96 protein-coding genes, 1 tRNA gene, 2 rRNA genes and 3 pseudogenes (2 of these 102 only partly in view) are annotated in these 107,500 nt (G+C 39.5%); 49 read left to right on the top strand and 53 right to left on the bottom strand.

The window, feature by feature from the left end; translation table 11 throughout:
- Both COCH_RS02910 and rrf read left to right on the top strand, forming a co-directional pair.
- Window positions 1-1,722: ribosomal RNA gene (locus tag COCH_RS02910) — 23S ribosomal RNA — on the top strand; it begins 1,121 nt to the left of the window's first position.
- A 174-nt stretch (window positions 1,723-1,896) separates the two neighbouring features.
- Window positions 1,897-2,006 (top strand): 5S ribosomal RNA (gene rrf, locus COCH_RS02905).
- Between the two features lie 56 nt (window positions 2,007-2,062).
- Here the strand turns inward: rrf and COCH_RS02900 are convergent.
- The 3 genes from COCH_RS02900 to COCH_RS02895 all read right to left on the bottom strand — a co-directional run bounded on the left by COCH_RS02900 (window position 2,063) and on the right by COCH_RS02895 (window position 3,478).
- On the bottom strand, window positions 2,063-2,821 hold the full coding sequence (locus COCH_RS02900) for a hypothetical protein (RefSeq protein WP_015781856.1): 759 nt from the start codon (window positions 2,819-2,821) through the stop codon (window positions 2,063-2,065).
- A gap of 222 nt (window positions 2,822-3,043) precedes the next feature.
- A complete protein-coding gene (locus COCH_RS12575; protein WP_002673950.1) occupies window positions 3,044-3,175 on the bottom strand; it encodes a hypothetical protein in 132 nt (43 codons plus the stop codon).
- Between the two features lie 75 nt (window positions 3,176-3,250).
- Complete coding sequence (locus tag COCH_RS02895; RefSeq protein WP_015781855.1) at window positions 3,251-3,478, bottom strand: beta propeller repeat protein; 228 nt, start codon at window positions 3,476-3,478, stop codon at window positions 3,251-3,253.
- A 429-nt stretch (window positions 3,479-3,907) separates the two neighbouring features.
- Here COCH_RS02895 and COCH_RS02890 point away from each other — a divergent pair, with 429 nt between their 5' ends.
- The 3 genes from COCH_RS02890 (at window position 3,908) to cas9 (ending at window position 10,245) form a co-directional block, all read left to right on the top strand.
- Window positions 3,908-4,804: a helix-turn-helix transcriptional regulator gene (locus COCH_RS02890; protein ID WP_015781854.1), complete on the top strand. Its 897-nt coding sequence runs from the start codon at window positions 3,908-3,910 to the stop codon at window positions 4,802-4,804.
- 515 nt (window positions 4,805-5,319) lie between these two features.
- A complete protein-coding gene (gene dtd, locus COCH_RS02885; RefSeq protein WP_041546906.1) occupies window positions 5,320-5,772 on the top strand; it encodes a D-aminoacyl-tRNA deacylase in 453 nt (150 codons plus the stop codon).
- 192 nt (window positions 5,773-5,964) lie between these two features.
- Window positions 5,965-10,245: a type II CRISPR RNA-guided endonuclease Cas9 gene (gene cas9 / locus COCH_RS02880; protein WP_015781852.1), complete on the top strand. Its 4,281-nt coding sequence runs from the start codon at window positions 5,965-5,967 to the stop codon at window positions 10,243-10,245.
- 647 nt (window positions 10,246-10,892) lie between these two features.
- Here the strand turns inward: cas9 and COCH_RS02875 are convergent.
- Window positions 10,893-11,330, bottom strand: coding sequence for a hypothetical protein (locus COCH_RS02875; protein ID WP_015781851.1), 438 nt, complete (start codon window positions 11,328-11,330; stop codon window positions 10,893-10,895).
- A 242-nt stretch (window positions 11,331-11,572) separates the two neighbouring features.
- Here COCH_RS02875 and COCH_RS02870 point away from each other — a divergent pair, with 242 nt between their 5' ends.
- Entirely contained in the window at window positions 11,573-11,824 is a 252-nt protein-coding gene (locus COCH_RS02870) for a GlsB/YeaQ/YmgE family stress response membrane protein (protein WP_009411577.1), read from the top strand.
- Between the two features lie 84 nt (window positions 11,825-11,908).
- Here the strand turns inward: COCH_RS02870 and COCH_RS02865 are convergent, their stop codons facing one another.
- Both COCH_RS02865 and COCH_RS02860 read right to left on the bottom strand, forming a co-directional pair.
- On the bottom strand, window positions 11,909-12,295 hold the full coding sequence (locus COCH_RS02865; RefSeq protein ID WP_009419202.1) for a hypothetical protein: 387 nt from the start codon (window positions 12,293-12,295) through the stop codon (window positions 11,909-11,911).
- 194 nt (window positions 12,296-12,489) lie between these two features.
- Complete coding sequence (locus COCH_RS02860; RefSeq protein WP_015781850.1) at window positions 12,490-13,143, bottom strand: DUF3784 domain-containing protein; 654 nt, start codon at window positions 13,141-13,143, stop codon at window positions 12,490-12,492.
- Window positions 13,144-13,863: 720 nt separating this feature from the next.
- Between COCH_RS02860 and COCH_RS12340 the strand changes: the two are divergent.
- From COCH_RS12340 to COCH_RS02835, 6 genes and pseudogenes are all read left to right on the top strand, one after another.
- Window positions 13,864-14,009 (top strand): annotated as a pseudogene (locus tag COCH_RS12340) (phosphinothricin acetyltransferase).
- A 198-nt stretch (window positions 14,010-14,207) separates the two neighbouring features.
- Window positions 14,208-15,647 carry a hypothetical protein gene (locus COCH_RS02855; protein WP_223375698.1) on the top strand — a complete coding sequence of 480 codons (1,440 nt, stop codon included), beginning with the start codon at window positions 14,208-14,210 and terminating at the stop codon, window positions 15,645-15,647.
- A 127-nt stretch (window positions 15,648-15,774) separates the two neighbouring features.
- Window positions 15,775-16,296, top strand: coding sequence for a DUF3127 domain-containing protein (locus COCH_RS02850; protein WP_015781848.1), 522 nt, complete (start codon window positions 15,775-15,777; stop codon window positions 16,294-16,296).
- A 3-nt stretch (window positions 16,297-16,299) separates the two neighbouring features.
- A complete protein-coding gene (gene aat / locus COCH_RS02845) occupies window positions 16,300-16,968 on the top strand; it encodes a leucyl/phenylalanyl-tRNA--protein transferase (RefSeq protein ID WP_015781847.1) in 669 nt (222 codons plus the stop codon).
- 5 nt (window positions 16,969-16,973) lie between these two features.
- Complete coding sequence (locus COCH_RS02840; RefSeq protein WP_015781846.1) at window positions 16,974-17,765, top strand: glycoside hydrolase family 16 protein; 792 nt, start codon at window positions 16,974-16,976, stop codon at window positions 17,763-17,765.
- 13 nt (window positions 17,766-17,778) lie between these two features.
- Complete coding sequence (locus COCH_RS02835; protein WP_015781845.1) at window positions 17,779-18,291, top strand: P-loop NTPase family protein; 513 nt, start codon at window positions 17,779-17,781, stop codon at window positions 18,289-18,291.
- Between the two features lie 55 nt (window positions 18,292-18,346).
- On the opposite strand, the gene COCH_RS02830 is transcribed toward COCH_RS02835, so the two are convergent.
- Both COCH_RS02830 and COCH_RS02825 read right to left on the bottom strand, forming a co-directional pair.
- Entirely contained in the window at window positions 18,347-19,558 is a 1,212-nt protein-coding gene (locus COCH_RS02830) for a Bcr/CflA family multidrug efflux MFS transporter (protein ID WP_009420809.1), read from the bottom strand.
- Window positions 19,558-22,041, bottom strand: a complete 2,484-nt coding sequence (locus COCH_RS02825; protein WP_015781844.1) for a zinc-dependent metalloprotease — start codon at window positions 22,039-22,041, stop codon at window positions 19,558-19,560. Before COCH_RS02825 ends, COCH_RS02830 begins: the two co-directional genes overlap by 1 nt.
- 670 nt (window positions 22,042-22,711) lie before the next feature.
- On the opposite strand from COCH_RS02825, the gene pheS reads away from it, so the two are divergent.
- From pheS to COCH_RS02805, 4 genes are all read left to right on the top strand, one after another.
- Window positions 22,712-23,734, top strand: a complete 1,023-nt coding sequence (pheS, locus tag COCH_RS02820; RefSeq protein WP_002673912.1) for a phenylalanine--tRNA ligase subunit alpha — start codon at window positions 22,712-22,714, stop codon at window positions 23,732-23,734.
- 243 nt (window positions 23,735-23,977) lie between these two features.
- Window positions 23,978-24,889 carry an ABC transporter ATP-binding protein gene (locus COCH_RS02815; RefSeq protein WP_015781843.1) on the top strand — a complete coding sequence of 304 codons (912 nt, stop codon included), beginning with the start codon at window positions 23,978-23,980 and terminating at the stop codon, window positions 24,887-24,889.
- Between the two features lie 62 nt (window positions 24,890-24,951).
- Complete coding sequence (locus COCH_RS02810; protein WP_015781842.1) at window positions 24,952-25,563, top strand: PASTA domain-containing protein; 612 nt, start codon at window positions 24,952-24,954, stop codon at window positions 25,561-25,563.
- Window positions 25,564-25,663: 100 nt separating this feature from the next.
- Window positions 25,664-26,722: an RluA family pseudouridine synthase gene (locus tag COCH_RS02805; protein WP_009420772.1), complete on the top strand. Its 1,059-nt coding sequence runs from the start codon at window positions 25,664-25,666 to the stop codon at window positions 26,720-26,722.
- A gap of 114 nt (window positions 26,723-26,836) precedes the next feature.
- On the opposite strand, the gene COCH_RS02800 is transcribed toward COCH_RS02805, so the two are convergent.
- Together COCH_RS02800 and COCH_RS02795 are read right to left on the bottom strand one after the other, a co-directional pair.
- Entirely contained in the window at window positions 26,837-28,591 is a 1,755-nt protein-coding gene (locus COCH_RS02800) for a TonB-dependent receptor (protein ID WP_015781841.1), read from the bottom strand.
- A 113-nt stretch (window positions 28,592-28,704) separates the two neighbouring features.
- Entirely contained in the window at window positions 28,705-31,710 is a 3,006-nt protein-coding gene (locus COCH_RS02795; RefSeq protein ID WP_015781840.1) for a tetratricopeptide repeat protein, read from the bottom strand.
- 1,187 nt (window positions 31,711-32,897) lie between these two features.
- On the opposite strand from COCH_RS02795, the gene COCH_RS02790 reads away from it, so the two are divergent.
- The 7 genes from COCH_RS02790 to COCH_RS02760 all read left to right on the top strand — a co-directional run bounded on the left by COCH_RS02790 (window position 32,898) and on the right by COCH_RS02760 (window position 37,501).
- Window positions 32,898-33,146, top strand: a complete 249-nt coding sequence (locus COCH_RS02790) for a phosphopantetheine-binding protein (RefSeq protein ID WP_009419675.1) — start codon at window positions 32,898-32,900, stop codon at window positions 33,144-33,146.
- The gene (locus COCH_RS02785) at window positions 33,136-34,035 is read left to right on the top strand and encodes an LpxL/LpxP family acyltransferase (protein ID WP_015781839.1); all 900 of its coding nucleotides are present in this window, start codon (window positions 33,136-33,138) and stop codon (window positions 34,033-34,035) included. Before COCH_RS02790 ends, COCH_RS02785 begins: the two co-directional genes overlap by 11 nt.
- Window positions 34,032-34,922, top strand: coding sequence for an NADPH-dependent FMN reductase family protein (locus COCH_RS02780; RefSeq protein ID WP_015781838.1), 891 nt, complete (start codon window positions 34,032-34,034; stop codon window positions 34,920-34,922). The genes COCH_RS02785 and COCH_RS02780 overlap by 4 nt, the downstream gene beginning before the upstream one ends.
- Before the next feature lie 168 nt (window positions 34,923-35,090).
- The gene (locus tag COCH_RS02775) at window positions 35,091-36,218 is read left to right on the top strand and encodes a beta-ketoacyl-ACP synthase III (protein WP_015781837.1); all 1,128 of its coding nucleotides are present in this window, start codon (window positions 35,091-35,093) and stop codon (window positions 36,216-36,218) included.
- A 2-nt stretch (window positions 36,219-36,220) separates the two neighbouring features.
- Entirely contained in the window at window positions 36,221-36,655 is a 435-nt protein-coding gene (locus COCH_RS02770; protein WP_015781836.1) for a hypothetical protein, read from the top strand.
- Window positions 36,656-36,671: 16 nt separating this feature from the next.
- Window positions 36,672-37,109: a hypothetical protein gene (locus COCH_RS02765; protein ID WP_002673892.1), complete on the top strand. Its 438-nt coding sequence runs from the start codon at window positions 36,672-36,674 to the stop codon at window positions 37,107-37,109.
- Window positions 37,106-37,501, top strand: a complete 396-nt coding sequence (locus COCH_RS02760; protein ID WP_015781835.1) for a hypothetical protein — start codon at window positions 37,106-37,108, stop codon at window positions 37,499-37,501. Before COCH_RS02765 ends, COCH_RS02760 begins: the two co-directional genes overlap by 4 nt.
- Window positions 37,502-37,589: 88 nt before the next feature.
- Here the strand turns inward: COCH_RS02760 and COCH_RS02755 are convergent, their stop codons facing one another.
- The 4 genes from COCH_RS02755 to COCH_RS02740 are packed head-to-tail and all read right to left on the bottom strand — an operon-like array spanning window position 37,590 to window position 39,903.
- The gene (locus COCH_RS02755; RefSeq protein WP_015781834.1) at window positions 37,590-37,979 is read right to left on the bottom strand and encodes a hypothetical protein; all 390 of its coding nucleotides are present in this window, start codon (window positions 37,977-37,979) and stop codon (window positions 37,590-37,592) included.
- A gap of 55 nt (window positions 37,980-38,034) precedes the next feature.
- Window positions 38,035-38,493, bottom strand: coding sequence for a hypothetical protein (locus COCH_RS02750; RefSeq protein WP_015781833.1), 459 nt, complete (start codon window positions 38,491-38,493; stop codon window positions 38,035-38,037).
- 42 nt (window positions 38,494-38,535) lie between these two features.
- Window positions 38,536-39,015, bottom strand: coding sequence for a hypothetical protein (locus COCH_RS02745; RefSeq protein ID WP_015781832.1), 480 nt, complete (start codon window positions 39,013-39,015; stop codon window positions 38,536-38,538).
- 18 nt (window positions 39,016-39,033) lie between these two features.
- Window positions 39,034-39,903 (bottom strand): AraC family transcriptional regulator, encoded by an 870-nt coding sequence (locus tag COCH_RS02740; protein WP_015781831.1) that lies wholly within the window; start codon window positions 39,901-39,903, stop codon window positions 39,034-39,036.
- Window positions 39,904-40,769: 866 nt separating this feature from the next.
- Between COCH_RS02740 and COCH_RS12330 the strand changes: the two genes are divergently transcribed.
- The 5 genes from COCH_RS12330 (at window position 40,770) to COCH_RS02715 (ending at window position 50,636) form a co-directional block, all read left to right on the top strand.
- The gene (locus tag COCH_RS12330) at window positions 40,770-41,255 is read left to right on the top strand and encodes a carboxypeptidase-like regulatory domain-containing protein (RefSeq protein ID WP_223375697.1); all 486 of its coding nucleotides are present in this window, start codon (window positions 40,770-40,772) and stop codon (window positions 41,253-41,255) included.
- A gap of 9 nt (window positions 41,256-41,264) precedes the next feature.
- Window positions 41,265-43,910 (top strand): TonB-dependent receptor plug domain-containing protein, encoded by a 2,646-nt coding sequence (locus COCH_RS02730; protein ID WP_223375731.1) that lies wholly within the window; start codon window positions 41,265-41,267, stop codon window positions 43,908-43,910.
- 19 nt (window positions 43,911-43,929) lie between these two features.
- Window positions 43,930-45,495: a RagB/SusD family nutrient uptake outer membrane protein gene (locus tag COCH_RS02725; protein WP_015781830.1), complete on the top strand. Its 1,566-nt coding sequence runs from the start codon at window positions 43,930-43,932 to the stop codon at window positions 45,493-45,495.
- Window positions 45,496-46,185: 690 nt separating this feature from the next.
- Window positions 46,186-49,260 (top strand): SusC/RagA family TonB-linked outer membrane protein, encoded by a 3,075-nt coding sequence (locus COCH_RS02720; RefSeq protein WP_015781829.1) that lies wholly within the window; start codon window positions 46,186-46,188, stop codon window positions 49,258-49,260.
- A gap of 5 nt (window positions 49,261-49,265) precedes the next feature.
- Window positions 49,266-50,636, top strand: coding sequence for a RagB/SusD family nutrient uptake outer membrane protein (locus COCH_RS02715; protein WP_015781828.1), 1,371 nt, complete (start codon window positions 49,266-49,268; stop codon window positions 50,634-50,636).
- A 720-nt stretch (window positions 50,637-51,356) separates the two neighbouring features.
- Here the strand turns inward: COCH_RS02715 and COCH_RS12685 are convergent.
- The 13 genes from COCH_RS12685 to COCH_RS02660 form a co-directional block, all read right to left on the bottom strand.
- Window positions 51,357-51,527 carry a DUF2461 family protein gene (locus COCH_RS12685; protein ID WP_143713205.1) on the bottom strand — a complete coding sequence of 57 codons (171 nt, stop codon included), beginning with the start codon at window positions 51,525-51,527 and terminating at the stop codon, window positions 51,357-51,359.
- Between the two features lie 13 nt (window positions 51,528-51,540).
- The gene (locus COCH_RS02710) at window positions 51,541-51,897 is read right to left on the bottom strand and encodes a TfoX/Sxy family protein (RefSeq protein ID WP_015781827.1); all 357 of its coding nucleotides are present in this window, start codon (window positions 51,895-51,897) and stop codon (window positions 51,541-51,543) included.
- 6 nt (window positions 51,898-51,903) lie between these two features.
- A complete protein-coding gene (locus COCH_RS02705; RefSeq protein WP_015781826.1) occupies window positions 51,904-52,374 on the bottom strand; it encodes a DinB family protein in 471 nt (156 codons plus the stop codon).
- 76 nt (window positions 52,375-52,450) lie between these two features.
- Window positions 52,451-53,020, bottom strand: a complete 570-nt coding sequence (locus COCH_RS02700; RefSeq protein WP_015781825.1) for a Crp/Fnr family transcriptional regulator — start codon at window positions 53,018-53,020, stop codon at window positions 52,451-52,453.
- Between the two features lie 245 nt (window positions 53,021-53,265).
- The gene (locus COCH_RS02695) at window positions 53,266-53,598 is read right to left on the bottom strand and encodes a BRO-N domain-containing protein (protein WP_015781824.1); all 333 of its coding nucleotides are present in this window, start codon (window positions 53,596-53,598) and stop codon (window positions 53,266-53,268) included.
- Between the two features lie 137 nt (window positions 53,599-53,735).
- The gene (locus tag COCH_RS12155) at window positions 53,736-53,888 is read right to left on the bottom strand and encodes a hypothetical protein (protein ID WP_015781823.1); all 153 of its coding nucleotides are present in this window, start codon (window positions 53,886-53,888) and stop codon (window positions 53,736-53,738) included.
- A 59-nt stretch (window positions 53,889-53,947) separates the two neighbouring features.
- A complete protein-coding gene (locus tag COCH_RS02690; RefSeq protein ID WP_015781822.1) occupies window positions 53,948-55,168 on the bottom strand; it encodes an RNA polymerase sigma factor in 1,221 nt (406 codons plus the stop codon).
- Between the two features lies 1 nt (window position 55,169).
- Entirely contained in the window at window positions 55,170-55,514 is a 345-nt protein-coding gene (locus tag COCH_RS02685; protein ID WP_002666814.1) for a YciI family protein, read from the bottom strand.
- A 155-nt stretch (window positions 55,515-55,669) separates the two neighbouring features.
- Window positions 55,670-56,986 carry a DUF389 domain-containing protein gene (locus COCH_RS02680; protein WP_015781821.1) on the bottom strand — a complete coding sequence of 439 codons (1,317 nt, stop codon included), beginning with the start codon at window positions 56,984-56,986 and terminating at the stop codon, window positions 55,670-55,672.
- Between the two features lie 365 nt (window positions 56,987-57,351).
- Entirely contained in the window at window positions 57,352-58,065 is a 714-nt protein-coding gene (locus COCH_RS02675; protein ID WP_002673868.1) for a DUF4197 domain-containing protein, read from the bottom strand.
- A gap of 81 nt (window positions 58,066-58,146) precedes the next feature.
- Window positions 58,147-58,854, bottom strand: a complete 708-nt coding sequence (locus COCH_RS02670) for a DUF2189 domain-containing protein (protein WP_015781819.1) — start codon at window positions 58,852-58,854, stop codon at window positions 58,147-58,149.
- A 9-nt stretch (window positions 58,855-58,863) separates the two neighbouring features.
- Complete coding sequence (locus COCH_RS02665) at window positions 58,864-59,706, bottom strand: DUF3822 family protein (RefSeq protein ID WP_015781818.1); 843 nt, start codon at window positions 59,704-59,706, stop codon at window positions 58,864-58,866.
- Window positions 59,681-60,343, bottom strand: coding sequence for a hypothetical protein (locus tag COCH_RS02660; RefSeq protein WP_002673865.1), 663 nt, complete (start codon window positions 60,341-60,343; stop codon window positions 59,681-59,683). Before COCH_RS02660 ends, COCH_RS02665 begins: the two co-directional genes overlap by 26 nt.
- Window positions 60,344-60,469: 126 nt before the next feature.
- Between COCH_RS02660 and COCH_RS02655 the strand changes: the two genes are divergently transcribed.
- Window positions 60,470-61,891, top strand: coding sequence for an ATP-dependent DNA helicase (locus COCH_RS02655; protein WP_015781817.1), 1,422 nt, complete (start codon window positions 60,470-60,472; stop codon window positions 61,889-61,891).
- A 55-nt stretch (window positions 61,892-61,946) separates the two neighbouring features.
- Here the strand turns inward: COCH_RS02655 and COCH_RS02650 are convergent, their stop codons facing one another.
- From COCH_RS02650 to COCH_RS02630, 5 genes are all read right to left on the bottom strand, one after another.
- Window positions 61,947-62,294 (bottom strand): phage holin family protein, encoded by a 348-nt coding sequence (locus tag COCH_RS02650; protein ID WP_009420813.1) that lies wholly within the window; start codon window positions 62,292-62,294, stop codon window positions 61,947-61,949.
- Entirely contained in the window at window positions 62,279-63,049 is a 771-nt protein-coding gene (locus COCH_RS02645) for an alpha/beta fold hydrolase (protein WP_015781816.1), read from the bottom strand. Before COCH_RS02645 ends, COCH_RS02650 begins: the two co-directional genes overlap by 16 nt.
- Window positions 63,050-63,068: 19 nt before the next feature.
- A complete protein-coding gene (locus tag COCH_RS02640; RefSeq protein ID WP_015781815.1) occupies window positions 63,069-64,184 on the bottom strand; it encodes a glycoside hydrolase family 6 protein in 1,116 nt (371 codons plus the stop codon).
- 384 nt (window positions 64,185-64,568) lie between these two features.
- Window positions 64,569-65,255 (bottom strand): tRNA (guanosine(46)-N7)-methyltransferase TrmB, encoded by a 687-nt coding sequence (gene trmB, locus COCH_RS02635; RefSeq protein WP_015781814.1) that lies wholly within the window; start codon window positions 65,253-65,255, stop codon window positions 64,569-64,571.
- A gap of 90 nt (window positions 65,256-65,345) precedes the next feature.
- On the bottom strand, window positions 65,346-66,500 hold the full coding sequence (locus COCH_RS02630) for a 5-(carboxyamino)imidazole ribonucleotide synthase (RefSeq protein WP_015781813.1): 1,155 nt from the start codon (window positions 66,498-66,500) through the stop codon (window positions 65,346-65,348).
- 653 nt (window positions 66,501-67,153) lie between these two features.
- Here COCH_RS02630 and ribD point away from each other — a divergent pair.
- The 8 genes and pseudogenes from ribD (at window position 67,154) to COCH_RS02590 (ending at window position 76,296) form a co-directional block, all read left to right on the top strand.
- Window positions 67,154-68,149 (top strand): bifunctional diaminohydroxyphosphoribosylaminopyrimidine deaminase/5-amino-6-(5-phosphoribosylamino)uracil reductase RibD, encoded by a 996-nt coding sequence (ribD, locus tag COCH_RS02625; RefSeq protein ID WP_015781812.1) that lies wholly within the window; start codon window positions 67,154-67,156, stop codon window positions 68,147-68,149.
- A 468-nt stretch (window positions 68,150-68,617) separates the two neighbouring features.
- Window positions 68,618-69,532, top strand: coding sequence for a hypothetical protein (locus COCH_RS02620; protein WP_015781811.1), 915 nt, complete (start codon window positions 68,618-68,620; stop codon window positions 69,530-69,532).
- 397 nt (window positions 69,533-69,929) lie between these two features.
- A complete protein-coding gene (locus COCH_RS02615; RefSeq protein ID WP_015781810.1) occupies window positions 69,930-71,087 on the top strand; it encodes a hypothetical protein in 1,158 nt (385 codons plus the stop codon).
- Window positions 71,088-71,138: 51 nt separating this feature from the next.
- Window positions 71,139-72,293, top strand: coding sequence for a carboxypeptidase-like regulatory domain-containing protein (locus COCH_RS02610; protein ID WP_015781809.1), 1,155 nt, complete (start codon window positions 71,139-71,141; stop codon window positions 72,291-72,293).
- A 33-nt stretch (window positions 72,294-72,326) separates the two neighbouring features.
- Window positions 72,327-73,492, top strand: a pseudogene (locus tag COCH_RS02605) (carboxypeptidase-like regulatory domain-containing protein).
- Window positions 73,493-73,496: 4 nt separating this feature from the next.
- Window positions 73,497-73,925, top strand: coding sequence for a hypothetical protein (locus tag COCH_RS02600; RefSeq protein WP_015781808.1), 429 nt, complete (start codon window positions 73,497-73,499; stop codon window positions 73,923-73,925).
- Between the two features lie 403 nt (window positions 73,926-74,328).
- Window positions 74,329-75,972, top strand: coding sequence for an Ig-like domain-containing protein (locus tag COCH_RS02595; protein WP_015781807.1), 1,644 nt, complete (start codon window positions 74,329-74,331; stop codon window positions 75,970-75,972).
- A 253-nt stretch (window positions 75,973-76,225) separates the two neighbouring features.
- A tRNA-Gln gene (locus tag COCH_RS02590) sits at window positions 76,226-76,296 on the top strand.
- Window positions 76,297-76,329: 33 nt separating this feature from the next.
- On the opposite strand, the gene cls is transcribed toward COCH_RS02590, so the two are convergent.
- The 14 genes and pseudogenes from cls to accD form a co-directional block, all read right to left on the bottom strand.
- Window positions 76,330-77,781 carry a cardiolipin synthase gene (gene cls / locus COCH_RS02585; protein WP_015781806.1) on the bottom strand — a complete coding sequence of 484 codons (1,452 nt, stop codon included), beginning with the start codon at window positions 77,779-77,781 and terminating at the stop codon, window positions 76,330-76,332.
- Entirely contained in the window at window positions 77,778-78,551 is a 774-nt protein-coding gene (locus COCH_RS02580) for a (Fe-S)-binding protein (protein WP_015781805.1), read from the bottom strand. Before COCH_RS02580 ends, cls begins: the two co-directional genes overlap by 4 nt.
- A 150-nt stretch (window positions 78,552-78,701) precedes the next feature.
- A complete protein-coding gene (locus COCH_RS02575; protein WP_015781804.1) occupies window positions 78,702-79,121 on the bottom strand; it encodes an LNS2 domain-containing protein in 420 nt (139 codons plus the stop codon).
- 20 nt (window positions 79,122-79,141) lie between these two features.
- The gene (locus COCH_RS02570; RefSeq protein ID WP_015781803.1) at window positions 79,142-79,972 is read right to left on the bottom strand and encodes a 1,4-dihydroxy-2-naphthoyl-CoA synthase; all 831 of its coding nucleotides are present in this window, start codon (window positions 79,970-79,972) and stop codon (window positions 79,142-79,144) included.
- A gap of 236 nt (window positions 79,973-80,208) precedes the next feature.
- Entirely contained in the window at window positions 80,209-80,973 is a 765-nt protein-coding gene (locus tag COCH_RS02565) for a GNAT family N-acetyltransferase (protein ID WP_015781802.1), read from the bottom strand.
- A gap of 249 nt (window positions 80,974-81,222) precedes the next feature.
- Window positions 81,223-81,426: pseudogene (locus tag COCH_RS12315) on the bottom strand (DNA alkylation repair protein); the annotation flags it as partial.
- A 297-nt stretch (window positions 81,427-81,723) separates the two neighbouring features.
- Window positions 81,724-81,879, bottom strand: a complete 156-nt coding sequence (locus tag COCH_RS12150; RefSeq protein ID WP_015781801.1) for a hypothetical protein — start codon at window positions 81,877-81,879, stop codon at window positions 81,724-81,726.
- Window positions 81,857-82,450, bottom strand: a complete 594-nt coding sequence (locus COCH_RS02555; RefSeq protein ID WP_015781800.1) for a zeta toxin family protein — start codon at window positions 82,448-82,450, stop codon at window positions 81,857-81,859. The genes COCH_RS12150 and COCH_RS02555 overlap by 23 nt, the downstream gene beginning before the upstream one ends.
- 20 nt (window positions 82,451-82,470) lie before the next feature.
- The gene (fsa, locus tag COCH_RS02550; protein ID WP_015781799.1) at window positions 82,471-83,124 is read right to left on the bottom strand and encodes a fructose-6-phosphate aldolase; all 654 of its coding nucleotides are present in this window, start codon (window positions 83,122-83,124) and stop codon (window positions 82,471-82,473) included.
- Between the two features lie 76 nt (window positions 83,125-83,200).
- Window positions 83,201-84,022, bottom strand: coding sequence for an SDR family oxidoreductase (locus COCH_RS02545; RefSeq protein WP_015781798.1), 822 nt, complete (start codon window positions 84,020-84,022; stop codon window positions 83,201-83,203).
- A 97-nt stretch (window positions 84,023-84,119) separates the two neighbouring features.
- The gene (locus COCH_RS02540) at window positions 84,120-85,148 is read right to left on the bottom strand and encodes a diphosphomevalonate/mevalonate 3,5-bisphosphate decarboxylase family protein (RefSeq protein ID WP_009417175.1); all 1,029 of its coding nucleotides are present in this window, start codon (window positions 85,146-85,148) and stop codon (window positions 84,120-84,122) included.
- 105 nt (window positions 85,149-85,253) lie between these two features.
- The gene (locus tag COCH_RS02535) at window positions 85,254-85,541 is read right to left on the bottom strand and encodes a type II toxin-antitoxin system RelE/ParE family toxin (protein ID WP_009417180.1); all 288 of its coding nucleotides are present in this window, start codon (window positions 85,539-85,541) and stop codon (window positions 85,254-85,256) included.
- Complete coding sequence (locus COCH_RS02530; protein WP_009417173.1) at window positions 85,519-85,758, bottom strand: hypothetical protein; 240 nt, start codon at window positions 85,756-85,758, stop codon at window positions 85,519-85,521. Before COCH_RS02530 ends, COCH_RS02535 begins: the two co-directional genes overlap by 23 nt.
- A 52-nt stretch (window positions 85,759-85,810) precedes the next feature.
- A complete protein-coding gene (gene accD, locus COCH_RS02525; protein ID WP_009410329.1) occupies window positions 85,811-86,668 on the bottom strand; it encodes an acetyl-CoA carboxylase, carboxyltransferase subunit beta in 858 nt (285 codons plus the stop codon).
- A gap of 421 nt (window positions 86,669-87,089) precedes the next feature.
- Between accD and COCH_RS02520 the strand changes: the two genes are divergently transcribed.
- The 5 genes from COCH_RS02520 (at window position 87,090) to obgE (ending at window position 93,452) form a co-directional block, all read left to right on the top strand.
- Entirely contained in the window at window positions 87,090-88,886 is a 1,797-nt protein-coding gene (locus COCH_RS02520; protein WP_009410333.1) for a chloride channel protein, read from the top strand.
- Window positions 88,887-89,322: 436 nt separating this feature from the next.
- Complete coding sequence (menA, locus tag COCH_RS02515) at window positions 89,323-90,351, top strand: 1,4-dihydroxy-2-naphthoate octaprenyltransferase (protein WP_015781797.1); 1,029 nt, start codon at window positions 89,323-89,325, stop codon at window positions 90,349-90,351.
- Window positions 90,352-90,427: 76 nt separating this feature from the next.
- Window positions 90,428-91,111, top strand: a complete 684-nt coding sequence (locus COCH_RS02510) for a metal-dependent hydrolase (protein ID WP_015781796.1) — start codon at window positions 90,428-90,430, stop codon at window positions 91,109-91,111.
- Window positions 91,112-91,322: 211 nt separating this feature from the next.
- Window positions 91,323-92,447, top strand: coding sequence for an adenylate kinase (locus tag COCH_RS11290; protein WP_015781795.1), 1,125 nt, complete (start codon window positions 91,323-91,325; stop codon window positions 92,445-92,447).
- A gap of 6 nt (window positions 92,448-92,453) precedes the next feature.
- Window positions 92,454-93,452: a GTPase ObgE gene (obgE, locus tag COCH_RS02500; protein WP_015781794.1), complete on the top strand. Its 999-nt coding sequence runs from the start codon at window positions 92,454-92,456 to the stop codon at window positions 93,450-93,452.
- Window positions 93,453-93,519: 67 nt separating this feature from the next.
- On the opposite strand, the gene COCH_RS02495 is transcribed toward obgE, so the two are convergent.
- The 3 genes from COCH_RS02495 to COCH_RS02485 all read right to left on the bottom strand — a co-directional run bounded on the left by COCH_RS02495 (window position 93,520) and on the right by COCH_RS02485 (window position 95,170).
- Window positions 93,520-94,086 carry a 1-acyl-sn-glycerol-3-phosphate acyltransferase gene (locus COCH_RS02495; RefSeq protein WP_015781793.1) on the bottom strand — a complete coding sequence of 189 codons (567 nt, stop codon included), beginning with the start codon at window positions 94,084-94,086 and terminating at the stop codon, window positions 93,520-93,522.
- Between the two features lie 130 nt (window positions 94,087-94,216).
- The gene (locus COCH_RS02490; RefSeq protein ID WP_015781792.1) at window positions 94,217-94,711 is read right to left on the bottom strand and encodes a dihydrofolate reductase; all 495 of its coding nucleotides are present in this window, start codon (window positions 94,709-94,711) and stop codon (window positions 94,217-94,219) included.
- 27 nt (window positions 94,712-94,738) lie between these two features.
- A complete protein-coding gene (locus COCH_RS02485; protein ID WP_015781791.1) occupies window positions 94,739-95,170 on the bottom strand; it encodes a 2TM domain-containing protein in 432 nt (143 codons plus the stop codon).
- Window positions 95,171-96,153: 983 nt separating this feature from the next.
- On the opposite strand from COCH_RS02485, the gene COCH_RS02480 reads away from it, so the two are divergent.
- The 6 genes from COCH_RS02480 to COCH_RS02455 all read left to right on the top strand — a co-directional run bounded on the left by COCH_RS02480 (window position 96,154) and on the right by COCH_RS02455 (window position 102,700).
- A complete protein-coding gene (locus COCH_RS02480; protein WP_002673787.1) occupies window positions 96,154-97,611 on the top strand; it encodes an MFS transporter in 1,458 nt (485 codons plus the stop codon).
- A gap of 252 nt (window positions 97,612-97,863) precedes the next feature.
- Window positions 97,864-98,466 (top strand): nitroreductase family protein, encoded by a 603-nt coding sequence (locus tag COCH_RS02475; RefSeq protein ID WP_015781790.1) that lies wholly within the window; start codon window positions 97,864-97,866, stop codon window positions 98,464-98,466.
- A 115-nt stretch (window positions 98,467-98,581) separates the two neighbouring features.
- Window positions 98,582-99,634 carry a 23S rRNA (adenine(2503)-C(2))-methyltransferase RlmN gene (gene rlmN / locus COCH_RS02470; RefSeq protein WP_015781789.1) on the top strand — a complete coding sequence of 351 codons (1,053 nt, stop codon included), beginning with the start codon at window positions 98,582-98,584 and terminating at the stop codon, window positions 99,632-99,634.
- Between the two features lie 53 nt (window positions 99,635-99,687).
- On the top strand, window positions 99,688-101,016 hold the full coding sequence (rseP, locus tag COCH_RS02465; RefSeq protein ID WP_015781788.1) for an RIP metalloprotease RseP: 1,329 nt from the start codon (window positions 99,688-99,690) through the stop codon (window positions 101,014-101,016).
- 71 nt (window positions 101,017-101,087) lie between these two features.
- Window positions 101,088-101,570: a hypothetical protein gene (locus tag COCH_RS02460; protein ID WP_015781787.1), complete on the top strand. Its 483-nt coding sequence runs from the start codon at window positions 101,088-101,090 to the stop codon at window positions 101,568-101,570.
- On the top strand, window positions 101,567-102,700 hold the full coding sequence (locus COCH_RS02455; protein WP_015781786.1) for a DUF2062 domain-containing protein: 1,134 nt from the start codon (window positions 101,567-101,569) through the stop codon (window positions 102,698-102,700). Before COCH_RS02460 ends, COCH_RS02455 begins: the two co-directional genes overlap by 4 nt.
- 4 nt (window positions 102,701-102,704) lie before the next feature.
- Here COCH_RS02455 and dusB read toward each other — a convergent pair whose 3' ends face one another.
- From dusB to COCH_RS02435, 4 genes are all read right to left on the bottom strand, one after another.
- Window positions 102,705-103,688, bottom strand: a complete 984-nt coding sequence (dusB, locus tag COCH_RS02450; protein WP_015781785.1) for a tRNA dihydrouridine synthase DusB — start codon at window positions 103,686-103,688, stop codon at window positions 102,705-102,707.
- Between the two features lie 129 nt (window positions 103,689-103,817).
- Complete coding sequence (locus tag COCH_RS02445) at window positions 103,818-104,492, bottom strand: transporter (RefSeq protein WP_015781784.1); 675 nt, start codon at window positions 104,490-104,492, stop codon at window positions 103,818-103,820.
- A gap of 12 nt (window positions 104,493-104,504) precedes the next feature.
- Entirely contained in the window at window positions 104,505-105,710 is a 1,206-nt protein-coding gene (gene hflX, locus COCH_RS02440) for a GTPase HflX (protein WP_002673774.1), read from the bottom strand.
- 3 nt (window positions 105,711-105,713) lie between these two features.
- Window positions 105,714-106,118, bottom strand: coding sequence for a DoxX family protein (locus COCH_RS02435; RefSeq protein ID WP_002673772.1), 405 nt, complete (start codon window positions 106,116-106,118; stop codon window positions 105,714-105,716).
- Between the two features lie 683 nt (window positions 106,119-106,801).
- Here COCH_RS02435 and COCH_RS02430 point away from each other — a divergent pair.
- On the top strand, window positions 106,802-107,500 hold the 5' portion of the coding sequence (locus COCH_RS02430; RefSeq protein WP_015781783.1) for a metallophosphoesterase. Its footprint extends 24 nt past the window's final position; the window shows 699 of its 723 coding nt (coding positions 1-699); the start codon lies at window positions 106,802-106,804; its stop codon lies beyond the right edge, outside the window.

The following is a 107,500-nucleotide window of genomic DNA, read 5'->3' as shown; positions in this document are numbered from 1 at the left end:
AGTGCGTAACAGCTCACTAGTCGAGCGGTTGGGCATGGATAATAAACGGGCATAAGCATATTACCGAAGCTATGGGGTTATTGAAAGATATACCGGTAGGGGAGCATTCTATAGGCGTAGAAGCTAAAGGCGTGAGCCATAGTGGAGCTGATAGAAAAGAAAATGTAGGCATAAGTAACGATAAGGCAGGCGAGAAACCTGCCCGCCGAAAGATCAAGGTTTCCTCAGCTATGCTAATCAGCTGAGGGTTAGTCGGGGACTAACGCGCACCCGAGAAGGGGAAGTGGATGTACAACAGGTTAATATTCCTGTACCATTAATCTGATAAAAGTGACGGAACGAGATAACTACCGCGTACTGACGGAATAGTACGTTAAAGGAGCAGTTATAGCTTTGATAGTACACTGAAGCTTCGGCCGAGGTGATAGAGTGGTGACAACGTTTCCAAGAAAAGCGAAGATTAATGCCCGTACCGTAAACCGACACAGGTGATTGGGATGAGAATTCTAAGGCGCTCGAGAGATTCATGGCTAAGGAACTAGGCAAAATAGACCTGTAACTTCGGGAGAAAGGTCGCCTATCGTAAGATAGGCCGCAGTGAAGAGGTCCAAGCGACTGTTTATCAAAAACACAGGACTCTGCAAAATCGAAAGATGAGGTATAGGGTCTGACACCTGCCCGGTGCTGGAAGGTTAAGAGGAGAGCTTAGTGGTAACACGAAGGTTTGAATTGAAGCCCCAGTAAACGGCGGCCGTAACTATAACGGTCCTAAGGTAGCGAAATTCCTTGTCGGGTAAGTTCCGACCTGCACGAATGGTGTAACGATTTGGACACTGTCTCGGCCATGAGCTCGGTGAAATTGTAGTATCGGTGAAGATGCCGATTACCCGCAGTGGGACGAAAAGACCCTGTGCACCTTTACTATATCTTCGTATTGGTCTTGGATAAGTGATGCGTAGGATAGGTGGGAGACTTAGAAGCGGCTATTCTGGTAGTTGTGGAGTCGTTGTTGAAATACCACCCTTTGCTTATCTGAGGTCTAACCCTGCAGAGTGCAGGGGACAATTCGTGGAGGGTAGTTTGACTGGGGTGGTCGCCTCCAAAAGAGTAACGGAGGCTTCTAAAGGTTCCCTCAGCACGCTTGGTAACCGTGCGAAGAGTGCAATGGCATAAGGGGGCTTGACTGAGAGACCTACAAGTCGATCAGGTACGAAAGTAGAGCATAGTGATCCGGTGGTTCCGTATGGAAGGGCCATCGCTCAAAGGATAAAAGGTACGCCGGGGATAACAGGCTGATCTCCCCCAAGAGCTCACATCGACGGGGGGGTTTGGCACCTCGATGTCGGCTCGTCACATCCTGGGGCTGGAGAAGGTCCCAAGGGTTGGGCTGTTCGCCCATTAAAGTGGCACGCGAGCTGGGTTCAGAACGTCGTGAGACAGTTCGGTCTCTATCTACTGTGGGCGTTAGAAATTTGCGTGGATCTGACTCTAGTACGAGAGGACCGAGTTGGACGCACCGCTGGTGTATCTGTTGTCTTGCCAAGGGCATAGCAGAGTAGCTAAGTGCGGATGGGATAAGTGCTGAAGGCATATAAGTACGAAACCCGCCACAAGATGAGATTTCTTTTAAGGGTCGTGGGAGATGACCACGTTGATAGGTTACAGGTGTAACGGTGGTAACATCATAGCCGAGTAATACTAATCACCCGTAGACTTTTCGCGCAGTATTCTTTTTTTACTGGAACGTTAGTCAGAAAAATTGTCAATTATCCATTGTCAATTGTCAATTGAAAAATATGTTTTTTATCCCTATATGTTAAAAAAATAAGGTTACAGGTAGTAGGTTATAGGCATTAGGGATTACCCTGAAACCTAACCCCTGACACCTAAAAAGTTTAAGGTGGTTATAGTCAAAGGTCTCACCTCTTACCATTCCGAACAGAGCAGTTAAACCTTTTAGCGCAGATGGTACTACGGTCACGTGGGAGAGTATGTCGCCGCCTTCTTATAAAAAGAGCAATTCTGATAAAGAATTGCTCTTTTTTTATTGTTAATAAAATTTCTACTTTAAAAACTTCTTAGCTTCTTTAACAATAGCAGGTATTAGTTCTCGAGAAAAACTATTGCTTAATTGTCGGGTGTGGATAAGAATACGTTTGTTATCCTTACTAAAGTGTAAGAAATAGTGGTCTCTTCCTACTTTTATTTCCTTTTGAAAAACGACATCAAAAGTTTGTTCTAAATTAATGTGGTAACGTCTTGGATAATCATTGGCTGCTACAATTACAATAGGGAACTCCTTGAAAAAAGGCATTGCAAAGAGAGGTTTACGTTCTTCTATAGACTGTTTTCTAAGGGCTTCTATATCCTCATTTTTGTAGCTTTCTTTAGTAGGGTAGTCGCTGAACTCGGTGATGAAGAACTCCTTTTGAAAGTTGATTTTCTCAAGTTTTTCTCCCTGTAAAAATAGCTGTTCGTAGAGTTTTTCGTAGTTTAAATAGGTACGACTGGTTCCTCCTTTTTTGCTTTTATCCCAACTATTATATTGATTGCCGTAAGCATATAAGGGATTGTGAGAGAAGGGGCGCTGACCATCGTAGTTAGGTACTTCATTGGTAGAGAGTATGTGTTCCCATTGAGATACATTACTTTGGAAGAGCTCTTCTTTCTTCTTTTCTAAATTTTCGGTAGTCTCTTCTTGGGGAATGTGTGCGGCTTCTTTGCCGATTACTAAAACTTTACCGTTAGGGTTGCCATACCCTACAAATAGATTGTTGGCTTTGCAGTAGGCTACTGCCTCTTTGAATGCTTGTGTGTACATATATTAGGTGTTTAATTATTGTTTAACTTTTTAATGCCTGCAAATATACTAATTTTCTACTATAGTACATTCTTTTCTTACGATATGACTGGGCTTTCCATTATGATAGAAAATAGTTTCCCATTCTCCATTAGGAGCGTAATTGCGTATGAGTTTATTTTTCCATTTCCTTCTGAATCATATTCAATGCAAGAAAAAATGTTTTCGTTGTATGGGACTTCATTACTTTCTTCTTTCTGCCTCGTATTCTTTGTAAGTAGTTTGTACTTTTTTGTTAGCAAAGAAAGTATTAGGCTCCATTATAGGGAGGTAAAGCGATTCGAGGCTTCTTAAGTTGTTATTTTGTATTTTCATTGTTGTTTGAATGGTTTAATTTTGCAAACGTTTGGTAAGAGGAGGTTACCTTAAAAGCAACCTCCTCAGTTGTTTTTAACCTCGTTTGTACCAAGAGGTACCATTGTTATTAGAATAGTAAAAACCTTTGTCGGTTTGAGCTAAAAGTTCATTTCCAGAAACTAATAAGTCCTGAAAAGTAAAGGAGGTTGCTGTGTAACGAGGGTACCAAGTGCCTCCATTGTTGTTTGAACGTTCAATTTTTTTTGCATTAGTGGGACAGATACGAATAAGGTCTTTTCCCATAGTGACCATTAAACTCATAATTAAATATAGTTTTTAGTGAGTGCCTACTCTAAATGGTTTTCGGCTTCCCCAATGTTTTACAAAAATAGTTTGCGGGCATCCCGTTTTACTTAGCTCGTTGCCCGACCAAAGGCATAGTGTAAAGCAAAAGGAACGCCCGCATACGCGAACGCTTCCGTCTTTACTTTCTGTACACTATTGAAAAATTGGTCGTATTTCGAGCTTAGAAAATAAAAGCGAAACGCTACTAATATGTTTATTTTGTGTTTATCTGGTTTTTACTATAAAATATGTTTTATGAGTTTCTGCCAGCAAATATACAAAATAAAATGATATGTGCGTCCTTTTGCCTTGTTTTTTTTATTTCGGAAGCAAAAATATAATAATAGGGCGCAACAACTTGTCGTTTTGAAAAAACTTTATACTTTTGTTGAAAAAATATTGAAAATGAGTTTATCGAAAATATTTTCAAGGCATCGTTTTATTGTTGAACGATTGCGTATCAAACCCTGTACTAGTGAAGAATTAGAGAATGCTTGGGAGAGAAGTATAGAGAATACAGAGGGGCAACCTCTTGCTAAACGTACTTTACAACGTGATATTCAAATTATTAAAGAAGTTTACCATATAATTATTAAGTTTAACAAATCTCTTAAAGCATACGAAATCACAGAAGATAATGACCCCTATACCCAAAATCTCTTCGAGGCATTTGATGTGTTCAGAGCTTTGCAAAATTACGGTAATCTTTCTAAAGTTATTCAGTTTGATAGGCGATTGCCTGCGGGGACGGAGTATCTCTCACCCTTGCTTAGGGCTATTAAAGAACATCGTCAGCTAAAGTTGCACTATTATAAGTTTTGGGATAAAAAACAACAACCCCAAGTGCGTACGATAGAGCCTTATTTGCTAAAAGAGGCGCAAAGACGTTGGTATGTGTTGGCGTGGGATGTGGAGAAGAAAGCGCTACGGGTGTTTGGCTTGGATAGGATTACCCATTTAGATGACAGCAAAGATATTAAATATCAGCACGCTGTACCTGAGGGTGTGGAGTGTTTTTTCGACGATAGTTTTGGGGCGTGGGTAGATAGTGAGCACACACAAGCAGAAGAGGTGGTGCTTGCCTTTAAAAAATTGCCCAACGATTCAGTTTTTATGCCTAATCCGGCGGAATACCTCAAAGCGATGCCTCTGCATTCTTCGCAAGAGGTAGTGAGAGAAACTGACAATGAGATTGTACTCAAACTGCGCTTAAAAATTACACCAGACTTTGTTAGGGAGATACAATCGTATGGTGATAGAGTGAAAGTACTATCGGATAATGTGTTAATTTGCAAAAAATAGCGTGAGTTCGATGTAAAAGATGTTAGTGAATGCTTGGAGGTAGGTATGTGAGAGATTATGTCTCAGAATGTCGTAGCACGATAGGCAATGCGAGGCACACGGGTAGGTGATAATTAGCAAAAGGTGAGGAGAATTGGCAGGAGAATCTTGTACGATTATTATGGAAAAGGTGTATAAGTAGTTAAGAGTTAAAAGTTTTTTGAATGGACAATGAATAGTAAAAAAATTGTAGGGTAGGAGAGGCATTTGGAATTTGGGATTTATTCGAAGAAAAGACGAAGGAAAGACGAACAATGAACGAAGGAAAGACGAACAATGAACGAAGAAAAGACGAACCTAAGACGAATTTAAAGTGAAGCTAAGGAGAAGGAAAGAAGATATAATGATGATTTTTTTGGCAAAGTAAGAAGGAAGATGTAAGTGGAATGCTTCTGCTGATGAGGAGAAAACAGCATATTAACAAATCTGAGAGACAAACTCAGAAGGACTTGGAGAGTAATAAAAAAAGATATTTTATGAGAGTAGTTATTCAGCGTGTAACTCACGCATCGGTGGATATAGATAAGCAAACAGTAGCTTCTATCAATAAAGGTTTATTAGTATTGGTAGGTATAGAAGATAGCGACACCAATGAGGATATAGCGTGGTTATCGGCTAAAATAGTGAATTTACGCGTTTTTGACGATGAAAATGGGGTGATGAATCTTTCGGTAAAAGATGCAGGAGGAGAAGTGCTTATCGTGTCGCAATTCACCTTGCACGCCTCTACTAAAAAAAACAACCGCCCCAGCTATATAAAAGCAGCACGTCCTGAAGTTGCAATTCCTATCTATGAGGCGTTTATAAAGCAAGTGGAAAGTTTGTTAGGAAAGCGAGTGCCCACAGGACAGTTTGGGGCGATGATGCAAGTAGCCTTGTGTAATGACGGTCCTGTAACTATTCTTATAGATACAAAAAATAAGGAATAAAAAAGAACCCTATCACTAATATAATGATAGGGCTCCTTTAAATGTTTTCACAACGGAATAATCCTTATTGTGAATTGCTTTCAAATTGTGCGACAAAAGTAGGTATAATATTTTTAATGTGCAAATCTTTTTTTAATTTATTTTTACTTTTCATTTCTTTTTGTTATTTTTGCCTCACCAAATTACAAAACAATGAAAAATATACTTGGATTAGATTTGGGCACCACTTCAATAGGTTTTGCCCATATTGTAGAAGATGAAAACAAAGAAAAATCAGAGATTAAGGAATTAGGAGTGCGTATTGTGTCTTTAACCACAGATGAACAATCCGACTTTGAAAAAGGAAAATCAATAACTACTAATGCCAATAGAACCCTTAAGCACGGAGCAAGACTAAATCTTGATCGCTATCAACAAAGGCGAAAATATCTCATAGATTTATTGCAGAAAGCAAACCTAATTACTCCCTCCTCTATCTTAGCTGAAAATGGCAAAAATACCACACATTCTACTTGGCAATTGAGAGCTAAAGCTGTTACCGAACGTATCGAGAAAGAAGAGTTTGCTAGGATACTACTGGCTATTAATAAAAAACGAGGTTATAAAAGCAGTAGAAAAGCAAAAACTGAAGACGAAGGACAAGCAATAGATGGAATGGCTATAGCAAAGCGCCTCTATGATGAAAACTTAACTCCAGGACAGTTATCGCTACAATTACTTCAACAAAACAAAAAACTCCTCCCAGACTTTTATCGTTCAGATTTACAAAAAGAATTTGACCTCGTTTGGAATTTTCAAAAACAGTTTTACCCTGATATCCTAACAGATATTTTTTATAAAGAATTGCAAGGGAAAGGTAAGGATGCTACTTCAAAAGCTTTTTCTAAAAGATATCATTTTGACACAACTGAAAACAAAGGTTCTAAAGAATCTGTTCGTTTGCAAGCCTATCAGTGGCGTGCGGAGGCTATATCTAAACAACTTTCAAAAGAAGAAGTAGCTTATGTCTTAACCGAAATCAACAACAATTTGAACAATGCAAGTGGCTATTTAGGCGCTATTTCCGATAGAAGTAAAGAACTCTATTTCAATCGTCAAACAGTAGGGCAATACTTGTATGCAAAGCTTCAGGAAAATAGGCATAATAGCCTTAAAAATAAAGTGTTTTACCGTCAGGATTACTTAGATGAGTTTGAACGCATTTGGGAAACTCAAGCTTCATTTCACAAAGAATTGACTGATGAACTTAAAAAGCAAATCCGTGATGTGGTAATTTTCTATCAACGTAAACCTAAATCTCAAAAAGGATTGATATCATTTTGTGAGTTTGAGAGCAAAGAAATTGAGATAGAAAAAGACGGAAAAACTATAACTAAAAACATTGGAGCTCGTGTTGTCCCTAAATCCTCTCCTTTGTTTCAAGAATTTAAGATTTGGCAAATACTCAATAATGTTATCTGCAAAAGAAAAGGTATTAGGAAAAAGAAAATCTCTGCTAAGACTACTCAGTTAGATTTGCTCAATGAATCTTCTCAAACGATTTTTAGTTTGGATATGGAATGCAAACAACTCCTTTTTGACGAACTGAATCTAAAAGGAGACCTAAAATCGGATAAAGTACTGAAATTATTAGGCTATTCTCCTCAAGAATGGGAAATCAACTACAATCAATTAGAAGGAAATCGCACTCAAAAAGCACTCTATGAAGCCTATTTGAAGATTGTCGAAATGGAAGCTCACGATGTGAAAGATATTTTACAGATAAAATCTGCAAAAGACGATTGGTCTTTAGACGAATCTCCTCTTTCAGCTTCCGAAATCAGAGAAAAGGTAAAAGCTATCTTTCAAACATTAGGAATATGTACTAAAATCCTTTATTTTGACCCTCTTTTGCCTGTAAAAGAGTTTGAAGAGCAGGATTCCTATCAGCTATGGCATTTGCTTTATTCCTATGAAAGTGATGATTCTACCTCTGGTAACGAAACTCTTTACCGAATCTTAGAAAAGAAATACGCTTTTAAGAGAGAACACGCTAGAATACTCGCCAATGTAGCCTTGCAAGATGATTACGGTAGCCTATCTACTAAAGCTATCCGCAAGATATACCCTAATATAAAAGAAAATCAGTATAGCACAGCTTGTGAAAAGGCAGGTTATAAGCACTCTAAACTATCTCTAACCACAGAAGAATTAGAGGCTCGTGAACTGAAAAATATCATTCCACTACTTAAAAAGAACGCTTTGAGAAATCCTGTAGTTGAGAAAATTCTTAATCAGATGATCAATGTAGTGAACGCTTTGATTGAGAAAAACAGTGAACGAGATGCTGAAGGGAAAATTACAAAATATTTTCATTTCGATGAAATTCGCATTGAATTAGCTCGTGAGTTAAAGAAAAATGCGCAAAAGAGGTATGAAATGACCCAAAATATCAACAAAGCTAAATTAGAACATCAAAAGATTAGCGAAATACTTCAGAAAGAATTTGGCATCAAGAATCCTACGAAATCTGATATTATTCGTTATCGCTTGTATCAAGAATTGGAACACAATGGCTATAAAGAACTATATACTAATGCCCCTATAGCTCGAGATATGTTGTTTAGTAAAAATATTGAGATAGAACACATTGTTCCTAAGGCACGAGTGTTCGACGATAGTTTTTCTAATAAAACATTGACTTTCCATAGAATAAATAGTGACAAAGGAGAATATACTGCTTTTGATTATATTACTTCTTTAAATAGTGAAGAAGAACTCAATCAATATCTCACCAGAGTAGAAAATGCCTATAAAACAAAAAGCATTTCTCCTACTAAATACAAGAATTTACTCAAAAAAGCCTCTGAAATAGGTGATGACTTTATCAATAGAGACCTGAGAGATACTCAGTACATAGCTAAAAAAGCTAAAGAAATACTCTTCCAAGTAACTAAAAATGTGCTGTCTACCTCAGGAAGTATCACCGATAGATTGCGCGAAGACTGGGGCTTGGTAGATGTGATGAAAGAGTTAAATATGCCTAAATATCAGTCGTTAGGACTTACTGAAGTAGAAGAACGCAAAGATGGTAACAAAGTAACTGTGATTAAGAACTGGACAAAGCGTAACGACCACCGTCACCACGCAATGGATGCCCTTACGGTAGCTTTCACCAAACCTTCTTACATACAGTACCTCAATCATCTCAACGCTCGAAAAGACGAAAACAACAAAAATTATTCGGTTATTTTAGCTATCGAGGAAAAAGAAACAATTAAAGTTCCAACTAATAATGGTAAGAATAAGAGAGTTTTTATAGAGCCTATACCTAACTTTAGACAAGTAGCAAAAAAACACCTCGAAGAAATATTCATTTCGCACAAAGCAAAGAATAAAGTAGTTACCAAAAACACAAATAAACCTGCTGGCACTGATAAACAACAAATTACACTCACGCCACGAGGTCAGCTGCACAAAGAAACTATATATGGCAAATACCAATATTATATCAATAAAGAAGAAAAAATAGGTGTAAAGTTTGATGAAAGAACTATCGCAAAAGTCTCTAATCCTGTTTATCGCGAAGCATTGCTAAAAAGATTGCAAGCTAATGACAACGACCCTAAAAAAGCCTTTGCAGGGAAGAACGCACTATCTAAAAACCCTATTTATTTAGATGAATCAAAAACTAAAACTTTGCCAGAAAAAGTAAATCTCACCTACTTGGAAGAAGATTTTTCTATTCGGAAAGATATTTCTCCAGACAATTTCAAAGATTTGAAATCTATTGAAAAAGTAATTGATCAAGGAGTAAAACGTATTCTTATCAAGCGACTCCAAGCCTACGATAATGATCCTAAGAAAGCCTTTGTAGACTTAGAAAAGAACCCTATTTGGCTCAATAAAGAAAAAGGAATTGCGATTAAACGCGTTACTATAAGTGGCGTGAACAACGCTCAACCTTTGCACATAGGAAAAGACCATTTAGGAAAAACTACTTTAAATAAAGAAGGAAAAGAAATTCCTGTAGATTATGTAAGTACTGGCAATAACCACCACGTGGCTATTTATCGGGATAAAGAAGGTAATTTGCAGGAACAAATAGTTTCATTCTTTGACGCTGTCGTACGAGCTCAGCAAGGGATTCCTATTATTGATAAAACCTACAAACAAGCAGAAGGTTGGCAATTTCTGTTCACTATGAAACAGAATGAAATGTTCGTATTTCCCAATGCAACAACAGGTTTTAATCCTGCTGAAATAGACTTGTTAGATCCTAAAAATAAAAAATTGATAAGCCCCAATTTGTTTAGAGTACAAAAAATAGCTACTAAAGATTATTTTTTTAGACATCACTTAGAAACTAATGTAGAGACAGATAATATTTTAAAAAATGTAACTTGGAAGAGAGAAGGCTTGTCAGGGTTAAAAGATATCGTAAAAGTCCGTATTAATCACTTAGGCGATATTGTAAGCATAGGCGAATATTAAAAACCCTTTTTAAAAACCAATAAAATACTTCTTAAACTATGTTATACTAGGCAATCCTGCCCATTTGAAGTTATATGAGTCATTAAGTTGTTATCAATCGCAAAACTACAAAATTTGAAAGCAATTCACAACTGTACTAACGAGAGAGTCCAACATCAATTAGTTGTTATCAATCGCAAAACTACAAAATTTGAAAGCAATTCACAACAAAGCTGAGCGTAGGAAGTCTTGAGAGTCCGTTGTTATCAATCACAAAACTACAAAATTTGAAAGCAATTCACAACGAACTTTCATAACGACTCAAATCATCAATGGCTGTTATCAATCGCAAAACTACAAAATTTGAAAGCAATTCACAACTATAAATAAAATTAAAGAAAAATGGAAAACGTTGTTATCAATCGCAAAACTACAAAATTTGAAAGCAATTCACAACCCGTCCTCAATATGAATACGTCGCAAAAGAGTTGTTATCAATAGCAAAACTACAAAATTTGAAAGCAATTCACAACGGAGAAAGCCTCAAAGGTTTAGGAGCGGAAGTTGTTATCAATCGCAAAACTACAAAAAAATATTTTATAAGTAACAAAGCATAAAAAAGGTTGCCCAGACTTCTGAGCAACCTCTTTCTATATTCTATTAGATGATTAACGTCCTAAGGTATACCAATGTACGCCTATCAAATATTGAAACTCCGCTGAAAACGACAGCCGTACGGCAACTACCAGCAGAAAAGCCAACGCGGATAAACCTATCTTTTGGTACGTCTTGCTCACAGTAGCAATGCACATTCCCAATAGGAAAGCCACCGCAGTGCTAGCAATATAACCGAGTGCCAAGCTCGTATTCGCATCTTGCAGGCTGCCAGCGATGAGCATTAGCACTGCAAAAGGACTCACCACACGCAAGAAACTACCCCACTTCTGTTGAGGTCTCTCTCTTACAAAGAGATAACTCATAATCACTACCCCTGTTAAGTACAGCGGTAGGGTTACCAAATGATCTCCATAGGCTATTGAATTTATAAACAAGTAAATTGCAATAGCTGAGATAAGTTCTAAAAAGATTTGTACTGACTTTTTCATAATTAAATATTTTAGAATTTTGCGACAAAGTTATAAGATATTCTCTTCTCTGTCAAGTAAGTTAACAAAGTTTAAGATTGTTTTAACTTTTAATTGTAGACTTTGTATTGTTTTTAACAAATTGTTGTTATCAATCGCAAAACTACAAAATTTGAAAGCAATTCATAATACAATGTTATGATTTTTATTTGTTTTTTAAATAATAATTCTTACCTTTGTACCCTAATTTAATATTAAAAATTATGGGTATTATCGCAACACTTATTATTGGAGCCATCGCTGGATGGTTAGGAGGAACTATCTATAAAGGTAGTGGATTAGGTCTTATAGGCAATATCATTATTGGTATTCTTGGAAGTATCGTGGGGTATTGGCTTTTAGGAGATGTGTTTCACGTCTCACTTGGAGGAGGATGGATTGGTGCTATCTTGACAGGAGCTATTGGAGCTATTGTTATTTTATTCTTGATAAATTTGATATTTAAAAAGAAGTAATAAGGAAGGAAGAGCACATATTAAAAATGAAAAAACCCCGAAAATATATATTTTCGGGGTTTTTTTAGTACTTCTTTTTCAGAATTACCTACTTGCGTTAGCAGTCCAGGTCTTTCCATCTGTAGTATACAAAATGTTCAATGAAGAGGCGTTGATTCTAATGAGTTTCACACCATCTTTCAAGTCGATGTTTACTAAAGTGTTATCTCCTTCTTTTTTGAAGCTAACACCTTTAAGGTCAGGAATGCCATCTGAAAAACGGAAATAATAGTCATTTCCTGTTTTAACAACTGTTACGGCTCCATTATCAGCAGATTTTTTTTCATCTCCATTTGAATAAGAGATTTTACCTTTGTAGGTTCCTACAAAAAGGTCATTGTCTGCTGGGTCATCATTCTTGCTACAAGATATAGAAGAAAAAGCTACTAGTGATAAACAAATCACTGATACTAAAGCAATAATTTTTTTCATACTTGATTCAATTTAAAAAATTAATATTAAAGTTTGTTGCAATAATTATGCCATTGGAATGCTTTATGCAATTTTTAATAGTTGTTATCAATGGGAAAACTACAAAATTTAAAGGGGATTCACGACTATGTGGCTGTACAACTGAATGTCCGTAATAAGAGTTAATGTTTTAGGCGAAATTATAAAATTTGGGTTCATTTCATATGTGTTTTGATATTATTGAATAATTGTAAAGTTTGTATAGAATCGCCATAATTCAAAAGAAGTATTTGATTTTTGGAGTGATAAATCTTAATGTAAGGTTTTGTATTAACACGTAAAGAAAGTTTATATACATCACCTTTTTCGGTTTTAAAAAATCCCTTTTTGATGATTCCTACATCAAACCCGTTAGTTCGCAAAACAAATTTAGGTAATTCGTTAACAAGAGTTATTGAATCAATATCTTTCATTTTAATATTAAAATGATAAAGACCTGAATTCTCAATTCTTTCTTTGCTAACCTCAATATCACTTTCTCTCATTCCATAAAAAAGAAAAATACACACAGCCCCGATTAAGAAAAGAACAATGTAAAAATCTTTTTTAGAAGAAGCTTGTTTTTTTATAGGATTAAATCGTAGTACGGATAAAATGGGAATAAGCAAGCCTAATAATATGGAAATACAAATATCCCAGACAAGGGAACGAGACAAAAAAGTTAAAAAAATAGAAGCTAATCCACAAATAATAAAGACATTACGCAGATATAGCGTATACTCTGTGTTTTTTAAAGATTCTTTCTCTTCATCAGACAATGTGTTATAGCCTGATAATAAGTTAGGGAATTTTGAGATTAGAAATCCCATTGTTATGTAAAACACTCCTAAAAATACAATTTATGGTATCCATAAAAGTTTAGTTTTATATATACGTTAATAATACGAGAAATATTACAAGACAAAGATAAACATAACAAAATCCGTTTAAACTTTTGGCAAAGTTACAATAAATAATTGGAAAATGAGGGAATGAGAAAATGAGAAAATTAGAGAATGAGGGAATTAGAAAAAAGGGTACAAGCTATAAGCTTGCACCAGCGGAGGGAATTAGAGAATTAAGAGATTAGCAAATGGGGTAAAAGCCAATAATGCCAGAAATATCAATAATACCACCAAGGGGAATGGACGGGGCGGACTTTTCAGGCGGGTCGGATAGGTTAGAGGAGGGGCTGGAGGATTCGGAAGGAAACGGAAGAAATCATAAAAAGACTGGGAGGTTTTTTGATGAAAAAATGCTATGAGGAGGGTGGGGGTAGCTTATAGAGAGCTTATAGGAAGCTTATACGAATCTTGGACGATTGGTATAGAAAGGGTGTATAAGTAGTTGATTTATACCATAATACAACAATGCAAAAAATGTTAAAAACGGGGTTTCGAGGCGAAAGAAAGAGAAAAGGCAATAGGCCTTAGGCCATAGGCAATAGGGGGGAGTGTGACGGAAAAAATAATGAAATGACGAATGACAAGAGACGAATGACGAAGAAAATGTGATGAAAATCTCTCGCGGACTTCCCTCGGAGAGGGGCAATGTGGCGAATCATTTATTCGGTAAGCCCCCGAACCCCCGAAGGGGACAAGCTGGAAAAGGAGACAAACCACCCCTTTATCACACACTCCGCTCTCGTGGGGTACATACCCAGCTGTCGCTGGCTACCTTCAAAGGGCGAATGTAGTGACGGAAAAGGAGAAAAAATGACGAGTGACGAGTGACGAATGGCGAGAGGGCGAATGACAGGAAAGAGAGAATGTAGCGAGAGAAAACAGAAGGGTGAAGGGGGGAATGATAGAGTTTTCTTTTATGTATCTTGTATATATTATAAAATTCATTATTTTTGCGGTTGTAATTTAATTGTTTTTTCAAGATGAATAAAATGAAATGTTTATTTTTAATAGGCGTACTTTCAGTAATGAATGTTTGTGCGCAAGATTTTAAAGTGAAGAAGGGTGAACTTCTATCAAATGGTACTCCCGTTGCTAAGATTGAGAAAAAGGACGGTAAATATCAATTTAGTGACCTTTCGAATCATTTGTTGTACAGGGTGGTTCTTACGGCTGAAACGGCACAAGGTAATTTGGCTCCTCACCGTTGGATAGAGTTTTCTAATGCTAATGGGGTAATTCGGGAAGTGGCAATTCCGGATAAATTGAAATTTACTTTTTCGGGTGAGAAGTACCTGCTTGACTGTGTGTTTAAATCGGGGACGGGAATGCTCACAGAAAAGGGTATTGACCCTGCGGTGGTAACGGCTTTTTTTGAGAGTACTCATCGTCCGTTCTCAGAGAAATGGGACGCTGTGTTTGAACAAGAGCGGAATACTATTCAAACGGAAGATAACTTGGCTACGGCTGATAAAATTTCGGTACAGGGAGATGCGATTCTTAAAAACGGCAAGCAAATAGGCATTATTGTGCGCAAAGTGCAAAACGGAGATGGGGGTATTGTTATCACTGATTTTACGGTAACAGATATCAAAGGTCACGTAGTGGCTACTGCGCATCATCATTCGTATAAAAACGAAGATTATTTCGTTATAAAAACCTACGACCAAAAAGAGTTTCCGGTATTTGTTCCTCTTACCAAAATAGGGGTGGCTGATAAAAGAATTGTGAATAGGCTTTATGCCAATGGCTATCCGTTTGGCGATATGACTGAGGCTTTTAGTCAATATTTAGAAGGTAGAAAGAATGCTATCGACCAGCAAAATAAAGAAATGTTGGAGGAAGCGAAAAAGCAAACGGTAAATATTTACGATGCTCCGGGTTATGTGATAGATGCTAAAGGGGATAAGAAAGAGGGGCTTATTACGATTGAATTCCAGTCGGTAGGAGCGATACTTAACAAAGAGCAGAATGTATCAGACCTTACTTCATATGGGGCAACGATGAAATTCAAAAAGGAAGGTGAGAAAGACGCTTATTTTAAAGCGAAGGACGGTGTGAAATTCTGCATAGATGAGCGTTGTTTTATAGGTTCAAAAAGTGCAGAAGACGGTTTTTTTGCTCACGGAGGTTCGCAGTTAAACGTACTTTCGGGAGCTGCTCAGTTCTTTGAGATTCTGTATGATAACAACGGCAATTACGTGTTGGTGCACAGTAAATATCCTGAGGATTACTATTTAAAGATTAAGGGAGCTGACAAAGCGGTATATTTGGGAGATAAAGCAACTTTTGGTTCGAAGAGTGCAGATAAAATACAAAAAATATTGGCTAAATATATCAATTGTCCTTCGTTAGATGTTACTAAATACAACACCAAAACGAAAGAAGGAATGATACAGTTGGTAGATGATTATACAAAGACTTGTAAATAGAATGTTTTTGGGCAAAAAGTAAAATGTTTTGTAATATTTTTGGGTATAAGTATTGCCGATAACTAAAAAAATAGTACCTTTGCCCTTGTAAATATTATCAGAATAAGCAATAAAAAGGAATACCAATATGGAAATTCAAGGACGAATTATAAAGATTAGCCCTACACAAACCGTAGGACAAAACGGCTTTCAACGCCGTGATGTGGTGATTTCTACTGAGGAACAATACCCCCAGTATATCCCTTTTGACTTTGTACAAGAAAAATGTGTACTTCTCGACAACTTTCAGGTAGGGCAATTGGTACGCATCAGTTTCAATATTCGCGGTCGTGAATGGGTAAACCCACAAGGAGAAACTAAATATATTGTGAACTTACAAGGATGGCGTATTGAAAATGCTGAGGTGGCACAAGGAGCCTATCCCCCTCCGCAAGGGCAATATCCACCACAGGGGCAACCTGCTTATCCGCCACAAGGATATGCACAACCACAATATCAGCAAGCGCCTCCGCAATATCAGCAAGCCCCACCACAATACCAACAAACGCCCGCTCAGTATCCGCCACAAGCCCCTCAGCAGGCTTTTAGTGCACCAGACCCCGCACAGGGAGCTTCTGCCCCTACTGAGGAAGACGATTTGCCATTCTAAAGAATGATATACTTAACGAACGATAAAACATCTTTTCCTTCCCCCGATACGGCTTCGGAGGAAGGAATTGTTGCTTTAGGAGGGAACCTTACCCCTGAACGGCTTATTGAGGCGTATTCGGAGGGTATTTTCCCGTGGTATAACGAAGGAGAGCCGGTAGTTTGGTGGTGTCCTGACCCGCGTTTTGTACTCTTTCGGGAGAAATTGCATATCAGCAAGCATATGCGTAAGATGTTACGCGAAGCACCTTATCGCGTTACTTATAACCATTGTTTTACTGAGGTGATGCGACAGTGCGCTACTGTTCCGCGTAAAGACCAAGACGGCACGTGGATTCACCCTGAACTGATAGAAGCCTATACAGGCTTGCATAAAAGAGGGATAGCGCACTCGGTAGAGGTGTGGGAAGGAGATGTGCTCATAGGAGGTTTATACGGGCTAAAAATGGGCAAAATCTTTTGTGGGGAGAGTATGTTTAGCAAGCGTAATAATGCGTCAGAATACGGCTTTATCACCTACCTGCAAGCACACCCCGATATAGCATTGGTAGATTGCCAAATATACAGCGAGTACTTAGAGCGTTTGGGAGCAGAGGAAATACCTCGCAAAGAGTTTTTGGCGCTTTTAGGTAAGGCATATGAAGAAAGAGAAAATGAAAAAATAATAACTTAAACTGTATGAATATGAAACCTTTTACATTATTACTATTTACGTTGGCTCTTATGAGCTGGGGTTGTTCAAAGAAAGAGGAGGTTAATGAGAAACCTTGGAAATTGGTATGGGAAGATAATTTCGACAGAAATGATATTTTCTCGACAGGAGTGTGGACAAAAATGAACCGTTGGGGAGACAACTGTTGCAACACAATGAGCAAAGACCCGAGTTTGTTTGAGATAAAGGACGGTAAGATGATTCTTTTAGGGGTGACTAATAAAGATTTAAAAAAAGACCCTTCGCCTTACCTTACTGCGGGTGTTTGGACTAAAGAAAAGAAGTTTTTCCAAAAAGGGAAGATAGAAGTACGCTGTAAGTTAGAAGGCACGCAAGGAGCGTGGCCTGCTATATGGTTGGTTACCAAAGATACTAAATGGCCTGAAGAAGGAGGAGAGATAGACCTTATAGAACGCTTAAATTACGACCCTTTTGTGTATCACACTGTGCATTCGCCGTTTACACATAAAAAGAAAGCAGGACCAAAAAACTCTACTTCTTTCCCTATTAATCCAGATGACTACAACACTTACGCAGTGGATTTTGAAGGAGATGTGATACGGTTTTACGTAAACGGACTGCCTTCATTTGTCTACTCGCGTATGCCTGGTAAGGAGAGTGAAAAGCAATTCCCGTTTGATTTGCCTTTCTTTTTGATTATTGATATGCAACTGGGAGGTGAATGGGTAGGCGAAGTAAAGCCGTTTGATAAACCCGTGAGAATGTATATTGATTGGGTGCGGTTTTATCAGAGGTAAACGAGGTATAAAAATGATTGTTTTAATTACTGGAGCTTCACACACAGGTAAGACTTTTTTAGCTCAAAAGCTATTAGAAAAATATAAATACCCATATCTATCAATAGATCACTTAAAAATGGGATTAATTCGCAGTGGTTATACTAAACTTACCTTAGAAAATGATAAAGCACTTACAGATTATATGTGGCCTATTATTCGTGAAATGATTAAAACAGCCATAGAAAACAAACAAAATCTTATCATTGAAGGAGTATATATTCCTTTTGACTGGGAGAAAGATTTTACAAAAAAATATCTCGAGGATATTAAATGTTATTGTCTTGTAATGAGTGAAAACTATATTAAAACCCACTTTGATGATATAAAGAAATATGCAAAAGTCATAGAAAACCGTTTAGAAGATGATTGGTGTACAATGGAAAGTGTTTTAGATGATAATGCACAGTTTTTAGCTCTTGCAAAGAAACACAACACTAATTTTATACTGATTGATGATAGATATAAGGTAAATATCGAGCTATGATGAACTATAAAATTTTTGTTTTGGAGAGACTTAGAGAGGCAGAGAAACGGTATAGTTATTTGCTAATGGTGCGACGGGCGACTAACAGCAAGTAGCTGAGGGCGCCTACTCCTATACATATTGCCATTGCAAATACCATTGGGCGCTCGGAGGTGATGGCGAAAAGCGAGAGCACTGCTCCTACTACCGAACCGATACCAAAACGCAACATTCCTGTGAGTGAATTGGCGGTACCGGCTACTTCGGGGTACATATCCAAAATGGCGGCATTGGCACTGCTGGACACTACCGATACCAAACCTACAAACATTGAAACTCCTGCTACGGTAGCCCATAATCCCAAATGAAAAATACCACATATCACCAGCCACGCTCCTGCAATGAGTTGGATAGTAAGCCCCAAGCGCAAGGATTTTTCTACGCCTATTTTGGTGACGAATTTGCCATTGAGCGAGGTTGCCGTCATCATTACAATTACATTGAGAAGGAAAAAGTATCCAAAATGCTGAGGAGCTACCCCAAAGAGTTTGGTGTACACAATAGACCCCGTGGTGATAAAGCAAAACATTCCTGAATAGGAAAGCGAATTGCAGAAAATATACCCCAATACCTTTTTATTGCTGAGGAGCTTGCCATAAATGCGTAAGGTGTTGCCTATTTTCAAAGGAACACGCTTGAACTTAGGAAGCGTTTCAGGGATTTTATAACTCACTAAGAGCGCTGCCAAGAGTCCTAAAACCATCAGCACGTAGAAGATGATATGCCAATGAAACCAGTCGGTGAGGTGACCGCCCAGTACGGGGGCGATAAGTGGGGCAATCATCGTAACAATCATAATCATCGACATTTGGCGGGCAAACTCGTTCTTGGCGAAAAGGTCGCGCAAGAGGGCACCCGTTACTACCGCTGGTGAGGCTCCAAAAAAGCCTTGTACAAAGCGCAGTATATAAAAGTGATGGATATGGTGAATTTGCGTAATCACTAACGACACCAATGCTGAGGTGATAATCCCGATAAGAATGATAGGTTTGCGCCCATAACTATCGGATAGAGGTCCCCAGAAGAGTTGCCCAAAAGCAAAACCAAGGGTAAAGAGTGCTAAGGTTTGAGATATCATCTCTTCGGATACATTCAAATCATTAGCAATCTTCACAAAGGCAGGGAGGTACATATCGATAGCCAGAGGGGTGAGCATCGATAGGAGTCCCATAATGAGGATAAACAGTAGGTCGGGTTTTGAGTCTTTGAGTTCTTCGGGTTCTAACACTATTTTTTAGGGTCTTTAATACGTTCTATTTCCTTTATAATTTCTTGGTAGTGTAGATGGTTAATAGATGAAGCAGGTTCTTTGGCAAGTGCTTGTTTGGCGAAAGCCTCAATCATATCTAAATGTTGTAAGGCAAAGAGGCGCACATCGGATACTTGCTGTATGCTCGCAGCTTTGCTGTTTTTAGCCTCAGCAGGCGCATTGATGAGCCTATCGATTTGAGAGAGGTACAAGCGTTCTATCCCACGACGATAAGTGTTTTGGCGAGCATCGGGGTGGTTGAGGGGTTTCCATACCGCTTTGAATACATCTTGCAGATATTCGTTTAGCGGATAAGGATTCTTGGAGGTGAGCGATTGGTTATAAAGGTTGTAGAGGGTTTGCTCTCCTAAAAGCACACTCAGGGTAAGGTTTTGCATACTGATGATGTTCTTATCGGGGGTTGCTCCTGTTTTTTCTACTATTTCCTGAGGATATAACCACAAAGGCGCTTCAAAAAGTTCTTTATCTAAATAGTTAATAGCTTCTTTTACCTTCTCTTTGGGCACTTCTTTATAGACTTCTTTCTCACCGATAATGCCCACATATCTATTACCAATGTGTTTGAGCACGTGTTTTAAATAGCGGAAATACTGCATATAGGCAGCGGTTTGCATTTCATCTAAATGCTCGTATTTGTCGTTAGGCTGTTTAGTCCATTCGGGGAGGTGTTGCACAATATAGCGGAGGTTTTTCAATCCGTAAGTATTGGCTTTCATTACGTTGTCTGAAAGGTCTTCGGTTTGTGCACGAGGGTCTTCATCTTTGCCTTCCCCTCCGAACCACAATCGCGGATTGGCTTTGAGTTTTTGGGTAACCATTTCGGCAAGCGCCTCTTGTTCAGCATACTTGTCTTTATATTTGTTGCCGTAATAGCGATATCCCCATTCGATTGCCCATTTGTCGTAGATGCCTATACGCGGATAGAGTCCTTTGCTACTGATATTGTCTTCGGGCTGTGCCACATAGTTAAAACGCGCATAGTCCATAATGGAAGCGGTATGCCCATTGGCTTCTACCCATTTTTTGTCGCGGAGTTTTTCGACAGGCGTTTGACTGCTGGCGCCCATATTGTGGCGCAAACCTAAGCAGTGCCCTATTTCGTGAGAGGAGACAAAGCGCACGAGGTCGCCCATTAGTTCCTCGTTGAACTCCATAGTACGAGCGCGTTTATCGACAGCACCTGCCTGAATCATATACCACTGGTTGAGGAGTTTCATCACGTTGTGATACCAGCCTACGTGGCATTCTATAATTTCACCACTGCGAGGGTCGGCGATGTTAGGACCGTAGGCGTTACTTTTTTCGGAAGGGAGGTAGCGAATTACGTTGAAGCGGGCATCTTCTAAACTCATTGAAGGGTCGTTAGGCCAAGGTTTTGCGACAATAGCCTCTTTGAATCCCGCTTGTTCGAAAGCAACATTCCAATCGTTTACGCCCAAAATGAGGTATTTTTGCCATTGTTTAGGCGTAGCAGGGTCGATATAGAACACAATTTGCTTTTTGGGGCGTACTAACTGACCGCTGAGATATTTTTTGACGTCTTCTTTGCGAGGTTCTAAGCGGAAACGGTGTATGTAATATTCAGTTTCGGTGCGTTGTTGCTGGTCGCTGAACTTGATGTATCGGGTAGCGAAAAAGCCCACACGAGGGTCGAAAAGGCGTTTTTGCATAGGTGTTTTAGGCAAGAGCACCATAGAGATATTCAGTTCTAAGGTAATAGCCCCTACCTTGTTTGCTGACGGAATCGTACTGGGTGAAGCGTTGAACGTTTTGAGGGTATTGACCTCTACGTTGATAGGATAAGGGCGTATATCGTCTACAAAAGAACGATCGGTAGCGATAGCGCCTATTTTCATTTGGGTTTTTGCATTCGATGAGAAAGAGGTAACGCTGTTGTCTTGCTTGAAGAAATCGGTGATGTCGATGAGTTGTGCTTTGGTTTTGGGGTTGCGCCCGATAACGGTGAACGATGCCACCACAGGATTTGCACTCGAATTGGCGACTGCTACCGAGATATTATCGTCGGTACCCGCTTCTTGCAGATTGAGGAAAGAGCGCAAGAGAAGTGTTTTATCGCCTTTCTGCTCGAAATAGACGGTTTGTTCATTCACTTTTTCGCCTGCATAGAGTCCGAAGTTATGAGGAGCCGCTTTGAGTCGCGTTACGCATAGCAAATAGCGATTAAGAAGGGAATCGGGGACTTCAAAGTACCATTTATCCTCAATCTTACGGATAGTAAAGAGTCCGTTGCGCTCTATACCCTTTTTTTTGATGAGTTTAGCGTACTCTTCAGCGCGCTTTTGCTCAGGAGTCTTTTCGGGTTTTTCAGTTGTTTTGGTTTTAGTAGTATCTTTAGTAATGGTATCTTTCACAGCAGGTATTTTCTGCGCGAAAATCATTGTTGTAAATGATAGGAAAAGTATAAGTAAGTGTTTTTTCATTATTAGGTGTCAGGGATTAGACTTGTTAGACACGTCTGATCTGAGAGTATTTGATTTTGGGGTGCAAAAGTAGAAAATAATTAGTAAATTAGCAAATGAGGAAATGAGAGAATTAGGAAATGAGGAAATTAGGAAATGAGGAAATGAGAAAATGGGGTACGAGCTACAAGCTTGTACCAAAGGAGATTAACTTTGCCAAAGTTTCAAACTTTGGCAAAGTGCGTACAGCAAAAGCGATGTGTTGGGGTTGTTAGGACTATTCGGAAGATAACGGAGAAGAACGGAAGAGGGTCGAGAGAATTTTTGGTGAGAAAGTGCTATTAGAAGGGTGGGGTTAGCTTATAGGAAGCTTATACGAATCTTGGACGATTAGTATAGAAAGGGTGTATGAATAATTGATTAATAGTGTTATATAACAAGGCTAAAAATGTTAAAAACGGGGTTTCGAGGCGAAAGAAAGAGGAAGAGGCATTAGGCTATAGGCCTTAGGTGCTAGGGGGGAGTATGAAGGAAAAGGGGGAATTAGGAAATGAGAGAATTAGAAAATGAGGGAATTGGCAGATGTGAGAATTAGCAAATTAGAAAATTAGTAGATTGGTAAATTTGCTAAATGGAAAATTATTTATACTTTTGCGTCTTGGGAAAAACAAAAGAGAAATCGTATTACTGTATGATTATTGATAAAATAAAAGAGCATATTGCTAAGATAGAAGATTTTAGCGCAAAAACTAAGGAAGAACTTGAACAATTCCGCATTCAGTACCTCGGTAAAAAAGGGGTGCTCAACGACTTTTTTACCGCTTTTAAAGAGGTGCCTAAGGAGGAGAAAAAGACTTTTGGGCAGGTAGTGAATGAGCTCAAACAAAAAGTAGAAGCCAAAGTACAAGAATGGCGCGAGCGTTTGGAAGAACACAGTGAAAGCAAAGGTATATACGGCGACTTGAGTCGTCCTGCGACCCCTTCGCCTATCGGGGCGCGCCACCCTATTTCGATAGTTAAAAACGAAATTGTGAATATCTTTGCCAATATAGGTTTTAACGTATCGGACGGACCTGAGATAGAAGACGACTGGCATAACTTTACTGCCCTCAACCTTCCTGAATATCACCCTGCTCGTGATATGCAGGACACGTTTTTTATACAAACTAATCCGGATATTCTCTTACGTACCCATACCAGTTCGGTGCAAATACGCTATATGGAGGGACATCAGCCACCTATACGGACGATTTCGCCGGGTAGAGTATTCCGCAACGAAGCTATTTCGGCACGTTCACACTGTTTGTTCCACCAAGTAGAAGGCTTATATATAGATAAAAACGTATCGTTTGCTGACCTGAAACAAACTTTGTTGTACTTTACTAAGGAGATGTTCGGCAAGTCGCGTATACGTTTGCGTCCGTCGTACTTCCCTTTTACCGAGCCAAGTGCTGAGGTAGACATCTATTGGGGACTCAATAACGAGGTGGATTACCGCATTACCAAAGGTACTGGTTGGTTGGAAATTATGGGTTGTGGTATGACTGACCCTAACGTACTTAAAAACTGTGGTTTTGATAGTGAGGTATACAGTGGTTTTGCCTTCGGTATGGGAGTTGAACGCATTGCAATGCTTTTGTACCAAATAGGGGATATACGTATGTTCTATGAGAACGATATGCGTTTCTTGGAACAGTTTAAAAGTGCGCTCTAAGTGCGAGCCGCACAGGCAGATTAATTAGAAAATTAGGAAATGAGAAAATTAGAAAATGAGGAAATGGGGAAATGAGGAAATGGGGAAATGAGGAAATGGGGAAATGAGGAAATGGGGAAATGAGGAAATGGGAAAATGAGGAGGTGTGAGTTCTTAGGGCACAGGGAAACTTTGCCGAAGTGTGGGAAGCAATATACGAATTGCATAAATTGCAAAGCGCGAATATTTACATATAAATAAACAATGCTAAACCTTAAAAATATATTCTTTGCTTATGAAGGGCAAGACCCTATACTGCAAGACATTTCTTTTGAGTTGGCGCAAGGTGAGCACCTTTCGCTGATGGGAGAAAGTGGTTGTGGCAAGAGTACCTTGCTGAAAGCTATTTATGGTCTTATTGATGTGCAAGAAGGTACTATACACTTCCACAACGAGCGCGTAAGGGGGCCTTCTTGGCAGTTAGTGCCTGGGTTTAAAACGATGAAATACCTCGCACAGGACTTTGGGTTAGGCCCTTATCACACGGTAGCTGAAAATGTAGGAAAGTTTATATCTAACCTCGATTTAACCTATAAAAAAGAGCGCGTAATGGAGTTGCTCACCTTGGTGGGAATGGAACGTTTTGCGCCCCTAAAAGCACTGAATCTCAGCGGTGGTGAGAAACAGCGTGTGGCATTGGCAATGGCATTGGCACAAGAACCTCAATTGTTATTGCTTGACGAACCTTTTAGTCAGGTGGATAATTTTAGAAAGAACGAACTACAACGCACTCTCTTCACCTATTTGAAAGAGCAAAACATTAGCTGTATAGTGGCTACTCACGACGGTAAAGATGCGCTTTCTTACTCCGATAAAACCCTTATTATGCGCGACGGGAAGCTATTGTTTTTTAACAATACGCTTTCGGTTTATTTCCAAAATACCGATTATTACACCGCTTCTTTGTTTGGAGAAGTGAGTTGGCATAACGGCAAACTCTTCAAACCCCAACAGATTATCATTACTGCAACCTCTGATTGGGAAGCTACTGTACAATACTGTTATTTTCAAGGAGCACAATACCTTATAGAAGCTACTTCGGTAGAAGGGAAAGTGTACTTCTACAACGATACCCCCATAGAGAAAGGGGAGAAGGTGTGGTTGAGGATATTGTAGGGGGCTGTATTGTCCTTTTCAAAAATATTTGTACCTTTGCACCATAACAATACTTGCAAAGTATGGAAAAGATTAAAGAATTCTTAAAAAACTCAGGAAAGAAACTAGCTTGGCAATTTGCTTTTGCCATAGTGGCGTGTATTATATTAGTTTGGTGTGTATTGCAACTCTTGCGCATCTATACGGCGCACGGAGAGTACATTACAGTACCTAATTTGAGCAAGAAAACACTTACCGAAGTAGGGGTGATATTAGATAAGCAACAATTGCGTTATGAGGTGTTGGATTCTACTGAATACGACCCTAAATACCCTCCTCTATCGGTAATCAGTCAGACGCCTGAGGCTACCGAGAGAGTAAAGAAGAACCGCAAAATATACCTTAACATCAATCCGTCGGGCTATCATAAAGTAACAGTGCCTAAGGTGATACAAGTAACGCGCCGGAATGCAGTAGCTACCTTGCAATCGGTAGGGCTTGCAATCGGTAGAGTTACTTATGTGAACAATATAGGGAAGGATATGGTATTGGAGATGCAACACGACGGTAAACCTGTACAACCTGGCGATAAGCTTATTAAAACCTCACGTATAGACCTTGTGTGTGGCAACGGCTTAGAGGCTCGGGATACTATCCCTACCGAAATACCTATTGAAGAACTGATAGGAGATTAGTGTGAGCAGTGCAGGCTATTATAAATTTAAACTTTGGTAAGGGGCGTAGTACGCACGCTATTAGAAACTTTGGCAAAGTTTGTGGCGCAAATGTAAGGTAATGCGTGATATAGACGAGATAGAAGATTTAGACGATTTAGAACCAGACGGAGAGGGATCTCCTTCTCTTTACGAGCATTACTCCTTTACGGCGGGCAAAGGGCAAGAACCTTTGCGCGTGGATAAATTCTTGATGAACTTTGTAGAGAACGCCACCCGTAACAAGGTGCAACAAGCAGCCAAGCAGGGTAATATTTTTGTGAATGGCGAGCCTGTAAAGTCTAATCATCGTGTGAAAGCTAATGACGAAGTAAAGGTACTTTTTCCTCACCCTCCTCACGAGGATTTATTGGTGCCCGAGAATATTCCTTTAAACATAGTATACGAAGACGATAGCCTTTTGGTGGTAAACAAACCTGCGGGTATGGTGGTACACCCTGGTCACGGCAACTACAGCGGAACGCTCATCAACGCATTGGTATATCATTTTGAGAACTTGCCTAACAACAGTAGCAATCGTCCTGGGTTGGTACATCGTATCGATAAGGATACTAGTGGACTTTTAGTAGTGGCTAAAACCGAAGAGGCGATGTTACACCTTACTCAACAGTTTTTTAATAAAACTACTCAGCGCGAATATATAGCCCTTGTATGGGGTAATATAGAAGAAGACGAAGGAACGGTGTGCGGTCATATTGGGCGACACTTAAAAGACCGCCTGCAAATGGACGTCTTCCCCGATGGTTCTCACGGTAAAGAGGCAGTAACCCATTACAAGGTGTTAGAGCGTTTTGGTTATGTAACACTCATTTCTTGCAAGTTAGAAACAGGGCGTACACACCAGATAAGAGTACATTTAAAGCACATAGGGCATACCCTTTTCAACGATGAACGTTATGGGGGCGACAAGATTCTGAAAGGAACGACTTTTGCCAAATACAAGCAGTTTGTAGAGAATTGCTTTGCGGTATTACCTCGCCAAGCCTTGCACGCTAAAACCTTAGGTTTTGAACACCCGATTACTCACAAGTACCTTAGCTTTGATAGCGAACTTCCTAATGATATGCAACAATGTATAGAGAAATGGAGGAATTATAAGAAGTCGATGGTAAGTGATTAAGGGAATAATAAGAGAGATTAAAGTATAGAAGACATAAAAATTGAGGATATAATAAACAAACAGCGGTATGAATGCTTTATTCATACCGCTGTTTGTTTTGTTAGTATATAATTGTTACTTGTTACTTAGGCTAAACAGATAACGTACTCCTGCAAAGGCTTGTACACCTTGTGAAGGATAATACAACCATTTTTTATAGTGTTCACTGGTGAGGTTGTTGGCTTTTAAGAATACTTGCCAATGTTTGTTGAAAGTGTAATCGGCGTGGAAATTGATATCAAAATAACCTTCCAAAGAGAGCTTCTCGGGAATAGGATTTGCAACAGTTACGTAATCGAGGTCGTAACGTTTTCCTACATAAAAGAAGTCGAAGCCAGCAAAAAGATTGGGTAATATTCTAAAATCGGTGAAGAGAGATACTCGTGTGCTGGGCAAGTTCCAAGCGGTTTTATTTTTCTGTACACGTGCGTTATAGTTATTATATCTTCCTTCAAAGGTAAAAGAGAAAACATCTTTTATATTTCCTCCGATAGAAGCTAAAAGCTCCATATCGTTTACTTCGTCATACACTAACTTAAAAGAGTTGTTATATTGATAAGGCAATATTTCGGTGGCGATAGTAGGTGTCTCGGAATTGGTAGTAAACAGAGGCATCTCTTTGTATTGGCGATAGCTTCCTTGTATGCGATAAAGCAAATCGGAAGTTACTTTTCCTTTAAGGGCTACAAAAGCATCGGCTTGCACGTTGGTAGGCTTAATTTCTTGCATAGGTGAGAGAAAAGGATTCTCTTTGGTGAGTTTCTCTACTGTGTTTTGTTGCATAATACCGCGTATACCTGCGTGCAAAATAGCATCGGCAGTAAGTGGATAAGAAGCCTCTACATCGGGATAAGCTTTAAACTTGCTTTCATCGGACTGGTTCGCATCTACATACATCAAAGCAACGCCTAATTTTAAGTCTAAATTCTCGATAGACAAATGATAAGAAGGATTTACCCCAAAGAGCATCCAACGATTGTTAAGCTCGTTTACTAAGTTATTTTGACGGGTAAAACTACCATTGTAATAATCGAGAATTACATTGGTACGAACTTTTTGGTCATCGGTAAGAGGAATTTCGAAGGTGGGTTGTGCTTTTACATTCAATTCTTTACTATCGAAATGGTCGTAGAGCCCACGTACGCTGAAATCAAGTCCTTTAAAGTAAGGATTAGACCATTGGAGGTAACCTCCTACACCATAATCGAAATAGGTTTGGTGTACATCATCTACTTTTCCAATCAACTGTTGCCTTGTATAAGAAGCGGGACGAATGCCATACCAGTTGTGCAAACGGCGACCTATATCAGCAGTGAGCCCCCAAAGTACATCTTGGTTCTGAAAATCATAACGCAACTCAGCCGATGAGAGCGCATAATAGGTATCGGTGTATACCTCGTCCATATCATCATTGGCTGAGATGTGATTCAGTAAGAAAGAAGCGTTACTGTTATCATTTACAGGGAGAGTGATATTGGCATCGGCATAAAAGGTATTGAGCATACCGAAACCTCCACCGAAATAAGAATCTAAATAGTCTTCGCGAATGACTTTTGGTTTCACCGAAGCTGCTTTGCCTTTTTCGGGAACAAAAGTAGAGGCTACCGGTACCGAATAGATGGTATAGTTGATTTGCTTTTTCTTAACGGTAAGCGAATCTTTTACGTTTGCATCTTCACGCTTTTTGTCGGCGTCGGCAATTGTAGGAGCATATGACTTTACCACATCTACCACTTTGGTAGAGAGGCTGTCTTTACGGCTTTGAGCGACTGCCATTGTTGAGGCAGAGAACAAAAGCATTGTTAGAATATATGTGATGTGTTTGTTCATTTGTTTAGAAATTAGGGTTTAGGAGGGAGATTCAACTTTGCCAAAGGTGCGAGCCACACAGGCAAAAACTTTGGCAAAGTGTATATTAACCATTAACAATTAATCATTAACCATTATTTTACTGATGAATTACTTTTAGCGGCTTCGGCTTTTACTACTGCGAGTTCTTTTTTGGCTTCGGCTACTATTTCAGGAAACTCTTTAAAGTTTTTAATTACACTTTCTAAGACGTAAGAGGCTTGATAAGCGTCTTTGAGTCCGTAGAAGTTTTTAGCCATTACGATAAGGCTCTTAGCAGCGAACTCTTTGTGTCCGCCATAGTCTTTAGCAATCTTTTGAACTACGTCATTAGAGGCTTTGTAGTTACCGTCTTTATTCTTAAAATAAGCGTCGTAATACAAGGCTTCGGCAGCGAGGCTACCCGTAGCGGTTTTCTGTACCTCTTGGTAATATTTGCGAGCTTGGGTTTCATTTCCTGCTTGACTATAAGCACGAGCCAACACTATATAAGCATCGTTCTTGATACGTGTATCGATAGATTTTTCTTCTAATACCTTATTGGCATATTCAATAGCTTTATCGTATAGTTTTTCGTTATAGCACACGCGCATTAGGTTGCTTTGTGCATAAGTTTTGTTCTGTGCGATAGTAGCGGTTCGTTCGAGGTCTTCGAGATAAGGTTTAGCTTTTAGGTAGCTACCTGCTTCAAGAAGGATTTGACACACACGAGTAAGCGATTGCTCGCCGTATTCATTAGAACCGCTTTTGGTTACATTTTCGTAATGTGTAAGTGCTTTAGCCTTTTGTCCACTATTGAAATACATTTGTGCTAAGAAAAACTCGGCATTGGTGCGACGCATACCGTTAGGGAACTCTTTAAGGTATTTTTCAAAACCTGAAATAGCCTCTTTGGTATTGTTTTGCATATATTGTCGTTCGGCAGCTTCATAAGTAGCTCCTTCGAGTTCGAGGTCGGTTACCTCTACATATCCCAAACCTTTAGCCCACGATGCGTATTCGTTTACGTTACCCATATCTACATAGATGAGTTTTGCGGAAGCTACCGCTTGTGAGGCTTCGTTGGTATTAGGATAGTCTTTGGCGATAGTTTGGAAAAGCGTTAAGGCTTTTTGGTTTTCGTTCCTATTATAATACACTAAACCTTCGCGGAGCATTGCACGAGGTACGAGCACATTGCCTTTATACTCTTTGGCGAGTTGCTGATAGTACTGTAATCCTTTTTGGGTATTTCCTTTGGTTACATAAGCATTTCCTAATTCAAACAAAGCATTAGGGCGCAGATTAGAGCTTTTGTAGTTCTTAACGAAACGCTCTAAGTCTTCAATTTTGCTATTGAGGCGGTCTACGAACCCATAACTAATAGCCTTTTGGTAGGCGGCATAATCTTGGTCAGAAGATTTAGCTTCGATGAGTTTGTTATACCCTTCCATTGCAGGCCAGTATTTACCTGTTACGAAGTAAGAATCGGCGAGACGGAGTATAGCGTCGTGTTTCCAACTACTGTTCTTAGGGTTTTGTTTGAGGTACTTCTCGAAATTAGCGATAGCACCTGCATAGTTTTTTTGATTGAAATTAGCATAAGCTAAACCGTAGAAGCCTTTGGCATACTCTTCGGTTTTAGGAGCTGATGAATTATGGAGAAACTGAGTAAAATAGGATTCGGCACCTTTGTAATCTTTCAGCTGATAAGCAGTTTCACCAGCCCAATAGGTAGCGCGAGCGGCAAGTGCAGAATTACCACCGATGGCTTTCTGCAAATATTTTAAAGCCTCGTTGTATTGCAATTCATTAAAAAGCTCTAACCCGCGATAGAAGGCTACTTTTTTATAGGTTTCTTTGTCCTTAGGGTCGTTAGACTTTTCGAGCAGACTGATAGCGGCTTGATAGTTACCAGATGAAATATAAGAATCGACTAAGAGCGACTGTATTTCGTCTTTATGGTCGTTAGGATAAGCCGAAGCGTATGCTTGTAGCACGTTGGGGACACTCTCGTAAGGGTTACCGATTTCATAACTGAGGCGGGCGTAGTTCAGATGAGCATCTTTTTTAATTTGCTTATCGAAGTCCATTTGAGAGGCATTGCGGAAAGCGTTAAGCGCCTCTTGTTTTTGGTTGGTTTTCAAATAGCATTCGGCTAAATGATAATACGCATTTTGAGCGACGCTATCGTTTCCGCCTACGATTTTGTTGAACTGCTCGATAGCCGCTTTATAATCGTTATTTTTGTAATAAGCGTATCCGATATAGTAATAATCGGTATTGGAGAACCTACCTTTTTTACCTTTATAGTTTTGTAAGTAAGGGATTGCTTCTTTGTATTTCTTGAGGTTGAAGTAGCTTTCGCCTATAATCTTATTGAGCTCAGATACTTCTTGAGCATTTTTGGTTTTAGCGAGCTGTTTCTGTCCTTCGGTGATAGCTTCTTGATAAAGAGCTTGTTTGAAGTACATATTGGCTTGGAAGTAAGACACGTTTTTGGTGAGTGAAGCATCTTCTTCTTGTACTTCGCGGAAGTAGCTTTCAGCCTTAGAATAATCGTCTTTATCATAGGCGATATATCCTAAGTAATACTTGGCATTGGCACCGTATTCTTTGGTGTTTTGTACCGACTCGAAATAAGGTTTAGATTCGGCTTGTTTGCCGGTTTGGAAGAGGCAAAAACCTTTTTGGAAGTTGTATTTAGCTTTATCGCTACTGCTTATGCTTTGGTCGTCGATAGCCTCGTACCAAGCGAGCGCATCTTCGTAGTTGCCCTGCTGATAATAGATGTTAGCCATTTGCAAATAGGCTTCGGAGCTCAGAGGAGAGTCGGGGTGATTAACGATAAAGTTATTCACCAGCGCATCGGCTCCGTCTTGATTAAGGATAGCGGCAATAGTGGCTACGTAATATTCACTTTGGGTTTGGATAGCTCTATCGGGATTGGAGGTTTGTTCTTTTCGGAACAGGTTCTGTGCAGGCTGATAGAGCTTGCGATTGTAGAGTTCCACTGCCTTTTGGTATTGGCTTTGTGGATGGGTAATCATTTCAGTTTCTTGTGCCCATAACAGAGGGCTAAACGCCATCAGTGAGAGCACTGAAAAAAGTGTTTTTTTCATAATGTTTTAATTATTAGATGTTAGGATATGAGGAATAGATGGGGCAAAGATAAGAAATAATTATGAAATACGAATAAAAAGGGGAGAAATATTTGTGTGAAAGGAATGGGGGAATGAGAAAATGAGGGAATGAGGAAATGAGAGAATGAGGAAATGAGGAAATGAGAAAATTAGAAAATTAGAGAATGAGGAAATGAGGTGCGAGCTTGAGTTAGAGGAATGAGGCTATGCCTCAGAAATTAAATAAAAATTTAACAAAATCAAGGCTGCGCCTTGTGAAATGGGGAGAGAGGTTCGTCGGAGTTTTGGGAGAATCTTAGAGAAGTTCTGAACTTTCGGAAGATATCGGAGAGATTCGGAAGAGGAGAGGGAGGGTTTTTGGTGAAAAAAGGCTATGAGAAGGGTGGGGGTAGCTTATAGAGAGCTTATAGGAAGCTTATACGAATCTTGGACGATTGGTATAGAAAGGGTGTGTAAAAAATTGATTAATAGCTTAATACAACAATGCTAAAAATGCCAAAAATGGGGTTTCGAGGCGAAAGAAAGAGAATCCTCACCCCGTTCACATACTCTCCTATTCGGAGACTTCTCCCAAGGAGAGGGGGAATGTAGCGACGGAAAGGAGAAGGGATAATTAGAGAATTGGCAAATTAGAAAATTAGGAAATTTGGAGGTTAGCAAATTAACGTGAGTTCGACGTAAGAAAAGTGTAGCTTGCGCTACAGAAATCTTACAAATTTTTAAAAAAATCAAACAAATAGGCTACAAATTGTCTGAAAATCTCACACAGATTACACGGATTGCACGGATAGTCTTTCATTTGACAATTGACAATTGATAATTGACAAATGTGATGGACACGAATTGGCAACTGCGTTGCTGGATTTCACAGATTACAATATAAACACAACTGTAAATCAGTATTGATATATATATAGAACTGACGTTAAATTAGTATGGGTTGTTGGGGAAAAATGGAGAGGCTCGGGAGAAGTTCTCGGAAAGAGAGGGGCTGGAGGTTTAAACTTTGGCAAAGTGTGTGACGCAAAAGTGACTTTTCAGAGGGTTGTTCGATTATAACGATGTAGTTTTGGGCTTTTTGCGAGATGATGTTTGTTAGGAAAATTGGTTATTGACAAAATATTCGTATCTTTGCCCCTTAAAAGTATTAGCTAATAAAAAGAAGAATGAACAGACAGGAGATTATAGACCTTACTACTCGTATTTTTGTTGAGGAATTTGAAGTAGAAGCCAGTGTGATTGCCCCTGAGGCAAACTTCCGCGAATCGTTAGGATTAGATAGCCTTGATTATGTGGATTTGGTGGTGCTGATTGAACAAGAATTTGGTGTGAAATTGGTAGAAGCCGATTTTAAGCCTATCGTAACCTTCAACGACTTTTATACTACCCTAGAAAATAAAGTGAATGCACGCTAACGAACAAGCCAAAACGAAATGGCAAGGCAAGTCTAAGGGTACCGTATTAGGCTATAGTATCTTTGTGTGGCTGATGAAACACTTGGGTATTTATGCTGCTTATGCTTTGCTCATCTTTGTAGCGTTCTACTACTTTTTGTTTGAGCGGCGCTCCAATGGCTATATGTATTACTATTTCCGTCACCGCTTGGGCTATTCGCCTCTGAGAGCGGTAGTGAACTTGTACTTAAATTATTTTACTTTCGGGCAAACTATTATTGATAAGATTGCTATCTTGGCAGGCTTGGAAGAGAAATTTACTTATGAGTTTGATGGAGTAGAAAGCTTACATAAACTATTAGACGAACAACAGAGCGGAATACTTATTTCCGCACACATAGGCAACTTTGAAATTGCTGAACCTTTTTTCAGGAAAATAGATATTGATTTGAAGATAAGCACCGTAACTACCGATATGGAACACTCGGTAATCAAGGAGTATTTGGAGTCGATTTCTAAAAATAAACCCTCGAATCAGTTTATCTATGTGAAAGAAGATATGTCGCATATCTTCAAAATCAACGATGCTATTGGCGACAACAAAATAGTGTGTTTCACGGGAGACCGATATTTTGAGGGCGTGCGTTCGCTCAAAGGAACGCTGTTGGGCGCAGAAGCTACCTTCCCCGCAGGTCCTTTCTTTATAGCCTCGCGCTTGAAAGTGCCGGTGCTTTTCGTTTATGTGATGAAGGAAAGTAGATTGCATTACCACTTGTATGCCCAAGTAGCTGAAGTGAAAAGTCGCGATGCCCAAGCGCTACTCGACGCTTATACCGAGAATATGGAGCAAATGCTACGAAAGTATCCGCTACAATGGTTTAATTATTTCAACTTTTGGGATGAACAATGAAACGCGTATTGGTAGTATATTACACCCAATCGGGGCAACTCAAAGAGATTATCGATAGTGTACTATCCCCACTCACGGAGGTAACTATCGACTTTTTGCCTATTGATACGGCAGAACCTTTTCCTTTTCCGTGGACAGACGAGGCGTTTTTTGGAGCTTTCCCAGAGTCGTATTTGCAAATACCCCAGCCCTTAAAGCCTTTTCAGCTGGCACATACCGATTACGATTTGGTGATATTAGGCTACCAAGTGTGGTATTTGTCGCCTTCTATTCCGTTTAATTCCTTTTTGCAGAGTGAAGCAGGTAAGCAACTGTTACGAGGCAAACCTGTAATTACTGTGTCGGGTAGCCGCAATATGTGGGTAATGGCACACCAGAAAGTAAAAAAACTCTTAACCGACTGTGGGGCGCACTTAGTGGGCAATATTGCCCTTACCGATAGGCACCACAATCATATCAGCGTGATTACCATTGTACAGTGGCTCTTTTCGGGCGACAAGAACAAACGCTATCTCGGTGTGTTCCCCAAAGCGGGCGTTGCCGATAAAGACATACAAGGCGCGAGCGTATATGGTACGCTCATTGCCCCTCACCTGCAAACAGGTGATTACACAGGATTGCAACAAGAAATAGTAGCCCACGGAGGTGTGCATTACAAGCGTTTTCTCCTTTCGGCAGAGAAGAAAGGCAACCGCCTTTTCGGCATCTGGGCAAAGATGATTTACGGCAGTAAGAAACGCAAATTCCTGCTGAAATGCTTCCGTATCTATCTGTATATCGCTATTTGGGTGCTAATGCCCATAGTATGGCTACTGTATTGGCTCACTTATCCATTGTTCTTTTGGAAAGTAGAGAGAGAGGTGAAACAATTGATAATTGAGAATTGACAATTGATACTTAGGGTAGTATTGTAAACTCTTCCGAAGTTTCAACCTTTGCCAAAGTAAAATTATCGTCAGTAATCAAAAGGAATGATGGGTTGGGAGTAGATACACAAACTTAACACATTAAAAAATAGAAATCACTAATATCAGTAAGTTACCTGTTACCTAAATATGAATGTCTATATAACAAAAGCAAGTAAATATTTACCTAACAATCCCATTGGCAATGAGCAAATGGAGACTTTCTTAGGTCTCATAAACCAAAATGCCTCTAAAGCACGACGCCTCGTGCTCCGCAACAATGGTATTCTCACCCGTTACTATGCCCTCGACGAGCAAGGGAACCCTACTCATAACAATGCCCAACTTACGGCTTTGGCAGTACAAAACCTATTGGACGGCGAAGTGCCTTGGGATACTATCGAGGTGCTCTCTTGCGGTACCTCTACCCCCGATGTGCTCTTGCCCTCGCACACCTCTATGGTACACGGAATCTTGGGCGGACACTCAGTAGAACTGAATGCCTCTTCAGGGGTGTGCAACTCAGGAATGAATGCACTTAAATTTGGTTACTTATCAGTAAAGGCAGACAATAGTGTGAATGCAGTATGCACGGGCTCTGAACGTGTATCGGCGTGGTTGCGTGCCGATAAATACGAAAACGAAGTACAACTCTTAGCCGAGTTGGAAGCTCACCCAGCCATTGCCTTTAAAAAAGATTTCTTGCGCTTTATGCTCTCCGATGGCGCTGGGGCTTTTCTGTTAGAAAACAAACCGCGTGAAGGTGCTTTGCAAATAGAGTGGATGGATGCTTATTCGTATGCTCACGAGCTCGAAGCGTGTATGTATGCTGGTGGCGACAAGCTCCCCGATGGTAACCTCAAGGCTTGGAGTGAATACCCTGCCGAAGCGTGGCTGAGTGAATCTATTTTTGCTATCAAGCAAGATGTGAAGCTACTCAATGAGAATATTTTGCTAAAAGGCGCTGAAAGTATGCGCGCTACCTTAGATAAACACCAACTATCAGCAGATGATATTACCTATTTCTTGCCTCATATCTCGTCTTGTTATTTCAAAGAACGCCTGTATGAAGCCCTCAAAACAGTAGGTATCGACCTTCCGTTAGAACGTTGGTTTATCAATCTCCCCGAAGTAGGCAATGTAGGCTCGGCTTCCGCTTATTTGATGTTAGAAGCCTTGATGCACTCAGGCAAACTCAAAACGGGCGATACCGTGTTGCTATCAGTTCCCGAGAGCGCTAGATTCTCCTATTCTTATGCTTTTTTAAAGGTTGTTTAACTATGGTTTTACCAATTACAGATAAAAACAAAATTCTCACTCTTATACCCCAGCGCAATCCCATTGTAATGGTAGATGCTCTTTGGGAATATACCCCCACCGAGGGAGTGGCAGGGCTCACCATTATCCCTAGCAACCTCTTTGTACAGCAAGAGATATTCTTAGAAAGCGGACTCATAGAGCACATTGCCCAAAGCATTGCCTTGCACAAAGGTTATTACTACTATCTCAACGGAAAACCTGCTCCTATGGGGTATATAGGAGCGATTAAAAACATAGAGATACAATCGCTACCCAAAGTAGGTGACACGCTCAAAACACACATCACTATCCAGCAAGAGTTTATGGATGTAACCCTCGTAACAATGCAAACCTTTATAGGTGATACCCTCATTGCCCAAGGCGAAATGAAAACCGTACTTGCCCCTAACCCCTGAATCCTGACACCTAAATATGAACATATCAATCCACAAATACCTCCCCCACCGTCCGCCGATGCAAATGGTAGATACCATTACCGACATCAGTAATACACACGTAGTTACTGAGTTTGAGGTGAAGTCTACTTGCATATTTGTGGAAGAGGGGAAGTTTGCCGAAGTAGGACTCATTGAGAATATGGCACAAACCTGTTCGGCAATTGTGGGGCAGTTTCTCTTTGGTATAGAAGACACATCGAACTATGTGATAGGTTACATCAGTGCGATTAAGAAATTGGAACTCTTTGCCTTGCCTAAGGTACAAGAGGTCGTGCGCACCGAAGCCGAATTGCTTTCTCGTTTCGATACCGATGAGTATTACATCTGCTCGATGCGCTGTAATGCCTTTGTAGGAGATATTCTTATGGCAACTGCCGAAATGAACTTAGTAATTAAAAACCTAACGGAATGAAAGAGACCGAACTACCTCAGGAAAAAGGTGCCTTACAGGACTTTACGGAATTGTGTTACGTAACCGATGACGAAGGCAACTACACCACCCTATCCAGTTCGGGCTGGGAGGTGAAGAGCATTGCCTTAGAAGCCTCGCTCAACCGTTTGCAAGAGCAGATTGACGAAGCAAAAGCCGATGCGCTTGCAGGACGCAAAAGCCCCATAGTGTATTATATGCTCCTCAACCGTATGGATTGGGCAGTCCTTGCCGATGCTATGCACCGCTGGCAATGGGTTATCAAGCGTCACGCCAAACCTTCGGTATTCAAAAAACTATCTTCTAAAACGCTACAACAATACGCTGAGGTGTTTAATATCACTGTGGAAGAACTGTGTGAGTTAAGTAAATAAAAGTCCTTTACTCTAAATGAGTAAAGGACTTTGTTCTATTGCTTTTCATACTATAATAGACAGTGTGGCTCTCCCCATTTCAACTAATTTACTGTTTGGTATAGCTTCCTTCAACACGACCATTATGAGTTACTCTTATCTTCTTATCTCCTTCTTTTTCGAATACAAAAACTTGTTCATAGGAACCGATTTTATAGCTAACCTTATAAGTATTATTTGTTTTCAGGTCTTTTATATTAGTAACTGGCAGATTCTTTTCCTTAAAACAGTTCGTATTACCTAAGGTTATTTGGCAAAAGTCATCGGTTTTAAAGGCATAACCAAACTGCTTGTTGTTGGTTGTCCAAGAGCCTTGAATCCACTTCGGAGGCATAAATCTTGCCGTAGAGATGTCCCCTCCTTCTGTACCATTGTTGTCGTCTTTTCCGCAAGCAACCATTCCTACAAAGGCTACTAATAATAGAATTGCTTTTTTCATCGTTTATTACTTTTTAAAATTATTATTGGTGCAAATACACAACTACTCTTTTTAATTACAAAACTTTCGCTAATTTCTCTTTCATATAAATAGCTATTTCCTCTGTCGATAGTTTTCGCAACTGCTCAGGTTGGTAAGCCTTATACTGAGAAGTGACCAATAAAGGCTCTGACAGCAGGCTACGCTTTTGCTTATTCTTCTGCAAATAGCTGTTCAATTCCGATAAAGAAGGAAAGATTTTGTATTGTTTTCTGCCTCTATTATCTTCTATTTCGTAAATACCACAGGCTTGCTCCCATATTACCTCAGCAGCACGCAAATATAAGGTAGCAATAGCAAGAGTTTTAAAAGGGAAGAGTGCACGGAACTTCCCCTTATCATCTACATCAGCACAGATACATCTGCCACAAGTACTACAAATATACTGCCTGTGGTGTAGCAAACACTCTTTGGGGTTTAACAAAGGCGTGATGCGACTATCTATCGCATAACACTCAGGACAAGCTTCTTTCATTGTACTATTATTTTAAAATCTGATATAAACTGCTTGTATAGCTCACCCCATTTCAAGTAATTGACTAATTTCCTCAGCGTGTGTACGACAGTAGTACATCACAAAAGCAATGTAAGGCACAAAGAGAACGATGCTCCACAGTAAACCGCGAGCAAACGCTTTGTAATCACCAATGCGATAGAGCACATAGCCCGCCCAAATCAGGTTGAGTGTCATTGTAATATGTGACATTTGAGCAAAGATGTTAGCACCACTCCACGTAAAAGTAAAGAGCCCCATCGTACCAAAATAGTACATTGGCAGGAAGGCAAGCGGTAGCCAAACAGTCTTTTTAGTCACCCAAAAGACGATAAGGCAACCTAAATACACTAAGCTACTAGGAGAACAAGCGTTGTAAGCCAACCATTGCACAAAGTTTACTTTCAGAGTAAAAAAGAAGTAACCACTCCCTGAAAGCGTAAGCAATAATAAGACAATCGCCAAAACGATACCTGTGATTTTTTCTGTTTTTGTAAGATTCATAATGTTAGAATTTAGAAGTTAGGAAATTGCCCGTGCAGTTTGCACTGGGATATATATCTCAGTTTTCAGTTTTCCTTCGGGGGTACGACGGCAGTCGTTGAGGTATTTTTCGAACATAGGCTCATCGCGCACTTCGTATTCACTATCTACCACCCAGCGCATCGCAGCATCGTAGACGGATGAGAGCTGAGTATAACTACCTTGATAGAAAAAGACTGCATATTTGCCTCCTGCTAAGGTTTTGCAACTTACTTCACCTGAGGGTTTAGCCGGCTTGTGAATAGCCAAACTCACCTCGGAACGTTGCAAAGAGGCTTCGGTAATTTTAGGGTCGTCATACGAAACACATATCGACTCAATGCCTTTGGTAAAGAGTTTTTGCGATTTTACAACACCCCACAATTGTTCGTAAGCTTTGTTGTAGTTAAGTGTACCATATTCTCCTGTAAGAGCTACGTAAATAAGACTTTTGGGCTCAAGCTCTACTATCTTTGGAGCTTTGAGCACTACTTCTGGATTGTTTATTTCTTTCTTCATAATATAAATATCTCTGTTCGTTCTATACTGAGTAGGCGTAATACCATATTGATTTTTAAACGCTTTGGAAAGAGAGGCGGGCGTTTCATACCCTATATTAAAAGCTATTTCTTCTACCGAAAGCGTCGAATAGCGTAACAGCTGAGCTGCCGTTTCTATGCGCAAACGAGCAATAAAGGCAATGGGCGATTCTCCTTTAAGTGCTTTAAAGATGCGACAAAAATGAAAATCAGATAAGTTAGCCACATTGGCGAGTGTTTTTATCTTTATAGAAGTATCGAGATGACCATTGATATATTCCGCCACTTTGTTGATACGCTGAGTGTAATCGTTATGAGTAATGGATTTCATACAGATTTATTTTGAATTTCTGTGGCAAAGATACGGCACTTTTCCAAAGAAGTCTTTTCCTATCTTGCTAATTTCACCTTGTAAGTTCATCTTTCCGTCACCACATTCCCCTTTTTCTGTCCCTACATTCCCCCCTCTCCTTGGGAGAAGTCTCCGAATAGGAGAGTATATGAACGGGGTGAGGATTCTCTTTCTTTCGCCTCGAAACCCCGTTTTTAACATTTTTGGCATTGTTGTATTAAGCTATTAATCAATTTTTTATAACCCTTTCTATACCAATCGTCCAAGATTCGTATAAGCTTTCTATAAGCTCTCTATAAGCTAACCCCCACCCTCCTTACACCCTTTTTTCAGCAAAATCCCTCTCACCCCTCTTCCGAATTTTTCCGTTTCTTTCCGAATACTCCAACCCCTCCTCTAACCTGTCCGACCCGTCCATTCCCTTTGGTGGTATTATTGGCATTTCTGGTATTTCTGGTATTATTAACATTTACTCCATTTACTAATCTGTTAATTTTCTAATTTCCTCATTTTCTCATTCTCTAATTTTTTTTCCCTGCCTGTGCGGCTCGCACCTCATTTTCTCATTGTGATATTTGTAACACTCTATTGGTTATTTTGTAACAAAAGTAGTACTTTTCTACCGGAATAATTTTGCATAAAAACAGTGTATATAGGGCATTTCTTTGCGTTTTCTTCAAAGAAATGGCTATTTTATTGCAAAAAACGCAAAGAAATCGCGTTTTTATGATTTTTTTCTCATCTATTTTTCGCAAACATTATGAGTAAATTTGTTAAGGGTAAATTTGGAACTTAACAGAAGACTTTTCTACCTTTGCATCAGTTTATAAAATAATGTTATAGAGATGAGATTAAACAAAGTATCTTTCGCACTATTTTTAATGCTAATAGTGCAAGGCTTCTCGTGGGCGCAGGAACGAGAAGTGACAGGAACAGTAAAAGATGAAGCAGGCACTCCTTTGCCTGTAGTAACTGTGGTTGTAAAAGGCACTTCTTACGGAGTAGCTACCGATTTCAATGGAAACTATAGTATTAAAGTGCCTAACGACAAAGCGGTGTTAGTCTTTTCGCAAATAGGTATGAAAACCTTAGAAAAGGCGGTAGGCAAAGCCCGTAGTATTAATGTGATTCTTCGAGAAGAAGCCCAAGAGCTCACCGAAGTAGTGGTTACGGGTGTTGGGGTAGCTACCGATAAGCGCAAAGTAGCGATTTCAGTAGATGCCGTTTCTGAGAAAAGCCTCAAACGTACACCCGTAAAAAGCATAGACGATGCCCTTAGCGGTAAGATTGCAGGAGCTCAAATCCAATCTACTTCAGGGCAACCAGGGTAGCAAGCTAATATCATCTTACGTGGTATCAACTCACTCAGTACTACCCAACCGATGGTGATTGTAGATGGGGTAGAGGTAAACACAAGCAACTATGCTTTAACATCAAGTAGCAGTGCTGTTTCTTCTCGTTTAGCCGATTTAGACCTTTCTAATGTAGAACGTGTAGAAGTGATACAAGGAGCTGCTGCTGCAACTATTTATGGAGCACAAGGAGCTAATGGGGTAATCCAGATCTTTACCAAAAAGGGTAAAAAAGGAGAACGCACAGAAATAACTTATAATTCTTCTCTCAGTGTAGATGAAGCTCTTACAGGAAATCTTTCGTTTGCACAAAAACATCCTTATAAAACTGATAAAGAGGGTTATATAATTGATGGGCAAAATAAAAGACCCATAAAGGTAGATCCAGAGACTGGATATTGGACAAAACCAGATCCTACTGTTAAGGACACAACAGCTAATATCTATTCATACAAAGAGAAAACATACGATCATTTAAAACAGTACTACAAAACTGCTTATACTACCCAACATTCTGTAAATATTACAGGATCTGCTGGGAATGTAGATTATGCCATAGGTGCTTCTTTGTCAGACCAAACTAGCCCTGTGAATGGTAGTTATAAAAAGAAAAATCTATCAGCCAATGTAGGGGTAGAAGTATTTAAGGGGCTTACTCTTCGTTCTAATACACAGCTTATCAATAGTAAAAATACTACAGCTGGAGTAAATGGTAGAAGTAGTATTTACTCTGGTGTCGGCGGTGCTTTAGGAACTCCTGCTTATGTAGATTTACACTTTAGAGATACAGCAGGAAAATCTCCTGTACATTACGATCCTGACTCTAATGAAGTATCGCCTTTTTATATTTATGAAAATCAAAGCAATTTAGCCGAAACTAACCGTGTAATACAGAGTATAAATGCTAACTACAAGTTTAGCAAAAACTTAGACTTTGATTACAAATATGGTTATGACCATACTCGTTACGATAATAGTGAATTTATTAAAAATCAAAAGAATACCAATACACCTGGTTCAGGAATCTCTCCTTTAGCAGGACAACTTACCGAACGTTTTATTCGTCATACCCTTCAAAACTCCTTATTAAGTGCTTATTTACGCCTTGATTTTCAAAGAGATTTGAAATTGAAATTGCCTATCCAATCTACTACTCAGTTATCTTATGATTGGCGTAAGGATAATTATTATCGTGTTACTGCTACTGGTTCAGGTTATGGAGTGGAGCCACCTTTTACCATTTCCTCAGCCAACACTTCAACCTCTAGTGATTTTGAACAAGAGTTTGTAACTTTTGGTTATTTGGTGAACCAAAAATTTGATTACGCAAATCTTTTTGGAGTATCTGTAGGGGTACGTTCCGACTTTTCGTCTGCTTTTGGTGAAGGAGGTAAACCATTTACTTTTCCTCGTGCGGATGCGTATTTCCGTATAGCCGATTTACTTAAATTAGAAAAAGTTACAGAATTGAAACTTCGCGGGGCTTATGGGGAAGCGGGTATCCAACCTGATGCTTACGACCGTTTGATTACTCTTTCTAATGATAAGTTAGGCGATAAGGGATATTATTACCTGCCTACTACGGCTCGTAACCCTGAATTGGAAGTACAAAAAAGTAAAGAGTTAGAAGTAGGCTTAGACTATGGATTCCGTCTCGGAGAAGGTTGGTTCCATCGTCTCAGCGGAAATGTAGTGTATTGGGATCGTAAATCGTTCGGAACAATTTATAATATCGAAACACCTCCTTCCTTAGGAGCTCAAGAACTTACTACCAATGCTATCGACTTATCCAGCAACGGAATCCAAGCTTCTTTGGATTTGGGACTGTTTAGCAACGATAAAGTAGATTGGACTTTTAGTGCACGCTTTAGCAAAGGAGAAACGGTAGTCGATAAAATTTCTAACGGCAAACGTATTGTAGTAGGTATAACAGGTGGAGGACAAAGTACTCTCAATGAAGGTGAACGCGTAGGTACTTTCTTTGGGTACAAACCGCTGAGTTCTCTTACCCAAACCAACTCTAAAGGAGAGCGTTATATTGCCGATGCTGATTTGAACAATTATCAATTGGTAAATGGGATGGTAGTAAATAAACAAAGCAAAGAAGTAATATTTAGCACTGAACAAGAAAAAATGGGTGATGCTACCCCTGATTTTACGATGTCGTTCTTTAATGATATTACCTTTGCCAAAAAATTGACCTTCTCTGTGCAAGTAGATTGGACAAAAGGAGGTGATATTTACAATGGTACAAAACAACGTATGTATTTCAATAGAACCCACGGTGACCTTGATACACCTATACCTGTAGATAAGAATTTACCCTATACAAACTATTATGTATCTTTGTATAACAAGGGACAAGCCACTTCTTATTTTATAGAAGATGGTTCTTATGTAAGAGTGCGCAACGTCTCTCTTTCTTATGATATGACCGATATCCTAAAAGATACCTTTATCAAAGGATTGACGCTTACCGCCTCAGTAAGGAATTTGCTTACCTTTACTAACTATTCAGGTTTAGACCCTGAAGCCGTAGGGGTATCACTCAACAATCCGCTCTATCGTGGTATCGATTTGTACACTTTTCCTAATATGCGCACTGTTACGATGGCACTTAATGTTAGATTTTAACCCTTAATACCGAAATACGATGAAAAAGATATATATAATAATCGCTATAGTAGCCTTACTATCTATTGCTTGTAGTAAGGACTCTCTTAAACTACAGAATCCTAATGAACCTGGTTTGGAAAATCTTGAAACAGAAGAAGGTATCCAAAAATTTGCCTTAGGGGTGTATGCTCCAATGAGAGGAGGGGTTAATTATTACGCTTGGTTTGCGCTTACCCTTCATAATTTGATGGGAGATGCTACAACTGCTGTCGCTCTTAATTTTGGATTCTGTTATAGTAACCAAATATTTAGCATTACACGTCCCGATGGCTCTGTTATTAAATCTTCTTTGTTAGGAGAAAAAACTCAAGGAGCAGTGTTGAAACAATTAAATATCAGAGAAAATGGGAATGAAAATGCTTTCAATAATGAATGGATGGCTATGTATGGTGTATTAGGACATTGTAATTTAGCTCTTAAACTCCTTGATAATAATGAGGTGGTCTTTAGAGATAACGCTGAGGTAAAGAAAAAAACCTACCAAGCTTGGTTCTTATGGTGGAAGGCTTTTGCTTACTCTCGTATTGGTTCTCTTTATGCAAAGGGAGTGATTACTAATGAATACAATGTGCTTAGCAATAACTACCAATCACACGAAGCAATAATCACTGAAGCCAATCGTATCTTTGAAGAAGCAAAAGCAATCTTAGCTACTATTCCTGAGGGAGACACTACTTATAGTGGTCTCATTGATACTTTTATTCCTTCTCAGTTTAAAGAAGGCAATGGAGGGGTCATTACTCCTAAGATGTTTATCCGCAATATCAATACCTATATAGCACGTAATCTTTTGGTAAACAAATATGCTTCAGAGCTTACTTCATCTGAATTATCACAGATAGAAACCTTAGTTAATAGTGGTATCCAGCAAGGAGATAAGATTTTTATAATGCGATCTATCACACCTAGCAGTTTGTGTTTTGTAAGTGAAACCGCTTGGACTCCTTATAGGATTCTCGTAGGATGGGAATACCTTTCAGAGCGTTTAGTACAAGATTTTAAGGCTGGAGATAATCGCTATACCCGAAATGTACTAAGAAGAAGTAGTGCTCTTTTTAACCCTCGAAATCGTGGTTATGGTATAGGTACTCGCTACACCCTTAAAGATGGTGGTGATTACGCAAGTACTAGCGCTGGTGTTGTAGAATTGCCTTTTGCAGGTACTTATGAAGAAAACCAATTAATGCTCGCTGAAGTAAAAATCAGAAATAACAATATTGATGGTGGTCTGGCTCACATAGATGCAGTGCGTACTTACCAAAAAGCTGGACTTACAGCTGTGACAGGTACAGGCTTAACCAAGGAACAAGCTCTTGAAGAACTCCGCAAAGAACGTCGTATAGGCTTGTTCCTTAAAGGGACTTCTTTCTATGATGCACGTCGTTGGGGCATTCTCAAACCCGTAGCTCAAGGAGGAGGTCGTACCAATGCCAATGTAGTAGTCGCCACCGATGGTACTACCGAGGCTTGTACAATAGACTATCAATACTTAGAGTGGTTTGATGTTCCTGCAAGTGAAACTGATTTTAACCCTCTACCCTAAGTAATCAATATTTATCATCAAAATACTTGAGGCTGTTTATAATTTTATAAACAGCCTCTTTTGTATTTATATAAGAGTGATCTGATCCTTATAACTTATAATTCCCTCATAAAACTATCTAAAAGTTTTTAAAACTACCAAAGTCACGCCTATGTTTGTATTATAATCTGTGAAATCCAGCAACGCAGTTGCCAATTTGTGCCCATCACATTTGTCAATTATCAATTGTCAAATGAAAGATTATCCGTGCAATCCGTGTAATCTGTGCGAGATTTTCAGGTAATTTGTTGCCTATTTGTTTGATTTTTTTAAGATTTATAAGATTTCTGTAGTGTAAGCTACTCTTTTCTTACATCGGACTCACGTTAATTTACTAATTTCCAAATTCTCTCATTTCCTTATTTCCTCATTGTGATATTTGTAACATTCTATTAGTTATTTTGTAACAAAAATAGTGTTTTTCTACCGAAATAATTTTGCATAAAAACAGTGCATAATAGGCTTTTCTTTGCGTTTTCATCAAAGAAATGCCTATTTTATTGCAAAAAACGCAAAGAAATTGCGTTTTTATGATTTTTTTCTCATCTATTTTTTGGCAGACAAAATGAGTAAATTTGTTAAGGATAAATTTGGAGCTTAACAGAAAACTTTTCTACCTTTGCACCAGTTTATAAAATAATGTTATAGAAGATGAGATTAAACAAAGTATCTTTCGCACTATTTTTAATACTAATAGTGCAAGGCTTCTCGTGGGCGCAGGAACGAGAAGTGACAGGAACAGTACGCGATGCTAGTGGAACCGAAATGATGGGCGTAGCTGTAGTAGTAAAAGGAGAACAACACGGTGTTCAAACCGACTTTAATGGTCGTTATAGCATCAAGGTTGCTCCAGGTAAGACCTTGGAGTTCTCATTCTTAGGAATGAAAACCCAAAATCACAAAGTAGGTCCTTCAGGTCGCATTGATGTAGTAATGCAAGAAGAAGCCCAAGTGATTGATGAGGTAGTAGTTTTGGGTGTTGTTAAAAAGAAAGCAGCCGAATCCACAGGGAATACTGTACAGTTATCAAGTAAAGATATAAGTACACCTTCGGCTATTTCTGTAGACCAAGCTCTGCAAGGGAAAACTCCAGGAGTGGTAATTAACGCTGCTTCAGGAACACCAGGAGCAGAACAGACCGTGATGATTCGCGGGGTAGGCTCTATGAATAGTAGCAATAAACCTCTTTATGTGATAGATGGTGTGCCAGTAATCACAGAAAACTTAACAGAGGATAAAAATACAGCTTCTTCAATGTCAACCCTTGCAAGTATTAATAATGAAGATATAGAAACCCTAACAGTGCTCAAAGATGCCGCCGCTACGGCTCTTTATGGAGCGAGAGGCTCCAATGGGGTTATTGTTATTACAACCAAGTCTGGTAAAAGAGGAAAAACGAGGTTTAATGTAAACACCTCAGTGGGTTTCCAAAACGATGCATATTATAAAAGGTCTCCTCTTACGGGTGACCAACGCTATCATTTGTTAAAGCAAGGTTTAGCAAACCAGTTTGCAAGTAGAGGTGTAACTTACGACACCGCAATTGATTTTGCCCAGACCAATGGTTTGAGAATCAACGGGGCAGAAAACTTTAATAGTGCATTAAATAATAACAATTGGTCAGAACTTATAAAAAACAAAAATGCTGTAATGACCTCTGCCGATATATCAGCCTCTGGAGGAGATGAAAAAGGAACTTATTATGTATCGTTGGGATATAACAGAACAGAATCTACTGTAAAAACATCCGACCCTTTTAAACGTGTATCTGGATTGATAAGAATTAACAGAGATTTGAATGATAAATTGAAGTTAGAGGCTTCAGTAAATGGCTCTTGGGTATCTCAAAATCCTATTGCTGAGCAATCAGCTTATTTTACAAATCCTTATGTGACAAAAATATTGATGTCTCCTTGGGTAAGTCCTTATAATGCTGATGGGTCCTATAATGTTACCACATTTAATGACTACACAAGTTTGTATAATTATTTGTATATAAAAGACCACGATATATCAAAGAACAATACCCTAAGAGGGTTGATAAACTTTAAAGTAGATTACGAACTGCTTAAAAATTTGGTATTCTCTACTCGTGCAAATGTAGATTACATTTCATCAGATTATAAAGACTATCAAAACAGGATACATAGTAATGCTTCTAAAAATAACGGGTCTTCACAGCGTATAATGGCTAACCACACTACTTGGGTATATCAAAACACATTAACATACAATTTTAATGTGGCCGAAAAGCATAAATTTGGTGTAACAGCACTTTATGAATATCAAAAGTACAAAAAAGATTATTTATATGGTTATGGTACGAATATAGCTGTTGATGGTTTAACCAATCTTGCTTCTGTAACAAAACAAAAAACAATATCTTCTACTTTCGAAGATTGGGCGAATGTATCGTTGTTAGGAATGTTTAACTATTCTTATGCCGAAAAATATATTCTTGACGCAAGTATTCGTAGAGAGGGTTCATCTCGTTTTGCAAAAGGAAATCGCTATGGAAATTTCTGGTCTTTAGGGCTTGCTTACAACCTTCATAAGGAGTTTGATGCCCTTGCAAAAGTTTTCAACGAGTTAAAATTAAGAGCTTCTTATGGGCTTACAGGGAACTCTGGGGTAGAATTAAACCAATACCAAGTACTTTTAGCTTATGATGCTGAATATGCTGAAAATGGAGCTGCCTACCCCAAAACGTTAGGGAATGACGACCTTACTTGGGAGAAAAACCGTACTTTTGATGTGGGGCTTAATTTTGCACTATTTAACCAGCGCTTAAGAGGCTCTGTTGCATATTACGATAAATATACGTATGATTTGTTGCTAAATGTGCCTTTGTCAAGAACCACAGGTTTTGAAGAGCAGGCTATTAATGCAGGAGCAATGAGCAATAAAGGTGTTGAGGCTTCATTAGGGGTTGATATTATCCGTAATAAAAACTTCACTTGGAACTTGTCAGCTAATATAGCAACGGTTAAAAACAAGGTAGAAAAATTGGCAAAAGATGGCACAGGCGCCGATGTAGACCCAACAGCAGGGAGTTCATACAGACAAACCAAAGTGGGAGAAACCTACGGCTATTGGTATATGCCAACTTGGGCAGGTGTCAATGTAGATAAAGGGCTTCCTGAGTGGTATGACAAAGATGGCAAGAAAACATCAGACTATAACCTCGCAGAGCGAAGATTCCAAGGTATTGCCATTCCAAAATATTCAGGAGGTCTGTCTACTCACCTTCAATATAAAGGGGTATTCTTAGATGCAACTGTTTATTTTACAGGAGGACATAAAATATATGAGCAGTATGCTCAATACTATTTGAGAACCAATAATTTTACAACGGTAACTTATAATGGAGATGCTGAGTTGCTAAATGCTTGGCAAAAACCAGGAGATGTAACCGATGTGCCAAAAATAACCTATTCAGGCAATGATAATTTTCATAATACTTCTTCTCGTCACTTATACGATGGTACTTTTGCGCGCTTGAAAGATATTACATTGGGTTATGAAGTGCCTTCTCAATATTTAGAAGGAACAGGTTTTGATGGAGTTACCTTTACCCTTAGAGGTACTAACCTTTATACTTGGGTGAAAGACAGCGGGCTAAAACTCGACCCAGAAGTAGGTAATAAAGATAACACAAGGGGATTTACTACCCTTACAACTCCACCTGTGAAATCTGTAGTTTTTGGTGTTAATTTAAAATTCTAAACAAAATGAAAAAAGTTATATATACACTATTTAGCATAGCCTTGTTAGCTACAAGCTGTGCCGACTTAGACCCTACATTAGAACAAGATAAAGAGTTAGAGGGAAGTATCAAATCTGTAGAAGACGTTAGGAGTGTTTTAAACTCAGCATATAGCCGTATGAGTACAAGATATTACTACGGAAGAGATGTCATTATTTTCGGAGAGGTGCGTTCCGATAATGCATATTCCGACGCAAACTCAAACCGTTTTATTACAGTTGCTAAAATGGATATGACCAAAACAGATGCTTATGCTTCTGATACTTGGACGCTAATCAATCAGACAATAGTATCCACCAATGTAGTTATTAATGCTGATAGAGCAAAAATTACGGGTGATGTTACTACGCTGAATCATTATTTAGGGGAAGCTTATGCCATTCGTGCTTTAGCGCATTTTGACTTGTTGAAACTTTACGGTCAACAATATCAAGAGCCTGACAGAACAAAGGCGTTAGGCGTTCCTTATACAAAAGTATTTGGGAAAGCCATTTATCCAGCTCGTGAAACGGTTCAGCGTACCTATGAGCTTATAATGGAAGACCTAAATGCAGCCATTAGCAATTTATCGGCAAGCGAAGACGATACTTCTGCTCACTACATTACTACTTTTGCAGCCTATGCACTCAAAGCTCGTGTAGCTCTTTTCTTTGAAGATTGGGCAACTGCTCGTGATGCTGCTAAGTACGTAATTGATCACAAAGGCTCTCGTTTAGATATTGCAGCTCCCGACGATTTTGCAAAAACCTTTACTACTGATAATACTAAAAATCAAATTTTCTCTATTGCCAATAATGATAGTGATAATACTAGTGTCAATAGTTTAGGAAATATTTATTTTGGGTCTTATGGAGATGTGGTAATGCTCAACGATTTGTATTCAAAATACGAAACAGGAGATGTTAGAAAGGCTCTTTTTTCCGAAGTAAAAGCTGGTAAAACTTACAGAATGCGAAAACAAACAGATCTCATAGGTTCACAAGATATTCCTATTATTCGTTATGAAGAAGTGGTGCTCACCTATGCCGAAGCTCTTTTCCGTTTAGGTGATACTGCAAATGCCCTTGCTCAGCTGAATTTAATACCAGCAAAACGAAGAGCAACTGCTTATACATCGGCAACTCTTGAGAATATTTTGTTAGAAAGACGAAAAGAATTTGCAGGTGAAGGCTTCCGTTTTTATGATATTGCTCGAAATAAACAAGATATGCCTCTTGTAGATGATGCCTTACAAACTTATGGAACAGTAACCTATGGAAGCTATAAATACTCATTCCCTATTCCAAATAGCGAAATGGGAGCTAATGGCAATATGGTACAAAACCAAGGTTATTAATTTTTAGTAAACTAAAAAAATAGAATAAAATTAGGGCTGAATCTTCTGAGAGAGATTCAGCTCTTTTTATTTCCTTTGTACTTTTTAAACAAAAAGATTTTTTCGATATTAACCTATTTCTCTATTGCTTAGTTATAAGCATCACTACTTTATTCCAGTATATTGCGTTAAAGAATTTAGTTAGTACTGCTTCAACAAAAGCCATCTAAAAGTTTTTAAAACTACCAAAGTCACGCCTATGTTTGTATCATAATCTGTGTGTAGTCTGCGAGCTGGCATAGCAGAGTATGTGTCTAAAGGTAGCTTGCTACCTATTTGTTTATTTTTTTTTAAGATTTATAAGATTTCTGTAGCGTAAGCTACACTTTTCTTATGTCGAACTCACGTTAATTATTATAAATGTTTTTTAAAGAAAGTAAGGGCAAGTTCATTCAGTTTGCGATGGGTTTCCTCAATAGGAGTTTTACCACCAGAGTAATTTGTTTCAAGCTGTCACAACTTGTAACGCTTTTATTTTTCAAGCCACAAAGATAGTAAAAATTGACAATTAACCATTGATAATTGACAAAAACTCCCCGTGGTTACTGCCTGTGTGGCTCGTACCACGGGGAGTTTTACTTTTAAAAAGTTAGCATAAAAACATCTAACCAATACCAAACTTATCCCTAAAGCTACCGTAGTAACCAAAATATTGTTCTCCAATAGGGAGTTCTATTTTTTTTAATTATTCGATATCGATTCCCTATTGAGGTTTGTTGTGAGCGCTTCAGTCATAAAGTCAAAAAAAGGACGCATAACTAATAATCCTTGTAGCCGATTCATATGTGCTTTATGAGTATCAAACCACTCTTTATTCTTATTTTTAGTGAGTTCTGCAAGAAAATCAAACATATATTATTGCGAATTAGTTGTTTTTATTCTTTTTCTTAGAACTCTTTGCTTTGCTGTTGAACTCTAAACAGAGTTGTAACCAAAAATCAAAGTCTTTTTTTGGGTTGTACCCCGTAGGGTCTACATAGCAATAGCCAGAGAGCTCTTTGCCTCTCATTACCACTGGCGAGAACCCCTGCCTTTCGGCAATTTCTTCTGTCTGCTCAGGGTCAAACCTACACATTAGGCAATCCTCCCCTATGTTGATGCACATCTTGTCATTCACCAAGAAAGCCAAACCGCCAAACATCGCCTTTTCTTCCACTGTGATATGAGGAATTTCGGCTAAATATTCGCGAACTCTATTGGCAAGTGTTATACTATAAGCCATATTATATTAAATTTTTGAACTAAAATAGTTTAAAGCTACTACAGTTCCCAAATGTCTCGATTCGTGCATATTGTTTACATACATTGCATCTTCTATAGTGTCTATACAAAATAAACCTACCTTAACCGTTGGAAACTCATTGAATAGCCTTGTTTGATAATCTTCTTGTAATTGATTTACTGTACTAAGTAACAATTCCTTTACTTGGTAGATTTCTCCCTTTGAAGGTGCAATCTTTTGAGGAAAGGTGCCACGATTGTATTTCTCTAAAAAATCATTGCTTATTAGCAGTTTATTTCCACTGAGTTGATAACATAAGAATTGCTGTACAGCAATACAATGTGCTATATTCCAAAAGATATTATTAGAAAAACCTATTGGAATATAACCTAATTGTTCAGGAGTAAGATTATCCAAGTAAGTCAATAGGTTTTTGCGAATGGATAAAAGAAAATCAAAGTGTTTTGTTTTTGTCATTTTTAAATACTTTTTAAAATTCGGGGGCAAAAATATGACTAATACACAAAAAAAATCTTGCCATAAGACAAGATTTTCACATTTCTTTCCTGATACGACTCAGCGAAGTATCTGTGATGCCTAAATAAGTAGCTATATGTTTTAAGAGGGCGTACTTTATAGCACTGGGTTTTTCCTTTATAAACTGCATATAGCGTTCTTTGGCAGGGAGTGTAATCATTTCAAGAGAACGCTTTTTTGCCTGAAACAATTTCTCTGTCATAAAGAGTCGCCCCCATTCGGAATATCCTTTCAAACTATGATAAAGTTCTTGAAAATTGTCATAATTTATATGCCATCCCTCGCAAGGGGTAAGGGCTTGGATATTTTCGGCAGAAGGCAAATGCTTAAAAAGAGAGAGTTCTTGCACGATAATTTCACCTTCACAAAAGAAGTCGGTAGTGATATCATTCCCTTCATAGTCATATACAAAGGCGCGAGCAACTCCTGTCTGCAAGATGAGATAACCACGAGCTATTTCGTCCTTGCGCAAGATAAAATCACCTTTACGAAAAGCAATAGGCTGATGGGCTTTTTGTATTTGTTGTAGTTCTTGCGCCCCTATCAGAGGGTGTTTGTAGATATTTTGAAATAAGTTATGCATCATTGTTATTCTTTGATATTTGCATTTGTAAGTCTGCTAGGTATTACTTACGGAGCTTTCATCCTCTAAGTCTAATAATAGTGTAAAAACATCTGTCTAATCACTACTGAATAAGTGGAAGATGAAGCTATTTACTGTTGTGCTACTGCAAAGATAATAATTAGTTAATTAACAAGTTAGCTAATAAACTCTTGATAGCGACAGCCTGTGTAGCTCGCACCACGCGGAGTTTTTTATAGCTTGTCGTGCTACGGCTCCTCAATTTTAAGGTAGTCTTTAGCTTTTGTAGGCGATATAACACTGCGCCCCAATTGAGTTTTAGTATCAGCAACATCAGTAAGTCGCATTTTACCATCAGCAGCTTCTAATTTCAACTGGTGACAATTTGACACCGTTTCATTTCCCTCTTTTTTGAGTCGTTCTTTTAGTTTGTTCCAATACTTTCGAGCAGTAAGAAAATCTTTACTATCAGCAAGTATAGCCACTACATCTACAATAGAGAAATACCATTTCTCGTGAGTGTCATCCCAAATGGTACGCACCTTGCGTTCTTCAAATAATTTGATAGCTTCTTTTTTCATTTCAGATGATGATATATTTTTAAGTTACAAAGATAGTAATAATTGAGAATTAACCATTGATAATTAACAAAGAATCCCTGTAGTGCGTTCTATATAAGTAGTTTGCATACGAGAATTTTATTTGTGATTTGTTCTCGTTAAATGATTACATCTTCAGGAGAAGCATAAAAATAAAGTCCCCCATCAGAGTCATAAGTGAGGATATCGATATGACGGATTGAAGTTTCTTTTTGTGCTTGCGCTAAAGAAGTGAGCAAGAGAGCAATGATAAGGGTGAAGTTTTTTAACATATCGTCCTAAGGTTTTTGTTGGCAAAGGTAGTAATAATTAGCGAATAAAACTACTCCTCTTATTTCACTAATTGTTCTATCTGTTTTTGCAGTGTAGCGCGCTCGTTAGCCGATTTAGAAAGAGCAATCGCTTTTTGGTAGTGAGCAATTGCTTTTTGGTTATTGATATCAGTATACAAATATCCTAATAACTCGTGGTAGTAACGATTGTCTTGTAGTCCTAATTTTTCAGCTTCTACAATAGCTTTTTCTTTGCCGTACACCTTGCCGTAAGCAAAAGTCCTGTTTAAGGCTATTACAGAAGAATATTCAATGATAATGAGTTGGTTATATAGGCGGAGAATATACTCCCACTTATTTTCATCGGTAGGGGTAGTATGCCAATAGGCAATACCAGCTTCTAAGTGATATTTAGAGATTTGAGAGTCTTCACAGGCTTTTACTAAGTAATAGTTGCCTCTGTGTATGAGTTCTTTGTCCCATTTGCTTTTATCTTGTTGTTCATAAAGGGTGTTTTCACCTGTGGTATTGATACGAGCTTCAAGTCTAGAACTTTGGAAACACATCAGCGATAAAAGAGCATTCACTTGTGGTGTATCAGTTTGAGGGTGCTCGGCAAGTAAGAGCGTAAGACGTAAGGCTTCTTTGCAGAACTCCTTTCGTATGAACTGATTATTAGTTTCTGAAAAATAGCCTTCATTGAAAAATAAGTACAAACAGCGCAGTACAGTTTCTAATCGGGCTTGTATATTGGCTGGGCTTACGGTTTTGATTTGAAAATGATGCTCTCTAAGCTTGTTTTTAGCCCTAAGAAGTCGTTTTTTTATAGTTTCGGTATGGGTGAGTAGGGCATTGGCAATCTCTTCTACTGTAAAACCACAGAGTATTTGCAAAGCTAAACTTATTTGTGATTCTACAGAAATAGAAGGGTCACATATATTGAAAAGCATTTCTAACTGACTGTCGTTTATTTCAGAAGTTTCAAAGGTAAGTTCTTCGCTTTTCTCAGTAGGTGTAAGTGCCTTTTTTACTTTATCTTCAAATATAGCTATGTGTTTCTCATAGTCCTTAGCTTTATTTTTGGCGACGGTGTAAAGCCACGCAGTAGGGTTAGCAGGCAAGGGCTGTATTTCCCATAATTCATAGGCTTTTAGGAAAGTATCACTTGCAATATCTTCAGCAATTTCCAAATGAGAAAAGCCAAAATGGCGACATAACACTGCCACCATTTTAGCGTATTCTTTTCGAAACAAATCGGATAAAAGTTGTGAGTGAGGCATTTTAATCTCTTTTTAGCACTTCACGTACTTCAATACTGCCACCTACTTGTTCAAAAATAGGATTGGCTTTTGCCATCTCTACTGCTTCATCAATGTTTTCAGCTTTCACTACCACATAACCACTGATAAACTCTTTAATTTCGGTAAAAGGTCCATCGGTTACAACCTTATCGGCTTTGATAGTTTTGGCACTGCCAGCAATAGGCAAAAGAGTATTGCCCTTATCGGCTAATTTGTTTTGTGAAGCGATACCTGCAAGCCAGTTCATACGTTCTTGCATTTGCTCAGGAGTAGGTTTGAAATCAGCGATGTTGTTCAAACGAAAAATCAATACAAAATCTTTCATATATTTTTAAATTTAATATTATACCCCTATAACGATTGAATTTTCTCTATGGGGACAAAGATAGTAAAAATTAGCAAATAAAAAAATCCCCGTGCAGTTATTCACTACACGGGGAGTTTAGTTATTGTGTGTTGTGCTACGACTCGTGCTACGACCTAATCTGCTACTCGGCAAATTACTTTCTTGTCGCCAAACTTCTCAGCGAGCCATTGTTGCAACTTTTGGGTATCTACTTCTTTGGCTACCTCTTTGCCTTTTACAGTCTCTTTTTTAGGTGTGTAGAGCATCACCGTAGTAAGAGAAGGGTTGCCTTTTCCCGAAAAATCCGTCAGTTTTCCAAAATAAAAACTCTCAATATTAGGGAACAATACTTTTATTTCTTTGGCAAAAGTAGGGTCGGTATATTTGTATTGCGCCAACTCTTCTTTTAGCTGATTTATCTTTACGTCTTTATTAGAGAGCGATGCCTTGTTTTTGTTGATTTCTGATAGCATCTCTTTGTCAATATCCGACTCTTTTTGCCTAATGATGAGTTCGGTATTGTGCAATTTGAAGTTTTTGAGGTTGCTTTGTAGTGTTTTTACTTCTTCATCGGTAAATTTCTTGTCTAAAAAAGCCAATTCAATGGTTTTAGGTGAGGCATTGTAGTGTATTTTCTTGTAAATAATGGTATAACCGCTGTTTTCAAACTCGGCAGTGATATAATGAGCTACATTCTCGTGGAATTCCTTCTCTTTCAAAAGGCTATATGCCAAATACAAACTAGGGGTAACAATAAGGATTACCAATGTGGTGATAACAACGCGCAAACGCTTGTTGAGTGCCTCATTACCCGTGTTTTTAGGAGTGTATTTTAGGTATTTGATGATGAGGAAAGTAGCAATCCCAATGAAGAAACAGTTGATGCTATATAGATAGAAAGCTCCTAAAAAAAAACTAATATTGCCCGTAGCCAAGCCAAATCCAGCTGTACAAAGCGGTGGCATCAAAGCAGTAGCAATTGCCACCCCTGGTATAGGGTTCCCTCTGTCTTGACGGGTGAGGGAGATAGCTCCTACCAACCCACCTACAAAGGCGATAAGCACATCGTAAATGGTAGGAGAAGTACGTGCCAAAAGCTCTGACTGTACATCTTTAAACGGACTGATATAGAAGTAGATAAACGATACTATAAGACTCACCACAGTAGCGATGAGCAAACTCTTGCCAGTTTTCTTCAACAGGTCGAAATCGTAAGTAGCAAGCGCAAATCCTGCCCCCACGATAGGTCCCATCAAAGGAGAAATAAGCATCGCCCCAATGATTACAGCAGTAGAATTCACGTTTAACCCAATAGAAGCAATCAGGATAGCACAAGCCAAAATCCATAGATTAGCACCACGAAAAGAGATATTGCTAAGGATATCTTCAATTACTTTTTCCTTTTTCTCTTCCCCCTGATGTAAATTAAAAAGCTTTTTCAAAAAACTCATAATGTAAGATATTAGATGTTAGTTTTTAGTCATTAGCACAAACGGCTAATGTTTTTTATGTGAAGTGCAAAGATAAGCATAATTTATCAATTAACCAATATGTCAATTTGTCGATTAGTGGCGCAAAACTATAAGATATTAAATGAAGTAGCAAATGTATTCGTCTGCTATTCAGTTTAATACCTATTATTGTTCGGTGTAGACCCACTGTAGACCCACTGTAGAGCCACTGTAGAGCCACTGTAGAGCCACTGTAGAGCCACTGTAAAGCCACTATATGTTCGGTATAGGTTCGGCGTATATAGGAATACAAAATCGCCGTGCGGTATTCATACCACACGGCGATTATTATAAGGGATTTGCTATTATTTATTATCCTGCATCGCAAACACCGATTTTAGTAGAGGGGTAGTGCGCGCCGCTATGTTCGTGCGTATTTCCTTCTCCTTATCGCCCACCTTCACAAACAACCCATTGATAGCCTGTTGGGTAACGTATTTAGTAAGGTTCGGTTCAACGGGCTTTACCAATGGTATTTGGTTATATTTGTTGATAATGTTCTCCCATACTTTATCGGCACCTACTTCACTAAGCGAGGCTTGCACTTTGGGAGCAAAAGCAGTCTCCAAAGAACTATAAGTGCTGTTTTTTAGGTAGGTAGTCGCTGCGGTATTGTCACCTTTTAAGATGTTCATCGCATCGGTAAAGGTCATATTTCGTATCGCCGATAAAAAGATAGGCTTCGCCTGGCTCACAGCATTTTCGGCTGCTTCGTTTAGTACTTTTAGCCCTTGGTCAGCCAAAGAACCTAACCCCACCGAACGCAAAGTTTTATCTACCTTCTGGAGTTCTTCGGGTAAGAGAATGCGCACTGCTTGGTCTTTAAAATAACCACCGTCTTTGCTCAGCAAATCCACCCCACTACTTACCCCCATTTCAAGGGCTTGTTTGAGTCCGCTGGCTACATTAAATCCGCTACCACCTTGGGTAGTGTTGCCCATAACTTGTTGCAATTCGTCGCAACTGTTCAGAGTAAAAGAGCCCATTGTTAAGAGCCCCAAAAGCATTACTTTTTTCATATATTTGTTTTATTAATTTTCAACAGTCTTTTTCTTATTTCATCTGTATAAGTAGCGTAAATCATAGCACAAATTTACTATTTACCTTTTATTTATTGAAAGGTATATACTGAAAATGCTCGCAAAAAGTATCGGGAAGGTAATCACAATGCCTATACCAAAAGAAAGAAAGCCTGCTAACACAAAAACACAACCCAAGAAGGTAATGATAAGGGCAGTGAAAGGTGTGAGCATTATTCTTCTATAACTCTCTCCCATAGCCTTGAAAAGAGGTTTGTTTTCCAAAATAATAATCGGGATAGTGAGTACAAATACTAACGAGATGATAGTGTTAAAGGCAAGTCCTAACGAGTACATTCCTACGGCAGAAAAGCCTACTAATATAAAAGTTTTAAGACACATTTGCAGAATAACGTGGCTTAAAATAGCACTTGTTTCAGGAGCGCGATAATAAGTGAATAGGTTGCCCAAAGTAGCGCGTTCCCCTTGGATTACCGTCGCGTAGTTCTTGTAAATACCTGCTGTAAAAGGGGTAATGATGCCATCTACAAGTAACGAGAAGAACCAAAATTTAATAACAAAACTCCGGCTATTGACTAAAGCGATAAGCTTTTCGGGATTGCTTTGCAGAGCAATAATATCCTCTAAAGGCATTCCGAAGATAGTAGTAATAAGAGAAGCGTAAACTAAAAACACTACTGTAAATAAAATAAGAGAGCCCAAAAGGTGCACTCCGAAAGTACTTTGGTATAGTTTAAAAGTATTGCGCAATATGTTCAAAAATTTCATAGCAATAGGTTAAAAAGATTGGGTGAGCACAAAATTCCGACGAATGAGCTCTTCGTCCATTCCTGCAGCAAAATGTTCCTTATGGTATTTCAGGAGGTAAATATACCTCACATAACGCCTTACCTTATTATAAAACAGTGCTGTAGGTTCTACTTCCCCTGTGATATAAAGAGGCACTTGCTCAGTATCGATATCCAATTGTTCAATAGAGAAAAGAATATAATACAAGAAGTCTTCAATGGTTTCATAACTGAACCTATTGAAGTAATACAGTTTTTTACCTCTAAACACTACAAAGTAAAAAGAGCCTACTTCGGCATAGATATACATCACTTCGAAAGCGTGCGAAGAGTAGTGTTTGAGGAACATACGTAGTAGTGAGGTAGCAAAGTGTTGGTAGTCGAACCTACCGTAATAAGAAAGTAGTGCGTTATTTACTATTGTGTTGGGCAAATAAGCATTCACCGTTTCAATAGATATGATTCTATCAATTTCCACGGTATAGGGTTCCGCCTCCGATACATCTATACTGTATTTGAGGTATTCCAGCATTTCGTCTTTTCCGCCGTAAAGAGACTGTGGAATAAAAGCAAAAGAAGGGGTATTGTGTAAAACCTTAATAGTATCGAAATCTTGGCGGAGGTCGTCTTCACTTTGTATCACAAAATAAATTTGCCTATCAATTTCTTCTTTGCTCTTATAGCTGAAGTTGATAGGAAAATTATAAATAGCCTCTACACACAGGAGTACAGGGTTAAACACACAAAAAGAAAGTCCATCCAAGTTTATTTGAATGGACAATTCCTTAAAGTACGTTTTAAACTGATTATTGCTTTGCAATTTTTGCGTCATAAGAAGTTGGCCAGTTACCGTTTACAGTAAGCTCTTCGAGTGAACCTACTTTAATATTAGGACCTCTTACATCTTCTACCGATGTTTTTGCAATTTCTTTTTCTACTAAGTCTTCATCAAGACCTTGTAGCACCACTCTCTTAGGCACATACGCTTCAAAAACGGAAGATTTTACATTGTTTTTGTCGGTAATTTCTCCTGTTTTCATTATAAACTGACCAGGAATTTTACCTTTGATAGGAGGTAAATCGCGCAAATGCAAATAACGATTATCGTTTTTAAACAATGAATCTTTTACTGATACGTGTCCCAAAGTATCAATAACTACACCTTGGCGCATTACCGTAATTTTAAAAGTCTCATCGAAAGCATTCCAGCTTGTGTCGCGTTGTGAAGTAATAGTAAATTGTGCAGTTTCGATGAACTTAGTAAGCTCATCAAAATTATCGGCATATTTGCCGTTGAGTCTCAAATAAGCATCTTGCGCTGCACGGATATCTTTTAGTTTCTTAATTACCTCGGTGTAGCGTTCCTCCTTAATTTTTTTGAACTCAATAGGGCCTGTGATAGACCTGTAAATTAGGTAGCAAAATACTAAACCTAATGCCCAAAATGCAATAGTTACAATTTTTTTCATCGTTTTAATTCTATAAATTAATAATAACTTTCTTGACTGGTATTGCGCAAAACTACAATCTTTTTTTGAAACAAAAAAATTATTTTAACTTTTTTTTATAATTTTGCTCTCAGAACTGTTTTTATTATGAACGAAAAAGCCTTTTTTAGCGCCCTTATTAGTGCCTTTAAACACGAGCCTACTCCTTCGCAAGATATTGCTTTACAAAAGATTACAGAATATCTATTCTCGGCGAATGCTTCTGATAAACTTTTTTTACTAAAAGGTTTTGCTGGAACCGGAAAAACTTCTATCACCAACTGTCTTATCCGTACTTTACCGCTCATAAATCACCAATCGGTGTTATTAGCACCTACCGGTAGGGCAGCCAAAGTGATGACCTATTTCACCCAAAGACAGGCTTTCACTATTCACAAATATATTTATTACTCCAAAGCTGATGGTACTGATGTATCCTTCAAACTGCGTGCCAATAAGCTCCAAAATACTTTATTTATAGTAGATGAGGCTTCGATGATTGCTGATAACGACTATCAACTCTTTGAGCGCCCTTCATTATTAAACGACTTAATGCGCTTTGTGTATTCTGGGAAAAACTGCAAACTATTACTTATAGGCGATACTGCGCAATTGCCTCCTGTTAATACCCTCGAAAGTCCTGCACTGAATATTCCTTATTTAGAATATCAGTTTCAAAAAGAAGTACTCACGGTTACGCTTACTGAGGTGGTACGCCAGCGACGGAAGTCGGGGATATTGCGCAATGCTACCCGTTTGCGCAAGCACATTTTCTCTTCGCTTGCTGAAAAACAGTTCGCTTTTAAGATAAATCATCACCCTGATATAATACGACTCACTGACGGGGCTGAAATACAAGACGCTATTAGTGAGGCGTATGACGATTATGGTTCAGAAGAAACTACGGTGATAGTGCGCTCCAACAAGCGCGCGGTGGCTTGGAACAACCAAATACGCAGGGTGATTTTAGACGTTGAAGACGAAATAGCTGCGGGTGACTTGCTAATGGTGGTTAAGAATAATTACTTCTGGTGTAAGGATAATTCGCAAGTGAGTTTTATTGCCAATGGTGATACTATAGAGGTATTACAACTTTATGACTTTACAGAAGCCTATGGTTTCCGCTTTGCTGAGGTATCGGCTCAGCTTATTGATTATCCCGAAGTGCCTTCGTTTGATACGGTTATATTATTAGATACCTTAAACAGTGAAGCTCCTGCTTTATCACCGGCTCAAAGCAATCAGCTTTATGAAGAAGTACTCGCTGATTACGCTGATGAACCTACGGCTTATAAAAGATATCAGAAAGTGAAAGAAAACCCTTATTTCAATGCTTTGCAGGTGAAGTTTTCGTATGCGATTACCTGCCATAAGAGTCAAGGGGGGCAATGGGACGCCGTGTTTGTAGAGAAACCTTATTTACCTGATGATATCATAGATGAAGGTTACTTGCGATGGCTTTATACGGCTATCACTCGTGCTAAAGAAAGGGTCTACTTAGTAGGGTTTAAAGACGAGGATTTTGGTTAAGAATTAACAGTTGAAGAAAGATAAGTTTTTTGAGTGATTTCAACTTTGGCAATAATTAGTTTCTTACTTTCCCAAGAGGAGCAAGAGCTAATGCCTGAGCTAACGAAAGGCAAGTGCTGAACATCAGTCCGCCCCAGAAGCCGTGTACTACAAAGCCACCTACTAATTTGCTTGCCAGGAGCACAATTACAGTGTTGATGATAAATAAAAAGAGCCCAAAAGTCATAAAGGTAATAGGGAAGGCAATGAACTCTAATATAGGGCGTACAATACCATTGAGAAGTGAGAGCACAAAGGCTACCACGAGGGCTGTAAAGAAGTTCTCGATATGAGCACCCACATTTAGGTAGCCCAATACAAAAACAAGGGTTGCGGAGATGAATAAGCTTATAAAGTATCGCATAGAAAATGTATGGTTTTATTGTAAAATTCAGTAGGGTTTTGAGCGTGTAACCAGTGTCCTGCCTTGCTCACCGTATCGATAATAGCGTGCGGGAAGTGAGTGCGAATAAGGGCTTCGTCTTCGGGCATCACATACTCAGAATACTCTCCTTTTAGGAAGAGCGTTTTACCTTCGAACACGTTACTATCGGGGAGTTCAGCTCCTATCTCGCTTTCATTCTCAATTAAAGCAGGGAGATTCAGGCGCAAGCCCAATCGGTCTTTGGTTTCCCAATAAAGGTTTTTCAGTAAGAACTGTCGCACTCCTATATCGCTTACATAAGCCGAAAGAGCTTTATCGGCTTCGGTACGTGAATGTATCACATCGAAATTTAAGGACGCTAAACCTTGTAAACAAGCTCCGTGATGCTCAGGAAAGTATTTAGGCGACATATCAGCAACAATGAGAGAAAGCACTCTATCGGGGTGTTCAGTAGCGAAAAGCATTGCTGTTTTGCCTCCCATAGAATGCCCCATCAGGTGAAAGACTTTCAATCCGTGAGCATCAGCATATGCAAGCAAATCTTGTGCCATTAGAGGATAGCTGAAATCGGGGCTGTGAAAACTACGACCGTGATTGCGTTGGTCTACTAAATGCACTTGAAAGCCCGCTTCGGCATATTTGAGCCCCAAAGTACGCCAGTTATCTGACATACCCAAAAAGCCGTGCAGGATAATGAAGGGAGTGCCTTCGCCTATAATTTGAGAATGTAACATAGTTATTTAGTAAGATAATTTAAAAGTTGTTAGGGACTTTCCACTCTTCTATAATTCCTTTTTCAATAGCTTTTTGCACTAATGATTTTGCTACTGCGGGATACCAAGAGCCTGCCTTAGGATCGCCATTGGCACAAGTACCATCGGATAAGCCAGGATGTTTAATCCACAAATAAGCGTCGGCGTGAGGAGCAGAGGTTTTGGTGGTAGGGCGTACTCCTAAAGCGGCATTGAAATTGTTACAACTGTAATAATAAGCTTTATTGGTTTGTTTAGGGCTATCGATACCATTGCGGGAGGTGTCTATCACGTAGTATTTTGTGCCTAAGTTTTTCTTTTGGAGCGTTTGTACGAACTCTTCGCTCCACTTTTCAGCCCGAGGAGTCCCTCTGTGGTCGGCGACGTTGGTAACAAAGCCACGCATATACCGGATACCGCCATCTATTACCGCTTGGGCAGCTTCTTCTTGTTTGAGTTCTGTTCCGCCAATATGCAAATACAACAACGCATTCGGGTTGTTATCAGCAAAAGTCTTTCCTACATAAGTGAGGAGTTCAGCGCGTTCTTTGTATTTTGCATCGTTGTATTTCCAGCCTTTCTTTAAACAAAAGTTATGGGCATCGGGTTCTACAATCACTATTATAGGGGTTTTGCCAATAATAGCACTGGTGCGATCTATCCACGCCTTATAAGAAGTAGCCGTTTTATGACCTCCAGTTGAATACGAACCACAATCTCTATAAGGAATGCCGTAGAGTGTGATGATAGGTGTTTTTTGTTGTGCCTTTGCGCCTTCGATGAGGCGTTTTAAGGTAGTATCGTCGAAGGCTTCTACGCCTTCGAACCATTCAGCTGTGGGAGTAGCGGCTATTTGGTAATAGAGTTTCTTTAAGTAAGGGTCTTTTTCTTGCTTAGTCATTTCATAAGCCTTAGTTTCAGTAAAGAGATAGAAAGGCTTGGAATAAGCTAATAAAGAACTGTCTCCTTTTTTAGGTTCTTCCTTTTTAGGGTTCTCTTTTTTAGGATTTTCTTTTTGTAGAATCTCTTCAGTGTTACTGTTTTTGTTACAAGAGATGATTGCGAAAGATATCACAATGATGAGATAAACATACGTTAAAATAATATTCTTTTTCATTTGATAAATACTTAATGCAAATTAAGAGTTGAATAAACTTGTTAATTATAAACCTTCTCCTCTCTGAGGGGGAAGTGAGATGTACTTACTCGACTATAAGCCCCCGTTCCCCCGAGGGGGGACAACCCGTAAAGAGAGGTAAGCTGCCCATAGCCTTTTTTGAGAGGGAAGTGAAATGCAAAAGAGACTTTTTAGGGTTTTCAATGTTAATTAACGTGAGTTCGACGTAAGAAAAATGTAGCTTGCGCTACTAGAAATCTTATAAATCTTTAAAAAATCAAACAAATAGGCAACAAGTTGCCTTTAAACACATACTCTGCTATGCCAGCTCTCAGACTACACACAGATTACACAGATAGTTTTTCAATTGACAATTGATAATTGTTAATTATTATCTTTTTTTATCTGAAAGCGAATGTAGGTAATAGGTTTGTTCTGCTCCAAATAGAACTGCTCATAAAAGGTTTTAATTTCGGTTACTTCTTCGGGTACACCGTCGCTGTTATAGATGTTGTGATTGGCATAGAGTACTTTATGCCCTGCTCCGTGTAACAATCCCAGCGTATAGCCGTGCATAAACTCACTATCGGTTTTTAGGTGGATATAACCCTCAGGTGCAAGGATATGCTGATACCGCGTTAGAAAATCGGCGTTTGTAAGGCGGTGCTTGGTGCGCTTGTATTTGATTTGAGGGTCGGGGAAGGTAATCCATATTTCGCTTACTTCCTCAGGGGCAAAACAACATTCGATGAGTTCTATTTGGGTGCGCAAGAAGGCTACATTGGTAATATTTCCGTCAGTAGCAGTTTTAGCCCCTCGCCAAAAGCGTGCTCCTTTGATATCGATACCTATAAAATTCTTCTGAGGGTAGCGTTTGGCTAAGCCCACTGAGTATTCACCTTTACCACAACCCAATTCTAAGACGATAGGGTGATTGTTCTTAAAAAAGAGTTCGTTCCACCGACCTTTATAGGCAAAAGCACCGTTAAGGAGCTCTTTGCGTGAAGGTTGGATTACATTGGCAAAGGTTTTATTTTCTTCAAAGCGTTTGAGTTTGTTTTTGCTTCCCATATTGTTATATATAATTTAAACCTCCCCCCTTTACACATACCCAGCTGTCGCTGGCTACCTCCAAAGGGAGAATATGAGACGGTCTATATATTAGGCGATTACGCGTATGGTGTTCTTTACTTGTTCGGCTATTTGGCGTGCTTTGTTGATATTGGGGTTTACAATAGTTACGTGTCCCATTTTCCTAAAAGGGCGTGTTTCTTTTTTGCCGTAGATATGGGGGGTTACGCCTTCCATTGCCATTATCTGTTCGATGTTTTCATACACTACCTTTCCTTGATAGCCTTCTGCTCCTACAAGATTCACCATTACACCTGCGACCTTACTTTCGGTACTTCCTAAGGGCAGGTTTAAGATAGCGCGCAGGTGTTGCTCAAACTGATTGGTATAAGCTGCCTCGATACTGTAATGCCCTGAGTTATGTGGGCGAGGAGCGACTTCGTTTACCAAAATCTCATCGTTTTCTGTTTGAAAGAGCTCGACGGCTAAGAGTCCTACTACTTCAAAAGCTTGGGCTACTTGTATTGCAATAGTACGAGCTTTTTGAGCGACAGCCTCTTCAATACGCGCAGGACAGAGCACATACTCCACCTGATTGGCTTCGGGGTGGAACTCCATTTCTACCACAGGGTAGGTACGCACCTGACCCTTTGCATTACGGGCTACGATTACTGCCAATTCCTTTTTGAAAGGCACTAAGCTTTCGGCAATGCACTGGTCGTTAGGTAAAAAATTCAGGTCGGTGAGCTGGCGGACGATTTTCACGCCATTACCGTCGTACCCGAAGCGTGCTGACTTCCACACGAAAGGTAAAGTGAGCTGTTGTTCATTGATTGCCTTTTTCAGACTTTCGGTATTTTGGAAGACTTGAAAAGGAGCGGTAGGGATACCGTGAGTGGCATAAAACTGTTTTTGAGAGGCTTTATTTTGGATATTCTTGATAGTTTGAGGGCTCGGATATACTTTTACCCCTTCGGTTTGTAGTTTCTCTAAGGCTTCTACGTTTACGTTTTCGATTTCAATGGTGAGTACCTCTACGTCTTTACCAAAGTTATACACGGTATTAAAGTCGGTAAGGTTGCCTTGCACAAAGGTATTGCAGGCAATGCGACAAGGAGCATCGGGGGAGGGGTCGAGCACCTTGGTGGTGATATCGAACTTGCGGGTTTCGGTAAGGAGCATCTTGCCTAACTGACCTCCGCCAAGGATTCCGAGTGTAAAATCGGAAGAGAAATAATGGGGCATATTGCTTTTAATGATTAGTGGTTAGAGGTTAATGGTTAATGAGGAGGCAAAGGTACGAAATTAATTTTTAATACCAAAAAATGCCAATAATGCCAATAATACTGATTAATGCCAAAAATACCAACAATGCCAAAAATGCCAATAATACTGATAATCAACTTTGGCAAAGGTCGTAGTACGAAATTTTCTTTTAGTGGAAGAGCGCCTGATGGTGCAGAAATTTAAAATAAATTGGTTTCAAAATTAAAAGAAAATCTCCCTTCGGGAGAGAAATAGAACAGATTACAACAAAATCAAACAAGAAAGGTTTTGTTTAGTTTGTATAGATTTGTCTTAATTTTTGAAGCGTTAGTTTTATCATTTGAAAAGTAGCATATACTGCAAAAAAGATGTTGGGTTTTCGGAAGATATCAAAAGGTATTAGGATAATATCGGAAAATACCGAGATAAAAGAAAACTATGAAAAAAGTGTACTTAGCTTATAGAAAGCTTATAGGAAGCTTATACGAATCTTGGAAGATAGATATAGAAATGCTATATAGATTGTTTATTTTCAATGGGTTATGAATTGTTAAAATTGTATAAAACATTTTGTCGTTTTTATACTTAGGAGTTATTTTATTATCTTTGCGCCAAAAGTTATTTTTTTTCTTATGACAACCTCAGAATTAACTATTGATGAGTGGTATATGCGTAGGTGCATTCAGTTGGCTTATAATGGCTTAGGAAGTACCTATCCGAACCCTATGGTAGGTAGTGTTATCGTATACGAAGGGCGTATCATAGGGGAGGGGTGGCACCAGAAAGCGGGTGAGGCACACGCTGAGGTACGGGCGATTACCTCGGTGAAGGATAAGAGTCTGCTACCGAAAAGTACAATTTACGTGAGTTTAGAGCCCTGTTGCCATTTTGGGAAAACGCCTCCGTGTGCTGACCTTATCATTGCTCACAAGATAGGGCGGGTAGTGATTGGTACTACCGACCCTTTTGCGAAAGTGCACGGCAAAGGGATTGAAAAACTGCGCAATGCAGGGTGTGAGGTGATAGTGGGGGTGTGTGAGGCTGAATGTAGGGAACTGAACAAGCGGTTTTTTACTTTTCACGAAAAACATCGCCCTTATATTATCCTAAAATGGGCTGAAACGCGCGATGGGTTTATAGCTCCCCTGCATAAAGAAGAGGTTGCTCCGCACTGGATTAGCGACGTTTATGCACGCCAGACAGCACACCAAATGCGCACTGAGGAACAGGGTATTGTGGTGGGAGTAGGAACGGTATTGGCGGATAATCCTTCGTTGGACAGCCGTAGCTGGTATGGGCGCAACCCTGTGAGGATAATAATTGACCCGAAGTTACGTAGTCCGAAGGAATTTGCGGTATGGAACGACCGTACAACTACTTTGTTTTTTACTGAAGAGACGTCTGTTCCGGAGATGATACACACTGATTTTTTCACGATAGATTTTAAGCATAAACCTTTGGAACAAATTTGTGCTAAACTGTATGAAATGAATTTACAAAGTATGATTGTGGAAGGAGGGGCTTATACATTACAACAGTTTATCGACGAAGGTTTATGGGACGAAGCGGTTGTATTTACGGGGGATATTTGCTTTGGAGAAGGGGTGAAAGCGCCTATTCTTAAGTAAAAGGTAAAAGGTAAAAGGTGCGAACCGCACGGGCGATTCTAGCACGACGGGCAGAGTGAGCTGTATGAGTAGGTAAAAGGTGCAAGCCACACAGGCGTAAAAGGAAAGGTAAAGTCAGCGAGGGCTCATAGTTGGGTATGTGAGTAAAAGGTAAAAAGAGGTAGAAATTGCCGGAGTTACTAAAAAACGGTGAAAGAAGGCTTGAGGTATATCGAATAAATGTTAAAAAAGGGGTGTTTTTAGGAGGAAAAGTGCTTTATGGCAAGATTTTTGATAGTAGAATTAGTATAAATATGATGTAAACAAGTGTGTCTTGCAGTGTTTTAGCACAATAGTTATTTTGTAAGGAGTGTAACACAGCACACATATTAAAAATAGCGTATAAGTCTTTGGCTTGGAAAGACTCGCGCAGGTTTTAGAAAGTACGAGTATTACAAACATAGATAATCTTCAAAATAATTATATACAATGAAAAGAGTTATTTTATTACTTTCGACAGTTGGCTTATTCACAGCTTGTGATAAAGGCGACGATTTACCACCTTCAGATCCTATCTATTTTGCAGATAAGATAGTGGAGACGACCCTACCTGCACAAGGTACCCAAACACAAACTACTGAAAATCTTTTTGAATATGAGAAAACCGCATTAGGCTTGGTACGCAAACACACAATAAAAGCGATAGATGGCACCGGTAGAACTGTGGAAAAAGTGTACGAGACTTCGTATGACGGGACTTTTCCTATCAAAACGGTTTACACAGAAGGCAATGTGAAAAAAGAGGAAGTTGTGTATGACAAGTATAGCAGTGAAAGAGGACGCTTGCTTAAGAAAACAACTACTGTGGTAGGCAAAGAGAGTTTACCAACCGTAGATGAGTATGAGTATGATGGTGGCAGGTTAAAAAAACATACTAAAAGTGAAAAGTTATCGGCTAATGTAACTAAGTATACAGTGGTAGTCTACAATCGTGAAGTACTCAATGAGATAAAGGCTGTAACAAGCGAATACACTGAAACGAGTGGAGTGAAGAGTACCGCTACCACTACTGCTACAGATACTTATGTGTTGAACTACAACGAAACGGTAAGAGAACACACTCACACGGCAGGTAATAAGACTTCGGTAACAACCTACCAGTATGATGGTAGAACTAATCCTTGGTTTTTGCATTTGTCTTATAGAGCTACTCACCCCGAAGTATTCTTAGATGAGCAATACGCCAGAAATAACATTACCAAGAAAACGGTAAAGGATTCTGGTACAACAGGACGTAGTTACGAGCAAGAAACCACTTATAGTTACTTTAAAACTGAATACCCTCTTAAAGCTACTGTAAAGGAAAACGGTAAAGAAGTAAAAACAATAGAATTCACATATTAGTTAGAGACTTTTACATTGTATTTGTGTTTGAAATTTCTTTCAGAAAAAGCTCCTATAAGAGGAGCTTTTTTCTTATTTAAGCCGTAGATTGTAGCACGATAGCCAGTGTGAGCCACACAGGCAAGTGCGAGCCGCACAGGCAACCGTAGTACGGTAGACAGTTTATGATTTTGGGTTTTGAGAAACTCGTGAAAATCTTTCTGCTTGGTGAGTTCGTAACTTTATACCATTTGTTTTTCGGTAGTAAAGGGAAAGAGATTTGTATTGGATAAGTTCAATAAAACATAAACCATAGTTTTTAGGGTATAGGGATATTTAGCAAAAGCTTGTCGTGCAAGGGTATATTATTTACTAATTATTACTATCTTTGGCGCAAAAATATAATAAAATAATTTATATGAAAGCAGTTGTATGTATAGCTTTGGTTTGTAGTCAATGCGTAGTGGCACAGCACACTACCTCAAAGTATCTTTTAGATAAAGATACCAAAGTTCCTTTACGGTCTGCTACTATCCATAATGCAAGTAACTATACTATCACTAATGATGACGGGCTTTTTGTATTCTATTCAGCCAACGATAGCGTAACTATAAAAATGTTAGGCTATGAAACCCTCAAAACTACTTTCAAAGCGCTGAGTCGTACAAAAGACACCTTGTACCTTACCCCAAAACCTTTTCAGTTAGACGAAGTAACCCTTTCTAACAAAAACATTATACAAGAAGCCTATAATCACGCTAGCACCAATTATCCTATGGAACCTTTTGTTGAAGATTTCTTTTTGCGTTGTGTGCTCAAACGCAATGGTGAACTCGTGAAAATAGAAGATTTCAGTGGGCGTATCAAGCGCGATAAATTATTAGGAGCCAAGAAAAATTTCACCTTTCAATTGCTAAATATGCGTAAATTTGGTATAGAAAAGAAAGGTATGCGAGCAGACGATTTTAATATCCCTTCCTTAAATGATGTTTTTCAATGGTGGAGCAATATTCTATTTTTAAATCAAGAAAACTATCATTTTTCACGACCTAAAACTGTAGATGAACAACATCAGAAGATAGAATATACACCTAAAAGCGAAGATGATTATCAAAAATCAATAGGATATTTTATCATCAATACTAATGATTATGCTATTAAAGAACGTATTTATAAAACCAACCCTAAAACTATTCATAAAATACCCTATACTAAAAAGCCTTTTATAAAGTATAGAACTATTGATTATTATTGTAAAAATAAGCTTGAGAAAGATGCTAAAAAAGGCAAGTATTTTATAGCCAATGCCATAGTTAACGCAAAAGTAGAAGGATATGTAGGCGAAGAAAGAATAGTATATGATGTAAGTTTCGAGCTCATTGTTACCCACCCTTTTTCAGACCTCAGTACTTTTAAAGCCAATGTAAATGGTAAAAAAGAACTGTTTAAATTAGAGGTGCCCTATAACAAAGAATTTTGGGAGACCCAAAACCAATTGCCTCTTACCAATGAAATGCGTAACTTTATCAATAAAGCTCATAACCAGAAAGAATATCGTGTAATCTCTAATTTTTAAAGGTACGTTATTTACTAATTATTACTACCTTTGGCGCAAAAATATAATAAAATGAAAACACTATTCTTGATCCTATTGTTCACAACTACTACCTTACACGCCCAAGTAGCTGAGCTTACCCTATTCGACGCTACTACTCATAAAGCTATTTCCAATGTCGAAGTGTATTATACCAACACGCTTAACGGCACTATTACTAACGAAGAAGGCAAGGCAAAAATTACCATAGAGAATGACACCCTTACCCTAAGCCATATAGGCTATGAAACTAAAAAGATTTTTACAGATAAAACCTTTGCCAAAGCAACCATTTATCTCAATCCTCAGGAAATACAACTTGAGGAAGTTGTGTTATACAATTTTGATTTAAAAAAGAAAGTAAAGTATGTTTTAGATAATTACTTCAAATTGTATGACACTAAGGCTAAAATATTAGAGTGTACCTATCGAGAAAAGATGATAAGAAATGATACCCTTACACGCCTCTATCAAGTGCAGTTAGATTGGTGGAGCAAAAGTTATCGTTATACTTCTTTCAAGCAACCTTTAGAAAAACTATTACAAATCCGACTTAAGAATATTGACTACTCTAAAATGTTAAGCCAAGAAGAAGTCGCGGCTCGTTCTGCTTATGTAGAAAGAAAACCAATGTTTATATATATTTTTGTGAACACCTATTTGTCATTTATAGATCAATTTGGTGAAAATATTGATATCAAAAAAGTAGAGAAAAATAAAGAGGTTACTAAAGTAACTTTTAACGCTGATATCGTTATCAATAAAAAGCTAAATCTAAAACTTGAAAACTCGGTATTGGTGTTTGACAATACTACCAATGCTGTGAGAAAAGTTATTTTTAACGACATACATCAAGGTATAAGTGATAAAATTTCTGAGAAAACTAAAGTTCCTTATAAGTCTATTACAGATAATTATCGTTTGGAACTCACTTTAACTGACTATAAAGGCAAACTACTATTTAGTTCTTATTATGTAAGACTCATAGGAGCTATTGAATACAAAGGAAAAAGAGATAAACTCTTTTTGGAACATAGTTTTTTGCGTACAGGAGTACAGAACAAACATATTAAAAAAGAGGATAGAATAGATATTCAAAAGTCTTTCCACGAATACATTACCCCTCATAAACAAGGTGAAGCCAAGTTTTTACTCACCAAAGAAGAACAAGATTTTATAAACCAATAGCCATAATATCTAAACATTTAATATAAGAAACTTATGAAATTAAAATTACATATAACAACAATTTTACTACTAATTTCTTTTCAATTTCTTGCTGCACAACAGAAGATTATAAATGTTTTGGATAACACAACCAAACAGCCTATTAGCAATGTGATCTATATCTGCCTAATCTTGAAAAAGGAACAATTACTAATGAAGAGGGTAAGGCAAAAATAGATTTTAGCATACAAGATAGCTTAATTGTAAGTTGTGTAGGTTATGCGACAAAGAAATTAGTTATAAATAAAGACACTTCTCTTAGCACTCTGTATTTAACTCCTGAAGAAATTGTGCTTGATGAGGTAGTTATTTATAATTTTGATTTAAAAAAACAAGTAGGATACGTGTTAGATAATTATAAAAAACTCTATGAAACTAATGCTAAAACATTAGAATGTACTTATAGAGAAAAGTTTATAAGAAATGATACCCTTACACGGCTTTATCAAGTACAATTAGATTGGTGGTTTAAACAATATCTATATATCCCACAAGAAACATTAGATAAACAGTTGGCTGTTGCACTCAAAAATACTGATTATTCTCACATAAAGAATGATAAGAATAAAACTACGCAAGGAGCTTTTTTAGATCCTAAAAACCTATTTCAATTTCTTTACCCCAATAGTTATCTATCTTTCATAAAATATTATGGAGAGAATATTGAAATTAAAAAAGTTGAAAAGAATGCTGATTACACCAAAGTAACTTTTAATGCAGACATTGTTATCAAAAAAGAGCTCAGTCTTAAATTAACTAATTCGGTTATTTATTTTGATAATCACACTAATGCAGTGAAACGTATTGTTTTTAATGATACCAAGCGTTCTGTAAGTGAAAATGTTTCAAAGGAAAGCAAAATTCCCTTTAAATCTATCTCAGATAATTTCTCCTTAGACATTACTTTCAGTAATTATAAGAACAAATTATTGTTTAGCAGTCTTTATGTAAAAGCTAAAGGAGGTATTGAATATAATAACAAAAGGGATAATCTTCAAACAGAACAATCTTTCTTGCGTACAGGTGTAACAAAAGGACAAATAAAAAAGAATGACAGAATAGAGGTTGAAAAACCTTTCTTTGAATACGTTACCCCTCATAAACAAGGTGAAGCCAAGTTTTTACTCACCAAAGAAGAACAAGATTTTATAAACCAATAGCCTTATGCTCACTACTGAGAAATTTCCAGAATTTTACAAGCATTACCCTGCGTTGTTTCACGCTTATTTTCCTACTGTAAGTGCGGAAACCTTGCACTTGCTCTGTAAAGCGGGTTATACCTATTACAATACGGTGCTTTGTTTAGACGCCTTAGTAGACGAGGGCGATACAAAAGCATTGGTAGAGATGCTTGCCTTGCAAGAAGAAACAATTAAAATCCTCACGAGTATTTACGGTTATAAATCGCCCTTTTGGGAACTATGGCAACAGCGTAAAGCAGAGTACTTTAAGGCTATACAAACCGAAAAACGCCTGCTTACTACCCCTGAGGTATCGTTTGAACAATACAGTAGCTTAGCAGATGACAAGTCGGCTTTTGGCAAAATAGCTATAGATAGCCTTTGGATACAAAGCAACACTTTAACAGAATAGACAATTTGCAGATGAAATACTTTGCGGTTTTTTTGTTAAAAAAACACTTTTACCTGCATTTTGTTCAAAAAAAATCAGCCTTTTTTACCCATCTGATATTCAGTTTTCTAACGCCTTTCCTTCGCCTTAGCTTCGGTTTAGATTCGCCTTAGGTTCGTCTTACCTTCGGTTAAAGTAGCTAAAAAGTAAAATATAAAAATAAAGACAATATATTGACTATTATATATTTATAGTTTTTAAAAAGTTTTAAGATACTCAGCTCTTAAATCTGAAAAAAACGCAAGCATTTAACAAGTATTAACATTTTTATTAATGGATAGATTTGTCAGTGTACTATTAGCTGAATTTGCCAATTCACTAATTATTTACTACTTTTGCAAAAAATTACCTTGTAACTCATTATATGAAACATAGATTCCCCATACTGCTCACTATATTCATCGCCTTACTGCTGTGGCAGTGCGCCCGTCGTGGTTCGCCCACAGGAGGTCCCAAAGATACTACTGCACCTGTCCTTTTGCAGTCGGTGCCAAGGTCGGGAGCAATGAAGTTCTACGGCAAGAAAATACGTTTGCAGTTCGATGAGTTTGTGGTTACCAAAGACGTGCGCAAACAGCTTATCATCTCCCCCCCGATGAAAACCTTCCCTACTATTTCGCCTACTTCAGCTTCGAAATGGTTGGAAATAAACATTATCGATACCCTAAAACCCAATACTACCTACGTGCTGAACTTCGGCAATAGCATTCAGGATTACAACGAAGGCAATCCTTTGTCCGATTTTAAATACGTGTTTTCCACTGGCGATGCGCTCGACTCGCTTTGGTATGAAGGTGATATTGCCGATGCCATTGCCCCTAAACCCGATAACTTTGTAACGGTGATGCTCTACCCTTATAATGAGCAGTATAACGATTCGCTCGTGTACAAAACGCAACCTACTTACGTTACTAATACGCTCGATAGTCTCGATAGCTTTGTGCTCGAATACCTCAAAGAAGGCAAATACAAGCTCATTGCGCTGAAAGAGAAGAGTGCCAACTATCTGTTCAATCCCAAAGACGACAAAATTGCCTTTATGGAAGAACCTATCACCGTCGCCGATTTGAAGGGGAATCCACAGGGTTTCTACCCCAAATTGCGCTTGTTCAAAGAAGTGCCCCCTTATAAAGCACACCGCCCTACACAAGTGGCGGGTAACCATATACAGTTTGGCTTCGAAGGTAAAACCGATAGTGTGAGCATCAAGCCGATATCACCGGTGAGTAAAGATTTTAAGTATATCGTCTCCAAAGACCCCAAGAAAGATACGCTCAACCTGTGGTATAGCCCTAAACAGAAGGATTCTTTGGTATTTACAGTAGCAAAACAGAAAAAAATTGATACGTTTAAAGTCCGTATAAAGGAAATGAAGAACGACAGTTTGCAGATAGAGAACCTTTTTTCGGGTGATTTGCCGATGTACAAAGACTTTGGTTTTAGGAGTAATATCCCCATAGTAAAGACCGATAGCACTAAGCTAAAAGTGTTTGCAGGCAAAGATTCTACGGCGATAGCTGTTCCGTTTAAAACGCAATTAGCCCCTAATCGCTTAGAATACTATGTGCTATTCGATAAAAAGAATGACGAGACCTACCGCATAGAAGCACTCCCTAATGCGCTCACCGACTTTTTTGGACATACGAACGATACCCTAAAAGTAAACCTACATACCAAAAAACTCGAAGAAGTAGCCATCTTTAAGTTGCACCTCAACACCGATGAGAAGACCTTGCAATACCCTGTTATTTTGCAACTCACCAATGAAAAAGCTACCGAGGTAGTGAGAGAGCTTTATGTTGAAAAACCACAAGAGCAATACCTGTTCGAGAACGTAAACCCCAGTAAGTTCCGCTTACGCCTGATAGAGGACAAGAATGCTAATCGAGAGTGGGACACAGGTAGTTTCCTTGAACAACGCCAGCCCGAGCGAGTCTGGTATTTCCCACAACTCATAGAACTTCGCGCCAACTGGGAAGTAGAAGAAACTTGGAGTATTAACGAATGACAAAAGCCTCATTGCGCAGCAATGAGGCTTTTTAGTGAGTGTAGTTCAGATGAAGGAATACGAAAGAAGAATGGGAAGGATTCAGTGCTTTTACTTGTTAAAAAATAGAATACTATCAGAAGAGAACTGTGATTAACTGCTTAATTATAAAGTATTTTATTTGTTTCTAATAGATTTTTCGTAAAAAAACTATTAAAAAATTTGCAGATTAGAAAAATAGCAGTACCTTTGCACCGCAAAAATGAAATGTGATTGGTCTATGGTGTAATGGTAACACAGCAGATTTTGGTTCTGTTATTCTAGGTTCGAGTCCTAGTAGACCAACGAAAGGCTTCCTATAAGGAAGCCTTTTTTGTTTTACAAGAAGGGTGAAAACAACCGCACGATACGTTCTATAAGCTGTTTGAACTTACTTCGCTTTTCCCACGCTTCTAACCTTAAAAAACTTGCGTCTTCTAAATCCTTATAGAAAATCCTGCGCAAATCACCTGCAACTTCTTTGTTGTACACTAAGGCATTCACTTCAAAGTTAAGGTCGAAACTGCGCGCATCAAGGTTAGCTGTCCCTACTGAGGCTACTTCGCCGTCTATCACAAAAGTCTTGGCGTGTACAAAGCCCTTTTCGTATCGGTAGATTTCTACCCCTGCCTTTAGCAGTTCTTCAAAAAACGACTCGCTAGCCGTATGCACAAACACCGAATCGCCTTCTTTTGGTACAAGTAATTTCACCTCTACCCCGCTAAGTGCCGCAATGATGAGGGCTTCTTGTAGCGAAGTGTCGGGAATAAAATAAGGAGTGGTAATCAGGATTTCACGCTTGGCAGCGTAGATGAGTTGTACGGTAGCGAAGAGAATGTTAGATAAGTCAGAATCTGCACCGCTAGAGACGATTTGTGTAAAATAATCGGTAGGGTAGGGCTGTGTGACTATGGGAAAGTAAGGTGCATCGATAGCTACGTTTTCCTCACTGCAAAAATTCCAATCTTGTAAGAATACTGCTTGCAATACGTGAGCTGAGTAACCTCGTACTTTTAGGTGAGTATCCCGCCAATAGAGGGCATTAGGCTCATTGTTGTTGTACTTATCACTGATATTGATGCCTCCTACGAAAGCGGTATAGCCGTCCACCACCACTATCTTGCGGTGGTTGCGGTAGTTCATACGGTTAGCGAGTTTTACAAAGTTGATTTTGTAAAAAGGGAAAGCAGGCACACCATTGGCTAAGAGTTCTTTTACTATATTCTTGCGAATGCCCTGACTTCCGAAATCATCATAAATAAAGCGCACTTCTACCCCTGCCCGCACTTTCTCAATAAGAATATTTTTAATGGCATTGCCTATGTGGTCATTCTCGTAGATGTAATACTCTATATGAATATGGTGCTTTGCTGTGCGTAGGGCGTCGAGTAGTTCAGGGAAGAGGTTTTCGCCGTTGCATATCACCTTTACCTCTTCGTTAGGGATAATAGAGAGGCGTTCTTCTATGTTCGAGAGGAAGCGTAAACTCTTTTCATAGGGAGTGATGAAGGCAGTATCAAGCGAGTTTAGATGGGCACGTATCTGCGGATAGATATGTTCTAATCGCTGACGAAAGGATTGGTCGATAGTGAGCTTTTTGTGGTATATTTTATGCTTGCGATAGTTGATACCAAATGAGAAGTAAAAGATAGCCCCCAATATAGGCACAAAGATAACCAAGAGCAAGTATGCTAAGGCTTTACTCACCGAACGGGTGTCCCACACGATGCGCAAACAAATAGCGATTATCAGTAGGACGTAGAGGATTTCATAGAGCAGAAGGAACTTCATTTTTCACTGTTCTCAAGTAATTCTGCGATGTCGTATACTTTTACTTGTGTTTCTTTGTTTTTTGTCTTTATACCATCGGTCATCATAGTATTACAAAAGGGACAAGCGGTAGCGATGATATTGGGGTGCACTTCAAGGGCTTGCTCAGTGCGCAAAACATTGATATCCTTATCGCCTTTTTCAGCTTCTTTGAACATCTGAGCGCCTCCCGCTCCACAACAAAGAGCACGTGCCTTGCAACTCTTCATCTCTACCAAATCAGCATCGAGTTTTTGTAAGAGTTCACGCGGGGCATTGTACACCTTGTTGGCTCTGCCCAAATAACAAGGGTCGTGAAAGACGATGCGTTTACCTTTAAAAGCACCGTCCTCAATGGTAAGTCGGCCTTCCTGCACCAAAGTTTTGAGCAATTCGGTATGATGGAGGACTTCATAGTGTCCGCCTAAGGCAGGGTATTCGTTTTTAAGAGTATTGAAACAGTGTGGACAAGCAGTTACTATCTTAGTAATATGGTAGCTGTTCAGCACTTTGATATTCGTCATTGCCTGCATTTGGAAGAGAAATTCGTTACCTGCACGCTTGGCAGGGTCGCCGGTACAGCTCTCTTCGGTACCGAGTACGGCAAAGCGCACCCCTGCTTTTTGCAAGAGGTGGGCAAAGGCTTTAATAATAGGTTTAGCTCTGTCGTCAAAACTACCAGCACAGCCTACCCAGAAGAGTACTTCGGGGGTTTCGCCGCGAGCTGAGAGTTCTGCCATTGTTGGAATCATAATAATCTAATTTGAAAATTAGCAAATTTGGAAATTAGCAAATTTGGTATGAGTTGTATGAGCTGTAATTTGTCGATTTGGTGCGAGCCGCACGGGCTGTAATTTGTCAATTTGTCGATTTGTCAATTTGGCACGAGCTACAAGCTCGCACTAATCATTAAACACTTCTACGGTTTCTTCTTTGAGGACAAAATCGGTGAATTTGCCCTTGTAGCGGGTAGCTTTTACGATGTGATTGTCTATCCAATGATAGTTGCCTCCGCGAGGTTTGCCAAAGATGATGCCGTGATACTTAAAGCCGTGCTTTTTGAGCCATTGCTCAGTAACCTTACGGTGTGCTTCGGTGCGTGAGGTGAAAAAGTAAATCACGTGACCTTCATCATACCATTTGTTTACTTGTGCTAAGGCATCGGGAAATACCTCGGCAGTAGCCATTCGCTCGGGTTCTTCATTGGGGATATCCTCGCCTACCGTACCATCAATATCGATGAGGTAGTTTTTCACTCCCTCTGGCAATATAGGATTTTTATTGCCTTGAGCATCTTCATTTAAGGTAAATTTTTCAGTCATAATATTGAATTAGCAAATTGTTAAGGAATCCATTTCTTTTCGAAGTTAGGTTTGCGTTTTTCGAGGAAGGCATCGCGTCCTTCTTTGGCTTCATCGGTCATATATGCTAAACGGGTGGCTTCACCTGCGAATACTTGTTGCCCAACCATACCGTCATCGGTGAGGTTCATAGCGAATTTCAGCATTTTGATAGAGGTAGGCGATTTAGCCATTATCTCTTGCGCCCACTCAAAAGCGGTAGCTTCGAGCTCGTCGTGAGGGACTACGGCGTTTACCATTCCCATCTCGAAAGCCTCTTGAGCAGAATAGTTGCGCCCCAAGAAGAAGATTTCGCGGGCTTTCTTCTGTCCGACCATTTTGGCGAGATAAGCCGACCCATAACCAGCATCAAAACTCGTTACATCGGCATCGGTTTGTTTGAAAATAGCGTGTTCTTTGCTGGCAAGGGTAAGATCGCATACCACGTGCAATGAGTGTCCGCCCCCTACTGCCCAACCGGGCACAACTGCTATCACCACTTTGGGCATAAAGCGAATAAGGCGTTGCACTTCGAGGATATTGAGACGGTGGTAGCCATCGTCGCCTACATACCCCTGATGACCACGCGCTTTTTGGTCGCCACCACTGCAAAAACTCCATACGCCATCTTTGGGAGAGGGACCTTCGGCAGAAAGTAAAACGGCGCCTATGTTGATATCTTCATAGGCATCTTTGAACGCGTCGAGCAGTTCGGCGGTAGTTTTAGGGCGAAAAGCATTGCGCACTTCGGGACGGTTAAAGGCGATACGCGCTACGCCGTCACATTTTTTATACGTAATATCTTCGTATTCTTTTACGGTTGTCCAGTTCATATAATTGAAAAGTGAGAAATGAAAAGTGAAAAATTATTTAGGGGGCAAAGGTAGTAATAATTTGTCAATTAGCCAATTTGTAGATTGTCAATTATTTTGTACCTTTGAGAAAAAAAACAAGAAGTATTATGAACTCAATTGTATTACAAGCAACGATTAATGAAGTCGATTATCCTATTTTTTTAGGATTGTAATTCTGATGATGAAAAAGTAATTTATTTGATGAGACTTGGAAGTCATTCAGAGTTATTTAAAATGTAAGGTTTTACTATTGATTCATCTATTCTTTTGCTAATTAATTCTCTCAACTTCTTCAAAGATTTCTGTTGCTTACCCTGCGAGTCGAAATTCTCAGGGCAGAGCCATTGTTCAAGAATACATTTATTGTCAGTCCATTCCTTATCTATCATAGCAAACCAAGCGGTGTCGCGTGAACGCCCTTTGTAAACCACTGCCTGCCTGAATGTGCCCTCATACACAAAGCCCAAGCGTTCCGCAGCACGGCGCGAAGGTGCATTAAGGCTGTCACACTTCCATTCGTAACGCCTATATTGGAGGACTTCAAACACATATTTCGCCAACAAATACTGTGCTTCTGTAGCCATACGCGTACGCTGTAAAGCCGGCGAATAGATAACCCATCCCACTTCTATCACTCTATTTTTAGGGTCTATACGCATTAGAGAGAGCGTACCCACGGCTTTTCGTGTTTGCTTATCTACAATTGTCAGAAAATAAGGGTCAGCAGAGGCTTCCTGCTCAGTGAGTAAAGCGTGCAACTCCTCTTTATCCTTCATAGGAGCTATAGGTAGATACGTCCAATCAGGTATTACGGCATTGGCTTCCAAATAGAAATCACTCAAATCGTCTAAATGTTTCTCTACAGAAAGAGGTTCCAATAGACAATAATTTCCCTTTAAAAGAGTTATATGAGGGGGTTCTCCTACTGAAAAATCAGGTAATGCCTCCCCTATGGGTTGATGATACTCGTTTGTGGTCATTGTGTAATTTGTTAATTAGTATATTTGCCAATTGACACATTTTTATTAGTTAATTATAATCAGTTGATACGCCAAGCATTTGTCTACTACTTCCTCGACGGTGGGGTCGTCATAGTGCGGGCGTTGTAGTTTTCCGGATAGAATAACAACGAACTGCCTTCAGGGTGAGGTACATTGCTATCAAATAGCTCTATTAGTTCCTCTTGGCGGTCGTCATCGTCTTCTTCTATGATTTGGTATTAAGTGTATGAGTTGCTTAAACAAAGGATCATAGAGGTCAGTATTTGCATATTTTTCGTATAACAATGCTCCTATAAGTCTAATAGTATTCTGTGAATGGTCTATTGCTAACCATTCGGTAAGATTTACCGTTTCTATGCTGCCCGCACTTAGTAGCGAAAGTACTTCGGCAGGGATATCTACCGCCTTTTGAGCCCCTTTCCTGTTTTTAATGTCTTAGGTCATAAACTTAATTAATGTGAGTTCGTTGTAAGAAATATATAGTTAAACATTTATTAATCAAATAAATAAACAGCTTCGCTGTTTTTTAGCTCTCGCACGGATTACACGAATCACACGAATTTAACACGGATAGTCTTTCAATTGATAACTAACAAATATAATATGCACGGATAGGTAGCTGGCGCTGCTGGATTTACACAGATTGTAATGCAAATATAATTGTAAATCAGTGTTTTGTTATATCGAACTGACGTTAATTAATGTGTTAATTGATACTTTTGCTAATTCCTATGGAGTGATAGTTACGATTTTTCCCTCGCGGCGCACCACAATCTTTTGGTTATTCTTGCGTTTTTCGGCAATCATTCGCTCATAAGCAAGGTCTAAACCTTTTAAAAGTTTGTCTTTTAGACTTTCTTTTTTAGTTATTTCCTCTTTCATCATTATTTTTCATCAAGTTAAACTTGTCGTTGTTATAAATTACTATATCCTTATGCCTTTCCTTTTGAGCTATAAGTTCCTTTCTCCCTTCTGAATTATCAAATATATAACAAATATCTACTATATCTATATAGATAGTAAAGAGATTGGCAATGCCGTTATAATATCTTCTTTCAATGGTTTCTAAGGGAATACTATGACCTCCTTCAGCAACTCGCTGGGCGACCCGTTCTTTAGCTATATTGGGTGAGTCTAACCAAAAGAACAACAGCGTAACCTCATAGCCATTAGCTTGTGCCCATTCTATTTTTTGCTTATAGCTTTTAGTAGCCAAAGTAGTTTCGAAGGCAAAAGTTTCTCCTTTTTGCAATAATTCGTCCATACGAGCGAGCATTATTCGCCCTGCTTGCATAGCCACACTTTCGGGCTGGAAAGGCGATAGTCCCTTAGCGATTTCGTCGGCATTGATAAACTCTTTGCAGCCAAGTATTTCGGGCAAAATAGTAAAGGAAGCTGTTGTTTTTCCCGCTCCATTACACCCTGCTATGATATATAGTTTTGGGAGTTTAGACATAATTAAAAGTATATTGCTAATTATCCCAATTTCTTTGCATCAGCTAAGAATTGAGCTAAGCCACTGTCGGTAAGAGGGTGTTTGAGAAGCCCTGTGATAGCCGAAAGAGGTGCAGTAATGACATCGGCACCTATTTTAGCACATTCGAGTATGTGCATTGTGTGACGGACAGAAGCAGCAAGGATTTGTGTCTCAAAGTTATAGTTATCGTAAATGAGACGTATGTCCTCGATGAGCGAAAGTCCGTCGGTTGAGATATCGTCGAGTCTACCGATGAAAGGCGACACATAAGTAGCGCCTGCTTTGGCTGCCAAAAGTGCCTGTCCTGCTGAGAATACCAGCGTACAGTTGGTACGGATACCCTTATCGGTGAAATATTTAATGGCTTTGATACCGTCTTTTATCATTGGTACTTTTACCACGATTTGAGGATGAAGGGCAGCGAGTTCTTCGCCTTCGCGCACAATACCTTCAAAATCGGTGGCGATTACTTCGGCAGAAACATCGCCTTCTACGATAGTGCAGATATCAGTATAATGTTTTAGTATCGCCTCTTTGCCGGTGATACCTTCTTTTGCCATTAACGACGGATTAGTGGTTACGCCGTCTAACACGCCCAAATCTTGGGCTTCTTGAATTTGCGATAAATTCGCTGTATCGATAAAAAATTTCATAATGTTATTTTATAATTGATAATTGACAATTGACAATTAATGTTGTTCAACTTTGGCAAAGTGTGTGACGCAGTGGTTAATTGCCTGTGCGATTTGCACCTAATTGATAGTGTTTCATCAGCATTTTCTCGTAGGATTTGCTCGGCAAGAGTCGTTTGAGGACAATGGAGAACTTCTGCAAGAAACTACCTTGTTTGTAATGCACTTTTGGGTGTTTGGTATTGATGACTTTTAGTATTTTGTCTGCCATTTCTTTGGGGTCGCCACCACTATCGACGTGCTCGTTCATCAGACGGAGTTGTTTTTCATAGACTTCAGCATAAGGAGAACCTTCGTTTACAGGGGTGTGATAACGGCGAGAAGCGATATCGGTAGCATAATCGCCTGGGGAAATGGTACAGACTTCTATACCAAAAGACTTAACTTCCATACGTAGAGCTTCACTCATCAGGAGGAGAGCGCCTTTGCTGGCTGAATAAGCCCCACGAAAAGGCAAGCCCATATAGCCTGCAATAGAGGCAATATTGATGATACGTCCGCTTCCCTGAGAGCGCATTGCTGGGAGAACTTGCTGTATCACAGTTATAGCACCATAGAGATTGGTAGCGAAAACGTTGTGCAACTGCTCAGCGGGGAGTTCTTCTACCGCACCCGTAACACCTACACCTGCATTATTGATGAGTATATCGATGCGACCTACTTCGGAGAGGATTTGCTGCACCGCTTCTTTGATAGAAGCTTCGTTTCGCACGTCCATTGGCAAGAGACGAAAAGGCAAGTTTTTACCTTCTACATTGCGTGCTGTTCCGTAGACCAAAAAGCCTTTGGAGGCAAGTAGCAAGGCGGTTTCTTTGCCTATGCCCGATGTAGCACCAGTGATGAGAACAGTTTTGTTCATTCGTTTAAGAAATTTGTGCAAAGGTAGGAATAATTTGCCAATTAGCAAATATGTGAATTATCAAAAAAAGGCTAAAACCAACGGAGAAGAAATCGGGTTAAATAGTGGCTACTTCGTCGTGAATATATTGTCGTCCTTCACAAAATTGAGCTAATTCCTCTTCTATAAACCATTTTACTTCCGTAGTAGAAGTTTTAGGGTATAACAGATGTACATTAGCCCCTGCATCGAGCGTAAAACAAAGTGGGATATTTGTTTCTTTACGATATTGCCATATGCGCTGAATCACTTCTAACGTATTGGGGCGCATCAGAATAAAGTATGGAATACTGGTTTGCATCATTGCGTGCAGAGTGAGAGCTTCACTTTCCACTACTTCTATGAAACGCTCTACATCACCGGAAGCAAAACTTCTGACAAGTTTATTGATATTCTCATTGGCTTGTGCAAAACGCGCCTCAGCAAAAGGGTGACCGTGCATTAGGTTATGACCTACGGTACTGCTGACTTGCTTCTGACCTCTATCGATGAGCAAAATAGTATCTTGATAATTTTGAAAAACTTCGTGAACGGGTAGGGGATAGGGTATACTATATTCATCGGAACTTCCTATAATGGCAGGGTGTTCGCCCCATACTACTATACTGCCTCGCACACTTCGGCAGGCACTACCCGAACCCAAGCGCGCCAAGAAAGAGGCTTTTTGCCAAAAAGCTTCTTCTGCATAAGTTTCTCCTAACTCTTTAGAAATCTGCATTAAGCATACCGAGAGGGCAGCCATTGCGCTTGCAGAAGACGCAATACCACTGCTATGAGGGAAAGAATTATGTGAGGCAATGCTAAAATGATAGTCCTTTAAGAAAGGCAAGTAAGCTACAATCCGCTCGAAGAAAGTATGGATTTTAGGGTGAAAAGAAGGTTTGGGTTGTCCTTCAAAGCTAAAATCGAATGAAAAGGGTTCGCCTGAGGCAATAGAAGACTCACTCCTACGTTCATATTCAATAGAAGTTTCGGTATAACAATGTGTGAGTGTAAAGCTGATAGAAGGGTTCGCAGGGAGCTGTTCTCCCTTCTTGCCCCAATACTTTACTAAGGCTATATTACTTGGTGCTTTGAAAGAAATCATATTTAGGCAATAGGACTTAGTCCATAGGCGTTAGGGTATAGGCAATAGGCAATAGCAGGAAACTACTGACACATATTATTTTAGTTTTTATTACAATACTAAGAACTAAAACAAGGGTTTTTGTTTAGTACTTCTGAATCTGAGAATTATTACACTATCTCCCTTAATTTCATAGTAGAGTAAAAATCTTCCTTTAAAGAAAATTCGCTGATAAACATTATCTTCCTCTATGTATTTAGCTAAAAAATAAGGGTCTTCTTCTATTTCTTTCTGAACTTTTTCAGTTTCAATTGCTATCTTTTCAGAATAAGAGTCAGATTTATTGTTCTCACTCCAGAAATCTAAAGTGTTTTCTAGCTCTGTCTTAGCTTTACCCGACCACCTTACTCGCATATCTTTTTCTGATGTTATCGAATAATTCTTTTCCGTCTATCCAATTACCTTTTTCGACGTCTTCACGGGCTAAGGCAATAGCTTGTTTATCCTCATTTGTTATTAGAGAAGGATATTCGTAAGGATTGGTTACCTCAATTCCTATGGTAGCAAAGTAATCAACTATTTGTTGATACTGCTCAAAGTCGATATTTTTATTTAATATAAGTGTGTTCACATTGTTAGGTTTTAGGGATTCAACTTTGCCAAAGGTGCGAGCCGTATATATTTTAAGCTCTCACGGCGCGGTTCATCACCAAATCGATGTACAAATTTACTTTGTCTTTGAGCTCTTTGCGGTTTACGATAAAATCCAAAAAGCCGTGTTCGAGTAAGAACTCTGCTGTTTGGAAATCTTCGGGGAGGTCTTGCCCTGTTGTGTCTTTCACTACACGAGGCCCTGCAAAACCAATAAGAGCCCCTGGTTCGGCTATATTGATGTCGCCCAGCATTGCAAACGATGCAGTAATACCTCCCGTTGTAGGGTCGGTACAAAGCGAGATGTAAGGTAGTTTGGCTTCGTCTAACTGAGCGAGTTTAATAGACGTTTTAGCCATTTGCATTAGTGAAAGAGCGGCTTCCATCATACGTGCGCCTCCTGATTTAGAAATCATCAAGAAAGGCAATCGGTGTTTGATAGCATAATCAATCGCACGACAAATCTTCTCACCTACCACACTTCCCATAGAACCACCGATGAAAGCGAAATCCATACAGCCTATTACAATAGACTTACCTTTAGAGCTTCCTACGGCAGTGCGCACGGCATCTTTTAAGTTTGTTTTTTGAGTAGCTTCTTCCAAACGTTGGGTATAGGGTTTTGTATCGACAAATTCTAAAGGGTCTTTAGAGCTCATATTGGCATCGAGTTCTTGAAATTCGTTGTTATCAAACAATATCTGGAAGTACTCTTTACTACCTATGCGCACGTGATACCCATCGTCGGGACTTACATAGAAGTTGGAAGCTAACTCGTCCTGTTCGACGATGTTACCGCTAGGTGATTTAAACCATAATCCTTTGGGGATATCTTTCTTTTCCTCAGTAGAGGTTTGTATTCCTTTTGCTGTTCTTTTAAACCAAGACATAATTATTCTGTTTTAGTAAAGTGCAAAAGTACAAAGTTTTTTTGAAATAGCAAAAAAGGAGAATTAATGATTAGTGGTTAATGGTTAATGATTAATGATTAGTGGTTAATGGTTAATGGTGAAGATAAGATAGGTTTTTTGAGTGATTTTCAACTTTGGTAAAGTATATAGCGAAGGTAAGGCGAAGGTAAGGCGAAGGTAAGGCGAACGATGAGTGGGTCTACAGTGGGTCTACAGTGGGTCTACGCTGACTAATAGATTAAGAATCAGTAGAGGAAAGAGGGATAAAAGACGGTGCGAGCCACATAGGCAGATGAAGAATAAACGCAGAATAATTGAACCTATGGAGAAGGTAAGGAGAAGAATAATTGGTGTATTGAGATTTGTTTTGTATTTTTGCACCGTTTTTAAGAAAAGTATAATGACGACCCATCACCAGCAACATCTTCTCAAACGCCTTTTGATATGGCGTGTAAAGCATATTTCGGATAGGCGTTTTATCCTTATTCTCAGTGGAATAATAGGTATTGCTACGGGATTGGCAGCCTTGGCAATGCGCTCGTTTACACATCTTATTCAGTGGTTGCTAGACGACAAGCTCGCTCAAACTATTACTTATAGTTTTTACTTTATCCTCCCAATGTTAGGCTTTGCCATTGTGTATTTGGTAAAAAAATACGTGATACGGCACGATGTGAACCACGGAATCCCTTCGATTCTTTATGCGGTAGCCCACCAAAAAGGAATAATGAAGCGCTTTCAGGCGTATGGCAGTATCCTCACAGCACCTATTACCGTTGGTTTTGGAGGTTCGGTGGGGTTAGAAGGTCCGATGGTAGTAACGGGGGCAGGTATTAGTTCCAATATTTGCAGGTTTTTTCACATTAATCAATCTAACCGGATGTTGCTTTTGGCGTGTGCTTGTGCGGCGGCTTTAGCAGCTATTTTTAAAGTGCCTATTGCGGCGATACTGTTTGCTATTGAGGTTTTTGGGTTGGATTTGACGCTCTCGTCACTCATACCGCTGTTTATCGCTTCCCTTTGTGGGGTATTCACTTCGTATTTCTTCTTTGGCAGTGAAGTATTGATACCCATAACCATCACGCGAGCTTTTTCATTGCAAGGCATTCCGTTTTATATTCTCTTGGGAGTAGTAGGCGGTTTGATGTCGGCTTACTTTACCTATGTATACGAGAAAATAAATGCTACTTTTAAGAAACTCACTTCACCTTGGCTAAAAATAGTAGTGGGCGGAGCTCTTTTGGGGTTGCTTATTTACATAATGCCACCGCTTTACGGTGAAGGACACGAGATTATCAATCACCTAAAAGAAGGTCACCCCGAACTATCACTGAGTAGTAATATTTTTGGTTGGGACTTATCGAATGCGTGGGTGATTATCCTACTTTTGGCTGCCCTTACCTTTGCAAAGGTTATTGCCACCTCGCTCACCTTTGGTGCGGGAGGGGTAGGAGGTATCTTCTCGCCTATGCTGTTTATGGGGGGAGTGATGGGGAACTGCTTGGCGCGCATCATCAACGAGTTTCCTATTTTGGGCTATAAAGCAGAGTTACCGAACTTCACTTTGGTGGGAATGACTGCCCTGATGACAGGGGTATTGCACGCACCCCTTACGGCTGTTTTTCTCATCGCCGAGGTAACGGGAGGCTATTCGCTGTTAGTACCGGCGATGCTCACTGCTGCGGTATCGTTTTCGGTAGCTAAATATTTTAACAAATATTCTGTTTATACGATGGAATTAGGCAGAAAAGGAGAGCTCATCTCGCAGAACAAAGACCAATCGATACTCACCCTAATGGATTTTGACCAAGTGGTGGAACACAATTTCACCCCCGTATATACCGATATGAAACTTCGTGAGGTGGTGTACAATGCTGTGCGCGAGTCGAACCGCAACATCTACCCCGTACTCGACCGCGAAAAAGGTACGCTACAAGGTGTGATACTGCTTGACGACATACGACACTTGATTTTTGAAACGAACTATTACGACAAGATTCCTGCCGTAGAGCTAATGCAAAAACCACCTGCCATCATAGAAATGGGCAAGGACAAGATGAGCACCGTAATGAATAAGTTTCAGCATACTGGTGCGTGGAACTTGCCCGTAGTGAAGGACGGTAAGTACGTAGGGTTTATTTCCAAATCGAAGTTGTTGAGCATTTATAGAAGGAAATTGATATATTTTACGCAGTAAGAGCTAAAAAGGTAAAAGATAAACAAAGGTATAGAATTAAGCTAATACAAGTGTTTTTATAGTCAAACAAAAATAGATTGCGAATAAAAAGGCTTGTTTTTTGGAGGGACAAATAGCCTCACATACTCTGCTATCACCAGCTTTTCCTCTATGAATACTGAAAAAGTAGTTGGTTATCAGTACAATCAACTTTGGCAAAATTTCAAACTTTGCCAAAGTGTGGCGCGTAAATTCGGAAAGGCTATAATATAGAGAAACAAAACAGAAAAAAGTTCTTGTTATAGGTATCTTATACGAACCTTATACAAACCTTGGACGAATCTTGGACAATAGCCATATCTATACATTTCTACACAAATACTACTTTTATAGAAAAACATTCCAAAAATCATTTTCACAACGAAATAAATATCTTTTTTAGTAATCTCTATGAGCTTTGAAAGTTGGAGCAGGGGTATTGAAATCGTTTTTAGAGAAAAGTATAAAGCAAAAAGAATTATTAGAATATATTATTGTATTTGTCATTAGTATTTGTAATTTTGCAGGCTCTATGGATATCATAACTCTTTTGAAAGCTGCGAGGTTGCGCACCTTACCCTTATCGGTTGCGGGGATTATCACGGGGAGTGCTTTGGCATTTCGCGAAGACCCTTATGCTTTTAGGTGGGAGATTTTTGGTTGGGCACTGCTTACCACTATTTTGTTTCAGGTACTTTCGAACTTTGCCAATGATTATGGCGATGGGGTAAAGGGCACTGACAATGAGCACCGCATAGGTCCTACAAGAGCTTTGCAGAGTGGGAGGGTTACGCGTAGGCAGATGAAGAGGGTTGTACTTATCACTGCTTTACTGTCGTTATTTTCGGCTACGGTGCTTATTTATACGGCTTTTGGAAGAGAAAATTTGTTATATATCTCGGTGTTTTTTGTTTTAGGAGTGCTGTGTGTGGTAGCGGCTATCAAGTACACTGTGGGGCAATCGGCTTATGGATATCGGGGTTGGGGTGACCTATTTGTGTTTGTGTTCTTTGGGTTAGTGAGCGTGGTAGGCAGTTATTTCTTATACACAGAGAGCTTGAATAAGGTTATATGCTTGCCCGCTATAGCTATTGGCTTGCTGAGTGTAGCAGTGCTGAACTTAAACAATATGCGCGATTATGAGAACGACAAGCGTTCGGGCAAACATACATTGGTAGTGAAAATGGGAATTCCGATGGCTAAATATTATCATTATTATTTAGTTATATTGGCGATGGTGGCAATGTTGGGCTTTTCGGTGATGCGTTTGCAAATGCGCTGGGAGCTTTTGTACTTAGTTGCTTTTCTGCCTTTAATAGGACATTTGCTCACTGTAAAACGAAATACGGAACTCAAACAGCTTGATAAAGAATTAAAGATAGTAGCCCTGAGTACTTTTTTGCTTTCGGTACTCTTTTTTGTGGGGATTTTGATACATATATTTTAAGGAGAGTTAAACGAAAGAAGGAGATAGTAACGGACGTTATATATATTAAATAAATACACTAAAAAACATAATAACTATGGAGGTAACTTATTACGGACACTCGTGTGTGAGTATCAAAATAGGCGATACACATTTGCTTGTAGACCCGTTTATTGCTAATAATCCTTTGGCAAGCCATATAGATATCAATACGATTCCTGCTGATTACATCTTGATAACCTCGGCGCAACAAGACCATATATCGGACGTGGAGCAGATAGCTAAGCGCACGAAAGCGCAAATCATTTCGAATTTTGAAATCTCTAATTACTTTTTTAATTTGGGAATAGAAAATTCGCACCCTATGGACTTGGGAGGGTTGTACAGTTTCTCATTTGGGTCGGTGAAGATGGTACCGGCGTTGCATTCTTCTACCTTCGAAAATGGCACTGCCGGCGGGTGCGCTTGTGGGTTTGTGATTAAAACTTTGGAAAAGACGGTATATGTATCGGGGGCTACGGCTTTGTATTTTGATATGCAACTCATACCGGTGCGTTATAAATTGGACTTAGCTATATTGCCCATTGGAGGTAACTTTACAATGGACGTGGAAGACGCTATTATGGCTTCGGACTTTGTGAAATGCAACAAGGTGTTGGGGTATCATTACGACACTTTTAACCTCATTAAGTTAGATGATAAGGATTTAGCAAAGAGAAGTTTTAAGGCAAAAGGCAAAGAATTGATATTAACAGATATAGGACAATCTATTTTTGTATAAACTATGAGAAACGCGACGTTTGTTATAGCTTTGCTCTTTACAATATTTAGAAAAAACAGATTTTGCTCATTCATTAAAATTGATTACTTTTGCAATTTATTTTAGGAGACAAGCCAACAATTGCAGTAGGAGCATCAATTAAATTGAGGAAGTAAAAAGGAAAATAAAAAAAGAATTTGGAATTTAAACCCTAATCACTAATGACTAAACAATGGAACTGATAAAATTACACGATAAGACTTTTGAGCCTTACGTATCTGCCGAGGAACTCAACCAAATTGCCGAACGAATGGCAAGCGAGGTATATCAAGATTTGCAAGAATCACGCCCCATTTTCATCGCCATACTCAACGGTTCTTTTATGTTCGCTGCCGACTTTCTAAGGCACTACAAAGGCGAATGTGAAATATCATTCGTAAAAATGGCATCTTACGAGGGTACCCAGTCTACTGGAAAAATACACCAACTCATTGGGCTTTCTACCCCAGTGGAAGGACGTGATGTGGTAATCTTGGAAGACATTATCGACACCGGTAACACCTTAGAAGAGATTTACCGCATTTTCGAAGACAAAAAGGTAAACTCTTTCCGCGTGGCTACCCTATTCTTCAAACCCGATGCCTACAAAAAAGACCTCAAAATAGACTATGTAGGTAAACCTATCCCTAACCGATTTATCGTGGGCTATGGATTGGATTTTGACGAGATAGCGCGTAACTTACCCCAAGTATATCAATTAAACACTTCATTAACGATGACAAATTTAGTACTTTTCGGCAAACCAGGAGCTGGCAAAGGCACCCAAGCCGCTTTTTTGAAAGATAAATACAACTTAGTACACATCTCTACCGGCGATATTTTCCGCTACAATATCAAGAACGAAACCAAACTCGGCAAGCTCGCTCAATCGTATATGGATAAAGGCGACCTCGTACCCGATGAAGTTACTATACAAATGCTACAAGAGGAAGTTGAAAAGAACCCTAATGCCGAAGGCTTTATTTTCGACGGCTTCCCTCGTACTATCGCACAAGCCGAAGCCCTCGATGCTTTCTTAGACAGCAAAGGAATGCGCATTCACGGTACTCTTGCCTTGGAAGCTGATGACGAGGTACTCATCAAACGATTGGTAGAGCGCGGTAAAGTGAGTGGTCGCACTGATGACCAAGACGAAGAGAAAATACGCAACCGTTTCACTGAATATAACGAAAAAACAGCTCCTCTTATCACTTTCTATCAAACGCAAGGTAAATATCACACGATTAATGGTATAGGTACTATCGAAGAAATTACTACCCGCCTTTCTGAAACTATCGACAAACTCAAAGCTGAATAATCCCCAATGACCGAAGGCAATTTCACCGACTACGTAAAGATATACGTTGCCTCTGGCAAAGGAGGCGCAGGTTCTATGCACCTACACCGCGAGAAGTTCGTACCCAAAGGAGGTCCTGATGGGGGCGATGGCGGTCGTGGAGGGCATATCATCTTGCGTGGCAATAAGCACCTTTGGACACTCATACACTTCAAGTTCCAACAGCACTTCCGTGCCGAACACGGAGAAGCCGGAGGAGCCAACCGTAGTTTTGGTGCCGACGGTAAAGATATCACTTTGGAAGTCCCCTTAGGAACCATTGTTAAAGATGCTGAAACCGAGGAAGTACTCTTTGAAATTACTGAAGACGGACAAGAAATCATCGCTTTGCGCGGTGGTAAAGGAGGGTTAGGCAACTGGCATTTCCGCACAGCTACTAACCAAACCCCGCGCTACGCCCAACCAGGTCTCCCTGGTGAAGAACGCGAGTTGCTTTTAGAGTTAAAAGTGTTAGCCGATGTAGGTTTTGTAGGCTTCCCCAATGCAGGCAAATCTACACTGCTATCGGTAATTACTTCTGCTAAGCCAAAAATAGGCGATTATCCATTCACAACCCTCAAACCCAACTTGGGTATTGTGCAAAACCGCGATTACCAATCGTTTGTAGTAGCCGATATCCCTGGTATTATAGAGGGTGCTGCCGAGGGTAAAGGTTTAGGGCATTACTTCTTGCGACATATAGAGCGCAACTCGGTATTGCTATTCCTCATTCCTGCCGACAGCAAGGATATCATAGCTGAGTATCATATCTTGTTAAATGAACTCAAAGAATACAACCCTGAACTACTGGACAAAGACCGCCTCATAGCTATTTCAAAATCGGATATGTTAGACGACGAGCTCACCGAAGCTATTCGTCAAGAAGTAGCAACAGGATTAGGTGATACGCCTTTCTTGTTTATCTCGTCGGTATCGGGCAAAGGTATTCAGCAACTGAAAGACAAACTTTGGGAAATGATACAATAATATAAAAAGTCAGCTATAAAAGCTGACTTTTTATATTATTCAATTCCTTATAACGACTGCTTTCACATCAATAAATTTTAGGGTTCCACTGCTCGGGGTATTTAGGAGTAATATCCTTATAAAAGTTCTGTATTTCCTCCATTATTTGCTCTTGTGGGAGCGTTTGTAAGTCTTCTATGCTAATGGTCTTCCCGATATATATCATTTTCTTCTTAAAATCACCAGCACCTAAAACTATGGGTACTTGGGCAGAAAGAGCTATATGGTAGAAGCCCATACGCCACTTGTTCACCTTAGAACGCGTTCCCTCAGGGGTTACTACCAAGCTAAAGTCTTCTTTCTTAAAGAGTTCAGTAACAAATTCTATCAAGTGATTGCGCTGTGAACGATTGATGCCAATCCCTCCTAACTTGCGCACTAACCAGCCGTACCACGCTTTGGTATGTGCGTCTTTTATAATGAGTTTAATCGGTTTTTCCATCTTCCAATAAGCCAAGATACCCAAAACAAACTCCCAATTAGTAGTGTGCGGTGCTACTACTAATACACAGCGATTTAAAGTTTTCAAATCACCTTGTAATTCTATCTTCCACCCCATTAGCCATAGAGCAAAGGAGCCAATCCATTTTTTCATTTTTATTCTATTTATAACTCGCTTCTACGCGTAATATTTTCTATTTCACAACCAGTATTGGTATATTATAATCACTACAAAATTGCCTGTCGTGCTACAACTGCCCGCCGTGTTACGGCTACCCGTCGTGCTACGACCGTGTTACAACGTATCTTTCAAAAGTAAACCCATAAGCGTGCCGTTCGTCTTTTTCAAAACGCTCAGAGGCTACTAACTCCCATTCTTCACGGTTAAACTCAGGAAAGAATACATCAGCTTCGGCAAAAGTGTGATGTACCCGTGTGAGTTCTATCGCATCGGCAAAGAGGAGGGCTTGTGCATAGATTTCTCCACCGCCTATCACGTAAGGGTTAGGGTCTATTGCCAAAGCCTTTTCTATAGCCTCTTCAACTGAAGAAACCACCACAGCTCCCTCTTTCGCATACCCTTTCTGGCGCGTAATAACAATATGTATACGGTTAGGCAAAGGTTTGGGGAAAGTCTCGAAGGTCTTCCGTCCCATTATAATGCAGTGTCCCGTCGTGAGGCGTTTGAAATGCTTAAAATCTTCAGGCAAATGCCATAACAGTTGGTCTCCTTTGCCAATAGCATTATTCTCGGCAACAGCAGCTATAAGAGTTATCATATTTAGTGAAAAGTGAAAAGTGAACAGTTAAAAGTTTGTAGACGGCGTATTGGTTTGCTCGTTATCTTTCTCAGCCTGTTCAGCTGCCAATTCACGTTTTGCTTGTTCCTTTTGTGTAGCAAGCTCTTTTTCTACTGCGGCTTCCATCTTTATAAGTTTTTTCTGTTGGGCTGCTATCAGTTGTTCGCGTTGCTTTTCTTGCCATTCCTTTCCTAAGAAGCGATGCAATACAAATACATTTATAGCGTGCCACAGCCAGATGAAAAGCCATAAGAGTATCGCCCACAAATACCAATTATAGGTCGCTCCATAGTCTAATACCTTATTGGCTACTACAAAAAAGATAGAGCCTAACACAAAGACAAAGAAGTGAAGATATAACAATCGTTTCTGCTTGAGACGATTTTCAGCATTTTTGAAAAGTTCATATTGTTCGGGAGTGAGTTGAGTGTCTGCCATTCTATTATCTGTTTTTAAGATTTTGGGGCAAAAGTAAGAAAAATATGCTATCTACGAAAGAATTATACACTATTTATATTATTTTTGTCACTTCTTATCTGCTCATCTGCTATTAATAAAACGCCTGTGTACCCCACATAAATTTGCTAATTAATTTGCCAGCCGTGCTACGACTGCCCGTCGCCGCTATAACCTCACATTACCTCCGTCATTCATCATTCGTCACTCGTCATTTCTTCTCTTTTCCGTCGCCACATTCCCCCTCTCCTTGGGAGAGGGACGGGGTGAGGATTCCTCTTTCTTTCGCCTCGAAACCCCGTTTTTAACATTTTTAGCGTTGTTGTATTATATTATGAACCAACCACTTATATACCCTTCCTATACCAATCGTCCAAGATTCGTATAAGCTTCCTATAAGCTCTCTATAAGCTAACCCCACCCAAATTACAGCTCATCTTTTACCTTTTATCTCAACCCGTCCTTCCGAACCCTTTCGATATCTTCCGAACCCCTCAACCTCCCCCTATTTTCTAATTCTCTCATTTTTTAATTTGCTAATTCTCTATGGCTGTCATCGCTTTTTCGTCTCGAACTTTGGCAAAGTTTTAAACTTTGTCAAAGTTGAATTATGGCATTATTGGCATTTCCAGTATTAATGGCATTATGAGCGTTGTTATATTTATAACATCTCCAACCCCCTTTGTATAAAACCCCTTTTTTATTTTTATAGAAGCAAAAATGCTCTTACTTTTGCACTTTAATTCAGCGTATACTATGAATCAAAAAGTAAAATGTGATGCACCCTGCTCTTAACCAAAGTTTCAAACTTTGTCTAAGCTGATTGCCCTAATAATCAATTGTTTTGCCATATGTTATAGAGGTTAATTACAATTTTTCCTAAAAACAAACCTAAATATGTATCACCTCCTTTTACAATAAAATTTTCAGAGCCTTTTCAAACAGATATCAAAAATAAATGAACTATGTCAGAAAATAAAAAATCCTTTGGTCAAACACTCAAAACTTTCTCACCCAACTTCTGGGTAGCAAGTTTCCTCCAACTGATGGAACGTTGGGGCTTCTACGGTATCTTTACCCTTCTCCCCTTGTATTTAGTAGCTTCAACTGACCAAGGCGGATTAGGTCTTTCGCATACCGAAAAAGGAAGTATTATAGGTAACGTAACCGCTATACAGTACTTTTTGCCACTCGTCTTTGGCGTGATAGCCGACCGTATAGGCTACAAACTCTCTTTAGTCATTTCTTGTACTATAATGGCGATAGGCTATTACCTAATGGGTGAAGTAAACACCTATTGGTCGATGTATATGATGTTCCTCTTTGCCGCCGTTGGAGGGGGCTTCTTCAAACCCGTTATCAACGGTACCGTTGCCCGCAATACCGATGAAAGCACCAGTACAATGGGCTTCGGTATCTTCTATATGATGGTAAACGTCGGAGGCTTCTTAGGTCCTGCAATGTCGTCTTACCTACGCACTACCCTCGGTTGGCGCATTATCTTCCTGCAAGCTGCGGTGGTAATGGTTATCAACCTGCTGGTAGTTTTATTCTTTTTCAAAGAACCTAAAATGGCACAACGCGACAGCAAACCTATCCTCACCGAAATCAAAGAATCCATAATGCACATTATAGAGGCACTCAAAGACCGTCGCCTTACCATACTGCTCATACTGATGGTCGGCTTTTGGACGATGTTCAACCAGCTGTTCTACACCCTGCCTAATTTTATCGAAGATTGGGTAGATTCCTCCAAAGTAAGTGCGTGGATTAACCATCATTTGCCTTTCTTAGGCACTATTCTCACCGAAAAAGGACAAGTAAAAGCCGAATGGTTTATCAATATCGATTCGTTTATGATTATCTTCTTTCAGGTAGTTGTATCCTATTTCGTAACCAAAATGACTCACGTAAGCGCAATGATTCGCGGTACGATTATCGGAACCATAGGGGTAACGCTCACTTTTATGTTTAATAATGTGTGGTTTACCATTATAGGCACTATGATTTTCTCCATAGGCGAAATGGCTGCTAGCCCCACGCTTTCAGCTTTTATCGCTCAAATCACCCCTAAGGGGAAGGAAGCCCTCTATCAAGGCACTTATTTCTTGCCTGTGGCGGTAGGTAATTATATTGCAGGACTTATTTCTGGTGATTTATACGAAAAATGGTCTGATAAATATACTTTACTAAAAACCGAACTCACAAATAAAGCCATTGCAATGCCCGAAAATCTCACTAAAAAGGAATATTTCGATTTGGCAAGTCAGAAGTTAGGTCTCAGTCAGTCTCAAATCACCGATTTGCTTTGGAATACTTATAACCCCAACAAAATGTGGTATCTTATTTGTGGAATAGGTGTCTTTGCTGCCCTATCACTATATGCCTATAACAAAATAATGGTAAGAAAAGAATCAATTTAATAAATCTAACTTTTTTCTTACTCTTACGTTAAACTCCGCTCTCGTTGCCTTTACCTCTCTGAGAAAGCCATCGAGAGCGGACATTTTTCGTCTTACCGTAGCCTTAGATTCGAATGACCTCCGAATAACCTCTTGATTTTTAGCCATATTTCACCTGCCATACCTTTTACCTTTTTCCTTATTTGTTAAATTGCTAATTACGCCGTACCTTTGCACCTTGAAATTAAAAGTTAAACTTAAAAACAAAACACTATGGATTTTTTAAAATTAGCACAAACCCGCTATACTACTAAACATTACAGCTCTAAACGTGTGAGCGATGAAGATATCGCTAAGCTCAAAGAGATATTACGCCTCGCTCCTTCGTCTATCAATTCACAGCCTTGGCAATTTGTTTTCATAAGTGATGAAGCTACTAAAGAGGCTTTCGCCAAAGTATCGCTTACCAACGAAGAACGCGTTAGAAAAGCAAGTCATTTAGTGGTATTTATGGCGAATAGCGCTTTGCCATCATTTGAAGAAAAGCTCGTTAAAGCAGCTACTGAAATGGGACTTAACTTCTATCATAAAGTACAAAAACCCAAAGGTGATGTAGGACTCTATGCGTGGATAAACAACCAAGTGTACATCGCATTAGGATTTTTTCTCAGTGCTTGTGCTTCTATGGGCATCGATAGTACTCCTATGGAAGGTATTGTCAATACTGAGTACGACAAGCTTCTGAATGAACCTCAATACACTACGCTCTTCGCGGTGGCAATAGGCTACCGCGACCCTGAGGACAGCAATCAATTGCACTTGCGCCCAAAATCGCGCTTGCCGTTAGAAGAGGTAGTAAAGGATTTTAAATTATAATTAGGGTCGTAAACTTTGTCAAAGTTGAAGCTAACGCCTTTATTCATACTTCTTTGTTTGATTTGAATTGATTTGTAAGATTTCTGAGGCAAAGCCTCATCTCTAACACAAATATATGCAACAAAAACGCGACATACGCGCTCTTACTAAGGAGGAACTTCGCGCTTTCTTCGAGAGTAATGGCGATAAACCTTTCCGTGGCAACCAAGTATATGAATGGTTGTGGCAGAAAGGCGTGCATACTTTCGAGGAGATGACCTCACTGCCCAAAGCTACTCGCGAGATGCTCAGCGAACATTTTAGCATCAACCATATCAAAGTAGATGTGATGCAGCGCAGTAACGATGGTACGATTAAAAACGCAGTGCGTTTGCACGACGGGTTATTAGTAGAGTCGGTGCTAATTCCTACCGATACTCGCACCACCGCTTGCGTATCCAGTCAGGTGGGGTGTAGTCTCAACTGTTCGTTTTGTGCCACAGCTCGCTTAAAACGTATGCGCAATCTCCTCCCCGATGAGATATTCGACCAAGTAAAGGTAATCGATGAGCAGAGTCGCGCTTTCTTTGGTCGTCCGCTCTCTAACATAGTATTTATGGGAATGGGCGAACCGCTGATGAACTATAATAATGTATTGAAGGCAATCGACAAGATTACTTCGCCTGAGGGCTTAGGAATGTCGCCTAAACGCATTACGCTATCCACTTCGGGTATCCCCAAATTGATAAAAAAAATGGCTGATGATGAGGTAAAATTCAAATTAGCTGTATCTTTGCACTCGGCTATCAGTAGTGTGCGCACGGGCATTATGCCTTTCAATGAGCAATTTCCACTGGAAGAACTACGCGAAGCCTTAGCGTATTGGTATCAAAAAACCAAAAACCGTATTACTTATGAGTACGTAGTGTGGAAGGGGATCAACGACCAGAAGAAGGACGTAGAAGCACTGATAAAGTTTTGTAAGTTTGCCCCTTCTAAGGTAAACCTCATTGAGTACAACCCTATTGACGATGGAGCATTTCAACAAGCCGACCCTAAAGCGCTTGAACTTTACCAAACAATGCTTGAAGAGGCAGGCATCACCGTTACCGTTCGCCACTCCCGTGGTAAAGACATCGATGCCGCTTGCGGACAATTAGCAAATAAGAAAGTGAATAGTGAAAAGTGAATGGTGGCATAACATTTGCGTCATATTACCTGTTACCTTTTACCTAAAAAAGAATGGAAGTATTTTTAATAAAAGCGGCTCAGCTGATTCTGAGTCTTTCAATTTTAGTAGTCCTACACGAGTTAGGACATTTTATACCTGCTAAACTCTTTAAAACAAGAGTAGAAAAGTTTTTTCTTTTCTTCGATGTGAAGTTTGCCCTTTTTAAGAAGAAGATAGGCGAAACAGTATACGGCATCGGGTGGCTACCGTTGGGTGGCTACGTGAAGATTGCCGGTATGATTGATGAGAGTATGGACAAGGAGCAAATGGCGCAACCTCCACAGCCGTGGGAGTTCCGTTCTAAACCTGCGTGGCAACGCCTTATCATTATGGTAGGTGGTGTAACGGTAAACCTGCTCTTAGGTTTCATTATTTACGCGATGATACTCTTCACTTGGGGGCAAGACCAGCTCAAACCCGAAGGTATTAAGGAAGGTTTTGCAGTAACCCGCACAATGCGCGCTTATGGGTTCCAGAACGGCGATATTGTAACCGCTATTAATGGCAAACCCTTAGAAAGCGTAGCCGATGTAAGTAAATATATCTTGTTGCGCAATACCAGTGAGCTTACCGTAAAAGGACAAGACGGAACTGTGCGTACTCTATCTCTCCCCGATTCTATTGGGAAGATGCTCTATTTACGAGGAGAAACGACTCCTTTTAGTGTAAAAGTAAAACCCATTATCGATACAGTAATAGTGGGAATGCCTGCTCAGAAAGCAGGTTTACAAAAGGGCGATAAGCTGTTAAGCATCAATGGAGAACCTATTTACTATTTCTCCGATGTAACTCCTGCCCTTGCAATGGCTCCTGAGAACACTCCTCTCACTTTTGCTATTGAGCGCAACGGAAAGCCAATGACCCTCAGCGTCCTTCCCGACAGTAATAAAAAAATAGGTATCAGTGGTATGCAAACCGAAGGTGAGGTACAATTTACCCATAAGACTTACAGTTTAGGAGAAGCCCTCAGTCACGGAATTGCATACGGTTACAATGTGCTACACGACTATGTAGCCCAGTTTAAATTTATCTTTACCAAGAAGGGAGCCAGTGAAGTAGGAGGCTTTGGTTCTATAGGAAAGCTCTTCCCATCGTCTTGGAATTGGCTCGCTTTTTGGCATATCACTGCTTTTCTATCTATTGCCTTAGCCTTTATGAATATTTTGCCTATCCCAGCCTTAGACGGCGGACACGTGGTATTCCTCCTATACGAAATGGTAACGGGTAGAAAACCGAGTGAAAAAGTATTAGAACACGCCCAAATGGTAGGTTTTGCTATTTTAATAGCCCTTTTGCTATATGCCAATGGTAGCGACCTGTATAGAGCGATTTTCAAGTAACAGATAAGAGAAAACAGATAAGACTTTGCCAAAGTTTGAACTTTGGCAAAGTTGAAGAACTTATAGGCTAAATGAAACACATCTACTTCATCATATTATTCTTGAGTTTTGGAGCACTGCAAGCACAGAGCCTTGAGAAACTACGCACCGCTTATACTACGGCTTCCGATAGCAAAGAGAATGCTGTAGCTTTTGTAGAGCTAATGGCTAATGCTCCTACTACCGATGTGGTGCTAAGTGCCTATAAAGGGGCGAGTAAGATGATACTGGCAAAATTTGGAGGTAACCGTATTGCCCTGCTCAAAGAGGGTAAACCGCTCTTAGAAAACGCTCTCAAACAGCAACCTCAAAACGCTGAACTTCACCTGATACGCCTCAGTGTGCAAGAACACTTGCCCAAAGTAGTACCCTATCGCAACGACATCACAGACGATAAGGATTTTATACTTGCACACTACGCTCAGCAAACCCGTGAACTACAAAAGTATATAGCTGGGTTTGTAAAGAAGTCGAAAGTGTTTAACGATGGAGAGAAAAAGAAAATGGGACTATGAACTATTGCGTTTTAATTCCTACTTATAACAATGCTAAAACCCTCGCTCGTGTGATTGATGGGGTGTTGCGTTATACCTCTCACATTATCATAGTGAATGATGGCGCAACCGATGCTACTCCCGATATACTTGCTCGTTACCCTGAGCTCAGTATTATTCATCTTCCTAAGAATAAAGGCAAAGGCAATGCCCTACGTATAGGGTTTGACAAAGCTCGCAATTTAGGTTACGACTATGCCCTTACCATCGACTCCGACGGACAACATTACCCCGAAGATATACCTGTATTTATAGCTACTATCGAAGCGGAAAGCGAACCTACTCTATTGGTAGGTAGTAGGAATATGACCCAAGACGGGGTACCTAAGAAAAGTAGCTTCGGGCATAAATTTTCTAACTTCTGGTTTCACCTCGAAACGGGCGTCAATCTTCCTGATACGCAATCAGGATATAGGTTATATCCTTTGCAGTACATTCCTAAGAAATATTACACCGAAAAGTTTGAGTTTGAGATAGAGATATTAGTGCGCAGTAGTTGGAATGGGGTACAACTGAAGAATGTACCTATACAAGTGTTGTACGACCCCGAAGAACGAGTTTCGCATTTTCGTCCGTTTAGGGATTTTATACGTATCAGTGTGCTGAATAGTGTGTTGGTGCTCATTGCGCTCTTCTATATCAAACCGCGTAATTTCTTTAGAGATGCTAAGAAGAAGAGTCTCAAACGTTTTATTAAAGAAGATATATTAGAGAGCGACAGTAGCGATAGTGTGAAGGCAGGTTCGGTAGCATTAGGTGTATTCTTTGGCATTGCGCCTTTTTGGGGATTTCAAACCATACTTACTATTACTTTGGCAGTATTCTTCAATTTGAACAAAACATTGGCTTTTATCTGCTCGAATGTGAGTATTCCCCCAATGATACCGGTGCTTATTTTCACTTCTCTTAAAATAGGTACTTTTTTTGTGGGGGGCACGATTCTTCCGCAAGGAGACCTCACCGCAATGGAATACATCAAAAACAATTTGTTGCAATACTTAGTAGGGAGTTTTACTTTGGCGATTACTGCTTCATTTGTTTTAGGAATGCTCACCTATGGTTTACTAAAAATAAAAAGTAAAAAAGCTTAGATTATTAGACTTCCCTTTTTAATTCTCTCACTACTTCGAGTTCTCTTATTATTTCTTCTGAGGAATCTAACGTTACTAATCGCTGGCGATGTTCTTTAAAATTAGGAATCCCCTTAAAATAATTAGCATAATGCCTGCGCATTTCCAACACTCCTTGTCGTTCACCTTTCCATTCTACCGACCATAATAGATGGTTTTTAGCAGCTTCTACACGATCGGATATAGTAGGGGAGGGGAGAAGCTTTCCCGTTGCAAAATAATGCTTTATTTCATTAAATATCCACGGATAACCAATGGCTGCACGACCTATCATTATACCGTCAACACCGTAAGTATTGCGGTATTCTAAGGCTTTTTCAGGACTATCGATATCGCCGTTACCAAAAATAGGAATATGGATACGAGGATTGTTCTTCACTTTGGCAATGTAGCTCCAATCGGAGTGACCTTTGTACATCTGGCTACGGGTACGGGCGTGAATGGTAAGCGCGCTGATACCTACATCTTGCAGACGTTCGGCTACTTCTTCTATATTGATACTTTGCTCGTCCCAGCCTAAACGCGTTTTTACGGTTACAGGTAAATGGGTACTGTTTACGACTGCTTTGGTAAGGCGCACCATCAAATCGATATCTTTCAATACCCCCGCTCCTGCACCTTTGCTTACAACCTTCTTTACAGGACAACCAAAGTTGATGTCTACTAAATCGGGGTTTACAGTGGCAACGATTTTAGCTGAGAGCGCCATTGCTTCTTCATCACCTCCAAAAATTTGTATGCCTACGGGACGTTCGTAATCGAAAATATCTAACTTTTGACGGCTTTTAATGGCGTCGCGTATGAGTCCTTCGGAAGAGATAAACTCACTGTAAAGCATATCAGCTCCGTGCATTTTGCAGAGGCGACGAAAGGGAGGATCGCTTACATCTTCCATAGGTGCAAGCAATAAAGGGAAATCTCCTAAATCTATGTTTCCTATTTTAGGCAATTTTTTTTAATGATTAATTGTTAATGATTAATGGGTTAGTGATTAATAATGAAGAAACCTCTTCCTGCCCCCTCTGTGAGGGGAATTAGAGATGCAAAAGCCATACTTCGGGCGAAATTTTCCATATTGTTAAATGAATAAATATCCTATTCCCACCCCTACAAAATATTGAGGTTCTGGTTGCCAAAGGGTACGCCCTCCGCTGAGGTCTATTTGAAAATTAGGTTTTAGGAGATAGGCAATTCCTGCATTGATATTGTGCTCAGGAGCACGCATTCCATTATAGGAAGCGTAATACTCAACAAAGCTCCATAGCTTGTTGTTGGGAGCATAATTGACCTGAGCAGTAACATCTAAATTCTTAAATTGTTCAGAGCTACGAGCACTATAAGCTAATGAAAGCTGGTCGGTAAGAGAGCTTTCAAAAGCTAAACAAGCGTCGAAAGTATAAGTCTTAGCGTCTGTTTTGCTGTATTGTCCATAACCGATGAGTCCCACTGAGGGGATATAACGCTGTTCCGATTCGTATAAACGCTGTTTTATGCTGAAAGTAGTACTACTAAAATCGGGGGTACGGAGGTCGAAATCGGCTTCTAATCGGAGTTCGGTGTTTGTGATGAGTCCGTAGCGTAACATTAGGTTATCACTGCTTTCTTCTTTGCTGAAAACTAAACCATTTTCTATTTGAAACTGACCTTTGGGCAGGGTGTATACCCCTTCACTTTGGTCGGGGCGATCGGTGTTGAGGTTTTCATCGTTTTGAGCAACTGCTAATGAGGTGCAACATAAGGCTGTCGTAGCCAATAGTAAATTAGTTTATTCATCTATTTTTTCGTATAAAAAATTATTAAAAGGAAAGCGAGTGATGTGTATCTCCTTTACCTTTTCGTACACCACCTCACGGAATTCTTCGAGATTGTTTTTATTGAGTGCCGAAATGAAGAGTACATCGCGCCCCATTCGTTGCATCCAAGTTTGTTTCCATTCCTCAAGAGTGAAGTGTTTTTTAGTGCGCTCGGTAGCCAAATCGTCTTCGGCTATTTCTTCATTGGTATACGCATCAATCTTATTGAATACCATAATGGTGGGCTTATCGGCGCTGTGAATTTCGGCTAATATTTGGTTTACTGATTGGATATGCTCCTCGAAGTTGGGGTGTGAAATATCAACTACGTGCAAGAGCAAATCGGCTTCACGTACCTCGTCGAGGGTACTTTTAAACGACTCGATGAGCTGGGTAGGCAGTTTGCGAATGAACCCTACGGTATCGCTGAGCAAGAACGGTAGGTTCTCAATCACAACCTTGCGCACGGTGGTATCGAGGGTGGCAAAGAGCTTGTTTTCGGCAAAGACTTCGCTTTTGCTTATTACGTTCATTAGGGTAGATTTGCCTACGTTGGTATAGCCGATGAGCGCCACACGCACTAATGCTCCGCGATTACTGCGTTGAGTTGCCATTTGCTTATCGATAGCGGTGAGTTTCTTTTTGAGCAGGGCAATACGGTCGCGCACGATACGGCGGTCGGTTTCGATTTCGGTTTCACCAGGACCACGCATACCGATACCGCCTCGCTGACGTTCGAGGTGCGTCCATAATCCCGTAAGGCGCGGTAAGAGGTATTCGTATTGTGCCAATTCGACTTGTGTGCGCGAATAGCTGGTTTGTGCACGCTGAGCAAAGATATCGAGAATGAGCCCTGTGCGGTCTAATATCTTTGCTTTGAGAATACGCTCGATATTCTTCTGTTGAGCAGGGGTGAGTTCATCGTCGAAGATGACAGTACCTACCTCATTTTCTTCAACAAATTGCTGTACTTCCTCCATCTTACCGGTGCCGATGAAGGTCTTAGGGTTAGGCACATCAAGCTTTTGGGTGAAGCGTTTGAGCACTTCACCCCCAGCTGTGTAAGTAAGAAATTCGAGTTCGTCTAAATATTCCTTAGATTTTTCTTCGGTTTGTGTTTGATTGATAATCCCTACAAGTACTACTTTCTCGTAGGTAAGATTGACTTGTTCTAACATTCGTTAATCCCATTTGTGGCGAGTGGAAATGGCGTGTTTGCCACTTCCGGTAAAGAACAAAGCTAAAGCACCGAAAAGGAATAGTCCAGGGAGTTCAGGAGCCCAACCACCGTGAGCCGTAACTGCGGTAATTTGACCTCCATACGCCAAAAAGAGCGTGCTAATTCCGCCGAGTACCATTATAAGAGCGGCTAAACGGGTTCGGAAGCCTAATACAATCATTATAGGAGCGATGATTTCGCTAAGATATACCCCATAGGCAATGAAGGTGGGAAGACCTTTGGCTACTAAGGTACTTTGAACATATCCAAAGGCATCGGCGTGTAATAATTTATTGATGCCGTGAGGAAGCATAAGCAAGCCTATGGTGAGGCGGAGGACGAGGAGTCCAAAATCTTTGTTTTTCATTTTATAAAAGGGTTTTTAAGTTTACGGGGGCAAAGATAGAGAATAATTAGCAAATTAGCAAGTTCGTAGCACAACAGGCAGAGAAAATTAGCAAATTAGAGAATTAGAAAATGAGATAAATGCCAATAATGCCAATAATACCGGGAATGCCAATAATACCAGAAATGCCAGTAATTAACTTTGCCAAAGTTTCAAACTTTGGCAAAGTGTGTGCCACTAAAAGTGACACATCGGAGCTATCGGAAGGAAACGGAGAAGTTCGGAAGAGGTGGTTTAGGTAAAAGGTAAAAGATGAGCTGTAATTTGGGTGGGGGTAGCTTATAGAGAGCTTATAGGAAGCTTATACGAATCTTGGACGATTGGTATAGAAAGGGTGTATAAATAATTGATTAATAGCATAGTATAACAAGGTAAAAAATGTTAAAAACGGGGTTTCGAGGCGAAAGAAAGAGGAAGAGGTGATAGGCCTTAGGCCATAGGCACTAGGGGATAACCTCCCCCTTTACACATACCCAGCTGTCGCTGGCTACCTCAATGAGGGGGAATGTGGTGACGAATGACGGAGGTGATGTGAGGTTATAGCGCGATGGGCAGGTGGAAAATTAGAGATTGTCTGATAATTGAAAAAAAATTACTACTTTTGCCGAACTTTTCACAGACGAATAATAGCAAAATTAAACACTATGCGAACTCTTGTTATAGGCGATATACACGGTGCTTTACGCGCTTTGGTGCAGGTGCTTGAAAGGGCTGATATACAAGCTGATGACTACCTTATTTTCCTTGGTGATTACGCTGATGGTTGGAGTGAGACTCCCGAGGTGATGGATTTTCTCATCGGATACCAAAAGAAACAGCGTTGTTTGTTCCTCAGAGGGAATCACGATGCGCTTTGCCGTGAGTTTCTTTTAGGAAAAGAGATGGATACTCTTTGGCGTTTGCACGGAGGAAAAGCTACTGAAAAGGCTTATCGAAATGTTTCGGCAGAGCGTAAAAAGGCTCATATTGATTTTTTAAACTCGCTTGAAAATTACTACTTGGATAGCAAAAATAGGCTTTTTCTTCACGCGGGATTTACTAATTTGCGGGGGATTGCTCACGAGCATTTCGAACAGATGTACTATTGGGATAGAACGCTTTGGGAACTTGCTTGTAGCGTTAGTCTTCCTAAAACGGATAAGTACTATCCTAACCGTTTGAAACTCTATAATGAAATTTATATAGGACATACACCTACGACGCGCTTGGGGACTGATAAACCTCTTATTATAAACGGAGTAGCAAATGTAGATACAGGGGCGGGCTTCAAAGGACGCCTTACGGTTATGGATATTGAAACGAAGGAATATTGGCAGAGTGAGCCTGTTTATAAACTGTATCCA

The organism is Capnocytophaga ochracea DSM 7271 (assembly GCF_000023285.1).
Taxonomy (GTDB): domain Bacteria; phylum Bacteroidota; class Bacteroidia; order Flavobacteriales; family Flavobacteriaceae; genus Capnocytophaga; species Capnocytophaga ochracea.
This window is presented reverse-complemented; position numbering and strand designations above follow the sequence as displayed.

Excerpts from the sequence above, each read along its gene's own strand:
- COCH_RS02900 (WP_015781856.1), bottom strand. The coding sequence starts at position 2,821 with ATGTACACACAAGCATTCAAAGAGGCAGTAGCCTACTGCAAAGCCAAC.
- COCH_RS12575 (WP_002673950.1), bottom strand. The coding sequence starts at position 3,175 with ATGAAAATACAAAATAACAACTTAAGAAGCCTCGAATCGCTTTACCTC.
- COCH_RS02895 (WP_015781855.1), bottom strand. The coding sequence starts at position 3,478 with ATGAGTTTAATGGTCACTATGGGAAAAGACCTTATTCGTATCTGTCCC.
- COCH_RS02890 (WP_015781854.1), top strand. The coding sequence starts at position 3,908 with ATGAGTTTATCGAAAATATTTTCAAGGCATCGTTTTATTGTTGAACGA.
- dtd (WP_041546906.1), top strand. The coding sequence starts at position 5,320 with ATGAGAGTAGTTATTCAGCGTGTAACTCACGCATCGGTGGATATAGAT.
- cas9 (WP_015781852.1), top strand. The coding sequence starts at position 5,965 with ATGAAAAATATACTTGGATTAGATTTGGGCACCACTTCAATAGGTTTT.
- COCH_RS02875 (WP_015781851.1), bottom strand. The coding sequence starts at position 11,330 with ATGAAAAAGTCAGTACAAATCTTTTTAGAACTTATCTCAGCTATTGCA.
- COCH_RS02870 (WP_009411577.1), top strand. The coding sequence starts at position 11,573 with ATGGGTATTATCGCAACACTTATTATTGGAGCCATCGCTGGATGGTTA.
- COCH_RS02865 (WP_009419202.1), bottom strand. The coding sequence starts at position 12,295 with ATGAAAAAAATTATTGCTTTAGTATCAGTGATTTGTTTATCACTAGTA.
- COCH_RS02860 (WP_015781850.1), bottom strand. The coding sequence starts at position 13,143 with ATGGGATTTCTAATCTCAAAATTCCCTAACTTATTATCAGGCTATAAC.
- COCH_RS02855 (WP_223375698.1), top strand. The coding sequence starts at position 14,208 with ATGAAATGTTTATTTTTAATAGGCGTACTTTCAGTAATGAATGTTTGT.
- COCH_RS02850 (WP_015781848.1), top strand. The coding sequence starts at position 15,775 with ATGGAAATTCAAGGACGAATTATAAAGATTAGCCCTACACAAACCGTA.
- aat (WP_015781847.1), top strand. The coding sequence starts at position 16,300 with ATGATATACTTAACGAACGATAAAACATCTTTTCCTTCCCCCGATACG.
- COCH_RS02840 (WP_015781846.1), top strand. The coding sequence starts at position 16,974 with ATGAATATGAAACCTTTTACATTATTACTATTTACGTTGGCTCTTATG.
- COCH_RS02835 (WP_015781845.1), top strand. The coding sequence starts at position 17,779 with ATGATTGTTTTAATTACTGGAGCTTCACACACAGGTAAGACTTTTTTA.
- COCH_RS02825 (WP_015781844.1), bottom strand. The coding sequence starts at position 22,041 with ATGAAAAAACACTTACTTATACTTTTCCTATCATTTACAACAATGATT.
- pheS (WP_002673912.1), top strand. The coding sequence starts at position 22,712 with ATGATTATTGATAAAATAAAAGAGCATATTGCTAAGATAGAAGATTTT.
- COCH_RS02815 (WP_015781843.1), top strand. The coding sequence starts at position 23,978 with ATGCTAAACCTTAAAAATATATTCTTTGCTTATGAAGGGCAAGACCCT.
- COCH_RS02810 (WP_015781842.1), top strand. The coding sequence starts at position 24,952 with ATGGAAAAGATTAAAGAATTCTTAAAAAACTCAGGAAAGAAACTAGCT.
- COCH_RS02805 (WP_009420772.1), top strand. The coding sequence starts at position 25,664 with ATGCGTGATATAGACGAGATAGAAGATTTAGACGATTTAGAACCAGAC.
- COCH_RS02800 (WP_015781841.1), bottom strand. The coding sequence starts at position 28,591 with ATGAACAAACACATCACATATATTCTAACAATGCTTTTGTTCTCTGCC.
- COCH_RS02795 (WP_015781840.1), bottom strand. The coding sequence starts at position 31,710 with ATGAAAAAAACACTTTTTTCAGTGCTCTCACTGATGGCGTTTAGCCCT.
- COCH_RS02790 (WP_009419675.1), top strand. The coding sequence starts at position 32,898 with ATGAACAGACAGGAGATTATAGACCTTACTACTCGTATTTTTGTTGAG.
- COCH_RS02785 (WP_015781839.1), top strand. The coding sequence starts at position 33,136 with ATGCACGCTAACGAACAAGCCAAAACGAAATGGCAAGGCAAGTCTAAG.
- COCH_RS02780 (WP_015781838.1), top strand. The coding sequence starts at position 34,032 with ATGAAACGCGTATTGGTAGTATATTACACCCAATCGGGGCAACTCAAA.
- COCH_RS02775 (WP_015781837.1), top strand. The coding sequence starts at position 35,091 with ATGAATGTCTATATAACAAAAGCAAGTAAATATTTACCTAACAATCCC.
- COCH_RS02770 (WP_015781836.1), top strand. The coding sequence starts at position 36,221 with ATGGTTTTACCAATTACAGATAAAAACAAAATTCTCACTCTTATACCC.
- COCH_RS02765 (WP_002673892.1), top strand. The coding sequence starts at position 36,672 with ATGAACATATCAATCCACAAATACCTCCCCCACCGTCCGCCGATGCAA.
- COCH_RS02760 (WP_015781835.1), top strand. The coding sequence starts at position 37,106 with ATGAAAGAGACCGAACTACCTCAGGAAAAAGGTGCCTTACAGGACTTT.
- COCH_RS02755 (WP_015781834.1), bottom strand. The coding sequence starts at position 37,979 with ATGAAAAAAGCAATTCTATTATTAGTAGCCTTTGTAGGAATGGTTGCT.
- COCH_RS02750 (WP_015781833.1), bottom strand. The coding sequence starts at position 38,493 with ATGAAAGAAGCTTGTCCTGAGTGTTATGCGATAGATAGTCGCATCACG.
- COCH_RS02745 (WP_015781832.1), bottom strand. The coding sequence starts at position 39,015 with ATGAATCTTACAAAAACAGAAAAAATCACAGGTATCGTTTTGGCGATT.
- COCH_RS02740 (WP_015781831.1), bottom strand. The coding sequence starts at position 39,903 with ATGAAATCCATTACTCATAACGATTACACTCAGCGTATCAACAAAGTG.
- COCH_RS12330 (WP_223375697.1), top strand. The coding sequence starts at position 40,770 with ATGAGATTAAACAAAGTATCTTTCGCACTATTTTTAATGCTAATAGTG.
- COCH_RS02725 (WP_015781830.1), top strand. The coding sequence starts at position 43,930 with ATGAAAAAGATATATATAATAATCGCTATAGTAGCCTTACTATCTATT.
- COCH_RS02720 (WP_015781829.1), top strand. The coding sequence starts at position 46,186 with ATGAGATTAAACAAAGTATCTTTCGCACTATTTTTAATACTAATAGTG.
- COCH_RS02715 (WP_015781828.1), top strand. The coding sequence starts at position 49,266 with ATGAAAAAAGTTATATATACACTATTTAGCATAGCCTTGTTAGCTACA.
- COCH_RS12685 (WP_143713205.1), bottom strand. The coding sequence starts at position 51,527 with ATGTTTGATTTTCTTGCAGAACTCACTAAAAATAAGAATAAAGAGTGG.
- COCH_RS02710 (WP_015781827.1), bottom strand. The coding sequence starts at position 51,897 with ATGGCTTATAGTATAACACTTGCCAATAGAGTTCGCGAATATTTAGCC.
- COCH_RS02705 (WP_015781826.1), bottom strand. The coding sequence starts at position 52,374 with ATGACAAAAACAAAACACTTTGATTTTCTTTTATCCATTCGCAAAAAC.
- COCH_RS02700 (WP_015781825.1), bottom strand. The coding sequence starts at position 53,020 with ATGATGCATAACTTATTTCAAAATATCTACAAACACCCTCTGATAGGG.
- COCH_RS02695 (WP_015781824.1), bottom strand. The coding sequence starts at position 53,598 with ATGAAAAAAGAAGCTATCAAATTATTTGAAGAACGCAAGGTGCGTACC.
- COCH_RS12155 (WP_015781823.1), bottom strand. The coding sequence starts at position 53,888 with ATGTTAAAAAACTTCACCCTTATCATTGCTCTCTTGCTCACTTCTTTA.
- COCH_RS02690 (WP_015781822.1), bottom strand. The coding sequence starts at position 55,168 with ATGCCTCACTCACAACTTTTATCCGATTTGTTTCGAAAAGAATACGCT.
- COCH_RS02685 (WP_002666814.1), bottom strand. The coding sequence starts at position 55,514 with ATGAAAGATTTTGTATTGATTTTTCGTTTGAACAACATCGCTGATTTC.
- COCH_RS02680 (WP_015781821.1), bottom strand. The coding sequence starts at position 56,986 with ATGAGTTTTTTGAAAAAGCTTTTTAATTTACATCAGGGGGAAGAGAAA.
- COCH_RS02675 (WP_002673868.1), bottom strand. The coding sequence starts at position 58,065 with ATGAAAAAAGTAATGCTTTTGGGGCTCTTAACAATGGGCTCTTTTACT.
- COCH_RS02670 (WP_015781819.1), bottom strand. The coding sequence starts at position 58,854 with ATGAAATTTTTGAACATATTGCGCAATACTTTTAAACTATACCAAAGT.
- COCH_RS02665 (WP_015781818.1), bottom strand. The coding sequence starts at position 59,706 with ATGACGCAAAAATTGCAAAGCAATAATCAGTTTAAAACGTACTTTAAG.
- COCH_RS02660 (WP_002673865.1), bottom strand. The coding sequence starts at position 60,343 with ATGAAAAAAATTGTAACTATTGCATTTTGGGCATTAGGTTTAGTATTT.
- COCH_RS02655 (WP_015781817.1), top strand. The coding sequence starts at position 60,470 with ATGAACGAAAAAGCCTTTTTTAGCGCCCTTATTAGTGCCTTTAAACAC.
- COCH_RS02650 (WP_009420813.1), bottom strand. The coding sequence starts at position 62,294 with ATGCGATACTTTATAAGCTTATTCATCTCCGCAACCCTTGTTTTTGTA.
- COCH_RS02645 (WP_015781816.1), bottom strand. The coding sequence starts at position 63,049 with ATGTTACATTCTCAAATTATAGGCGAAGGCACTCCCTTCATTATCCTG.
- COCH_RS02640 (WP_015781815.1), bottom strand. The coding sequence starts at position 64,184 with ATGAAAAAGAATATTATTTTAACGTATGTTTATCTCATCATTGTGATA.
- trmB (WP_015781814.1), bottom strand. The coding sequence starts at position 65,255 with ATGGGAAGCAAAAACAAACTCAAACGCTTTGAAGAAAATAAAACCTTT.
- COCH_RS02630 (WP_015781813.1), bottom strand. The coding sequence starts at position 66,500 with ATGCCCCATTATTTCTCTTCCGATTTTACACTCGGAATCCTTGGCGGA.
- ribD (WP_015781812.1), top strand. The coding sequence starts at position 67,154 with ATGACAACCTCAGAATTAACTATTGATGAGTGGTATATGCGTAGGTGC.
- COCH_RS02620 (WP_015781811.1), top strand. The coding sequence starts at position 68,618 with ATGAAAAGAGTTATTTTATTACTTTCGACAGTTGGCTTATTCACAGCT.
- COCH_RS02615 (WP_015781810.1), top strand. The coding sequence starts at position 69,930 with ATGAAAGCAGTTGTATGTATAGCTTTGGTTTGTAGTCAATGCGTAGTG.
- COCH_RS02610 (WP_015781809.1), top strand. The coding sequence starts at position 71,139 with ATGAAAACACTATTCTTGATCCTATTGTTCACAACTACTACCTTACAC.
- COCH_RS02600 (WP_015781808.1), top strand. The coding sequence starts at position 73,497 with ATGCTCACTACTGAGAAATTTCCAGAATTTTACAAGCATTACCCTGCG.
- COCH_RS02595 (WP_015781807.1), top strand. The coding sequence starts at position 74,329 with ATGAAACATAGATTCCCCATACTGCTCACTATATTCATCGCCTTACTG.
- cls (WP_015781806.1), bottom strand. The coding sequence starts at position 77,781 with ATGAAGTTCCTTCTGCTCTATGAAATCCTCTACGTCCTACTGATAATC.
- COCH_RS02580 (WP_015781805.1), bottom strand. The coding sequence starts at position 78,551 with ATGATTCCAACAATGGCAGAACTCTCAGCTCGCGGCGAAACCCCCGAA.
- COCH_RS02575 (WP_015781804.1), bottom strand. The coding sequence starts at position 79,121 with ATGACTGAAAAATTTACCTTAAATGAAGATGCTCAAGGCAATAAAAAT.
- COCH_RS02570 (WP_015781803.1), bottom strand. The coding sequence starts at position 79,972 with ATGAACTGGACAACCGTAAAAGAATACGAAGATATTACGTATAAAAAA.
- COCH_RS02565 (WP_015781802.1), bottom strand. The coding sequence starts at position 80,973 with ATGACCACAAACGAGTATCATCAACCCATAGGGGAGGCATTACCTGAT.
- COCH_RS12150 (WP_015781801.1), bottom strand. The coding sequence starts at position 81,879 with ATGATGAAAGAGGAAATAACTAAAAAAGAAAGTCTAAAAGACAAACTT.
- COCH_RS02555 (WP_015781800.1), bottom strand. The coding sequence starts at position 82,450 with ATGTCTAAACTCCCAAAACTATATATCATAGCAGGGTGTAATGGAGCG.
- fsa (WP_015781799.1), bottom strand. The coding sequence starts at position 83,124 with ATGAAATTTTTTATCGATACAGCGAATTTATCGCAAATTCAAGAAGCC.
- COCH_RS02545 (WP_015781798.1), bottom strand. The coding sequence starts at position 84,022 with ATGAACAAAACTGTTCTCATCACTGGTGCTACATCGGGCATAGGCAAA.
- COCH_RS02540 (WP_009417175.1), bottom strand. The coding sequence starts at position 85,148 with ATGATTTCTTTCAAAGCACCAAGTAATATAGCCTTAGTAAAGTATTGG.
- COCH_RS02535 (WP_009417180.1), bottom strand. The coding sequence starts at position 85,541 with ATGCGAGTAAGGTGGTCGGGTAAAGCTAAGACAGAGCTAGAAAACACT.
- accD (WP_009410329.1), bottom strand. The coding sequence starts at position 86,668 with ATGTCTTGGTTTAAAAGAACAGCAAAAGGAATACAAACCTCTACTGAG.
- COCH_RS02520 (WP_009410333.1), top strand. The coding sequence starts at position 87,090 with ATGACGACCCATCACCAGCAACATCTTCTCAAACGCCTTTTGATATGG.
- COCH_RS02510 (WP_015781796.1), top strand. The coding sequence starts at position 90,428 with ATGGAGGTAACTTATTACGGACACTCGTGTGTGAGTATCAAAATAGGC.
- COCH_RS11290 (WP_015781795.1), top strand. The coding sequence starts at position 91,323 with ATGGAACTGATAAAATTACACGATAAGACTTTTGAGCCTTACGTATCT.
- obgE (WP_015781794.1), top strand. The coding sequence starts at position 92,454 with ATGACCGAAGGCAATTTCACCGACTACGTAAAGATATACGTTGCCTCT.
- COCH_RS02495 (WP_015781793.1), bottom strand. The coding sequence starts at position 94,086 with ATGAAAAAATGGATTGGCTCCTTTGCTCTATGGCTAATGGGGTGGAAG.
- COCH_RS02490 (WP_015781792.1), bottom strand. The coding sequence starts at position 94,711 with ATGATAACTCTTATAGCTGCTGTTGCCGAGAATAATGCTATTGGCAAA.
- COCH_RS02485 (WP_015781791.1), bottom strand. The coding sequence starts at position 95,170 with ATGGCAGACACTCAACTCACTCCCGAACAATATGAACTTTTCAAAAAT.
- COCH_RS02480 (WP_002673787.1), top strand. The coding sequence starts at position 96,154 with ATGTCAGAAAATAAAAAATCCTTTGGTCAAACACTCAAAACTTTCTCA.
- COCH_RS02475 (WP_015781790.1), top strand. The coding sequence starts at position 97,864 with ATGGATTTTTTAAAATTAGCACAAACCCGCTATACTACTAAACATTAC.
- rlmN (WP_015781789.1), top strand. The coding sequence starts at position 98,582 with ATGCAACAAAAACGCGACATACGCGCTCTTACTAAGGAGGAACTTCGC.
- rseP (WP_015781788.1), top strand. The coding sequence starts at position 99,688 with ATGGAAGTATTTTTAATAAAAGCGGCTCAGCTGATTCTGAGTCTTTCA.
- COCH_RS02460 (WP_015781787.1), top strand. The coding sequence starts at position 101,088 with ATGAAACACATCTACTTCATCATATTATTCTTGAGTTTTGGAGCACTG.
- COCH_RS02455 (WP_015781786.1), top strand. The coding sequence starts at position 101,567 with ATGAACTATTGCGTTTTAATTCCTACTTATAACAATGCTAAAACCCTC.
- hflX (WP_002673774.1), bottom strand. The coding sequence starts at position 105,710 with ATGTTAGAACAAGTCAATCTTACCTACGAGAAAGTAGTACTTGTAGGG.
- COCH_RS02435 (WP_002673772.1), bottom strand. The coding sequence starts at position 106,118 with ATGAAAAACAAAGATTTTGGACTCCTCGTCCTCCGCCTCACCATAGGC.